128 protein-coding genes, 1 pseudogene and 1 riboswitch (1 of these 130 cut by a window edge) are annotated in these 115,343 nt (G+C 36.3%); of the genes and pseudogenes, 44 read left to right on the forward strand and 85 right to left on the reverse strand.

What is annotated here, in order from left to right; translation table 11 throughout:
* The 4 genes in view from LCP48_RS21665 to LCP48_RS21680 are tightly spaced (at most 15 nt apart) and all read right to left on the reverse strand, a layout consistent with a single transcriptional unit that may run on beyond the window.
* On the reverse strand, window positions 1–934 hold the 5' portion of the coding sequence (locus LCP48_RS21665) for a YcaO-like family protein (protein WP_004231793.1). Its footprint begins 332 nt before the window's first position; the window shows 934 of its 1,266 coding nt (coding positions 1–934); it begins with the start codon at window positions 932–934; the stop codon falls past the left edge of the window.
* Window positions 935–949: 15 nt separating this feature from the next.
* Window positions 950–1,612: a lantibiotic dehydratase C-terminal domain-containing protein gene (locus LCP48_RS21670; protein ID WP_004231791.1), complete on the reverse strand. Its 663-nt coding sequence runs from the start codon at window positions 1,610–1,612 to the stop codon at window positions 950–952.
* Window positions 1,612–3,735, reverse strand: a complete 2,124-nt coding sequence (locus tag LCP48_RS21675) for a hypothetical protein (RefSeq protein ID WP_004231789.1) — start codon at window positions 3,733–3,735, stop codon at window positions 1,612–1,614. Before LCP48_RS21675 ends, LCP48_RS21670 begins: the two co-directional genes overlap by 1 nt.
* A complete protein-coding gene (locus tag LCP48_RS21680; protein WP_004231786.1) occupies window positions 3,732–4,646 on the reverse strand; it encodes a zinc metalloprotease in 915 nt (304 codons plus the stop codon). Before LCP48_RS21680 ends, LCP48_RS21675 begins: the two co-directional genes overlap by 4 nt.
* Before the next feature lie 333 nt (window positions 4,647–4,979).
* Here LCP48_RS21680 and LCP48_RS21685 point away from each other — a divergent pair, with 333 nt between their 5' ends.
* Together LCP48_RS21685 and LCP48_RS21690 are read left to right on the forward strand one after the other, a co-directional pair.
* Window positions 4,980–6,062 (forward strand): type III polyketide synthase, encoded by a 1,083-nt coding sequence (locus LCP48_RS21685; RefSeq protein WP_004231783.1) that lies wholly within the window; start codon window positions 4,980–4,982, stop codon window positions 6,060–6,062.
* Window position 6,063: 1 nt separating this feature from the next.
* Window positions 6,064–6,606 (forward strand): isoprenylcysteine carboxyl methyltransferase family protein, encoded by a 543-nt coding sequence (locus LCP48_RS21690; RefSeq protein ID WP_225340510.1) that lies wholly within the window; start codon window positions 6,064–6,066, stop codon window positions 6,604–6,606.
* A gap of 20 nt (window positions 6,607–6,626) precedes the next feature.
* Here LCP48_RS21690 and LCP48_RS21695 read toward each other — a convergent pair whose 3' ends face one another.
* A complete protein-coding gene (locus LCP48_RS21695) occupies window positions 6,627–7,820 on the reverse strand; it encodes a GTP-binding protein (protein WP_066037980.1) in 1,194 nt (397 codons plus the stop codon).
* A 169-nt stretch (window positions 7,821–7,989) separates the two neighbouring features.
* On the opposite strand from LCP48_RS21695, the gene rpmG reads away from it, so the two are divergent.
* The gene (rpmG, locus tag LCP48_RS21700; protein WP_004231780.1) at window positions 7,990–8,139 is read left to right on the forward strand and encodes a 50S ribosomal protein L33; all 150 of its coding nucleotides are present in this window, start codon (window positions 7,990–7,992) and stop codon (window positions 8,137–8,139) included.
* Between the two features lie 211 nt (window positions 8,140–8,350).
* On the opposite strand, the gene LCP48_RS21705 is transcribed toward rpmG, so the two are convergent.
* From LCP48_RS21705 to LCP48_RS21720, 4 genes are all read right to left on the reverse strand, one after another.
* Window positions 8,351–9,085: a hypothetical protein gene (locus LCP48_RS21705; protein ID WP_225340511.1), complete on the reverse strand. Its 735-nt coding sequence runs from the start codon at window positions 9,083–9,085 to the stop codon at window positions 8,351–8,353.
* Between the two features lie 11 nt (window positions 9,086–9,096).
* Complete coding sequence (locus tag LCP48_RS21710; RefSeq protein WP_009370621.1) at window positions 9,097–9,378, reverse strand: hypothetical protein; 282 nt, start codon at window positions 9,376–9,378, stop codon at window positions 9,097–9,099.
* Entirely contained in the window at window positions 9,371–9,943 is a 573-nt protein-coding gene (locus LCP48_RS21715) for a hypothetical protein (protein ID WP_216485477.1), read from the reverse strand. Before LCP48_RS21715 ends, LCP48_RS21710 begins: the two co-directional genes overlap by 8 nt.
* Window positions 9,944–10,027: 84 nt before the next feature.
* Entirely contained in the window at window positions 10,028–10,678 is a 651-nt protein-coding gene (locus tag LCP48_RS21720; protein WP_004231775.1) for a BMQ_0737 family morphogenetic spore coat protein, read from the reverse strand.
* Window positions 10,679–10,913: 235 nt separating this feature from the next.
* On the opposite strand from LCP48_RS21720, the gene LCP48_RS21725 reads away from it, so the two are divergent.
* Together LCP48_RS21725 and LCP48_RS21730 are read left to right on the forward strand one after the other, a co-directional pair.
* Window positions 10,914–12,101: a hypothetical protein gene (locus LCP48_RS21725; protein ID WP_009370619.1), complete on the forward strand. Its 1,188-nt coding sequence runs from the start codon at window positions 10,914–10,916 to the stop codon at window positions 12,099–12,101.
* A 163-nt stretch (window positions 12,102–12,264) separates the two neighbouring features.
* Window positions 12,265–12,882 (forward strand): exosporium glycoprotein BclB-related protein, encoded by a 618-nt coding sequence (locus LCP48_RS21730; RefSeq protein WP_004231772.1) that lies wholly within the window; start codon window positions 12,265–12,267, stop codon window positions 12,880–12,882.
* A 69-nt stretch (window positions 12,883–12,951) separates the two neighbouring features.
* Here the strand turns inward: LCP48_RS21730 and LCP48_RS21735 are convergent, their stop codons facing one another.
* The 13 genes from LCP48_RS21735 to LCP48_RS21795 form a co-directional block, all read right to left on the reverse strand.
* The gene (locus tag LCP48_RS21735; RefSeq protein ID WP_004231770.1) at window positions 12,952–13,464 is read right to left on the reverse strand and encodes a YfiT family bacillithiol transferase; all 513 of its coding nucleotides are present in this window, start codon (window positions 13,462–13,464) and stop codon (window positions 12,952–12,954) included.
* 272 nt (window positions 13,465–13,736) lie between these two features.
* Window positions 13,737–14,216 carry a DUF4871 domain-containing protein gene (locus tag LCP48_RS21740; protein WP_225340512.1) on the reverse strand — a complete coding sequence of 160 codons (480 nt, stop codon included), beginning with the start codon at window positions 14,214–14,216 and terminating at the stop codon, window positions 13,737–13,739.
* A 72-nt stretch (window positions 14,217–14,288) separates the two neighbouring features.
* Window positions 14,289–14,936 (reverse strand): hypothetical protein, encoded by a 648-nt coding sequence (locus LCP48_RS21745; RefSeq protein WP_225340513.1) that lies wholly within the window; start codon window positions 14,934–14,936, stop codon window positions 14,289–14,291.
* Window positions 14,937–14,947: 11 nt separating this feature from the next.
* Window positions 14,948–15,424 carry a GNAT family N-acetyltransferase gene (locus LCP48_RS21750; protein WP_404805645.1) on the reverse strand — a complete coding sequence of 159 codons (477 nt, stop codon included), beginning with the start codon at window positions 15,422–15,424 and terminating at the stop codon, window positions 14,948–14,950.
* Window positions 15,425–15,504: 80 nt separating this feature from the next.
* Window positions 15,505–17,076, reverse strand: coding sequence for a BCCT family transporter (locus LCP48_RS21755; protein WP_009370614.1), 1,572 nt, complete (start codon window positions 17,074–17,076; stop codon window positions 15,505–15,507).
* 119 nt (window positions 17,077–17,195) lie between these two features.
* Window positions 17,196–17,966: an alpha/beta hydrolase gene (locus tag LCP48_RS21760; protein ID WP_009370613.1), complete on the reverse strand. Its 771-nt coding sequence runs from the start codon at window positions 17,964–17,966 to the stop codon at window positions 17,196–17,198.
* Window positions 17,966–18,745 (reverse strand): ABC transporter ATP-binding protein, encoded by a 780-nt coding sequence (locus tag LCP48_RS21765; protein ID WP_036218856.1) that lies wholly within the window; start codon window positions 18,743–18,745, stop codon window positions 17,966–17,968. Before LCP48_RS21765 ends, LCP48_RS21760 begins: the two co-directional genes overlap by 1 nt.
* A 29-nt stretch (window positions 18,746–18,774) precedes the next feature.
* Window positions 18,775–19,770 (reverse strand): FecCD family ABC transporter permease, encoded by a 996-nt coding sequence (locus LCP48_RS21770; protein WP_051145726.1) that lies wholly within the window; start codon window positions 19,768–19,770, stop codon window positions 18,775–18,777.
* Window positions 19,771–19,798: 28 nt separating this feature from the next.
* Complete coding sequence (locus LCP48_RS21775; RefSeq protein ID WP_009370610.1) at window positions 19,799–20,806, reverse strand: FecCD family ABC transporter permease; 1,008 nt, start codon at window positions 20,804–20,806, stop codon at window positions 19,799–19,801.
* Between the two features lie 155 nt (window positions 20,807–20,961).
* On the reverse strand, window positions 20,962–21,945 hold the full coding sequence (locus LCP48_RS21780) for an ABC transporter substrate-binding protein (RefSeq protein ID WP_202342287.1): 984 nt from the start codon (window positions 21,943–21,945) through the stop codon (window positions 20,962–20,964).
* A 204-nt stretch (window positions 21,946–22,149) separates the two neighbouring features.
* Window positions 22,150–22,980, reverse strand: a complete 831-nt coding sequence (locus LCP48_RS21785; RefSeq protein ID WP_004231753.1) for an AraC family transcriptional regulator — start codon at window positions 22,978–22,980, stop codon at window positions 22,150–22,152.
* A 10-nt stretch (window positions 22,981–22,990) separates the two neighbouring features.
* Window positions 22,991–23,455 carry a DinB family protein gene (locus LCP48_RS21790; protein ID WP_004231751.1) on the reverse strand — a complete coding sequence of 155 codons (465 nt, stop codon included), beginning with the start codon at window positions 23,453–23,455 and terminating at the stop codon, window positions 22,991–22,993.
* A 52-nt stretch (window positions 23,456–23,507) separates the two neighbouring features.
* A complete protein-coding gene (locus LCP48_RS21795; RefSeq protein ID WP_225340514.1) occupies window positions 23,508–23,987 on the reverse strand; it encodes a nucleotidyltransferase family protein in 480 nt (159 codons plus the stop codon).
* A 170-nt stretch (window positions 23,988–24,157) separates the two neighbouring features.
* Here LCP48_RS21795 and LCP48_RS21800 point away from each other — a divergent pair, with 170 nt between their 5' ends.
* On the forward strand, window positions 24,158–24,952 hold the full coding sequence (locus LCP48_RS21800; RefSeq protein ID WP_004231748.1) for a sulfite exporter TauE/SafE family protein: 795 nt from the start codon (window positions 24,158–24,160) through the stop codon (window positions 24,950–24,952).
* Here the strand turns inward: LCP48_RS21800 and LCP48_RS21805 are convergent.
* The 3 genes from LCP48_RS21805 to LCP48_RS21815 are packed head-to-tail and all read right to left on the reverse strand — an operon-like array spanning window position 24,949 to window position 27,217.
* Window positions 24,949–25,314, reverse strand: coding sequence for a YybH family protein (locus tag LCP48_RS21805; RefSeq protein WP_016993074.1), 366 nt, complete (start codon window positions 25,312–25,314; stop codon window positions 24,949–24,951). The two genes, LCP48_RS21800 and LCP48_RS21805, sit on opposite strands and share 4 nt — an antisense overlap.
* Before the next feature lie 54 nt (window positions 25,315–25,368).
* Complete coding sequence (locus tag LCP48_RS21810) at window positions 25,369–26,262, reverse strand: DMT family transporter (protein WP_039885084.1); 894 nt, start codon at window positions 26,260–26,262, stop codon at window positions 25,369–25,371.
* Window positions 26,263–26,266: 4 nt separating this feature from the next.
* Window positions 26,267–27,217 carry a proline dehydrogenase family protein gene (locus LCP48_RS21815; RefSeq protein ID WP_004231744.1) on the reverse strand — a complete coding sequence of 317 codons (951 nt, stop codon included), beginning with the start codon at window positions 27,215–27,217 and terminating at the stop codon, window positions 26,267–26,269.
* A 113-nt stretch (window positions 27,218–27,330) separates the two neighbouring features.
* Between LCP48_RS21815 and pdxR (LCP48_RS21820) the strand changes: the two genes are divergently transcribed.
* The gene (gene pdxR / locus LCP48_RS21820; protein WP_216485348.1) at window positions 27,331–28,722 is read left to right on the forward strand and encodes a MocR-like pyridoxine biosynthesis transcription factor PdxR; all 1,392 of its coding nucleotides are present in this window, start codon (window positions 27,331–27,333) and stop codon (window positions 28,720–28,722) included.
* Window positions 28,723–28,726: 4 nt separating this feature from the next.
* Window positions 28,727–29,218, forward strand: a complete 492-nt coding sequence (locus tag LCP48_RS21825; protein WP_225340515.1) for an SRPBCC family protein — start codon at window positions 28,727–28,729, stop codon at window positions 29,216–29,218.
* Between the two features lie 44 nt (window positions 29,219–29,262).
* On the opposite strand, the gene LCP48_RS21830 is transcribed toward LCP48_RS21825, so the two are convergent.
* From LCP48_RS21830 to LCP48_RS21840, 3 genes are all read right to left on the reverse strand, one after another.
* Window positions 29,263–30,027 carry a hypothetical protein gene (locus LCP48_RS21830; protein ID WP_225340516.1) on the reverse strand — a complete coding sequence of 255 codons (765 nt, stop codon included), beginning with the start codon at window positions 30,025–30,027 and terminating at the stop codon, window positions 29,263–29,265.
* Between the two features lie 70 nt (window positions 30,028–30,097).
* Window positions 30,098–31,729 (reverse strand): ribosomal protection-like ABC-F family protein, encoded by a 1,632-nt coding sequence (abc-f, locus tag LCP48_RS21835; RefSeq protein WP_202342297.1) that lies wholly within the window; start codon window positions 31,727–31,729, stop codon window positions 30,098–30,100.
* Window positions 31,730–32,060: 331 nt separating this feature from the next.
* Window positions 32,061–32,426 (reverse strand): hypothetical protein, encoded by a 366-nt coding sequence (locus tag LCP48_RS21840; protein ID WP_004231734.1) that lies wholly within the window; start codon window positions 32,424–32,426, stop codon window positions 32,061–32,063.
* A gap of 132 nt (window positions 32,427–32,558) precedes the next feature.
* Here LCP48_RS21840 and LCP48_RS21845 point away from each other — a divergent pair, with 132 nt between their 5' ends.
* The 3 genes from LCP48_RS21845 to LCP48_RS21855 all read left to right on the forward strand — a co-directional run bounded on the left by LCP48_RS21845 (window position 32,559) and on the right by LCP48_RS21855 (window position 34,817).
* On the forward strand, window positions 32,559–33,449 hold the full coding sequence (locus LCP48_RS21845; protein WP_225340517.1) for an endo alpha-1,4 polygalactosaminidase: 891 nt from the start codon (window positions 32,559–32,561) through the stop codon (window positions 33,447–33,449).
* 71 nt (window positions 33,450–33,520) lie between these two features.
* The gene (locus LCP48_RS21850) at window positions 33,521–34,003 is read left to right on the forward strand and encodes a DUF2243 domain-containing protein (protein ID WP_004231731.1); all 483 of its coding nucleotides are present in this window, start codon (window positions 33,521–33,523) and stop codon (window positions 34,001–34,003) included.
* A gap of 13 nt (window positions 34,004–34,016) precedes the next feature.
* Complete coding sequence (locus LCP48_RS21855) at window positions 34,017–34,817, forward strand: cytochrome c oxidase assembly protein (protein ID WP_004231729.1); 801 nt, start codon at window positions 34,017–34,019, stop codon at window positions 34,815–34,817.
* A gap of 14 nt (window positions 34,818–34,831) precedes the next feature.
* On the opposite strand, the gene LCP48_RS21860 is transcribed toward LCP48_RS21855, so the two are convergent.
* Together LCP48_RS21860 and LCP48_RS21865 are read right to left on the reverse strand one after the other, a co-directional pair.
* A complete protein-coding gene (locus LCP48_RS21860; RefSeq protein WP_004231727.1) occupies window positions 34,832–35,341 on the reverse strand; it encodes a DNA-deoxyinosine glycosylase in 510 nt (169 codons plus the stop codon).
* An 18-nt stretch (window positions 35,342–35,359) separates the two neighbouring features.
* On the reverse strand, window positions 35,360–36,154 hold the full coding sequence (locus LCP48_RS21865; protein ID WP_004231725.1) for a DUF2268 domain-containing putative Zn-dependent protease: 795 nt from the start codon (window positions 36,152–36,154) through the stop codon (window positions 35,360–35,362).
* A 105-nt stretch (window positions 36,155–36,259) separates the two neighbouring features.
* Here LCP48_RS21865 and LCP48_RS21870 point away from each other — a divergent pair, with 105 nt between their 5' ends.
* Window positions 36,260–36,520: a hypothetical protein gene (locus LCP48_RS21870; RefSeq protein WP_004231722.1), complete on the forward strand. Its 261-nt coding sequence runs from the start codon at window positions 36,260–36,262 to the stop codon at window positions 36,518–36,520.
* 65 nt (window positions 36,521–36,585) lie between these two features.
* Here the strand turns inward: LCP48_RS21870 and LCP48_RS21875 are convergent, their stop codons facing one another.
* Window positions 36,586–37,320 carry a polysaccharide deacetylase family protein gene (locus tag LCP48_RS21875; protein WP_004231720.1) on the reverse strand — a complete coding sequence of 245 codons (735 nt, stop codon included), beginning with the start codon at window positions 37,318–37,320 and terminating at the stop codon, window positions 36,586–36,588.
* Window positions 37,321–37,592: 272 nt separating this feature from the next.
* Between LCP48_RS21875 and LCP48_RS23405 the strand changes: the two genes are divergently transcribed.
* From LCP48_RS23405 to LCP48_RS21890, 4 genes are all read left to right on the forward strand, one after another.
* Window positions 37,593–37,715: a hypothetical protein gene (locus LCP48_RS23405; protein ID WP_004231718.1), complete on the forward strand. Its 123-nt coding sequence runs from the start codon at window positions 37,593–37,595 to the stop codon at window positions 37,713–37,715.
* Between the two features lie 182 nt (window positions 37,716–37,897).
* On the forward strand, window positions 37,898–38,200 hold the full coding sequence (locus tag LCP48_RS21880; RefSeq protein ID WP_004231716.1) for a YunC family protein: 303 nt from the start codon (window positions 37,898–37,900) through the stop codon (window positions 38,198–38,200).
* 107 nt (window positions 38,201–38,307) lie between these two features.
* On the forward strand, window positions 38,308–38,934 hold the full coding sequence (locus tag LCP48_RS21885) for a DUF2238 domain-containing protein (RefSeq protein ID WP_004231714.1): 627 nt from the start codon (window positions 38,308–38,310) through the stop codon (window positions 38,932–38,934).
* 47 nt (window positions 38,935–38,981) lie between these two features.
* Entirely contained in the window at window positions 38,982–39,626 is a 645-nt protein-coding gene (locus LCP48_RS21890; RefSeq protein ID WP_004231712.1) for an SIMPL domain-containing protein, read from the forward strand.
* Window positions 39,627–39,663: 37 nt separating this feature from the next.
* Here the strand turns inward: LCP48_RS21890 and LCP48_RS21895 are convergent, their stop codons facing one another.
* The 3 genes from LCP48_RS21895 to LCP48_RS21905 form a co-directional block, all read right to left on the reverse strand.
* Window positions 39,664–40,314: a uridine kinase family protein gene (locus LCP48_RS21895; RefSeq protein WP_009370592.1), complete on the reverse strand. Its 651-nt coding sequence runs from the start codon at window positions 40,312–40,314 to the stop codon at window positions 39,664–39,666.
* 60 nt (window positions 40,315–40,374) lie between these two features.
* On the reverse strand, window positions 40,375–40,932 hold the full coding sequence (locus tag LCP48_RS21900; RefSeq protein WP_004231705.1) for a histidine phosphatase family protein: 558 nt from the start codon (window positions 40,930–40,932) through the stop codon (window positions 40,375–40,377).
* 72 nt (window positions 40,933–41,004) lie between these two features.
* Window positions 41,005–41,922 (reverse strand): DMT family transporter, encoded by a 918-nt coding sequence (locus LCP48_RS21905; protein ID WP_004231704.1) that lies wholly within the window; start codon window positions 41,920–41,922, stop codon window positions 41,005–41,007.
* Between the two features lie 118 nt (window positions 41,923–42,040).
* On the opposite strand from LCP48_RS21905, the gene LCP48_RS21910 reads away from it, so the two are divergent.
* Window positions 42,041–43,378, forward strand: a complete 1,338-nt coding sequence (locus LCP48_RS21910) for an aminotransferase-like domain-containing protein (RefSeq protein ID WP_004231702.1) — start codon at window positions 42,041–42,043, stop codon at window positions 43,376–43,378.
* Between the two features lie 74 nt (window positions 43,379–43,452).
* The gene (locus LCP48_RS21915; RefSeq protein ID WP_004231701.1) at window positions 43,453–43,695 is read left to right on the forward strand and encodes a hypothetical protein; all 243 of its coding nucleotides are present in this window, start codon (window positions 43,453–43,455) and stop codon (window positions 43,693–43,695) included.
* A gap of 48 nt (window positions 43,696–43,743) precedes the next feature.
* Here the strand turns inward: LCP48_RS21915 and LCP48_RS21920 are convergent, their stop codons facing one another.
* The 8 genes from LCP48_RS21920 to LCP48_RS21955 all read right to left on the reverse strand — a co-directional run bounded on the left by LCP48_RS21920 (window position 43,744) and on the right by LCP48_RS21955 (window position 50,733).
* Window positions 43,744–43,902, reverse strand: coding sequence for a DUF1540 domain-containing protein (locus LCP48_RS21920; protein ID WP_004231699.1), 159 nt, complete (start codon window positions 43,900–43,902; stop codon window positions 43,744–43,746).
* A 96-nt stretch (window positions 43,903–43,998) separates the two neighbouring features.
* Complete coding sequence (locus LCP48_RS21925; RefSeq protein ID WP_004231697.1) at window positions 43,999–44,883, reverse strand: helix-turn-helix transcriptional regulator; 885 nt, start codon at window positions 44,881–44,883, stop codon at window positions 43,999–44,001.
* Between the two features lie 69 nt (window positions 44,884–44,952).
* Window positions 44,953–46,209: an erythromycin esterase family protein gene (locus LCP48_RS21930; protein ID WP_004231694.1), complete on the reverse strand. Its 1,257-nt coding sequence runs from the start codon at window positions 46,207–46,209 to the stop codon at window positions 44,953–44,955.
* A gap of 18 nt (window positions 46,210–46,227) precedes the next feature.
* Complete coding sequence (locus LCP48_RS21935; RefSeq protein WP_004231691.1) at window positions 46,228–46,965, reverse strand: ABC transporter permease; 738 nt, start codon at window positions 46,963–46,965, stop codon at window positions 46,228–46,230.
* A complete protein-coding gene (locus LCP48_RS21940) occupies window positions 46,965–47,675 on the reverse strand; it encodes an ABC transporter permease (protein WP_225340518.1) in 711 nt (236 codons plus the stop codon). Before LCP48_RS21940 ends, LCP48_RS21935 begins: the two co-directional genes overlap by 1 nt.
* Window positions 47,672–48,583, reverse strand: a complete 912-nt coding sequence (locus LCP48_RS21945; RefSeq protein WP_004231687.1) for an ABC transporter ATP-binding protein — start codon at window positions 48,581–48,583, stop codon at window positions 47,672–47,674. Before LCP48_RS21945 ends, LCP48_RS21940 begins: the two co-directional genes overlap by 4 nt.
* A 111-nt stretch (window positions 48,584–48,694) precedes the next feature.
* Window positions 48,695–50,068, reverse strand: coding sequence for a sensor histidine kinase (locus LCP48_RS21950; protein ID WP_004231686.1), 1,374 nt, complete (start codon window positions 50,066–50,068; stop codon window positions 48,695–48,697).
* Window positions 50,065–50,733, reverse strand: coding sequence for a response regulator transcription factor (locus LCP48_RS21955; protein WP_004231684.1), 669 nt, complete (start codon window positions 50,731–50,733; stop codon window positions 50,065–50,067). The genes LCP48_RS21950 and LCP48_RS21955 overlap by 4 nt, the downstream gene beginning before the upstream one ends.
* Before the next feature lie 427 nt (window positions 50,734–51,160).
* Between LCP48_RS21955 and LCP48_RS21960 the strand changes: the two are divergent.
* A pseudogene (locus LCP48_RS21960) lies at window positions 51,161–52,037 on the forward strand (LysR family transcriptional regulator).
* Window positions 52,038–52,093: 56 nt separating this feature from the next.
* On the opposite strand, the gene LCP48_RS21965 reads toward LCP48_RS21960, so the two are convergent.
* A complete protein-coding gene (locus LCP48_RS21965) occupies window positions 52,094–52,534 on the reverse strand; it encodes a VOC family protein (protein WP_004231675.1) in 441 nt (146 codons plus the stop codon).
* Between the two features lie 324 nt (window positions 52,535–52,858).
* On the opposite strand from LCP48_RS21965, the gene LCP48_RS21970 reads away from it, so the two are divergent.
* Complete coding sequence (locus LCP48_RS21970; protein ID WP_004231673.1) at window positions 52,859–53,704, forward strand: aldo/keto reductase; 846 nt, start codon at window positions 52,859–52,861, stop codon at window positions 53,702–53,704.
* 50 nt (window positions 53,705–53,754) lie between these two features.
* On the opposite strand, the gene LCP48_RS21975 is transcribed toward LCP48_RS21970, so the two are convergent.
* The gene (locus LCP48_RS21975) at window positions 53,755–54,138 is read right to left on the reverse strand and encodes a winged helix-turn-helix transcriptional regulator (RefSeq protein ID WP_004231672.1); all 384 of its coding nucleotides are present in this window, start codon (window positions 54,136–54,138) and stop codon (window positions 53,755–53,757) included.
* A 109-nt stretch (window positions 54,139–54,247) separates the two neighbouring features.
* Between LCP48_RS21975 and LCP48_RS21980 the strand changes: the two genes are divergently transcribed.
* From LCP48_RS21980 to LCP48_RS22000, 5 genes are all read left to right on the forward strand, one after another.
* The gene (locus tag LCP48_RS21980; RefSeq protein WP_004231671.1) at window positions 54,248–55,432 is read left to right on the forward strand and encodes an MFS transporter; all 1,185 of its coding nucleotides are present in this window, start codon (window positions 54,248–54,250) and stop codon (window positions 55,430–55,432) included.
* Window positions 55,433–55,584: 152 nt separating this feature from the next.
* Window positions 55,585–56,535 carry an ABC transporter substrate-binding protein gene (locus tag LCP48_RS21985; protein ID WP_004231669.1) on the forward strand — a complete coding sequence of 317 codons (951 nt, stop codon included), beginning with the start codon at window positions 55,585–55,587 and terminating at the stop codon, window positions 56,533–56,535.
* A 464-nt stretch (window positions 56,536–56,999) separates the two neighbouring features.
* Window positions 57,000–58,571, forward strand: a complete 1,572-nt coding sequence (locus LCP48_RS21990; RefSeq protein ID WP_004231668.1) for a helix-turn-helix domain-containing protein — start codon at window positions 57,000–57,002, stop codon at window positions 58,569–58,571.
* Between the two features lie 114 nt (window positions 58,572–58,685).
* Entirely contained in the window at window positions 58,686–59,090 is a 405-nt protein-coding gene (locus LCP48_RS21995) for a YuzC family spore coat inner layer protein (protein ID WP_225340519.1), read from the forward strand.
* A gap of 81 nt (window positions 59,091–59,171) precedes the next feature.
* Window positions 59,172–59,277: riboswitch (SAM riboswitch) on the forward strand.
* 91 nt (window positions 59,278–59,368) lie between these two features.
* Window positions 59,369–60,106: a cyclase family protein gene (locus LCP48_RS22000; protein ID WP_036218851.1), complete on the forward strand. Its 738-nt coding sequence runs from the start codon at window positions 59,369–59,371 to the stop codon at window positions 60,104–60,106.
* Window positions 60,107–60,136: 30 nt separating this feature from the next.
* Here the strand turns inward: LCP48_RS22000 and LCP48_RS22005 are convergent, their stop codons facing one another.
* Both LCP48_RS22005 and LCP48_RS22010 read right to left on the reverse strand, forming a co-directional pair.
* A complete protein-coding gene (locus tag LCP48_RS22005; protein ID WP_004231661.1) occupies window positions 60,137–60,733 on the reverse strand; it encodes a DedA family protein in 597 nt (198 codons plus the stop codon).
* A 61-nt stretch (window positions 60,734–60,794) separates the two neighbouring features.
* Window positions 60,795–61,568 carry a Cof-type HAD-IIB family hydrolase gene (locus LCP48_RS22010; RefSeq protein WP_004231659.1) on the reverse strand — a complete coding sequence of 258 codons (774 nt, stop codon included), beginning with the start codon at window positions 61,566–61,568 and terminating at the stop codon, window positions 60,795–60,797.
* A 333-nt stretch (window positions 61,569–61,901) separates the two neighbouring features.
* Here LCP48_RS22010 and LCP48_RS22015 point away from each other — a divergent pair, with 333 nt between their 5' ends.
* The 3 genes from LCP48_RS22015 to LCP48_RS22025 all read left to right on the forward strand — a co-directional run bounded on the left by LCP48_RS22015 (window position 61,902) and on the right by LCP48_RS22025 (window position 64,512).
* The gene (locus LCP48_RS22015) at window positions 61,902–62,585 is read left to right on the forward strand and encodes a DUF2225 domain-containing protein (protein ID WP_004231657.1); all 684 of its coding nucleotides are present in this window, start codon (window positions 61,902–61,904) and stop codon (window positions 62,583–62,585) included.
* Window positions 62,586–62,607: 22 nt separating this feature from the next.
* A complete protein-coding gene (locus LCP48_RS22020) occupies window positions 62,608–62,961 on the forward strand; it encodes a hypothetical protein (protein ID WP_004231651.1) in 354 nt (117 codons plus the stop codon).
* A 138-nt stretch (window positions 62,962–63,099) separates the two neighbouring features.
* Window positions 63,100–64,512 carry an erythromycin esterase family protein gene (locus LCP48_RS22025; protein ID WP_225340520.1) on the forward strand — a complete coding sequence of 471 codons (1,413 nt, stop codon included), beginning with the start codon at window positions 63,100–63,102 and terminating at the stop codon, window positions 64,510–64,512.
* Window positions 64,513–64,561: 49 nt separating this feature from the next.
* On the opposite strand, the gene LCP48_RS22030 is transcribed toward LCP48_RS22025, so the two are convergent.
* The 3 genes from LCP48_RS22030 to LCP48_RS22040 all read right to left on the reverse strand — a co-directional run bounded on the left by LCP48_RS22030 (window position 64,562) and on the right by LCP48_RS22040 (window position 68,055).
* Window positions 64,562–65,737 carry a DUF4272 domain-containing protein gene (locus LCP48_RS22030; RefSeq protein WP_202342318.1) on the reverse strand — a complete coding sequence of 392 codons (1,176 nt, stop codon included), beginning with the start codon at window positions 65,735–65,737 and terminating at the stop codon, window positions 64,562–64,564.
* Window position 65,738: 1 nt separating this feature from the next.
* Window positions 65,739–67,040, reverse strand: coding sequence for an SMI1/KNR4 family protein (locus LCP48_RS22035; RefSeq protein ID WP_004231624.1), 1,302 nt, complete (start codon window positions 67,038–67,040; stop codon window positions 65,739–65,741).
* 184 nt (window positions 67,041–67,224) lie between these two features.
* Complete coding sequence (locus LCP48_RS22040) at window positions 67,225–68,055, reverse strand: MerR family transcriptional regulator (protein WP_004231620.1); 831 nt, start codon at window positions 68,053–68,055, stop codon at window positions 67,225–67,227.
* Between the two features lie 86 nt (window positions 68,056–68,141).
* On the opposite strand from LCP48_RS22040, the gene LCP48_RS22045 reads away from it, so the two are divergent.
* On the forward strand, window positions 68,142–68,609 hold the full coding sequence (locus LCP48_RS22045) for a GNAT family N-acetyltransferase (RefSeq protein WP_225340521.1): 468 nt from the start codon (window positions 68,142–68,144) through the stop codon (window positions 68,607–68,609).
* Window positions 68,596–69,939: an MATE family efflux transporter gene (locus LCP48_RS22050; RefSeq protein ID WP_225340522.1), complete on the forward strand. Its 1,344-nt coding sequence runs from the start codon at window positions 68,596–68,598 to the stop codon at window positions 69,937–69,939. The genes LCP48_RS22045 and LCP48_RS22050 overlap by 14 nt, the downstream gene beginning before the upstream one ends.
* A 42-nt stretch (window positions 69,940–69,981) precedes the next feature.
* Here LCP48_RS22050 and LCP48_RS22055 read toward each other — a convergent pair whose 3' ends face one another.
* The 3 genes from LCP48_RS22055 to LCP48_RS22065 all read right to left on the reverse strand — a co-directional run bounded on the left by LCP48_RS22055 (window position 69,982) and on the right by LCP48_RS22065 (window position 72,890).
* Entirely contained in the window at window positions 69,982–71,013 is a 1,032-nt protein-coding gene (locus LCP48_RS22055; RefSeq protein ID WP_066037941.1) for a S66 family peptidase, read from the reverse strand.
* A 225-nt stretch (window positions 71,014–71,238) separates the two neighbouring features.
* Window positions 71,239–71,772: a GNAT family N-acetyltransferase gene (locus LCP48_RS22060; RefSeq protein ID WP_048394011.1), complete on the reverse strand. Its 534-nt coding sequence runs from the start codon at window positions 71,770–71,772 to the stop codon at window positions 71,239–71,241.
* Window positions 71,773–71,837: 65 nt separating this feature from the next.
* A complete protein-coding gene (locus LCP48_RS22065; RefSeq protein ID WP_225340523.1) occupies window positions 71,838–72,890 on the reverse strand; it encodes an AI-2E family transporter in 1,053 nt (350 codons plus the stop codon).
* Between the two features lie 423 nt (window positions 72,891–73,313).
* Here LCP48_RS22065 and LCP48_RS22070 point away from each other — a divergent pair, with 423 nt between their 5' ends.
* Window positions 73,314–73,703, forward strand: coding sequence for a RidA family protein (locus tag LCP48_RS22070; RefSeq protein ID WP_004231586.1), 390 nt, complete (start codon window positions 73,314–73,316; stop codon window positions 73,701–73,703).
* A gap of 84 nt (window positions 73,704–73,787) precedes the next feature.
* On the opposite strand, the gene LCP48_RS22075 is transcribed toward LCP48_RS22070, so the two are convergent.
* Complete coding sequence (locus tag LCP48_RS22075) at window positions 73,788–74,369, reverse strand: TetR/AcrR family transcriptional regulator (protein ID WP_004231585.1); 582 nt, start codon at window positions 74,367–74,369, stop codon at window positions 73,788–73,790.
* Window positions 74,370–74,617: 248 nt separating this feature from the next.
* Here LCP48_RS22075 and LCP48_RS22080 point away from each other — a divergent pair, with 248 nt between their 5' ends.
* Together LCP48_RS22080 and LCP48_RS22085 are read left to right on the forward strand one after the other, a co-directional pair.
* Window positions 74,618–75,823: an MFS transporter gene (locus tag LCP48_RS22080; protein WP_225340524.1), complete on the forward strand. Its 1,206-nt coding sequence runs from the start codon at window positions 74,618–74,620 to the stop codon at window positions 75,821–75,823.
* 20 nt (window positions 75,824–75,843) lie between these two features.
* The gene (locus tag LCP48_RS22085) at window positions 75,844–76,917 is read left to right on the forward strand and encodes an LLM class flavin-dependent oxidoreductase (RefSeq protein WP_004231583.1); all 1,074 of its coding nucleotides are present in this window, start codon (window positions 75,844–75,846) and stop codon (window positions 76,915–76,917) included.
* Window positions 76,918–77,135: 218 nt separating this feature from the next.
* Here the strand turns inward: LCP48_RS22085 and LCP48_RS22090 are convergent, their stop codons facing one another.
* The 5 genes from LCP48_RS22090 to LCP48_RS22110 all read right to left on the reverse strand — a co-directional run bounded on the left by LCP48_RS22090 (window position 77,136) and on the right by LCP48_RS22110 (window position 80,207).
* A complete protein-coding gene (locus LCP48_RS22090; protein WP_004231582.1) occupies window positions 77,136–78,074 on the reverse strand; it encodes a ring-cleaving dioxygenase in 939 nt (312 codons plus the stop codon).
* A gap of 75 nt (window positions 78,075–78,149) precedes the next feature.
* Window positions 78,150–78,743, reverse strand: coding sequence for an NADPH-dependent FMN reductase (locus LCP48_RS22095; RefSeq protein ID WP_004231581.1), 594 nt, complete (start codon window positions 78,741–78,743; stop codon window positions 78,150–78,152).
* A 137-nt stretch (window positions 78,744–78,880) separates the two neighbouring features.
* Window positions 78,881–79,225 (reverse strand): YunG family protein, encoded by a 345-nt coding sequence (locus LCP48_RS22100; protein WP_004231579.1) that lies wholly within the window; start codon window positions 79,223–79,225, stop codon window positions 78,881–78,883.
* Between the two features lie 22 nt (window positions 79,226–79,247).
* A complete protein-coding gene (locus LCP48_RS22105) occupies window positions 79,248–79,772 on the reverse strand; it encodes a GNAT family N-acetyltransferase (RefSeq protein ID WP_225340525.1) in 525 nt (174 codons plus the stop codon).
* A 15-nt stretch (window positions 79,773–79,787) separates the two neighbouring features.
* Entirely contained in the window at window positions 79,788–80,207 is a 420-nt protein-coding gene (locus LCP48_RS22110) for an Lrp/AsnC family transcriptional regulator (protein WP_004231573.1), read from the reverse strand.
* Between the two features lie 110 nt (window positions 80,208–80,317).
* On the opposite strand from LCP48_RS22110, the gene LCP48_RS22115 reads away from it, so the two are divergent.
* On the forward strand, window positions 80,318–80,722 hold the full coding sequence (locus LCP48_RS22115) for a carboxymuconolactone decarboxylase family protein (RefSeq protein WP_004231571.1): 405 nt from the start codon (window positions 80,318–80,320) through the stop codon (window positions 80,720–80,722).
* A 40-nt stretch (window positions 80,723–80,762) separates the two neighbouring features.
* On the opposite strand, the gene LCP48_RS22120 is transcribed toward LCP48_RS22115, so the two are convergent.
* Window positions 80,763–81,182, reverse strand: coding sequence for an Rrf2 family transcriptional regulator (locus LCP48_RS22120; protein WP_004231570.1), 420 nt, complete (start codon window positions 81,180–81,182; stop codon window positions 80,763–80,765).
* 103 nt (window positions 81,183–81,285) lie between these two features.
* A complete protein-coding gene (locus LCP48_RS22125) occupies window positions 81,286–81,813 on the reverse strand; it encodes a cupin domain-containing protein (protein ID WP_004231568.1) in 528 nt (175 codons plus the stop codon).
* A 117-nt stretch (window positions 81,814–81,930) separates the two neighbouring features.
* Between LCP48_RS22125 and LCP48_RS22130 the strand changes: the two genes are divergently transcribed.
* Window positions 81,931–82,035 carry a hypothetical protein gene (locus LCP48_RS22130; protein ID WP_004231567.1) on the forward strand — a complete coding sequence of 35 codons (105 nt, stop codon included), beginning with the start codon at window positions 81,931–81,933 and terminating at the stop codon, window positions 82,033–82,035.
* The gene (locus LCP48_RS22135; protein ID WP_004231566.1) at window positions 82,008–82,391 is read left to right on the forward strand and encodes an SMI1/KNR4 family protein; all 384 of its coding nucleotides are present in this window, start codon (window positions 82,008–82,010) and stop codon (window positions 82,389–82,391) included. Before LCP48_RS22130 ends, LCP48_RS22135 begins: the two co-directional genes overlap by 28 nt.
* Window positions 82,392–82,417: 26 nt before the next feature.
* On the opposite strand, the gene LCP48_RS22140 is transcribed toward LCP48_RS22135, so the two are convergent.
* The 5 genes from LCP48_RS22140 to LCP48_RS23560 all read right to left on the reverse strand — a co-directional run bounded on the left by LCP48_RS22140 (window position 82,418) and on the right by LCP48_RS23560 (window position 86,140).
* A complete protein-coding gene (locus LCP48_RS22140) occupies window positions 82,418–83,539 on the reverse strand; it encodes a serine hydrolase (protein WP_004231565.1) in 1,122 nt (373 codons plus the stop codon).
* A 62-nt stretch (window positions 83,540–83,601) separates the two neighbouring features.
* Complete coding sequence (locus tag LCP48_RS22145; protein ID WP_004231564.1) at window positions 83,602–83,721, reverse strand: DUF4303 domain-containing protein; 120 nt, start codon at window positions 83,719–83,721, stop codon at window positions 83,602–83,604.
* A gap of 82 nt (window positions 83,722–83,803) precedes the next feature.
* Window positions 83,804–84,247 carry an SRPBCC family protein gene (locus tag LCP48_RS22150; RefSeq protein ID WP_004231563.1) on the reverse strand — a complete coding sequence of 148 codons (444 nt, stop codon included), beginning with the start codon at window positions 84,245–84,247 and terminating at the stop codon, window positions 83,804–83,806.
* Between the two features lie 124 nt (window positions 84,248–84,371).
* Window positions 84,372–85,820 (reverse strand): Msr family ABC-F type ribosomal protection protein, encoded by a 1,449-nt coding sequence (locus LCP48_RS22155; RefSeq protein WP_004231562.1) that lies wholly within the window; start codon window positions 85,818–85,820, stop codon window positions 84,372–84,374.
* Window positions 85,821–86,095: 275 nt separating this feature from the next.
* On the reverse strand, window positions 86,096–86,140 hold the full coding sequence (locus LCP48_RS23560; protein WP_115364072.1) for an erythromycin resistance leader peptide: 45 nt from the start codon (window positions 86,138–86,140) through the stop codon (window positions 86,096–86,098).
* A 203-nt stretch (window positions 86,141–86,343) separates the two neighbouring features.
* Between LCP48_RS23560 and LCP48_RS22165 the strand changes: the two genes are divergently transcribed.
* Entirely contained in the window at window positions 86,344–87,183 is an 840-nt protein-coding gene (locus LCP48_RS22165) for a YitT family protein (protein WP_004231561.1), read from the forward strand.
* A gap of 323 nt (window positions 87,184–87,506) precedes the next feature.
* Here LCP48_RS22165 and LCP48_RS22170 read toward each other — a convergent pair whose 3' ends face one another.
* From LCP48_RS22170 to LCP48_RS22185, 4 genes are all read right to left on the reverse strand, one after another.
* Window positions 87,507–88,415, reverse strand: a complete 909-nt coding sequence (locus tag LCP48_RS22170; RefSeq protein ID WP_004231560.1) for a D-alanine--D-alanine ligase — start codon at window positions 88,413–88,415, stop codon at window positions 87,507–87,509.
* A 4-nt stretch (window positions 88,416–88,419) separates the two neighbouring features.
* Window positions 88,420–89,868 carry a MocR-like pyridoxine biosynthesis transcription factor PdxR gene (gene pdxR, locus LCP48_RS22175; RefSeq protein WP_004231557.1) on the reverse strand — a complete coding sequence of 483 codons (1,449 nt, stop codon included), beginning with the start codon at window positions 89,866–89,868 and terminating at the stop codon, window positions 88,420–88,422.
* Between the two features lie 176 nt (window positions 89,869–90,044).
* Window positions 90,045–91,499 (reverse strand): sodium/proline symporter, encoded by a 1,455-nt coding sequence (locus LCP48_RS22180; RefSeq protein WP_225340526.1) that lies wholly within the window; start codon window positions 91,497–91,499, stop codon window positions 90,045–90,047.
* An 86-nt stretch (window positions 91,500–91,585) separates the two neighbouring features.
* Window positions 91,586–92,467 carry a LysR family transcriptional regulator gene (locus LCP48_RS22185; RefSeq protein WP_004231551.1) on the reverse strand — a complete coding sequence of 294 codons (882 nt, stop codon included), beginning with the start codon at window positions 92,465–92,467 and terminating at the stop codon, window positions 91,586–91,588.
* A 136-nt stretch (window positions 92,468–92,603) separates the two neighbouring features.
* Here LCP48_RS22185 and LCP48_RS22190 point away from each other — a divergent pair, with 136 nt between their 5' ends.
* The 3 genes from LCP48_RS22190 (at window position 92,604) to LCP48_RS22200 (ending at window position 95,963) form a co-directional block, all read left to right on the forward strand.
* A complete protein-coding gene (locus tag LCP48_RS22190) occupies window positions 92,604–93,299 on the forward strand; it encodes an L-2-amino-thiazoline-4-carboxylic acid hydrolase (protein ID WP_004231549.1) in 696 nt (231 codons plus the stop codon).
* A 4-nt stretch (window positions 93,300–93,303) separates the two neighbouring features.
* Window positions 93,304–94,515 carry a Zn-dependent hydrolase gene (locus LCP48_RS22195; protein WP_004231547.1) on the forward strand — a complete coding sequence of 404 codons (1,212 nt, stop codon included), beginning with the start codon at window positions 93,304–93,306 and terminating at the stop codon, window positions 94,513–94,515.
* Window positions 94,516–94,605: 90 nt separating this feature from the next.
* A protein-coding gene (locus tag LCP48_RS22200) for an IS3 family transposase (protein WP_085986378.1) occupies window positions 94,606–95,963 on the forward strand; the annotation gives its coding sequence in 2 pieces (ribosomal slippage) (window positions 94,606–95,059 and window positions 95,059–95,963; 1,359 coding nt in all).
* A 165-nt stretch (window positions 95,964–96,128) separates the two neighbouring features.
* On the opposite strand, the gene LCP48_RS23410 is transcribed toward LCP48_RS22200, so the two are convergent.
* From LCP48_RS23410 to LCP48_RS22210, 3 genes are all read right to left on the reverse strand, one after another.
* Complete coding sequence (locus LCP48_RS23410; protein WP_004225270.1) at window positions 96,129–96,251, reverse strand: hypothetical protein; 123 nt, start codon at window positions 96,249–96,251, stop codon at window positions 96,129–96,131.
* 104 nt (window positions 96,252–96,355) lie between these two features.
* Window positions 96,356–97,183, reverse strand: a complete 828-nt coding sequence (locus LCP48_RS22205; RefSeq protein ID WP_225340527.1) for a hypothetical protein — start codon at window positions 97,181–97,183, stop codon at window positions 96,356–96,358.
* The gene (locus LCP48_RS22210) at window positions 97,173–97,697 is read right to left on the reverse strand and encodes a sigma-70 family RNA polymerase sigma factor (protein WP_004225272.1); all 525 of its coding nucleotides are present in this window, start codon (window positions 97,695–97,697) and stop codon (window positions 97,173–97,175) included. The genes LCP48_RS22205 and LCP48_RS22210 overlap by 11 nt, the downstream gene beginning before the upstream one ends.
* A gap of 139 nt (window positions 97,698–97,836) precedes the next feature.
* Between LCP48_RS22210 and LCP48_RS22215 the strand changes: the two genes are divergently transcribed.
* The gene (locus LCP48_RS22215) at window positions 97,837–98,619 is read left to right on the forward strand and encodes an ABC transporter ATP-binding protein (RefSeq protein ID WP_004225273.1); all 783 of its coding nucleotides are present in this window, start codon (window positions 97,837–97,839) and stop codon (window positions 98,617–98,619) included.
* The gene (locus LCP48_RS22220; RefSeq protein ID WP_004225275.1) at window positions 98,616–100,235 is read left to right on the forward strand and encodes a hypothetical protein; all 1,620 of its coding nucleotides are present in this window, start codon (window positions 98,616–98,618) and stop codon (window positions 100,233–100,235) included. The genes LCP48_RS22215 and LCP48_RS22220 overlap by 4 nt, the downstream gene beginning before the upstream one ends.
* A 54-nt stretch (window positions 100,236–100,289) precedes the next feature.
* Here the strand turns inward: LCP48_RS22220 and LCP48_RS22225 are convergent, their stop codons facing one another.
* The 12 genes from LCP48_RS22225 to LCP48_RS22280 form a co-directional block, all read right to left on the reverse strand.
* A complete protein-coding gene (locus LCP48_RS22225; protein WP_004225276.1) occupies window positions 100,290–101,579 on the reverse strand; it encodes a histidine--tRNA ligase in 1,290 nt (429 codons plus the stop codon).
* A gap of 250 nt (window positions 101,580–101,829) precedes the next feature.
* A complete protein-coding gene (locus tag LCP48_RS22230; protein ID WP_004225279.1) occupies window positions 101,830–102,261 on the reverse strand; it encodes a MarR family winged helix-turn-helix transcriptional regulator in 432 nt (143 codons plus the stop codon).
* Complete coding sequence (locus LCP48_RS22235; RefSeq protein WP_004225280.1) at window positions 102,251–102,532, reverse strand: transporter suffix domain-containing protein; 282 nt, start codon at window positions 102,530–102,532, stop codon at window positions 102,251–102,253. The genes LCP48_RS22230 and LCP48_RS22235 overlap by 11 nt, the downstream gene beginning before the upstream one ends.
* A 146-nt stretch (window positions 102,533–102,678) precedes the next feature.
* Window positions 102,679–104,313: a DUF4179 domain-containing protein gene (locus LCP48_RS22240; RefSeq protein WP_004225281.1), complete on the reverse strand. Its 1,635-nt coding sequence runs from the start codon at window positions 104,311–104,313 to the stop codon at window positions 102,679–102,681.
* Complete coding sequence (locus tag LCP48_RS22245) at window positions 104,300–104,833, reverse strand: RNA polymerase sigma factor (RefSeq protein WP_004225288.1); 534 nt, start codon at window positions 104,831–104,833, stop codon at window positions 104,300–104,302. Before LCP48_RS22245 ends, LCP48_RS22240 begins: the two co-directional genes overlap by 14 nt.
* A gap of 258 nt (window positions 104,834–105,091) precedes the next feature.
* Complete coding sequence (tlp, locus tag LCP48_RS22250) at window positions 105,092–105,328, reverse strand: small acid-soluble spore protein Tlp (protein WP_004225290.1); 237 nt, start codon at window positions 105,326–105,328, stop codon at window positions 105,092–105,094.
* Between the two features lie 163 nt (window positions 105,329–105,491).
* Complete coding sequence (locus LCP48_RS22255) at window positions 105,492–106,703, reverse strand: MFS transporter (RefSeq protein ID WP_004225292.1); 1,212 nt, start codon at window positions 106,701–106,703, stop codon at window positions 105,492–105,494.
* Between the two features lie 153 nt (window positions 106,704–106,856).
* Window positions 106,857–108,215: a TraB/GumN family protein gene (locus LCP48_RS22260; protein WP_004225293.1), complete on the reverse strand. Its 1,359-nt coding sequence runs from the start codon at window positions 108,213–108,215 to the stop codon at window positions 106,857–106,859.
* Between the two features lie 212 nt (window positions 108,216–108,427).
* The gene (locus tag LCP48_RS22265) at window positions 108,428–109,120 is read right to left on the reverse strand and encodes a stalk domain-containing protein (protein WP_004225295.1); all 693 of its coding nucleotides are present in this window, start codon (window positions 109,118–109,120) and stop codon (window positions 108,428–108,430) included.
* Between the two features lie 152 nt (window positions 109,121–109,272).
* Complete coding sequence (locus LCP48_RS22270; RefSeq protein WP_009370558.1) at window positions 109,273–110,943, reverse strand: helix-turn-helix domain-containing protein; 1,671 nt, start codon at window positions 110,941–110,943, stop codon at window positions 109,273–109,275.
* A gap of 135 nt (window positions 110,944–111,078) precedes the next feature.
* Window positions 111,079–112,071 (reverse strand): ABC transporter substrate-binding protein, encoded by a 993-nt coding sequence (locus tag LCP48_RS22275; RefSeq protein WP_192807129.1) that lies wholly within the window; start codon window positions 112,069–112,071, stop codon window positions 111,079–111,081.
* Window positions 112,072–112,398: 327 nt separating this feature from the next.
* A complete protein-coding gene (locus LCP48_RS22280) occupies window positions 112,399–112,887 on the reverse strand; it encodes a VOC family protein (RefSeq protein ID WP_225340528.1) in 489 nt (162 codons plus the stop codon).
* Between the two features lie 523 nt (window positions 112,888–113,410).
* Here LCP48_RS22280 and LCP48_RS22285 point away from each other — a divergent pair.
* The gene (locus LCP48_RS22285; protein WP_202342342.1) at window positions 113,411–113,752 is read left to right on the forward strand and encodes a hypothetical protein; all 342 of its coding nucleotides are present in this window, start codon (window positions 113,411–113,413) and stop codon (window positions 113,750–113,752) included.
* Window positions 113,753–113,980: 228 nt separating this feature from the next.
* Window positions 113,981–114,235, forward strand: coding sequence for a GlsB/YeaQ/YmgE family stress response membrane protein (locus LCP48_RS22290; RefSeq protein WP_004225307.1), 255 nt, complete (start codon window positions 113,981–113,983; stop codon window positions 114,233–114,235).
* 248 nt (window positions 114,236–114,483) lie between these two features.
* On the opposite strand, the gene LCP48_RS22295 is transcribed toward LCP48_RS22290, so the two are convergent.
* Window positions 114,484–115,248, reverse strand: a complete 765-nt coding sequence (locus LCP48_RS22295; RefSeq protein WP_004225310.1) for an SDR family oxidoreductase — start codon at window positions 115,246–115,248, stop codon at window positions 114,484–114,486.
* Window positions 115,249–115,343: the final 95 nt, after the last annotated feature.

Here is a 115,343-nt window from a genome sequence, read left to right on the forward strand (position 1 = left end):
TCGTTTCATGCGCCATAAATAATGCTCCCTCATCTACTGAGTAAAATAAATCATATGGACGACTTAGAAGTTCTTTTTGCTTTGGAATTCTACTTACAAGGCTAAACATTACAGAAATAAGTTCTTTTTTTATTTTGTGTATGGCTTTTTTCGGGCATGCATTTGTCGAAAACATAAGTACATTTTTTAACTCTTGAGAGTGATTTGTTTCAGCTCGAAGACAAAACGTATGTATACCATCAACGGTTGATGCTTCATATAGTGTTGTTTTTCCTAAAAAAGGATGAGTAAATATATTTAGATCCTCTAGGTAACTTTCTTCACTTACTTCTTTTAATGGACGCTTTAATAGCCAAGTAAGTGCTATCCCATCCCTTTCTATTACTTCATAAATCCCATTAATTACGGCATCAATATAATTTTGGTGAATAGCACAACCAGTAGATATTGAATGCGAAATATTTTCCCCTTCATAATCAAACTGTGTAAATAAATTAATATATATTTGAGGAATGTAACAAATCTTATCTTCTGTAATATTAAGCGATTCACACCATCTAAGTTTTTGATTACTATTTGATGGTTTTAAATGGCTGTTTGTTTCTCTTTCACTAATCTGAGGAAAATCAGTAAGTGGTACAGCTAAGTTTTTTAAATTTCCTTCAGTTGCTACTATTGTTCGCTTTGTAGGAATACTGTTTGCTAAACGTTCGTATGCTTCCATTGTTGCTAAAAACATAGCTTGTTCAGGAGTATCTCCTGTCCCTGCACCAGAAAGATTTGCTACCGAGTCATGCACTTTCTTTCCTGCATTTACAGTTCGATAATGGTTTATATCAGCAATATATGCAATGCCAATATTCGTTTTTTGTACACCACGAGGGGGCACTACATTACGTTTAGAAATAATGAACTTATCAAAGTTGTGATTCATAATAATACTCCTCTCCTATTTCTGTGGACTAATTGTGTGTTGCTCTAAATAATTAGATAGAATGACAAGCTCATCCATAATACTGAATCCAAATTTATTCAAAGTCATATGTAAAAATTTAAAACAAATTTCTTTGTTTAAATGCTGTTCCTCTAATGGGTATAAAATTGAAATTACATTAGTAAATGGGGGGCTCTCAAGACTTCTACTTAACTGTTGCCGTAAATTTTCTTGCTGAGTTTTATTTTGAAAACGAGCATATCCTTGCCAATAAGACATATAAAATTGAATAAAATTAATGTTATTACATCTGAAATGTTCTAAGAGCATTTTTATAATATCTTCTATATAGGAATGTGGCGGAATATCCCGATAACTAACTAGAAATTTAGTTAACTCAACTGAGTATTCCTCATAGATTGGTAGTGAATCCATAAATAACGTGTATTCAGGATCATAAACCTTTTTTAGAATACGGATATTCCCAAAATATTCGTTGATTTTTAGCTCTATATTTTGTTGCTCAACACTTTGGACACGTAATCGAAAATGAAAACCTATTGGGTCTACATATTGGACAAAGAAAAACTTACTATTATAATATTCATTTTGTAGGTTATCTAAAATTTGTAAAAACATTTTACGGTTACTTGTGTAAATATGGTAACTTCTCCACATTAACATTCCCCCTCCGTTGTTAATATACAAAATTCCTCTACATAATCTCCATTGAGCCTAGGCTTTACTTCTTCTATTTCAATATAGCGTTCATTCAACAATAAATGCTTTAGAACTTTTATAGACTCGACTGAATATAATGAAATCCATATGGGTTTTCTAGAAGTAAAATTAATCATTTTTTTCTTTACAAAAAATTCGAATGGTAAATTATTAGTTTTAAAATAGTCGGTGATCGTGTAGTAAAATTGAGTATCAGATAAATCATCTGAATCACTAATAGTTTGCCAATTCAGTTGAGAGACTTTTCTTGTATCCAAGTTGTTTAGCCTATTAATATCCACCGTCCAAGGATGAATTAAATTCAAAAAATCCCCTTTTATACCTGAGAATAAATGGAAGGGAACTGTCCCAACATATATTAATTGAATAGGTTTACCACCTAGCGAAAATGTAATATCATCGTTTGAGATATGCATTTTTACTTTTAAAAGGTCTTTTGGCCATACTAATTTTGGGAAAATTGATTTACCTACATCAATATGATTTGAGATTTCTTCATCAATAACTAATTCATAAATAGGATATGGAGACGTAAATAGATTCTCATAGTATGTTTTTAATTTATTTTTAATATTTTCATTAAATAAATCACCATAACGATGATATACTGTACCACTTCCAATATTAACGTTATTTAAAACCAGGGATCCATCTTTCTCACTTTGTAAGTAAAGGAATGCACTTTTTTTTATAGAGGGTTTGAATCTAATTTTAGGTAAGGGTGTTTCATTTTTCTGAAATTTCAATTTTTCATGAACATCAACAAGTACAGATAAAACCGATTGCCCTTCATATATGTTTTTGTTCATAATTATTGTTTGATGCAGCCTGTAAGTATAATGATTAACAACGATACACTTCTTAAATATATCTCGAATAAATTCACCTTGAATTTCAGGTGTATTAAAATGATCAAAAGCTACATAGTCATGGTAAAATAAGGGGACGTTATTTAATTTTTCTTCATAGGTTTCACCTAAATATAGATTATTAAATTTCTCTAAGTAACCAGTTAATAGTTTTTTAACTGAATTATTCTTTATGTCACTAATTGACTTTGGGTAGAATAATTGATGTTCTTCATCAAGAAAAATTCTTCTTAAAAGATCATCAAAATTTTTGTTACAACTAAAATAAAAATTAAAATTAGGTATAACCAGGCCATTGTTTATTAACATTTCATACGTTATTTCTTCACAGTTACTAACTTCCCTCTTAACTTCTGCTGGGGTTTCACAATGCTGTATTTTTGATAAAAAATCCACGACTTCTTTTTGGTGTAATATATCATCTTGTTTAAGTATCCAATCTACACCTTTTAATAAATAGTTCTTTTCAAAATAGACAGCATCCATTCCATTACATTTTTTGAATTTAGGGCTTACTTTAATTTGTAATAAATGATCTAAACTTTTATTATGAAGAGAAGCCATTAAAATTAAAGATTTTACTACATTATTTAATTTAATTTGTTCAGTAATTTTAGTTTCATCACTTAAATATATAGTTTTTCCTAAATAGCTAAGTGGGCTAGTTTTTACAGTGGCACGCTGAATAAAACGATATCGAGCTCTGTTTACTGAGTCTTTTGTAATTTCTGGATTAAAAAGTTGTTCATATGCTTCAAAAGCTGTAATTGACAGGGCTTGTTGAAATTCAGAATGAGTTAAAAATGATTCGTAACGATTTACTTTTCTTAAAAATGCATCTTCGACTTGCTTTTCAATCGACTTAATCAACTCAAATGTTTCATTATAGATTCTTGAATGCTCTTTAATTTGTTTATCATCTATTTCATCTAAAATCGCTTCACGAATAATGCGTTCTTTTTTTAGAGTTTTTTTTATATTTAAATACGATTTCATCTCTTTCAAATTCTTATTTATGTAAAGTATTTCTGTTTTTTCATTCAACATCTTTAACAATTGTTTTTTAATCTTTTCAAGATTTTCTTTATAATTATTCCAATTCGAATACATCTTCAATGGTTCATCTTTTAAATCATCTAAGCGTTCTGTTTTAAACAAAGTCTTTCTTTTCATACAAATTGTATCCTTCATCCATTAACACCTCGTATAATCCAATATGTAATATTTAATCCTGTTGTCACTAAAAATAGAATAAACATTCCATAAAACAAAATTCCATAAATTAAATAATAGAGATGAATCTTTTTATGGAAAGCTGAGCGTCTTGTAAAAAAATGATTAGTAAAATTAATTGACTGGACACGAAAATCGGGTTTTTTAATCAATGAGAAAAATCCAATATAAAAATCTGTCGGAAATAGGATATTGTAATTAAATACACCCATAATGATTTGGAGTGTAAGAACTATACTCCATATGAGATCGCCTGTTACAATAAACATACTGCTATAAATAATTATTAAAAAAGAATCAGCGACATTCCCAGCAAAAGCAATATTTGCTCTTTTTAAATTATTCCCTGTAGGAACTATTTTGACATAAAATATAGGGATAAAATAATACTTAAGCTTAAATGAGATTGTAAAAACTTCAATATTTTGTAACCTAGCGCTTAATACATGGGCCATTTCATGAACTGAAATAATACCCATTAAAAATATAAGCATTGATTTTATAAAAACAAAGCCATCTACATTAAAGTTTGCTATTCCGTTTATCTCCATCATTGGCCAAGAATTCCAAATTGATAAAGTAGCACCGAGTATTCCAAACAACATTAACAATATACTAATAGTAAATAGTGTTTTTTCACTTATAGGATTTGAAAACTTAATTATTCTATTAATAAAATGAGGCTTCTTATAAATAGCTTCATTGTCGTATAAGCCAAGTGCTGCTAGAGATTCTATACGATTTTCTGTTAAACTTTCTACGGTATTATTATTTAAATGAATATAGTAACCTTTACACGCTTCTCGATCACTTAAAAAAATCTTATTTGCTTCACAAGATTCAATACTAAAGTTTGGATTAATCTTCAATTAACAACCCTCTCCTTCTTCCTCTTATACTTACTGAAATCTACTAAATTTTAATTTATTTAACTGCAAGGAAATCATATGTATAGATAATTTCCTTTAATGACTATATAACAAAATATAACATCCTTACTCTAATTCGGCACCGAAGCTACTCCGCACAAAAACCACATACTTTAATTTGAGGTTTCCACAATTCTTACACCATTTACTTAAAATTCAGACATTTCAACACTTAGTGGATACTATATAATTAATATCAAAATTACGTTAGCATTTATTCCAATCATCCACGCATACAATGAACAAAACCATTAAATGCGAGGAGATGTTGGATTGCCTAAAATTATTTCAATTAGCACATATCAACCACCTTACACATTACAGCAAGATAACGCAGAGGAACTAACGAAAGAGCTCTTTTATGCAAAAATTCCAAAACTAGAGCGCTACTTAAAGGTTTTTGAAAATGGTGGCATCGACACACGCCATTTTTGTGTGCCAGCTGAATGGCATCGTACGAATCACTCCTTTGAAGAACGTAATAATTTATATATCGAGTTAGCTACACAATACAGTGTAAGTGTCATTCAAGCATGTTTAGCTAATACAGCTTTTTTATCCTCATCTATTCCAACTGAGGACATCGATGCCATCATTTTTGTTAGCAGTACAGGAATTTCAACACCTAGCATTGACGCACGTGTTATGAACAAGCTTCCCTTTTCAGATCGACTTAAGCGCATTCCTCTATGGGGTCTTGGTTGTGCAGGAGGAGCCGCTGGTGTAAGCAGAGCCTATGATTTTTGTAAAGCCCATCCACATGCAAAGGTGCTTGTCGTTTGTGTCGAGTTATGTAGCCTCACTTTTCAGCCAAATGATTTTTCTAAAAGTAATTTAATTGGTGCTTCCCTTTTTGCCGATGGTGCAGCATGTATACTTGTTTGTGGGGATGAAGTAGCTATCGCAGCAAAAAGGCCAACCCCTAATATTCTAGCTACAGGTTCTAAATGGATGCCAGATTCGGAAAATGTAATGGGTTGGGATGTGAAAAACAACGGGCTTCATGTCATTTTCCAAAAAAGCATTCCTTCTATTATTACCAATTGGCTCGGACCTTTCATCGAGCAATTTTTAATGGATCAAGAACTGTATAGCGAACAATTGACTCATTTCATTGCGCATCCTGGAGGAAAAAAGGTATTAAAGGCTTATGAAGATACACTTTATTTATCTCCCCAAAAAACCGACATTTCTCGGGAAATATTGCGGCAACATGGCAATATGTCATCACCAACAGTGTTATACGTATTAGAGCAATTTATGTTACATGAAGGACAAGTGGAGGATACAGGCTTGCTCGTAGCTCTTGGCCCTGGTTTTTGTGCAGAAGCTGTATTATTAAACTGGAGGGAGTAACATGATCTTCTATTTTATTTTTACCCTTGTCGTTCTACAAAGATTGACAGAGGTTTTCATTGCTAGGCGCAATGAAAAATGGATGCTTTCACAAGGAGCCTATGAAGTAGGTGCTTCACACTACCCCTATATGGTAGCCATGCATATTAGCTTTTTTCTGTTTTTAATAGTGGAAATCGTCACAAACAACAATGGTATCTCGCCCTTATTTCCGTTATTTTTTATAATATTTTTAGCAGTGCAGGCTTTACGGATCTGGTGTATTCGCTCTTTAGGCACTTTTTGGAATACAAAAATCCTCATTTTACCTGACGCACAAGTTGTTCGTAAAGGGCCATATGAATATATGCGCCACCCCAATTATGCGGTAGTTTGTTTAGAAATCCTTTTGCTACCACTCATGTTTCAGGCTTACTTTACAGCATTTTGTTTTACATTACTCAATATTACAATGCTTTCTGTCCGAATACCTATAGAAGAAAAAGCATTACGAGATGCTACTAATTATAATCGTGTATTTCAAAAGAAGATTTCGGAGTCTTAGCCGAAATCTTCTTTTCTTCTTTATTGCCATTCCCAGTTAAAGGGATCTTGTAGACTTTCCCAAGGGTTCTGAAACTCTTCATTTGTTAACAAACAGTTGTCCAACTGTTTAGTGATGTCTTCTCGGTCTAGATCAATGCCAATAATAACAAGTTGTGTCATTCGATCTCCGAACTCTTCATCCCAATCTTCCAATACTTCAGGGCTTTGCTGGAATACATCCTGCTGCTGGGCTTGAGAAAGAGCTGCTACCCAATAAGAGACTGGTTCAATTTTTGCAGATGACCCCGCTTGCGATAATAATAGCGCAACTTCCTGATGTCTTGCACTCCAAATAATACCCTTCGCTCGTACTATTGAATCTGGCATGTGATCACACCACTCAACAAAGCGCATCGGATGAAACGGTCTTTTGCGTTTATAGGTAAAGGAAGAGATCCCGTACTCCTCAGTCTCTGGTGTATGGTTTTCATGACCAAGCTCCAACTCCTTTAACCAACCAGCCGATTCAGAGACACGTTCAAAGTCAAAGCGCCCCGTATTTAAAATTTCAACTGGATCAATAACACCATTTGTTGTACGTATAAGTTTTGCCTCAGGCTGTAATGCACGTAAAATACGTTCTAATCGCTCAAGCTCCTCTGCGGATACTAAATCGCACTTATTTAAAATAAGGACATCACAAAATTCAATTTGATCAATAAGAAGGTCTGCAACATCACGCTCATCTAATTCACCAACAGCTTCCTTCCGCTCCAATAAGCTTTCCCCAGACTGAAAATCATGCCAAAAACGATGGGCATCTACGACAGTAACCATTGTATCTAATCGACAAAACTTCGTTAAATCAATGCCAAGCTCCTCGTCTAAATAACTAAATGTTTGTGCAACTGGAATCGGCTCACTAATCCCTGTCGATTCAATCAAAATGTAATCAATATTGCCTAGCTTCGAAAGACGTTCCACCTCCTGCAATAGATCCTCTCGTAATGTACAGCAAATACAACCATTCGATAGCTCCACAAATTTCTCTTCTGTACGTGATATACCGCTACCATTTGCGATAAGCTCCGCATCAATATTAATTTCACTCATATCATTCACAATAACAGCGACACGTAAATCCTTTTTGTTTTGCAATACATGATTCATCATTGTTGTCTTACCAGAACCTAAATATCCACTCAATACTGTAACAGGAATTTTCTTTGTCATTCTTACAACTCCTCAAATCGTAATCATTACTATTTACAATTTGTAATTAAATCATATTACTTTGGAAAATGCAAAGCTTTTTATTACTAGTGAAATTAAACTTGACAATATCCAGTGAGAAATATATTGTTTAAATCGTAATAATTACTATTTAAAAGGAGGTCCTTCAATGCGTGTACAAGTAACACTAGCCTGTACTGAAACAGGTGATAAAAACTATATTACTACTAAAAATAAACGCAATAATCCCGAAAGATTGGAGCTTAAAAAGTACTCCCCTCGCCTGAAGCGTGTAACCCTGCATAGAGAAACAAAATAATATTGGAATGGGGGGCATGATGAGATCCTCATGAGCGGGTCTGACCTGTTTTAGAGCGGTGTCTTCTACTTTGTGAGCGGGGTTAACCTGCTTTGGAGCGCCTTCCTCTTCTTTGTGAGCGGTTGAACCTTCTTAAAAGCTTTTTATGCAAATCAAAAAAATGACTGTTTCAAAGGCATACTTTTGAAACAGTCATGATGAAATTTTATAGCTAAAGCTGCTCACTATTGATTTCTAACGCTAGTTCATTCAATTTCTCATCTAATTCATCGAGCATGCGTAATCTAAAATCTATTTGTTCATCAATATTAACTCCTTGTTTCATTGATGTGCTACCATCCTTAGATTGTTTCTTTAATGCAACTATTTCATTGGATAATCTCTCAATATCTAGATTTTTCGTCTCTAACTCACTTAGTAAATGTCGATGAAGGCTGTCCGATTCTACTTTCTCTCTATGGTATTTTTCTAGTGTCTCTAAAATATTCTCCATTTGTTTACTTGCTATGGTTGTATAGTCACTTAACTTTTTATCTATGCCTTCCACAATAGACCTTTCATTTGAATCGATCGAAGTCTCCTTTGATGCTTGAAATTTGTCCATCAATGACTTATTTTCAACCCGCAATTCTGCCAATTCCTTTAATAATGCCTCAATGGATGCAATTTGCTTTTTTCTTTGCGCTTCTCTCTTCTGAATTTCTTCATCGTAAGCTTGCAATTCTTTATCAAAGTCTCTTTTCAACTTTAGGAGCTCCATCGAAAGATCTTTTTTATGCCTTGTTAATTGAACATTTTCTCTTTCAAGTCGAAGAACCAAAGCATAATAATCACTATCTCTAAGTCTTTTTACTTCATTTTTGTACTTGGCTAACTCGGCCCTTAAAAAAATAATCATTTGTTGGAGCTGTATTGGATCATTGTTTTTCACAATATCATTGTCCATCATCACACCCCCTAGCCTGAATATCTTTTTAGTAAATTGACCACCTCTTCAAGCTGCTCTCTATTTTCCTCTAGTAAATCATCCAGCTGCTTCATCCATTTTTCTTCTGACTTTGAATTCTCTAATTGATCAACATGACTATTTTCGCCTGAAACAAGATAGGCAATTAATAGCTGTAATGTACTTTTTTCGAGGAAGGCAAAGCTATTGTCTTGTTCATTACGACGACTTAGCTGTTCCTTCACTAATTGTTGAATTACACTACCAAACTCTTGTTTTTCGTTGTCACCCATTGTCTTCCTCCTGTGATTGGCCTATTCCATTTAGATTAATTGGATTTAAAACAACAACACCTTCTGTGAGCTGATCGCAATATGTAAAACCCATAATCGTGCCTGAATATGATAAATTATGGGACCATTTTATTTGAAAATTGGTAAATGAAATGGTTTCATTCGGTTCGATTGTTAATTTACCAACTGGTCTCAGCCAATACTCCTCTTTGCTTGATTTGTCATTAAAACGCTCCCACTGACTCTGCCCCTGTGTTTTAAAATTCGGAGTGAAATTTTCATGAACATATCTCCCTGAAAAGTAAAACGGTGACTCCTTGGGTATTGTTATACACAAAGATGGGTTCGTGACGGCTACACTACCAATATTACGAATATGATAGGAGCCTAAACATAAACTCTCTTGCTCAGGATCATAAGAAATATTAAGTGCAGTTGTAAAATAACTAATGAGGTTAATCCTATTCGGAATTGCTAATTCCTCAACCAACCTTTTAATATCATGAACATAGGCATTTGTTTGTTCTTTTAGTGCCTGTATCTTGTCTTCAATACGATCTGCCACTTTAAACCTCCTTGTTATTTCCATTAAAAAAAGAGAGGATTACCCTCTCTTCATAGTATGACTTTCTTCTTTTTGTTATCACAATTAACCAACAGTTGGGAAAATAACTGGGCATTGTTGTGGACGAACCGCAGTTGGACATGAGAATGGTAAGTCTGCTCTTGGTTCGCAGAAAGTTGCTAAAAATTCCACAGTAACCGGGAATGTAGATTGAATACTTTGACAAACAGCAACAGTAATTGTCAACGCAGAGAACGTGATTGTACCTGCTGCAGCACCTGTTCCAACACTAAGTGTTCCAGTTGTACAAACGAAGCAATCTAAATCTGTGTATAAAATTTCAACGTCTGTTCCCTTAGGTGCACATAATGTCACTTGCTCACAGCGAGAAACTGGAATATTATTGCTTGTGAAAACAGTACCATTAGGTAAAGTAACGACAATTGTTAGAATGAAGTTCTTTTGAACATTTAGATGTTGCAGACAAACAGTTGATCCATCAATAGAGAATTGGCGATTCTCACGGTTCAGAATCACAATTGGATTTGTAGTTGCTGGAATTACTCGACAAGTAACAATAGCACCTGTTAAGTCAGTAGTTGCTGTAACACCTGGGAATGTAATTGGTCCAGTAGGTGAAATATCAAACGACATTTCTTTTACAATCCAGTCGTATACCTTATCAACATTTATACAGATTAGTTCCTGCGCCTGGGATGGCATATGCTCTTGCATCCTTTTGACACCTCCATAAAATTTTTATCTTTCGTTTGTAGCATATGTTTTTCAGCTATAAGTGCATGGGCTAACAAATAGTTACATTGGATATTTATTAAAATCAATCAAGATTCGTTTTCATACACTTCCATCATTAACGATAGGAATCAAAATGTTGAAAGAACCGTTATATTTGTAACAGAAAGTCAATATTTTTAATAAACTAATAATGGACTGAAAGGGGTGAACTACAATGGAAGAGTCAAAATTGTATACCACTCAAGAAATTGAAAATTTAAAGCAAAAAATTGAATCTTATAGAGAATCGTTAACCTCGTTAAAAATGGGGGAGTCAATTGAAGATTTCCTTTATATGAAGCAGGAGTTTGATGGACTAAAAACACAGATGGCCCTTTTAGAAGGGATTACCGAGACATTGGATACTAAACAAAATTCATATATAAAAGGATACGACGATCAAATTAAGGTTCTTTCAACACAGCTTGAGTCTTTGAATCAAACCATTGAAGGAATGAACCAAGAGATTTTATCAATTTTAAATAGATTATTGCCAGTTAAAGGAAATGATACAAAAACCGTACCTCCCTCCATTGACATGCCTGCTCAAGCTTATTCTAATCTTTTACCTAGACAACCTAGAATGACACAGACAGCAGATCAAACTACAATTACATCAGCACAACCTTCTTATAGACTACTACAAAGTGTGGCAGGTAAAGCCAAAAACCACCAACCAAATGTAAATATCGGGAGTCCCTCTCCTCAGAATGGTCTACTGGAAACTAAACCTGAAGAACGGCATTTTAATCAGCAATATTTCCAATCAATCAATACGCACCCTAGCCAAATATACAATGGTTTATACAGAAACACGACAGTTGAATCCACCTTCCATTTTAAAAATGCCATGGATGCAAAGGAAGTTCCAGTAAGTGTTTATGATCCATCTGTCGTAAAGCCTGCTTCAAGTGAAGAAAACATCGAGAATGATACTTTACAATCTTCTATAGTTAATGAATCAGATAGCACTAAAACTGAAACATTAAATAATCCTATGGAGGTTGTGAAAATTGAGAATGAACATAACAATCTTGAGAATCCCATTGTAACGAATGACTCGATAGAACGAGTTATCTTGGAGCAACCTAGCGAGCCTGTTAGTCAAAACATTGAAGCAATAGCTAGTGAGCCTCTCAACCAATTCATTGCGGAAACAGTAGCAGAACCTGCAGCTATAGATCACTCTCCTTCATTGGAAACAGAAGAATATGTTGAAGTGTATCATGCTGATGCAACCTATGAGGTTCATCCGTCCTTTGAAGAAGAGATCATGCAACTTGAACCTGTAAACAAGCCGATTGAGGAAGAACATAAAAAGGGAAAAAACTCATTTTTCGATTTCTTTAAAAGATGGAGTTAACATTATCTTAAACATCCACTATGTCAAAACATACATAGTGGATGTATTTATGTGTCAAATAAAAGCTGTCGTTAAGAAATCATTGAATTTATAGGTGAAATAGATAATTGCCCTTAACCCCTAATCTGAAATGAATAGAATAATGAAGAAAGGGGGTGTAAAAATGTGTTTGAATAACTCAATGTGTGGCTGTTCAGGTAACGGTCATGGTAACGGGGAGTGTACTGCACTGGGACCTTTTGTTGCAATTGACGCTGCATGTATTACTCCACCAGTAGCTACTGGTTCTATTATCCCATTCTCATCAGGAATAACTCCTGTTGCTTTAGTGTCTCTTGCTACTGGTTTAGTTGGTACTGTAAGTCTTGTTGGATTTGGTACATCTGTTCCAGGGGTTGCTCTTGCTGGCGTTAATATCGATTTAACATCTAGTCTTGCTACAGAAGCATTTACTGTTCCACGTCCAGGTACAATTACATCTATTTCTGCTACAATCTCAGCAACTGCTGCTTTAACTCTAACTGGAACAGCGACTGTCAGAGCACAAATTTACCGTGCAGTTTCAGGAAGCAACGTTTTCAGCCCAACTGGAGCATTTGTTGATTTAGCACCAGCTTTACCATTATTAGCATTAGCTGTAGGTACGATTGCAAGTGGTAGTGCAAACGTTTCAGTACCTGTAAGTACCGGTGATCGTTTACTAATGGTATTCTCTATGACTACTACAGGAGTAGCTGCTACACTTGCTGGTAACGCAAGTGCTGGTATTACTATCGTATAAAATAAAAAATGAAAACAAGTGATTTCCTTATTAGCAGAAATCACTTGTTTTTTCATAAAACATCCATATTTATTTAACCAAAGCATTCTGAATATGTGCCAAATGATGCTTACCATGCCATGCATAAAGGCCAATTGCATGCTCAAGAGTCGTTAGGCCTGAATCAGGATGATTAAAGGCTCTTTGTAATTGTTCATCCGATAAGCTTGACAGTAAATAAACCCAACGTTCATGTAAGCTTTCAATTAAATTAAATGAAATTGCTACTGGCATTTCAGAATCTGGTAGCTGTGCCCATTCTGCCTCATTGTATGGCTTAATGGTTGGTACATCCTCTGTTAACGCTAGCTTAAAACGGATATAGCTATTCATATGACTATCAGCAATATGATGGACTAGCTGTGTCACGGTCCAGCCATTTTCACGGTAAGATTTTGCTAAGTCTTGCTCGCTTGCACCACTTAATGCCTCTGCAAGTTGTTTTGGTAACAAACGGATTTCATTAATCCACTCTAGTACCTGTTGTGAATTCATTTCTTTGGGAAATTGGAATTGTCCAATAGGATAACGTAAATCTCTCATATTGCTGACCTCCATTTTACTTTTTATATTACCAATTTAATATTTTTCTTGCTACAACCATGCACTGTAATTATCTATGTTCAATAGCTTTTCGTATTTACATATACTTTCTGAATGGCGTCTTCAGCATCTTGTGCATTTCAGAAATATGAAAGCAATACACAATGTAAGCTTACAAATGCACAACATACACCTCCTTTCCCAATACATATTCAAACAATCAAAAACCCTTATTTTATAAGTTTATATACTTATAACATAAGGGTTTACTATTATTCCTGGATATCGTATATCAACGTATCAAAGTATTTTTCATTTGTATACAGTAGGATAGCCCATTCACCAGACTGAGGAATTTTCACATGAGAAGGTGTATGTGCATCTGCTCCATTAACAGGTCCGCCGAGTCCTATGCTCCAACCATCCACTAAAATCGGTTGTATGACTTGAGATTCTCTATGGTATCCAATAACCGTTAATTCTGTATCTCGTACTTCATCTATTCCCCATAGATGCCACATCCATTTTTGTATGCTTAAACTTGGCATATCTGCGCCAATGACACCCGACTTATCAGCATTACCAATAATGCCTCTATCACCAAATTCCACTGCCTTTTGATTCCAATCAACTGATGCAATATCACTTTCTTGCACAAAATCAGGTAGATCCTCTGGCATTGTAACATTTGCTTTATCTGTACAACCTACTAAAAATAATAGCAATATACATAAAAATACAACTCGTTTCATAACATCCCCCTTTCTTATGAAACGTTTGTTATAACCAGATTGTTACAGATAATTCTGTAAATTACGAAACTATCATTTTATCGTACGCTTTACAATATCAACTAATGACTTTAATGGATGTAGAATTGTAATCACCGTGTGATCTTCAAATCGTTGTGCTGCATCCACCATCGATAGCTGGGCTACAGATAGAAATTTTTGCTCAGCTGATAAAGTATGTAAAGTTCTTAAAATAGCCTCATCATAGGCTTCCTTTTTCCCCTGCATAATAAGCTCAAATGTATGTTCAATAATTTTTGCCTCTACATCTACTGATATTCCTCGTTGTTTAGCATATTGGTGAAGTCTTGCCATCGTTCCTTCAACAGTCGCTGGATTTGAGAAAAGAATTATTTGAGGCTGTTGCTTACTACATATATTTTCAAAATAGGGCTCATCAATCTTTATAATAGGGATCAGGGGATTAGAAAAAGTTTCTCCCTCTAATAAGGCAATGTAATTTGTACACGTTATTAAAATGGCATCCACATCACAGCTAATTATCCATTCAATTTGCTCCTTAACTTTACGCGCTAAACCATCACTACCTTTAGACACGTGCTGTATCACGCCAGGGTCTACAAAATGGAGTATCTCTATGTCTTCAGCGCTTTGAAAAGCCTGCTCTATGTATTCTATATTGGAACAATGAGCATGCAAGCAGCCAAGCTTTTTTCTCAATTAAATTCCTCCTAATTGGAAAGTTTCTTTTCTATTGTTGCTATTACTAGAGAGTTACCATTACAATTCTTCACCATTTCCTCTTTCGTTACAACATAACCTAATGAACGATATAACTCAATATTACGCGGAACACTCATACGTACTTTGCACTGACTAATTGTTATCCCCTTCGATAGTGCATATTGTTCAAGCCAAGAAATTAGTGCCTTAGCTAAACCTTGTCCTTGTCTTTCTGGGATAACTGAAAGTCTAAAAAAATAAATCCCCGTTGTACTGAGTTTAAACCTTACCATGGCAACTGGCTGTTTATTGATATAGCCAATAAACGCTTGTTCACTTTGCTCCATTGCCTGCTCAATAGAATACACCATTTCACTTAGCGCACTGGATGGTGGAGTAGCTTTTTCATATTCTTGAAACGCCTGTAGCATCAACTGATGTATTACTGGGGCATCCTTGCACTCTGCTAACACAATTTCCATCATAAAGCACCCCTAATCGTTTTTTTATTCATAATAATGTATGTTAAAACAAAAAGAAACCGTATTATTTCTAATACGGCCTACTACTTAGTATGTTTGTCTTTTATTTTTGCTTCCTTTTCAATATGCTTTCTCGCTATTTTCAAACGTTGAATATCCTTTTTCTTAAGAGGAATAATCTCTTCCTTCATCATCTTAATATACGAAATCATTAATAAAAGTAAAACTACTGTAAAAGGTAATGCAGCGATTAACGAGGCCGTTTGTAATGCTTCAAGACCCCCTGTATACAATAAAACGCCTGAAATAGCTGCCATTAAAACACCCCATACTAACTTTGATAAAATTGTGGGATTTAAAGAACCTCTGGACGTCATGCTAGCCATAATAAATGTAGCTGAATCAGCAGAAGTGATTAAGAAAGTAAAAATTAACATTATGCCTATAACTGGGGCTAACAGTGATAATGGCAAATGTTCAAGCATTTGAAAAAGTGCCATTGTAACATCATTACTAACCGCTTCAGCTATATGTGCATTTTCATGTAAATCAAACCACATGGCAGTACCACCAAAGACTGCAATCCAAAAACAGGCAATAAGGGGTGGGATAATTAAAACCCCTATAATAAATTCTCGAATCGTTCTACCTTTAGATACACGAGCTATAAATGATCCCACAAACGGAGACCAAGCAATAGCCCAAGCCCAATAAAAAATAGTCCAATCTTTTACCCAAGTTCCCCCCACATATGGCTGCATGCGAAGGCTATACTGAATAAAATTTGAAATATAATCCCCAATTGCTAATGTAAAAGTTTCTAGAATGAAAACTGTAGGGCCTGTTATAAATACAAAAAGCAACAGAACAATCGCAAGGCCCATATTAACATTACTTAAAATACGAATCCCTTTTTGAAGACCTGTCGTAGAAGAAAACATATAGCCTACAAACATAATGGCAATAATAGATATTTGTATAAAAAATGTATTTGGCAAGCCAAAGACAAATTTCAATCCCCCATTTGTTTGTAGAACTCCGAGGCCAATAGACGTGGCTACACCCATAACTGTAGCAATAACTGCCAGAATATCAATCGTATTTTTGACTATACGATTAGAACCAGTGACTGGCTCTAAAGCTGTAGAGATTAATAAATTTCGTTTTTTATTAAATTGTACATAGGCCATGACCAGTCCCATAATAGTATACACTGACCATTGGCTTATACCCCAATGAAAGAATGAATAGCCCATGGCAAGTCTTGCAGCATCTGTTGTTAAAGGTTCCGTAGAGCTAAAAGGTGGTGAAAAGTAATGACTCATTGGCTCAGCTACTCCCCAAAAGACCAAGCCTACGCCAAGTCCTGCGGAAAAAAGCATGGAAATCCATGTTAGAAAGCTAAATTCAGGTCGACTATCTTCTGTCCCTAAGCGAATGGTGCCATATTTACTAATTGCCAAGCCGAATAAAAAAATAACGATAATAAAGACTGTCAATAAATAAAACCAGCCGAAATAATCCGTAGTCATATGAAATACGCTGTTTGCTACGTTCTTAAATTTTTCTGGTATCGTTGCTCCAATAATGACTAAAAGAAAAATTACTCCACTAGAAATAAGAAATACTGGGTTTTTTAAAATTTTTTTTTGCATACAGCGCCTCCATTTATCCCAGGCAGATGACCAAATTTCCTTTATTATGCGTACCATTCGGTAATTTTATTAATAAATAAAAAAGAAACCGCATTATCAAAAGACAATGCGGTCTATCATTAATGTGATTTATGCATAAAACGTATGGCTCTACTCATAACAGTAGGTACGATCGAAGCATGATTTTCGTTTAAAGCCTCATAAAATTCAACATTCATTATTTTTTCTAATACGGTCGCCATTTGGCGCGCATCATCCACCATAAAGGTTTCAAGTTCACCTGCGCTCAAAAACAAAGTTTCGTTCATATCTTGATGTTCGTTCAGAAATACTGAAGCACAGTGCACTAATTCATGCTCATTCCACCAAATGGATGGGCTAATAGCTAGATAGCCCTGGAAGCTTGATTGGTGGTGAAATAATTGCCACAGTGTAAAGTAACCTCCTAGGGAATGACCAAATAAAGCTTGCTGTGCTCGATTTACTGGATACTGTGCCTCAATCGTTGGCTTCAACTCTTCTTCTATAAAGCGACTAAAATCCACTGCTCCTCCAAGCTTTTCATGACCTTTTCCTTTAAATCTTGCTGGATAAATATACGACTCCGCAGGTGCTGTAAAATCATAAAATCTTCTTTCACGCATATCGTCGCCATGACCAATTCCAATAACAATAGCCGGAAGGATACCTGTTTTTGGTGCATTACGACTTTGTAGACGCACCGCTTCCTTTACAAGGTTAAAATAGGATGAGCCATCGAGTACATACAAAACTGGGAAGCCATCTTGTGGTGCTTCCTCCTCAGGCACATAGATGTTAATCGTGTACGAATAATTTGTCAATTTTGAAGTCATTTGTTGTGTAACGTAGTCTACTTTAGTTGTATTCATTAGATATCCTCCTTCAAAATTTCATAGCCATAACATACAGGTGTATTGGTTACAGGATCTTCCATAATGCGTGCATCAATATTAAATACTTTACGCATTACCTCAGCACTTAAAATTTCCTGTGGCGTGCCAGTTTGCATAATAATACCCTTACGCATTGCAATAAGATGATCTGAGTATCTGGCCGCATGGTTAATATCATGTAGAACCATCACTACTGTACAGCTGTGGTGCTCATTTAAACCTTTAACAATGTCCAATACCTCTAGCTGATGCGCCATATCTAAATAAGTAGTAGGTTCATCCAATAGCAAGATATTTGTTTCTTGTGCTAAGGCCATAGCCAGCCAAACACGCTGACGCTGACCTCCTGAAAGCTGGGCAAGCTCCCTATTTCGATATTCCATCGTATTAGTAACCGTTAAAGCCCATTCAATCATTTCCTCATCCTTATTCGTTAAACGATTGACATTGTTGCGATGTGGATAGCGACCATACGCAATTAACTCCTCCACTTTCAATTGACCAGGAGCTATCGGTGTTTGAGATAATATTGCTAGTTTCTTGGCAATATCTTTGGTCGATAAATTTTGCATATTTTGCTCCTGCAAAAATACCGTACCTTGTTGTTTTTTTAAAATACGTCCTATCGTTTTAAGGAGTGTAGATTTACCACAACCATTTGGACCGATGATTGTAGTCACTTTGCCCTCTTCTATCGTCAAATTTAACCCTTCAAAGACACGTACCTGCTCATAACCAGAGGCCAGGTTTTCCATTCTAAATGCAGTTTGCACGCTATTTCCTCCTATGCCTTAGATTTCACCAGTAAATACAAGAAATATGGAATCCCAATAATTGAAACGACAATACCTACAGCCAGTTCCGATGGTGCAAAAACGGTTTTACCAATAAAATCAGCGAGGATTAACAGACCTGCACCAATTAAAGCACTCACTGGCATAACATAACGGTGCTGAATACCAACAAGCTGCTTGGCAATGTGTGGGGCCATTAAACCTATGAATCCAATACTCCCTGATACAGACACACAAGCACTGACAAGACCTACACTGGCTAGTAACAGCTTCATTTTCTCCTTTTCAACAGCTATTCCTAAACTTGTGATGCTATCCTCTTCAAGCTGAAAATAATCGAGTAAATATGATTTTCTACGCACATATATTCCTAAAATCAAAAGCCAAGGTAGCATCGTAAGCGCAAAGATCCAATTCGCATTATAAATTGAACCTGCCATCCAAATAGCCGCTGATTCAAAATCTTGTGCACTCATTTTTAAGGATAGGAACAAGGACAAAGCTCCAAATCCACTATTGATAGCTATTCCAGTTAAGATTAATCGCTGCATATCCAGATGACCATTTTTTAAAGCAAATGAAAAAATCAGGATAGCTGCAATTGTTCCACCGATAAAACCGAATAGTGGCATCATTAAAATTGACATCCAGCTGTTCATATCTGCACTCACTAGCTTTACTTGAAAGAAGTACATGAATAGTACGACTGCTGCACCAGCTCCAGCATTAATCCCTAATATTCCTGGATCTGCTAGTCCATTGCGTGTAATCCCCTGTAATACAACTCCTGCCATACCTAAGCCAATACCGACAAGTCCAGCAATGACAATCCGAGGTAAACGGAACTCAAATATAACAAGATCAAACTTTGAATTTGACTCGATCCGTAGCAATGTTTTGATGACATCCATTACAGACATATCAAAAACACCATTTGTAATATGTAAATAGCTCGCAACTAAAATCATTAAAACAAGCATCAGCATGGTTAAAAAGAATACACTTGAGGTTTTTTTATGCACGTTTTTCACCTCCGTGCTTACGAACTAAATATAAGAAGAATGGTACACCGACCAATGCGGTTAAGACACCAATTGGCGTTTCAAATGGATAATTGACAACGCGGCTCAGGACATCACAAAGCGCTAAGAAAAAGGCTCCAATGACAGCTGCACAAGGAATAATATAGCGATAATCAACACCAACAAGGAAGCGTGTAATATGTGGTATGACTAGCCCTACAAAGGCGATTTTCCCTACAAGTGCAACCGCTGTCCCTGTCAAACATACGACAGCTAGCATGCTAATAATACGTACTGCTTTTGTTTTCTGTCCTAGCCCCATGGCAATATCTTCACCTAATGAAGTAATGGTAATCGCTTTTGCCGATAATAAAGCCAAGATCAACCCAGTTAAACCAAATGGAATAGAAAGAATCAGCATATCCATATTTACCATATGTACCTTTGTGTTATACCAAGCACTTACTGTTTGTGATACTTGGAAATACATCGCAATAGCAGTAGCAATACTACTTAAAAATGTGCCAATGACCGTTCCAATTATGGCTAGCCTTACTGGAGATAAGCCATTGCGGATTAACGAGCCAAAACCAAAGACAATACCAGCTCCCAATGCAGAACCAAGCATCGATAATAAAATCATTTGATAGTTTGGTAGCCCTGGAAAAAAAACAATGGCTAATGTAATGACAAATGCAGAGCCATCATTGACACCCATTAATGAAGGCGAGGCTAAATAGTTTCGTGTAATCCCCTGCATGACTGCACCGGCAACTGCTAAAAATGCTCCAACTAGTAATACCGCGGCAACTCTTGGAATACGGCCTGTTCTTATAATTTGATGATCGACATCCGATGGATCAAATGCTGTCATCGACTGCCATACTGTAATGGCACTAATATCTTTTGTCCCATACATAACAGAAATAAGTGCCACAAGGGCAATAAGGAAAGGAGATATCGCTAATATTGAAAACGACACTATGTTTGTTTTTTTCAACTTTCACACCTTTTTCTTTATCCATTTTGCGGTACACAATATCAATCACTTAAGTGTATACCCTTAACAACTGCCTGCAATGAAAAATGCCACATCTTACAAAAGGCTGGTAATAGCCCGGTGATACCACCAAATCTACTACCAGCCTGTTTATACTATTTAAATAATTTTTCAGCCGCAGCATCTAAGAATTTCACCTTAGACCAAGCAGTACCACCTTGTGCTAATGGCTCAATTGTGTTGACGAAAACTTGATTATTTTGTGCTGCCTTTAAGCTAGTGAAAATTGGATTCTTTTGTAGCTCCTCTAAAGCTTTTGGCGCATCCTTATTCTCTGAATCCTCGAATTGTAGGAAAATCACATCTGGATTTACTTGTGCTAATGTTTCAAGTGATAGTTCCGCTTGCGCCTTAGCTGTTGTGACAACTTCTGGAACAGGTGCTCCTAAATCTTCATATAGAACAGGGTTTAAATAAACACCTGCTGGATAGATGTACATCACTCCACCACGAACACGGATGATTAATACTTGCTTATCTGCTAATTGCTCCTTGGATTTTACTTGAGCATCAGCAACTTTTGCTTCATAGTCAGAGATGATGTTCTTTGCATCCTCTTCCTTCCCAGCTAATTGTGCAAGCAATGTTAAATTTTCTTTCCAATTTGTTGAAATATGTGAATATGGAATCATTGTTTGAATTTTGTTGAGCTTTTCAGCCGTTTCTTCAGGGAATTTCGAAGTACCCACAATTACATCAGGATCCAGATTAAGAATGGCTTCTGCATTTGGCTCCATTTTATTTCCTACAAGTGTAGCTCCTTCAAAATCTGTTGCTAGATAGGCAGGAACTTTTCCACCTACTTCTAGGACACCTACTGGCTTAATACCAAGCATGGCCGCATCTTCCATTGATTCAAGACTGGCAGCGACAATGTTCTTTACTTCGGCTGGTAGCTCATATGGCTCACCTAAGTACGTGATGGTCTGTGTTGATTTAGCTTGCTCTGTCTGTGATGCTGTTGCACTTGTCTCTGCTGTATTAGCTGTTGATGTTGATTCCTCTGCTTTATCTGTTCCACATGCGGCCAGTGATAATGCTAATAGTGCAGGTGCACACATTTTAAAATATTTATTCATAGATATTCTCCCCTAACGAGCTCATATTGATAATGATAATCGTTTTCATATATAAGTCAATATATAATTGATACTCATTATCATTTACGGATACTATCCTAACAAAGTGAAAAAAGATTGTGAATGGACGATTTCGAAAATGACATGGATTTTTGCCGATTTAAGCAATAAAAAAACTGTTTCTTTTTTATAAGAAACAGTCAATTATACATATCTGGCTTCCTCTATTTTTAACTTGCGATAGGCTGAGGGAGATAAACCCGTACACTTTTTAAATACTCTGCTAAAATAAAAACAATCTACATATCCAACACATTCCGCAATTTCAGCTACAGGTATTCCACCATATTCTAGTAAGTCTTTCGCACGTCGTATACGGTATTCTGTTATATATGTACTTGGATTCATACCTGTATGCTGCTCAAATAAATAAGCAAAGCGACGACGCTCAATGCCCAATTCCATCGAGATATTTGATACTGAGATTTGCTCTGCATAATTTTCATGTATATACTGTAATGCCTGCTCCATTAATTCGCTGGCACTATCTAAAACTTGCATTTTTGCCGCCACAAGGATATCTTCCAACAAATTCATAAATAATGTCTTAGACTTGAATACAGCCATATTGCCAGGAAAGGAATAGCTCTCCACTAATTGCTGAACATGGCTAATAATTTGTGTGTTAAAACCTGTATTAATGAGAAAATGTTTCTTGGCTAGTGGATATAGATTTATTTCTTCTGTTGGTAGGCGATAATGAACAACTGCATACTCCCAACCTTTATGACCAGTCGCTCTCACTTCTAACGGCATCTGGGGGCCTGCATGGACAATCATTCCTGGCTCCATCATATAGGGGGTTCCATTAAAGCTAAAGATCGCACTCCCTGCAAGTGGTACTACTAAACCACACTTTTCAGGAGCTGTTGTTCTACCAGCATCTACTTCACTTGGCTCCATTTTTTTAGTAAAAACATCTGTAAATTTTACAGAAGCATGTGCAAAGTAATCAATTAAATATTTGATATCCATATGTTAACTCCTATACATGTATAACATTCTGAATCTGTGAAAAATGATGTAAATCATGATTGATTAATCCTACAAAATAGTCGATTATAGTCATTTCTGACTGCCCAATTTTAAATGACTGTTGCCATTGCTCATCTGTCCATTGCTGAATGTCCTGCAATAATTGACGCCTTGTGGAAATAAAATCATTCAATGTTTCCTCCATTGTTTGTTCACGGCTTTTCTTAGCTGCCATCGTATTCAAATGTGCTACATCTGGCCCTTTCGGCAGACGCTCATCTGTAAAGAGAAAAGGAATTCGGTAATTTTGCACAAACTTGTCCCATGGAGGAAGATGCCCAATTACCTCTGCAACCGACCATTTCCCAGGTTCAATGGGCATACGCCATTGTGCCTCAGATAACCCTCGCAAATTATCTATCCAATCTAAAGATTTTTTATAGTGTTTAATGACATAGGTTTTATCTTGTTGCAATTGGTCCCCCTCTTTCTTTTTTATTGAAGATGAATTTTCAATTCTGACCAACTCAAATGCCATTGTTTTTGCTGAATTCTTTGCCGATAAATCGCATAGGCACCCTATTTTCTAGGTAAAACGGTGTTGGCTCAACAATGCCTGCTCCTAAAAGATGAATACCATAGGGTGCTGTAATTTCTAGTATCCCATCTGATAACTTTACACCGATCGCTGTTGGTATTTCAGAAAAATGAGAAATGCCATCAATAGCCGATTTATACGGATTACTACCATTTAGCACATGCATCCGTGCTTGATTTTTCACGGACCAAGGCTCAATTGAAGATAACTTTCTCAGTTCTTGCTCATACTGCTTCTCTACTGCTTCTGCTAAATTTTCTTTATCAAAATATATCACATCAATAACAGCAATTGGTGTTCTTTCCTCCTTATCGTGAAGGAAATCCCATAACTTTGTGCGAATAATTCCTGCGCATACCCACCAATCCGGTAATTGCAAAGTTTCTACTGTGGATAAAATGCTCATCATCCAGTCATCAGATGCTATTTAAGCTCTTCAACTCTTCCTCCGTTTGAAGCAATCTCATTCAGCCAGCCCCCATTAATATAAATTAAATTTATAAATCACCAAAAATTATATATTAGATTTATATATCAACACCATTTACCCTAAAGCTAATAAAAGAAAGGGAGAAGCTTATGAATAAAATGATCCTGCAGTTGTTATTTGTACTACTTAGCTTAATTGGACTTTTCTATGCAAACATTTCTTTAACACTCGTATGTATCGGAATGGTAGCTGCTTTTATCGGTACAATTGCGGGTGGTGGTGGACTCATTACACTTCCTGCCATGATGCTTGTCGGTATCCCGATTCAAACAAGTATTGCCACAAACAAATTTTCGACAGGCATTTCGTCTTTATCCAGTATTTTTTATCTACTCTATCAGAAGGAGCTACATCTCACATCTATCATTAAATATATAGCTCTTGCTATTGTTGGGGGGATTTGTGGCTCACTTTTAGCTGTTTCGCTGTCTGAGCAAACTATGAACTATATGGCCTGTGTACTACTCCTTTTGGCTTTAGTCATAACTTTGAAAAATAAAGCGTGGACGGAAGTTCCTAATTCGCTAGAACATCAAGCACCTCATTTTTGGCAACCATTTTTCATCGCCATGTATGATGGTGGTTTCGGCCCTGGCTCTTCGACATTTAGCATCTTACACTATCTACGTACTCATCATACTTACATAAAGGCTGTACAGCTCACTCGAGTACTCCTCTTCGGGAGCTGTACAGGTGCATTTATTGTTTTTTATCACACTGGCTTTATTCAATGGCACTATGCAATTGCTATGGCACTAGGCTCCATTATAGGCTCCCAATTAGGTCTCCTAGTGCTCCCCTACATTCCATTAAAAATAGCCAAAACACTACTAACAGTGATTATTATATTGTTGCTTGTTCAAGTTACATTGAAAATAATTTAATGACCACTACTCAAATGCTCATGAATTATCTTCCATTGATCGTTAACTAATGTAAAAATATTAGTCGCTCTACCGCTACCTGATACAAACTTTTCGTTATGATAGCCTTCATAGTGATATGTATAGAGACAGGTAGCCGTCTTTTCATCAACGGTTAACCATTTTACATCAGTAGCTGAATAAACCTCTTCTTTAATGACATTCCATGCATGCTTGAAATAAGCCTCAATCTCCTCTGTTGTTGTGCAAGTTTTATCAGAGAACCAATAAATTGCTTGTGGATGCAAAATAGCCTTTACTTGATTAAAATCATGGGTATTTGTTGCTTGGATATATTGTTCCAATGCTTGTTGATGTGTCATCTTCACCCCTCCTTTTTTAACAATATTATCCTATAATTAACTTCTTATAAATCACTAGTTCCTTATCCCTTTCTGCTTTGACAGTAAATAGATGGCAGCTATAATTAAGAAAAAACCACAGACCTGAAGATTAGTTATTTTTTCATCCAATAGAATAGAAGATAAAATCATACTACTAATTGGCAATAAGCTAGTAAGTACACCTGCCCACGATGCTGAAATTACTGCAAGACCCTGTTGCATCAAAAGAAACGCTATGACGGTTACAACAATGCCGAAATACAATACTAATCCCCACTCTGCAGCTGAAATTTCTTCAAATTCAAAATATCTGCTTTCAGCTACAGCCAATGGGAAAAATAATATGACGCCAAATAAGCTAACCATAGTTGAGACTGTAAGAGCACTCATACGATAAGAAATTAACTTACCTATGATGATAAATAAAGATTCGCAAAATACTGCCCCTAAAATGAATAGATTTCCTAATAATGAAGTTGAATAATGGTTAGTAGCAGAATAGTTAGCAATGTTCATAAAGATAGCTCCCACTACGGCAAGAAGTATGCTAATACCCATATTCCTCGTTAATTTCTCCTTCAAAATAAAATAGGATAGGATTGCAGTGCAGACTGGCAGAGTACCAGTAATAATACCAGCTTCCATAGCAGTCGTTTTTGAAAGACCATGGAGCATTAATATATTAAATAAAAACACCCCTAATAACGCTTGTAAAAAAACCGCTACTAACTCTTTTCTGTTTAATGTTGAAAATCCCTCTATCTTTATCCACAAAGGAATTAAAATAATTGCAGCCACAAGAAATCTTAGTTCATTCGCTAAGAAAATTGGAAAGCTTTGAATAACCAACTTGCCCGCAACAACTGAACTACCAACGATACTCATTGCCACAATAACTTTCCCGCTACTCCAGATCCATCTATTCATTTTTCTATACTACGCGTTCAATGGATTCATTAATAATATCGGTTACTGCTAAATATAGGTTTTCAGGGTGTTCAGCAATTCGGTGGCAAAGATATAAGTACCACTCATTTCCATACGTTAAATATACTCTACAACGATAATCTTTCCGTCTTAATTCATTGAGTAATGTAGGACGTACACCATAAAGCATCTCAACTTCAACATTTGAGTTATCAAGATATTGACGTCGCTCTAGCTCTTGAATAAGCATTTCATCATGTGTAGCGATTGATAACGGATGATTCGCATTTACTAACTGATCAACATACTCAAGATAACGCTTATTCAGTTCTTCTGATCTGATCATGGCTATATCGATAGGCTCTTGAAAAGCCCCTTTAACAAGTCTTATTTTTCCTGGATATTGCATAAGTTCTTGTAAATCTACCTTTGTACGATAAAGATGAACTTGTAATGTAATTCCGATATTTGTAAAATTTGTTGCTATTTTTTTGTAAAGAGTAATAATATCACTAGTCTTTGAGGATTCTTCCATACTTATCATCAAAGTTATTCCATACTGTTGAGCTTTTTGTGTAAGCTCTTCAAGGTGCTTATAAGCAATCTCAGCATTAATAGAAAGACCTATATGAGATAAATCGAAAGATACTGTTTGCTTCAAAGATAAAATCCCCATGTCCTCAATTACTTGTAAAAGCTCATCCTTTGCTCTTTGACAATCCCTTAAATTGGTTGTATTTTCGCCAATATATTCAATGGAGATATTATAATTGTCATTAAGATAATTACGTGCAGCAGTGATGGCATCCTCTCTCTTTTCCCCTGTTACATACCTTTTTGCTGCTTTCCATAATAATGGGTAGAGCTCTGTCGATTGTTGCACCGAATATTTCAAGCGCTCGTCTCGTGCCGCGGCTTTTAAGGCTTGAATCACTAATTCTTCTGTTTTCTTCATATTTATTCCCCCTCTTCGGTATTGGTAAGTACTTTATCATGATAAAATTGGTAACTGTAGAACCACTTTAAAGTGATTTTAAAGGTACCACTTTCAAATCGGAGGTATGTAAAATGTTATGGATACCTATTGATCGAGCATTAGATATTCCTTTAAATCGTCAAATCTATCAGCAAATACGGGAAAAAATTTTAAGTGGACACCTTCAGGCAGGAGAAAAATTAGTATCCACACGAGAGCTTTCAGTAGAATTAAAAGTATCAAGAAATGTCATATTAGAAGCTTATGATCAGTTACTAGCCGAAGGATTTTTAATTGCACGAAGAGGAGCTGGTACATTTGTTGCAGAAGGGGCGTTGTTACCACAACAGGCCAAACCTTTTATTACAAATAAAGCAGGAGATTCAATAGTAGGGAAAGAAGTTATAAACTTACGCTCGGGTATTCCAGCACTCGACTTGTTTCCTCGTAAAACTTGGGCGAAGATAAGTCATCAACTTTGGCACGATAGTGAATCCTCCATATTGGGATACGGGGCTCCAGAGGGACGCATAGAATTAAGGCATACTCTTGCCCACTACTTATTAAGGACAAGGGGCGTTGAATGTCATCCAGAGCAAATTATTATTACATCTGGTGCGACACAGGCAATGATGCTTGTTTCAAGATTATTGCTGTCACCTAATGATATTGCTATTATGGAAGATCCTATAACGAATGATATTCAAACTATCTTTAAAGCTTCTGGTGCTACCATTTATCCGATACCAGTAGATGAATTTGGGATGAAAACAAGTCTATTACCAGATAATATAGATCCTAAACTTGTCTTTCTAACTCCCTCTCATCAATTTCCTTTAGGAAGTACCTTACCTATTCAACGTAGAATTCAATTAATTGAGTATGCTAGAAAGAATCATTGCTTTTTAATTGAAGATGATTATGATAGTGAGTTTCGCTACGAAGGGCCACCTGTTAGCTCTTTACAGGGCCTAGACCCAGAGCTTGTTCTCTACATCGGTTCTTTTAGTAAAATTCTCTCTCCCGCATTAAGAATAGGATACATTATCCTACCAACACAGCTTACTGAAAAATGCCGCCAATTAAAATGGTTTACGGACTTACATACACCTTCCTTAGACCAGCTTATCCTTTCTCGCTTTATAGAGGAGGGCTATATGGAAAGACATATTACAAAAATGAAGAAGTTCTATAAAAGCCAACGTGATTTTCTGATTCAATGTTTACAATCCACTTTTTCACATAACATAAAGATATTCGGCTATTCTACAGGTATGCACTTAGTTGCAGAATTTGAGAAGATTGATTTTACACAAAACTTATTAGTGAAAATAGAGCAATTTGGTGTAAAGGTTTACCCCGTAGAGGATCATACAATTAAAAAGGGAAAATATAATAACAGATTGATTATTGGCTATGGTCATTTACAAAAGCATGAAATTGAACTAGGCATCACTAGACTTTTTCAAGCAATTTATCATTAGGAGGATGTCTGTGCTAGCTACTATTGAAAAACAATCAAATTACCATATTGCTACATTCAAACGACCATTACTATATTCACTAGATGCCGTTTGGGCCGCTATGACTAACAATGAAAACCTACAAAAATGGATGAGTAATTTAGAAATCATTGAGCTACGTAAGAACGGAAAAATACATTTTAATATGAATGATGGAACAGGTAATTTTGAGGAAATAACCATCACAGATTATGTTGAGAAAGAAGTATTAGGATTTGGTTGGGGAACAGATACGGTGAGATTTGAATTATTTTCTACTGAAAAGGGTTCTTTATTGGTATTAGTGGAGACACTTCAAAATCTGACAGAGCATACACCGAAGGATTTAGCGGGATGGCATATTTGTCTTGATATGTTAACAGATCTACTAAATGGCGTTGAACATCACTATTTCCCAATGGATGAATGGCAGCAAAGATTCAGCGAATACCAAAAAATGCTGAATAGTATAAAGTAAAATAATACAAAAAATCCTAGAGCATCATTACTCTAGGATTTCTATTATTGATAAAAAGCTGTAGCAATTGCTAGTGCTTTTAAAGGGTCTTTGATTGAATCGAGTGTGTAAACAAGCTTTTCATCCTGCCACACAATTAAATTACCTGAATGATAGACATCTAGCTGAGCCATACCATATTGCCTTGGAATAGGTAGCATGTGGTTTTCTAAATACGCTACTGCCTGTTTAGCAAGTTTGACACCTGCATCAGGATTATCAGTTCGTGTATGAGTGGCAATTGCCCAACGCCCTTCGTTCCAACCAGTCCATAATGAACCAGCGCCTGCATCTTGATAACCTTTTATATTGTAACCAAGATCAACCTCTTGCCCGCCATTTTGATTAAAATTATCAAATGCTATCTGTGTGCTTGCACCTTCCACACTTTTATATTTCTTGACCAGCAATCTTCCAATAACAGTCGCTGATTTCTTTAATCGAATATCGTTAATTGGCATATTCTCTTTGCTCTCATAAAAAATAACTTCAACCTGGTCGCCCTGTGTCCTTGCTGTAGCTGATAAAAATGCACCCTCTGCAATTGGTAACGTTGTTGGCATTTTTATTGGAACATTGAAATGTATCTGCTCCTTTATTTGTTGAAGAGCTTCAGTTGCTTGAACCGTATCAACTTGATCATTATTTGACTGTGCTACAGATGTACTTGTTTCAATCTCATGTTCTTGTTCATTCTTATTTCGTTCAGCACAAGCACTTAAGCTACAAATGCTTAACAATAAAAAGAGAAATACTACCTTTTTCATCATGTTAACCCCCCTTTAAGAAATGCCTTCTCTCCATATTTTCCCCTGGAAAAGGTTAACTTAAACGCTTCAGCTATCGAAGTTCATTGATGCGCTTCGTCAGCTCATTAAACTTCTGGTCAAGCATTACGTAGTCCTTATCTTTTACTGTTAGAAAGCTCAGTTTGCCTAAAATCTCTTGCCTTTCCGTTTCAAGCTTTAAACGGAGAGCCGCTGTATCATCCACTTTATTCGGTGTGACTTCTGTCCACTTTTTCTTGATGTGCTGACCGTGAAGCTCCCAAACACTGTTCGTGACTTTTTCTAGAAAGTATCGATCATGTGAAACGACAAGCAATGTCCCATTATATTGGGTAAGAGTATGCTCTAACTGCTCACGAGAAGGTAGATCAAGATGATTTGTCGGCTCATCTAAAATAAGAACATTTTTATCCTCTAAAATATAAGCCATCAGCTTACACTTTACGCGTTCTCCCATACTCATTTTGCCTATGGGAGATGTCCAATGTGTCAGTGTAAACCCTAAATTCTTCATCAAGTTGCGCACTTTAGCACGCTCTTCAAATGTCTCTTGATAAAAATATTGCTCTGGTGTCTGATCAAGTGGTAAATCAAATACTTCCTGTGTCAGATAACCAATGTTTGCAGCTGGTGATACCCATACTTCACCCTCAGCTTCTAGCTTGCCTAAAAGTACTTTTAAAAAGCTTGTTTTCCCACTTCCATTCTTTCCTGTAATAGCTATCTTATCTCCAAATTGAGCCGTAATATTGACATCGTTAAATAATATGCGTTCACCAAATTTTAAAGATAAATGCTTGATTTCCAGTAAGCGCTTGCCAACTCGTTGATTCGTGCCTAAAGAAAAACGAATCTCTGCTTCTGGCTCCACTGCTTCCACTCTTGTCTTTGCAAGTTCAGCTTCTAATCGCTTTTTCTTAGATTTCACCTGCGAATCTAAGCGCTTTGCTTTCACACGATGGTACTCCTTAAAACCTTCCAGTTTTGTTGACTGAGCGTGGCCCTTTTGTGACCAAGACGTCAGTTCCGACATTTGAGCCTCAATTCGTTCAATGTTTTTTTGCTGTTTCTCGTAGGCACGTTGTTGTGTTAATCGTCGGTGTTCCCTATCAGCCATGTAGCTTGTATAATTGCCATCATGTTCAATCAGGCTTTTTTCCTCAATAGACCAGATTTTTGTGGCAACCTTATCTAAAAAATAGCGATCATGTGATACCACGATGATTGTCCCCTTATAGTTTTGTACTTGTCTGATGAGGAATGAGGTACTTCGTTCATCTAAATGATTCGTTGGTTCATCAAGTAATAAAATTTGAGCATTCTGGGAAAAACCTTCTGCAAGACGCATTTTCAGCTTTTCACCCCCACTTAACGCTGCAAATGACACATTAGGTACCTGCCACTTAGCCAGCAGATCAGCTTCTCTTGCGGATACTTCTAGTTTGTCAAAATGTGCTAGCTCCTGTTCAACAAATGTAATTTTTAAAGTCTGTGTTCCCTGAATTACTCCCATAGATGGTGATAATGTACCTTGAATCAATTGTAATAATGTCGATTTCCCAGCACCATTCCTCCCTATAATACCGATGACTTCGCCTTGTTTTACTGTGCCTGTCACATGCTCAAATAACAACATATCCTTTATTTCATAACGTACATCCTGTAATTTTAAAAGTTCCTTCATACTATCCATCCTCTCCAGTTGGAGGGACAAAAAAATCCCTCCAATTCATTTGGAAGGATTAGTCGCTACAATATCATACACAAATAAGCTCCAAAATTATTGTGAAAACAAGCTTTGGAGTAGCTAAATATCGGCAGTGGTTTGCAAATATAAAGCAATTATTATGAAAAATGGGCAGACTAATCCTATTTTTGTTGTTCGTGAAATATAAAATTTCCTATACAAAAATTAAGATTAGTTATTCATTAGCCACCCATCTTCCCTTCATTCATCATTATCGTCATTGTAACATCATTTTTTTTAAAATAAAACTCCATACCTTGAGCTAAGTCTATCTAAAACATTCATAGGAACGAATTTGGTTTCTAGAAATGGTACGGAAATACCAGCCATATCTTCGACTCCATCTAAAGCCAGCAATGATTTCCCTTCCTACAGCTGTTGGGAAAAACCAAAAACTTCTACCACTATTCATCCAAATATACGTATTTCTAAATAAACAGGAGCGTATACCACTAGAACCTTCTCGCCAAGCAGGAATTGGTGGTGAAAAACCTGGTGGTGTGCTCATTGGCATTTGTCCTGCGGGAGGGGGGCCGAAATGAGTTGGCCCAAATGACGTTGTTTCAAAATCATTATAACCTCCCCAACCACCAGGTCTTCTAAAATGATCTTCTCTAAATGGATTATTATACACGCAAACCCTCCTTTTACATTATTCAATATATGTAAAAGGGCGATTCACCGTTGAGCCATTTCCCATTTACCTAAGGTAACCCAATTCCTATTATTGTATAATGGAAGGAAAATCGCTCCAAAAGGAGTACTTATGAAAAAATTATTGATCCTCTTATTAGCCCTGCTTATCGCAGGTAGTATGTGGGTGCTGCTTGCTAAAAATTCAGACTCTTCTTCCACAAGTATCCAAGCAAAGCTTGCTGATGTGAAAGATTACACATACTACTTAGATAAAGGCAACGATGCCATTGGCAAGCGCATGACGAAGTTAGATTTAGTGATTGTAGAACCTCTTGAAATGCAGCAAAAGTATATCGTCAATGCTCAAAAAAGCGGTACTTTAGTGTACGGCTATATTAATGTGATGGAAGCAGACAAATGGAATACAGCACTCTATCAACAATTGAAGGAAGAAGATTTTTATCGAGACAAACAGGGTGAAAGAATGTATTTTGCCAAATGGGATTCTTTTTTAATGGATTTGACTTCTACGCACTATCAAGACATTTTGCTAGCAGAAATAGAGCAGCAAATTGTTCAGAAAGGTTTAGACGGTGTGTTTTTAGATACGGTTGGTAATATCAATTCCTATTTACCTGAAGATGAACAAAAGTGGCAAAATGAAGCCATGTTATCTTTTATCCAACAAATTAAAAAACGTTATCCCGATTTATCTGTTGCTCAAAATTGGGGATTTCAAACACTTGCTGATTATACAGCGCCATATGTTGACTTTATTATGTGGGAGGATTTTTCATATCCTGTGGTAGGAAAAGATGAATGGTCACTCGATATGATGCAACAGCTTGTCCACATACGCAATAAATTTGGTACACAAGTGATGACAATTGGATTTGAAGAAGCAGCAAAAAGCCGTGCTTTAGCTGAGAAGCATCACTTCAAATTCTTTTACAGTCCTGCTGGCTCTTACTATAATAGCTGGCAATCATCCTTACTTTCCTCTGACAAACGACTGTTTTGAGGGATATTTGTTTAAGAGCTCATCTCAGGGGTAGACTAAAAGAAAATCAGCTTGAGGTGATAGAATTGGATATGACCAATATGTATGAAGAACAAAAACATAAGCATGAAAATCGCTTTCAATATAAGCAGCGTAACATGTGGACTGGGATTTTATTTGGGCTTGGGGTGGTGGCATTTATAGATGAGGTGATTTTTCACCAATTATTACACTGGCATCATTTCTATGATAAGTCTACAGCAGCTATTGGACTAGTTTCAGATGGTTTATTTCATGCATTCAGCTTTTTTGCTACGATTGGATCTGCTTTTTTATTGGCTGACCTACATAGAAAACATGGGTTTTGGCTAAAAAGATGGCTAGGCGGTATTTTTCTTGGAGCAGGCTCATTTCAGCTTTACGATGGAATTATACAACATAAATTCATGCAACTTCACCAAATTCGTTACAATGTTGAGATACTACCCTATGATATCGTTTGGAACATACTGGCGTCACTATTAATAATTATCGGTATTGTCTTACTGCTCCAAACAAATCAAAAAGGACGATAGGAGGTGGCGCATCTTGCATTCTCACGAAATTCATGCTCAAAACTTTCCTATTATGGTTCAGCTTCTACTCGCCTTGCCATTTGTTCTAGTTCTTATAGGCTATATCCTCGCTGTTATTATTTCGAATCAACATAAAAAACAATGGCCTCATTTCCGTACTATCAGTTGGATTATTGGAAATGTCTGTGCTCTGATTACATTAATTGGCCCATTGGCTGCTCTTAGTCACATTCATTTTGACGCACATATGATAGGACATTTATTGCTTGGCATGCTTGCACCATTACTTATGGCATTAGCTGCACCCATGACTCTGTTGTTAAGAACCTTACCAGTGAACAACGCACGTACACTTTCTCAGATATTAAAAAAACCGTATGTTTGTTTTATTCGTCATCCAATTATTGCATCTATTCTAAATATAGGAGGTCTATGGGTACTCTATACAACCTCACTTTTCAATTTGATGCATGAACATATACTACTGTATGTATTCATTCATCTCCATATTTTTCTAGCGGGTTATTTGTTTACCATTGCCTTTATTTATATTGATCCTACTCCACATTCATACTCTTATATTTTTCGATCCCTTACATTAGTAGTAGCATTGGCTGCTCATGCCATATTGGCAAAATTTATTTTTGCAAATCCGCCTCATCATGTACCATCGACTGAGGCAGAACTAGGTGCTAAGATCATGTACTACGGCGGAGATGCTATTGAAATCCTGCTTGTGTATATTCTCTTTTATCAATGGTTTAAAAGCACAAGGAAAACTATTCACCCTAAAGTAGCTACTTCATCACGTTAATCTCGCCCTGATGATTAGGCTAAATAGGGTTGGATAATCCGCCAGTCCTCTAGCTTTTCAGTGAACGTTTTAATATTTTTCCCTGGTATTGGACTTGTTGATGGCATTTTTTTATAGTCTCGTCCATCTAGAAGCTCTAAGCCAATATGCTTTTTAAAAACCTCAAATGCTTTCGCTCCATTAAAAAGCACTAATTGGATATTAGGGTATTGTTCAAAAAGGGTTTGAAAATCATTGGGCTTTTCATTGCGTATCGCTGCATCTAAACTTCCTTCGCGTTCACAAGTTGCAATCGTGTCCCAAAGACCGATTGCATTGTTTTTTAATAAGGCTATTCTCTCTGTATAATTATCTGGAATCGCTATCTCTAATAACTCACCCATAATAGGCCAAAAGTGATTGCGTGGATTGCCATAGTACTGCTGTTTCTCTAACGATTGTTTTCCTGGCATGGATCCAACAATGAGCACCCTTGTTGCTGAGTCTACAATTGGTAATAATATATTTTTTAATTCATTGGACACAACAATCACTCCTTTTCTCTATTGTAGCGGAAAATTCGAACCCGCAAGTAAATCTTGGCTTGAAATGAACAAGGGATGTTGACATGAATGGTTCATTTTATAAGACTGCACAATTTTGTAGCCTATACAGTAGCCTATCCAAGGTGGGAGGGGCCCCCCGTATAGAAATGGATGATGTTGTTCGATTCCTTGGAGTTGTAAATTCGGTAAAAAATGATGCTCCCATAAAGCTAAAAGTTCTTTATCTGAGTAGGATTGTAACCAAGGAGCAATCCACCTTTCCCCATATAAATCTTTCACCGCATCTTCTGCTAAGCCTTCTAAAATGAGAGAATCCAATAAAGTCATATCATCTAAAGTTTTTTTTAATATGTGTAAACGACAAACATGGTTATATTCATGAGCAAATAATGCTTGAAGCTCCTGCTTTTCTAAATCACCCACAAATAAAAAAAGTGAATGAGGATAAGCTACACCATTTTTGTTGGTTATCGTTTGCTGCTGAGTAATTGGGAAAATATAAATTGGTATTGATGGGCCATTCCATTTCCTCTGTAAGTATAGAAACTCCTGCTGTACACTGGCCCATACTTCTTGCCTCTTTAATTTTTCAACATCGACTTCCTCATGAGGTAAAAATAGACCCTGTTGCTGTAATGTATAGTGAATTTCTTCTGGAAGCCCATCTCGAAATAGTTTGACTAATCGATCGCAAAGAATCGAGCATTGTAAGCTTGTTCGCTCATCCCTTCTAGTTGATTTTCTTGCACTTACAAATTCATTTAACCACTTATCCGTTGACACAACGGCCATATTATCACCTCTTCACAGCATATGTCTTGAATAGACAATCGGCTAGTGATAAATGCATCAAATCGCATATATTAGCTTGTAATGACATTGAAAGGAGGAATATGTGTGAATCCAGCTGATGCTTATAGTCTTTGCTGTAAATATCATGGTAAACGTGTTCGAATCTCGGATTCATCTGGTAAAGTACATGTTGGAGAAATCACAAGGGTAGATAGAAGACAGGTATGGATTCTACCTGATAGAAGATATAGTGGTTATGGTTTAGGGTTTTGGGGATTTGGAGGGTATGGAGGAGAAGGTTTTGGTTATGGAATTGCTCTAGGAACAATTTTAGGTATTGCACTAGCTCCAATTATTTTCTTCTAATTCAAACCTTTTATTTAAGTGAAAAAGAAGCCATTTCAAACATTGTTGAGATGGCTCATTTTTCATTATTGAACTTGCTCTTGTTGCTGTTTGCTTTCAATCAGCTCGGATATTGTAACAAATGTGTAGCCTTGCTTTTTTAATGCAGGTAGTATTTCTTCTAGTGCTTGAATTGTTTGTGTACGGTTCCCGCCACCATCATGAAATAAAATAACATCTCCAGGCCTTGTTCCCTTCATTATCTTTTGCACAATTTTCCTTACACCAGGCTCTTTCCAATCTTGCGTATCCTGATGCCAGGACCACATTACTACCTTATAGCCGTCCTTAACAGCAGCATTAATCATAGCATCCGTGTAATTTCCACCAACGGGACGGAATAAAACTGGGGAAAAACCAGTAATACTATAAATCGTGTCATTTGTCTGTTGAAGCTCCTCTTGCAATTTTTTGATGGAAACTTTAAATGGATGTGTATACGTATGATTTGCTAATTCATGGCCTTCTGTATAAGAACGTAAAACAAGCTCTGGATATTTTTCAGCATTTTTTCCAATAATAAAAAAGGTGGCTTTTGCATCATATTTTGCTAATAAATCTAGCACAGCCGCTGTGTATTTAGGATGTGGACCATCATCAAAGGTGAGTGCAACAATTTTATCCTCTGTTTTGATATCCCAAACAACTTCCCCTGTCTCCTCATAATAAGGACGACCTTTATCTGCGTAGCCTTCCTGCACTAAAAATCCCGAGATGATTAAAAAGAAAACCATAAAAATGAATACGTAAATACGTGTCATAGCATCACCTCCCAAGTCCGAAATCACAGAACTCCGTCAACTTACTATTTACGAATTGCCATGAAATATACTTGTGAAGGATTGTCTGTTTTCTCCTTTTAATTACTTCAGGAAAATTTTTAAACGTTCTTTATAATTTTGAACAATATGTGAAAATCTTTGAATCGTACTTTATTTTTTTATTTATTGATGTAAAATGAAATTAAATCTGATATATAACAGTTATTATAAATACTTAAATGTTATGTAACACAAAAAAGGGGATGACATATATGTGGATTATTACAGTATTTGAAGAAAACACTTATCGCATGTTTGAGTATAGTTCTAAACGTGAGGCAACAAATGCATTACATAAATTTAAAGAAACTGCTTTGCTTTCTTATACAAGATAATAACGGATAAAAGGAATCTATTCATTTGAGTAGATTCCTTTTTGTTATAAAGTACCTCCGATGCTTCCCCCCTAATTCCTTTCATCCTTATACATCTAGCAACATATTTAGTTTTTTTCATGAAAATGTCGAACACCTTGCTAGCCTTCACCATATGTATATAGAGAAAAGGAGTGATTTCAATGGTGACAATTGAACCTATTATGATTAAAGGGCATTTCTTCACTGCAGTAGTTGTGCAATTACCTAAAACAACATTACTAACCATTTCTAATGATACAGGCTACATTATGTGTGGTGCTTTAGATGTCGGCCTATTAAATAGTCGCCTAGTTGATCGGAAAATTATTGCTGGTCGTGCAGTAGGCGTGAAAACAATTGACGAGCTATTAACAGCTCCATTAGAATCCGTAACATATGAAGCAGAACAGCTTGGTATTACAGAAGGAATGACTGGCGTAGAGGCACTTTTAAAAATGATCTAATTGGCTAAAAAAAGCGTCAACTAGACGCTTTTCTTTTTTGTTTGCTAACAAATTTGAATAAGCAATTTCCCTATTTCCCATACTGTGGGAAATAGGGAGTTGTTAATATGAATAGTAAGCAACATGTTAAAATACACGTCACCTTACTTATTATTGTTTTAATTGTTTTCATCTGGTCTTTTATAAAGCCTTCCTCCTATTTAGATTGGCTAGCTGAAGTTAGTCCGGGAATTGTGGCAATAATAGTCGTTATTTGCATTTATCGTAGATTCCGCTTCACCACATTTTCTTATTTTATTATCGCTCTCTTGTCGATCCTGACATTTATAGGGGGGCATTATACCTATTCGGAAGTCCCTCTTTTTAATTGGGTAAAAGATGAATTTCATTTACAACGTAATAACTATGATCGCTTTGGCCATTTTTTAAAAGGTTTATTAGCCATCGTAATAAGGGAAATACTAATCAGGAAAACACCACTTGCAAAAGGAGCTTGGCTTACAGGTATTACGATCAGTATTCTGCTCGCAATTGCTGCTTTTTATGAAATCATTGAATGGTTAAGTACAAGAATCTCGAAGGGAAGTAAAGGAGCAAAGGATTTTTTAGGCATGCAGGGAGATAAATGGGATGCACAATGGGACATGTTTTTAGCCTTGCTGGGAGCTATTTTAGCTTTACTTCTATTCACAAAGCTACATGACAAATTTTTAAAAAGAATAAATAAATCATAAATATTTTTGCATAGCATGATTATATAACCCATGAAAGGTGGTATTAGATGTACTATGCACAGGTCAATCAACAAACACATCATCCATCACGTACTATGATTGTAATCGGCTATGGACAGGTAATGGCTACACCTAACTCTGTACAATTACAAATTGAAGTCCAAACACAGGGCAACCATGTACAAGGTTCTCAACAGGAAAATGCGGCAATCATGAATGAGGTTATGCAATCACTTATCGCACTTGGTATTCCAAGAGAACAAATTCAAACTGCTAGTTATACAATCACACCACTATATAATTTCGAAGATGGCAAACAAACTTTTAATGGCTATGAAGTAGTCAATGCCATTTCCGTCAACGTTTCAGATACCAATGATTTGGGCTTAATCATTGATACGGCTGTAGAAAATGGGGCAAATCGAATAACCAATATTCAGTTCAAAATAGCCCATACCGATGCTTACTATCAGCAAGCATTAAGTTTAGCGCTACAGAATGCTCAATTGAAGGCGAAAACAATAGCAGAAACTATGCACCTGCCTTTGCAGCCACCCCCTGTAGAGATTGTGGAAGAGCAGGCTAACACACCTATCCTTTATCGCTCTATGGCTGTATCCTCGGGAATCACGCCTATAGAACAGGGACAAATTGCTATTGATGCTTCTGTTCGTGTAAAATTTCAATACTAAAGTTAGAGCCTTCCGCTAGTCAAAGTGCAGAAGGCCCTCATTTAATTACAAGTGTATTTTTTTCAATAAGGATTTCATCATCCTGAGTTTTAATAACCATATCAAAATGTTGGCAATGTGGATGCATAAATAATTCATATTGAATACGTCGCTCATCATGTGATTGTTTTAAATAATTTATATCTGTCCCTCTTTCAAGCACATCACGATCTGATCTTCTCTTAAGCTCTGTATCCCCATCCGTATAAAAATAAATCTTTAAATCCAGTAACTCCGGATCTATAAATGCTACACACATTCCTTCTACTATCGTGATCTGTTTTTTCGAAGAAATTAATGTACTTTTCATATAATGTGTATCGATTGTCATTAAATCGAGTCCTGCTCTTATCATCTGAACATCTCGCTCCAATGATGGCAGATGATGAGCTGCGGGATGACAAGCCGTCATTTTAAAACGATGATGCTCATTTTGATATGTATAATCAAGTATTGTTTGCTTGCGAATATTCGAATTCACAATATACGGATCAGTATTCAAATAATTCACTTGATCTTGATGTAAAGCATGTATAAGTTTTTTGGCAAATGTCGTTTTTCCAGCAGCTCCATGACCAGAAATGCCGATTATGATTTTTTTATCAGCTTGTTTAACCCATTTTAAAATTTCCTTTAATATCGTCTCCATCTTACTCTCCTTCACTATAAAAGGTATGGCAAGAAACAATTCCTACCATACCAATTAATATTAGCCTTCACTATACTGTGCACCCCATATTTGCTCTATCATTACTTCATTATGCTTAGGGCTTAGTAGAAAAACATCTGGGTTGCTTAAATTTTTCCAACAGTGAAAATCAACATCCTTATCATAATACTTCAGTAGTAAAGAGATGATATTGCCATGACTTACGATTAATGTATGATCAACATCCTGTTCAAATGCATCTTTTACAAGGTCTACAATTCGATGCATCGCTTCATTACTGGATTCTCCACCATCATATTTTAAATCCATATCAACAAATGTCGCCTGTAATTTTTCGTACCAATCTGGAAAATCTCCAGTACTTAAAAGGCGCTCCGAAAGACGTTCATCCATTTCAATCGTCATACTTTTTCTACTACTTAATGGTTCAATGGATTGGATTGCTCGTAAGAAAGGGCTAGATACAATTCGATCAATTTTTAGATCTTTGAAAAACTCAGCTAAACTATCTGCTTGCTCTATTCCCTTCTGTGTTAAGGGTGCATCTAGTGATTGCCCTTGTGCTAGACAATGTCTAATGACATAAATTTTCCCCATAACAACCTCCTAGTTTAGAAAGTAATTTATTTACAATTATTATAATCCCTTTACTAAAATAGTTGCTATTCATTATCTCACTTGTTCGACATTTTTCCGCCCAAAATAATTCGTCCCTATCACACCAATAATAATCATGATGCCACCAATAAGATGATTTAGATGGAAATCTTCCTGTAAAAATAAGACCCCTGCGAAAATAGTAATAAGTGTTGCAAAATTGCTAAAGACACTCATTTTAGATGCTTCCAATTTAGATAAAGCATAATTGGATAAATAGGATGTACCGAGTGAAGATAGTATACCTAAATATAAAATAGCGAAGACAAAATGAGCATGTGTTAATGGCTTAAAAAATTCATTGAGTGTTCCATTCATCATATGACTTCCAAGAGCCATTCCATTAAAAATAACAAATCCACATAATGTCATGACATATGTTAATGCTAGTAAAGAATATTTCTTGGTAAGCCCTCTAGCAAAAATAGTATAAAGCGATGTCGCAATCGCTGATAGTAAAATAAATCCACTTCCTATAATATTTCCTGTAGTAGCATTTGCTCCATTCATCATTAATAAATAAATGACACCAAGTACAGACAAACTTACAGATACAAGCTGACCTCGTGTAGCTTTTTCCTTTAACAATAAACCTGCCAATGCTAATGTAAAAATAGGGATTGTCGCTTGAATAATTCCCGCCTCTGATGAGGAAATTTTAGCAAGTCCAAGCACTTGAAAGGTAAAAAAAGCAATAGGATACAAGATGGCTAACGGTAATATTTTTAGTAGGTCCTGCATGTTCATTATTAGCTTATTTTTTGTCATTACCATGATTATAACAATACCGATGAATGCAAAAGTAAAACGATGTGCAAGTATATCAATAGGACTTGCTACAGTCAACGTAACTTTCACAAACATAAATGAGAGCCCAATGACAAATGCATAAATTATTGCTGCTATATAAGCATTTCCATTTTCTGACATAGTATAGTACTCCTTCTTTAAACATTCCGGCCGGTATAGTTATCGTATTAAATAGAGAACTTATTGACGATATAAAAAAAACACATCTGTACCGATACAGATGTGCTGGAGGTTATGTATGCTTAAATACGAATGGATTTATTCTCAGCTCCTGACTCAGATCCAAACAGGCTCACTTCAAGCAGGGGCAAAGCTCCCCTCGATTCGCCAGTTATCACAGCAATTTTCCTGTAGTAAGAGTACGATTTTAGCATCTTTAAAAAAACTGGAGGATCAGCATCTTATCTATTCAATGCCTAAAAGTGGCTACTATGTTGTTGATCATCAACTGCCCATCCAACCAAAAATGAAAAATTACATAGATTTTGCTACATCTTCGCCCAATTGGCATGCATTCCCTTATCAAGATTTTCAGCATTGTATTAATAAGGCCATCGACACATACCAAGCAGATTTATTTAGATATGGGACACCAAAAGGCCTACCGTCATTAATAGCGGAAGCAAAAAAACTATTAACAGGCTATCAACTGTTTACAAAGGAAGAAAATATTTTCATTACTTCAGGTGTCCAACAATCTCTATCCTTGCTAAGTATAATGCCCTTTCCAAATGGTCGCTCAACCATCTTAGTGGAACAACCTAGCTATCATTTGTATATGGATTATTTAAAAACCTATGAACTTCCGGCAATGGGCATCAAAAGAACAACGGATGGCATTGATTTAGATGAACTAGAAAACATTTTTAGTAAACACGATATAAAGTTCTTTTATACGATGCCACGTCTGCACAACCCTCTAGGAACTTCCTATAGTAAAAAAGAAAAGGATGCAATCCGAAAACTTGCCTATAAATATAATGTGTATATAGTTGAAGATGATTATTTAGCGGATTTTGAGCAAAATACAAAAATAGATCCCCTATTTACGGAGGATACACAGGATCGGGTTATTTATTTAAAAAGCTTTTCTAAAATCATGTTTCCTGGCTTACGTATTGGACTTGCCGTTTTACCAAATGTTTTGATAAATACCTTTCAACAGTATAAAAATACCACTGATATTGATAGCTCCATGATCTCCCAAGCTGCATTAGTGCTCTACTTGAAAAGTGGTATGTTTGAACGTTATCAGAAAAAAGTCAGTGAAGCTTATGCAAGCCGAGCAAATCAACTTCAACAATCTATAGCAACTCATCTGGCAGACTATCAATCCTCTAAGGAAATCTGTATGCATAGCCATATCATTCTACCGAGACAGGTGAATACTTCTAAGATTATTGATCATTTAGCACAACAAAATATTTTGTTAGATCCTATTAAACGCAATTATTTAGATGCATTTTATCAGGAACGTATTATCAAACTAAATGTATCGAATATAGACGAATCCCAGATTGATGTTGGCATAAGGGAAATCGCGCTAGCCCTTCATAACACGAGCAATTATTTCTAAAGCACATTATTCATGAAACCTTATTGTAGCTCATATAATTAGACATCATAAATTGGTTCAATAAGGAGGATTCAATGCAATCTGAGAAATTGCGACTAAGGAAGATTCAACGTCTTGCATATGAAATTATGGATGAGATGCACAAAGAAAAGCATCGCACAGAAATGCACAAATTAATTCCGATTATTGATAACTTGTCGCGGGCAATTGGGGATTTAACAGATTCTGTTGGTAAATACTCACTGGATTATGTAGAAGAAAAAGTAAAAAATGCCCATGCTCTTTTATTTAACAAAGAAAAGGTAGATATTTATTAATAAAGACAGGGAAAAAGGGTAACCATATACATGGCTACCCTTTTGGCATTAATGCGTTTCAGGTTCGAATGTTTTACAGTCTGTTTCCTCGCTGTTGGAAGCATGTTGTCCCTTTTGGCTGACAACATAAATTTTTTCAGCTGTGCATTTGTTACCAGAATCCCAAAATGTGCAGTTATTGACTTCACAAAGAATTTCTTGTGCCATCGTCTCACACCTCCTCCTTGTTATCTTTAACAAATTAGAGGTAATCAATACGTTATTGAAAAAAGTCATCTTGCACTTTTGTCAGTGCTGTCTGATTTACTCCATACTGAAGTCTAGATTAGTAGGATGATTTGATAAATGTTCCTGCGTAAGCATATTTGTTGAGGGTACCTTGTTGTCAACTTCTTCAAAACGGAAGCCATCTGCCCAGACTTTACCCGAACCAATTAGTAACACACCAAAATAAATGGAATGACCTTCTTCAGGTACGTCTAAGACAATAGAATAATGATTCCATTCAGTAGAACCTGTCACAGGGCGTTGATCCATATTATCAAATTGAATCGTATCTCCTGTACCATTGTCAATACTCATCCATGCACCACACTTTGTTGCATCTGCCGTCTTTAAGTAGCATGACATTTTCAAGCGTTTCCCTTTATAGTCAGCTGCCTGAAAACCCTGCATCATTGTAGCAAATTGACTATGATTTACTGAGGCAGTTGTGGAATACAATACTCCTGAACGCTTCCCTGAATGAAATACCTTGTCATCTGTATGAAATTTATACAATTCTGGATTAGCACCACTCAACACCCAACCTTTAACCTGTTCAACTGTTTCCATGTAATGTTCCTCCTCCATCATATTTAATGATTGCATTACTTTTCGATACTTCCCTGGTGGTAAAGCATAAACTTCTTTAAAGGCTCTTGTAAAAGCCTCTTGTGATTGAAACTGAAGTGTAACAGCAATCGTTAATATCGATACATTAGAGTACATCAAATAACTCGCTGCCATAGCTAGCCGACGTATACGAATATATTCACCAATCGTAAATCCCGTTTCTTGCTTAAAAATTCGGCTTAGATGGTACTTCGAATAGCCAGCAGTATTAGGAAAACATTCAAAAGAAATTTCTTCCATCAATTGCTCCTCGATATAGGCAATAGTTCTTTGTGTCGCTTGACTATACTCCATGTTACTCACCTCATCTTTATCATACTGGAGATGGAAACCGTTTTTTTGATGAAGGTTGCTAAATTTAGCTTAATCAATTATTTTTGTTGGTGTTGCTTCTTGCACAACGATGAGACCATCATAGGCTTCCTCAGGTGTCATTTTAATGGTGTACAGCATTTGTGTCAGCTTATACCATGGACGAAAATCATCGCCGATATTGCCCATTCTTTGCTTTTTTGAAAGAATATTCGCAAGCTCCTTCGATTGTTTGGCAGCTTCAAAATCCACATAAAAGATGTTATTGTCAATATCACTAAAGGCATCCACTAAAGCATTGTGATGCTCAATCGTATATTCCTTTCGTTCACCAGACCCATTTTGTGCCTGGAATGTATTTTTCACAAAGTCTGTGCCAATCGCAAAATATTGATCTTTATATTGCTCACTTAAATAATGCCCCATCGATTGATAGCCTGCCATCGTAGCAGAAGTTTTCTCAATATGACCATTATGAGCAGACATTAATACTTTATCATGACCTTGCATTGCTTCATATTCAATAATCCATTGTAAATTTTCAGCTAAATATTCGTCCCGTAAATTCATATAATTATCTTCATTTAAAAATAATTGCGTACGCTGCTTCATAATTTCCGCATATTGAACAGCAAAGGAGAATTCATCCTTTGAAGATTTTTTCTCATACATCGCTTTGTTTGATTGTAAATCGTTGATGATTGTATCAATCGTTTTATCTAGCTCAATTAGCTGACTATCCGATAATTCTCTCATCGTTTTGTTGGAAACATGCTCTAGCTTAGTCGTGAATCTTTTTGCATTGTCAGCATGTACCTTGGCGTAATAATCAAGTAACCCCTTTTTACTGTAATCATAGCGCTGCATATCATTGCCATAAAAATAAATTTTCTCTTGATCATCAACTGTCTGATTATAGTCATGCATCCACTGCACAAACTCTACCATTTGTTCTGTTTTGTAGATGCCATAGTCTAACGCTTTTATAGCTTCCTCCGCCGTTCCGACACCGTTTTCGATAAATTGATTTATCTGCTGGGCACCACCAAAATCTCCTTCTAAAACGAAAACATGGACATTTTCATTTTTTATCATCGCTTTAAATATATCTCTTTTTAATGTTTGAAATTCGATATTGCCATGTGTTGCTTCCCCAAAACCAATAATTTTTACATCATCAGGAATGTTGATATCTTTAATTTCATTCGTATATTGTGCGGCATCTTTTACAGCCTCTCTCTGTCCACATCCTACTAAAGCTACTAATAGCATCGATGCAGTTAAAAAACGTAAGCTACGTTTCAGCATTCTCATTCTCCTTTTAGCTTAAATAGATTTTCGCTGGAAATAGTAATATCCTCCGAGGAAAAATACGATGAATCCGCCACCTACTACGGTTAACAATTGCTCCCACGGTACAAAGAATACATCGTCTGTATTGCCTCCTATATACATCATCGAAAAGGGTTGTGCCCAAGGATAATACGGACCAATTCTTTCAGAATTCACTGCTAAAATTGATGGTAAAGTAAATATGACATTAACAGCAAAGGGAGCAGCAAAGCTTTTAAACATAATGGACATCCACAATTGCAAGGCTACTAATGGCAATGTCGCTACCCAGCCTCCCACTATGCTTTTCCAAACAATCTCCATAGGGAAAGAATCTGTATAGCCTTTTACCATCCCAACAGCAAAGACCGAGCCTAAATACAATATCTGCATTGCTAAGACAAGGAGCATAATCAATATGTATTTAGCTACAAATACTTTCCCTCTTGTTACTGGTAATGCTAAAAGCTGCTTCCATCCACCAGACTGATGTTCATACCTACAAATAAGACTGGTAAAAACACCAGAAATAAGAGGTAAAAATAATAGAGCATATGTTAAATTCATCGAAAATAACGATATATACCACTCATTGATTTCAATCCCCTGCATGTTGTCCTCTAAATTAGCGGATAGTCCTATAAAAAGTCCCATCATGGGTCCTGCTAAAATAATTGGTACCATTTTTGATTTACGTAACTTAAACCACTCAGCTTGAAGTAAAGCAATCATTATTTCACGTCCCTTCTTGCAAAATCAACCATGCCGATAATATAGAGTAAGATACCAATTCCTACGCCTAATAAGACATTGATCATCGGCTCATTCCATTGGTTCATCAATGATGGCCATTTCCATATCATCCAATCTGGAAGAACATAGGAAGAATAGGCAAAAATCACCCCAAAAATGCCTACAGTTATCGGAATCCCTTGATTATGACTTACACTCGCTATCCACAATTGAATTGCCAAGATAGGTAATGCTGCAAACGCAGGGAAATAGCTATATTTGGCAAGCTCCATGTAAGGTACCGTGTCACCTAATTCTAAAAACAGCCCGTAACTCAGCGTAAAAAACATTAATAACGTTGAGGCGAAAAATAGTAAGATAGCTAACAGCGTAAATTTAGACAAATATACGGTTAATTTGGAAACAGGTAATGCAATGAGCTGCTTCCAAGCATTGGTCTCATTTTCAATGCTTGCTATGAATGACGTAAGAATGGCAATACCCAAGACTATGGCAAGCGGTGTAAATGAGTGCACATTTAATAAGAAATAGCCCCAATCATCCTCACTTTGCTGTAAGAGATAATCCTTTCTTACGCCATAATTGACCATTTGCAGAGCAACCACCCCTAAAGGGCCAATAAGCGTTAGAAGCCATAATCCTTTACGTTTGATTTTTAAGAAGTCAGCAGTTAATAGCTTTCCCATCATATCCCCTGTTCTCCCATCGTCATTTGGAGGAATATATCCTCCAATGAACGTTTCTCTTCCTCGACTCGGAATACCGATATACCCTCCTGAACAAGAACTTGGACAATATGAGCAACCTTTTCATCCGAGCACTCTTCTAAGAAAATCACCCCATCCTGATAATCTGCCTTAATACCATTTGCTAATAAGAAGCGCCATCCTTTTTCACCATTGTTTACTTTAAAGGTAACCTTTGGTCGGGCAAATCGACGCATAGCTTCAATAGAATCTTGGAAAATTAATTTCCCTTTCGAAACAATCCCCACTTGTGTTGCCATTTGATCAATCTCTGATAATAAATGGCTGGAGATTATAATGGTCATGCCATATTCCTCTGGTAATCTTTTAATTAAATTACGAATCTCTATAATGCCTGAAGGATCGAGGCCATTCGTTGGTTCATCTAAAATAAGTAATGCAGGACTATGTAGTAAAGAAGCAGCAATACCAAGACGTTGCTTCATTCCTAAAGAGAAACCTTTGACCTTTTTATGGGCAGCTTCCTTCAAACGGACAATGTCCAAAACTTCATCGATTCGAGTTTTCGGTACACCTAGTATTTTTCTTAGTGCCTCTAGATTCTCATATGCCGTTAAATGTGGATAATAAGAAGGGTTTTCCACCAACGAACCAATCTTAGCTAAAATTTGGATACGTTCCTTCGTAATATTCTTTTCAAAGACTTTAATTGTTCCAGAAGATGGCTTCATTAAACCTAGAAGCATTCGAATTGTAGTCGTTTTACCTGCCCCATTCGGACCTAAAAATCCATATATTTCACCTTTGCGTATTTGCAAGTTCAAATTTGAGACAGCTTGCTCTTTCCCAAAGCTTTTTGATAAGTTTTGTGTTTGTACGATATATTCCAATGTCCTCACCTCTTTAACTATCTTAAAAAGGGAAGTTTAAAAAAAGGTATGGGCTACGTTTAAATTTTGTTTAAAAAATCATTTCTATCATAAAAAAAATCTGCGAGTCATTTATTTCTCAAGCTTCGCAGATTTTTTTATGATAATTTTTGTACCAGAGTGATCGGAAAGGATATCCCATTCAAGATGCATGCCCTTTATCATGACATCAACAATTGATAAGCCGATTCCAGCGCCCTTTGCATTCGACTCATTTTTCATCCCTTGACCATGATCCTCCACAATAAATGCTGTATAACACGCCGTCGATTCCGTTTTCACACTTATATACTTACCACTATTCGCGTGGCGCAGTACATTTTGAAAAATATTATCAAATACTCTCCCTAACCATAATGGATCAACACGCCATTCAATAGGCTCAAATGGCTGTAGCTCAATATCGATTGTGAAACCTTCTCGCTCGAAAACTGGATACCATGTCGTTAGATGTTCCCTTACAAATCGGATAACATTGATGTCTCTCGGTTCAAATTTATATTTACTTGCCATAAGCAATGTGTAGGACATCAAATTTTCAATTAAAGCATCAATATTCACTATGGATGTGTCCATAGCCTTTAATGCCTGCTTCCCTTCCTCAGATAACGCTTCTTTGCTAATTGTATAGGATTGGGCTCTTACCTTCGTTAAAGGTGTCCTTAAATCATGTGATAGATTAGCAATCAATTCACGTCTTAGCTGTTCTTCCTTCTGTTGACGCTGTTTACTGTCTCGCAGTTCACAAACCATTCTGTTAAAACTATGCTCCAATTGCCCAATCTCATCTCGTTTTTTCACCTGAATTTCAATAGGTAAACCATCTACATCACGTATCTCCATAGCCTCTTGCAGATATAATAGTCTTTTTCGAATTCCCTTGAAAAATAAAAGCGAAACTACAATAAAAAATAAAATAACCGCAATAACACCAAAAAATAAGAAGTTACCATAGTTATCATAGACCTTTATAAGTGGAGGATTAAAAGCTACCCTTGGAATCTCTAATACAATAAAGCCATTTGATATGTCATCACCTAAGAAGGCTATAACAGTAAATGGATCATCTCCATAACGTTCTTTTATAAATTGAGTTGTATAGGCTGGTGTCCACTTTGCTGGTAACTGATCCTTCACATTCCATGTAGTCAGTAAGTTCCCCTCTTCACTTACCCAAAACATAGAAGCCGTAGGAAATTGCTCTTGCCACTTTTGAAATAACTGCGTAATCGCATCATCTGTTGCATTGGTCATATTTTTAGCCTGTGCATGCCATTGCTCTTCAATATCACTTTCTACAAGTACTCCACTTGAAAATTCTCCTGTCCCTGTCTTTGTAATGCCTAATACGAAAATAGCAACACCCAGATAGGAAATTTGTACAATAGATATGGCTAATAAAATAATGAGCATATATTTTGCTAATAATGATCGAAAAAATTTCATTGTTTCACCCTATAGCCAATGCCTCGGATTGTTTCAATAATCATAGGCTTTGCAGGATTGATTTCTATTTTTTCTCTTAAGTAACGAATATGCACCATGAGTGTTTTATCACCTTCTATATAGCTCTCACCCCAAACACCCTCATAGAGTTGTTCCTTCGTTAAAATTTGATTTAAATGACGTATAAAATACTGTAATAAATAAAATTGTTTTCCTGTCAAAAGAATTTCTTCTTCATCAATTGTATTGATTATTTGCATATCTTTCGTATCAATTTTAAGGTGCTGCAATGTCAGTACATCCTCACTTTTTTGATATCTTCTTAATAATACTTCCAGTCTTGCTACGAGCTCATCAGGGTGAAATGGCTTTGTTAAGTAATCATCAGCAAAATGTAGCCCTTCAATTTTATCTTCAACAGCTGTTCGTGCTGATAACATTAGAATTGGCAGATCTTTATTTTCCCGTTTAATTCTTTTACCTATGGAGAAACCGTCCAATCCAGGTAGCATCACATCCAATATAGCAATATCTTTTGAGTTAATATGTTGCTCAAGCCCCTCCCCTGATTCTAGCCATGTCACATCATAGCCTCGTTCAGTTAATTCTTTGCTTACCCATTGTCCGATTTCTTTTTCATCTTCTATGTACAATATACGAATCAATGTTCATCCTCCTTGATACATTTAACTTGAAATAAAAAATTTATAATTTCCATACATGGTTATTATAGGGGAACTGTTATTTATTTTCTTAGGAAATTCAAAAACGTTGACTTATTAAAAAAAGCAACTACTAAAAGTTGCTCTTTTATTGTATACGTTGCTACTTTATCACATGCTTCAAATTCATTTAGAAAGGTGTTGGGAATCTGTATTACAAGGCAAACCTCAAAGCATGGTAAGAATCATATACCCCTAAAGTGTGAATGTTTTCCGTAAATGTTACTCACTTCACATTTAGGTGCTGGAAAAAAGAAACTTCACTTCTTGTTTTTTTGATAAATATGCTAACATGGCCCTAACTATATTAAAAGTATTAGAGAAATATAATTTACTTAGGTTTTACTTATAAATAGAGGGGTGTTTATGTTTGGATATAAGACAGCTACGCTATTTTATAGCAATTGTGGAGGAAAAAAGATTTCTGCTGCGGCTGAAAGGTTACATATTTCTCAACCACCATTAAGTCAGCATTTAAAAACGATGAAGGAAGAACTGGTTCAAAGTTGGTAGAAAGGAGCGGCAAGTATTTTGAAGTAACTGAAGCGGGAAATACGTTATATAAATATGCATTGCAGGTTGCACAATTAATGGAAGAGGCAGAAGCAGAGGTTAAGGATATTGGATTAGGCCTTCATGGTCGATTGACATTGGGCATTAATACATTTTCAGTTGTTGAGCTACCTCCATTACTACAACAATTTCAACAATATTATCCAAAGGTGACTTATAAAATTCAACAAAACGAATCTTCTTATCTATGTAAATTAGTAAGGGACCGTGTTGTAGAACTTGCCATCATTCGCTTACCTTTAGAATTAGATGATTTCCCTGTTCTTCATATGTACACTGAACCATTTTACTTTATACAATCCAAAAAATTCGACTTCTTAGAACACGATGTATCTTTAGCTGACATACAAAATTGGTCAATCCTTTTACCAAGCACTGAAGGCTTAGGCGTACATTATTCGATATTAGAAGCATTTTCTCGCTTCCAGTTGCAGTCCCGCATTGTTGGAGAATGCTCAGATACGGCACTGTTAATGAACTTAATCGCTTCTGGCTTTAGCTCCTCTATCGTACCTGAAACTATTTTAAAGCAATATGGAGATTTACCACTTCATGCATATAAAATTCCATCAGCAGAATTATCCACCGCAATAGGACTCGTATGGCTGAAGAATCATTATTTATCTAAAGCCGCTCAAAACTTTGTGGATTTAATGAGGGAGCATTATTGTTAACGATTAATAAAAAAGAGAACAAATTAGAAGCGTTAGTTTGCTCTCTTTTTGAACAGTTATTGAATAATCAGCATATCATTCTCATCAAACTGCCACATGTCGCCATAGGCAACTTCCCAATAGTAGCCATTTGGATCTTGAAAATAGCCACTATAGCCACCCCAAAATACTGTTACGGGCTCCTTAACAATTTTTGCACCCGCCTTTTTTGCTAATGCAAAGACTCGATCTACTTCTTCTTTTGATTTACCATTATAGGCAAGAGTGATTCCACCAAAGCCTTGGCTAATTTCTGGTGGATTGGATTCATTGATATCTTTGATTAAACGTTCAATTGGAAATAACGATATTTTTGTTCCTCCATTATTAAAGAACATGACATCGGGATTCGTCTCTTCTCCGTATACCACCACTTCAAAACCCAGCCCCTCTCGGTAAAAATTGAGCGATTCTACCATATCTTTAACACCTAATGTAATTAAATTTAAACGATTCATCTTCAAAATCCCCTTTTTAAAGTATTACTACTTTAATTCTCTACCGAACGTATATTTCCTTTTATTACCGCAAGAAAAATATTTGATTAATTGTCTCCAAAGACTTTTTGTAGGCCACTCAATATTTTTTACTAGTTGTTAAGACCAATCAGGTGTGACATTTTTAACTTCATCAATAAATATTTTTATTCCTCAAATCATTGCCAGCTCACAAAAGTTACCTCTACGTTTCTATGACACAAAAAAGTACGTACTTTTTTTGAGAGTTTCTTAGCAGCATAATGAGTAAGCAATCAAATAATCACAAAACATGGAGGACTAAAAATGATTACTCATTTACAAGATACAATGACTTTAAATAATGAGCTTCAAATGCCTGGTATGGGTTTAGGGGTTTTTCAAGTAGAAAATGATGCTACAGCTGAGATGGTAAAAAACGCTATTGAGGTTGGCTATCGAAGTATAGATACTGCTGCTATTTATGGCAATGAAACAGGTGTAGGAGAAGGTATTAAACAAGCTCTAGTATCTACTGGCTTACGTCGTGAAGATTTGTTTATCACATCTAAAGTATGGAACGATGGTTTAAGCTATGATGAAACAACTGCAGCATATGAAGAGAGCCTAAAAAAATTAGGATTAGATTATTTAGATCTTTATCTAATTCATTGGCCTGGTAAAGATAAATATGCTGAATCGTGGAAAGCACTTGAAGACCTATATGAACAAGGCAAGATCAAAGCAATCGGTGTATGTAACTTCACTGTAGCACACTTGGAAAACTTATTATCATTTGCTCGTATTAAACCTGTTGTGAACCAAGTGGAATTCCACCCACGCTTACAACAAGTGGAGCTTCGTTCATTCTGTGACAAGCACCAAATTCAACTTGAAGCATGGGCACCTTTAATGCAAGGTGGACTTCTTGAAGATGAAACAATTTCAAAAATCGCAACAAAATACACAAAATCAAATGCTCAGGTTATTTTACGCTGGGATGTACAAAATGGAGTAATTACAATTCCAAAATCAGTACGTAGAGAGCGTATGATGCAAAACGCTGATATTTTTGACTTTACTTTAACAGACGAAGAAATGGCATTAATCAATGAGATGAATCGTGAACAACGTGTTGGACCAAATCCAGATGAATTTGACTTTGCTCTATAAAAAAAGAGGAAAGAGACTGTCTTGTATATGACAGTCTCTTTCTCCCCTCATTATGATGTCTGCTGCATGGCGATATCATCATCACGTTGTTTTAACAGAACATCTTCACCTTTATCCTGTAATAATTCAACATGTTTTTCACCCCACGTACAAAGCATGTTCAGAATTGGTTCCATTCCTTGTCCATAAGGTGTTAATGAATACTCAACTTTTGGTGGTACTTGATTGAAGACCTTTCGATTGATTAACCCAGCCTGCTCCAGTTCCCTTAATTGGTTTGTGAGCATTTTTTGTGAAATACCTGGAATCAATCGTCGAAATTCGTTTGTTCGAATTTTACCATGGTGGTTTAAATGACAAAGAATAACTGGTTTCCATTTACCCCCAATAACTTCTAGTGTAGCTTCGACACCAATATTGTAAACTTTTTGCATCGTAAACCTCCTGTAATATCCAAAAGTAACGAAAAGTACTCTACATATCTTTTTGGTATGTATGAATATTACTACACAAAATAAAAAAAGCAAAGGAGATCGTAGTAAAATGTCAAAATCAAAAAAGCCAAATGCTAAACTCACCTTACTAGCACTTGCTATCAGTGCATTTGGTATAGGGTCCACTGAATTTATCAGTGTCGGACTTTTACCATTAATTACAGATGACTTTGGTATTTCTCTTAGCACAGCTGGCTTAACCGTTTCTATATACGCACTAGGGGTAACTGTTGGGGCTCCATTATTAACAGCTCTAACATCCCGCCTTAGTCGAAAAACCGTATTATTGCTTGTCATGTCCATTTTTATAGTGGGTAACCTAGCAGTCGCTTTAGCTCCTAATTTCGCTTTACTATTAATCGGACGTATTATTTCAGCATTAGCACATGGTGTGTTTATGTCCATCGCTTCTGTTATAGCAGCCGATGTAGTGGAACCAAATAAACGAGCAAGTGCTATCGCCTTTATGTTTACTGGCTTAACATTAGCTACTGTAACAGGTGTCCCACTCGGTACATTTATTGGACAAGTAACAGATTGGCGTATGTCATTCATTTTTATTGTCGTCATTGGAATTGTCGGTTTATTTAGTAATGCATTGTTAGTACCTAGCCAATTATCGAAAGGCAATCCCATCTCTATTCGTGATATTGGCAAAGTATTAGGCAATATTCGAATGATCTTAATACTATTTATTACCGCAATTGGATACGGCGGTGCTTTTGTTGTCTACACATATGTTTCACCTATTTTAGAGCAATATATGGGGTATTCCCCACATGCAGTCGTCATTATTCTAGTTGTCTATGGTATTTGTGTAGCTATCGGTAATACTCTAGGTGGTCATTTTGCTAATCATAATCCACTACGTTCCATCTTTATTATTTTTGTTGGACTTGCATTGGCATTACTTGGCATTGGCTTTACTCTTGAATCACCTATTATGGGATTAATGATGGTGCTGACAATGGGATTGTTTATGTTTATGAATGTCCCAGGATTGCAGCTATATGCTGTTCTACTATCTGAAAAATATATTCCATCAGCAATTTCAATGGCCTCAGCATTGAATATTTCCGCTTTCAACATAGGCATATTTTTAGGCTCATATATCGGAGGCTTTATTATTCGCCACCAATCGTTGGCGCATACGCCTATATACGGATTCCTGATGGTTATGCTAGCAGCAATTGTTACACTTTTATGGTTACTTTTCGATAACAAAAAACAATAACTCTCTGAATTTCATTTTGTATAAAAAAGTAGTAGAGAATGTGTATTGTTTGTTGATATGTTGTATCCTATAATTTACTTGAACCAAACGAGAATGATTATCATTCTAATTTAAAGGAATACTGTTTTAGTAAATCTATAGGAGTGAATAAAATGCGTAGAGGTCGATATTTTTCATTTGTAGTTTTCTTTGCACTAATATTCGTATTAAGTGCCTGTGGCTCAAATGAAGTAAAAGAGGATACAGCTACAGAAGAACAATCATCTAAAGATACAAGAATTGTAGAAGACGAGTTTGGAAAAGTAGAAATTCCTACAAATCCACAGCGTGTAGCTGCTATCTATTTGGAAGACTATTTAACTGCTTTGGATGTAAAACCCGTTGTGCAATGGTATCACCCATCTTGGGGAAAACAGGATTATTTAGGATTAGATGTCCCTGAGTTCGACATTACTGGTAGCATGGAAACATTATTACAAGCCAAGCCTGATTTAATCATTGTAGATGGTGCCGCAGATAAAGCAAAGTATGAGGAGTACTCAAAGGTAGCGCCTACTTACCGCTTGAAGGAAGATATTCTACAAGATCCACGTGAAATTGCAAAAACAATAGCTAATGTTTTAAATATTCCAGATAAAGCAAAAGAAATGGTTGATCGATATGAACAACGTGTTTCCGATTTAAAAGCAAAACTAGATGAATCAATTGGAGACGAAACAGTCGCTGTTGTACGACTAAATGTAGCAGATAATACATTAGCGCTATTTGGCATTAAAAATCGCTACTCTGGCTATATTTACACAGAGACAGGCTTAACACCACATCCATTAGCCCATGATATGGCAGAGTCCCAAGAGGTCTTATCAGAAGAGGCTATCACGGAATTAGATGCGGATCATATCATCCTTTTCCCTTCAAACGGTACATGGGAGTCTAAAGAAAACCAAGAAGCTATTAAATGGTTAGATAGTACACTATGGAAAACACTCCCTGCTGTAAAAAATGGGCACGTCTATATCGCTGACCGCACATATTGGCAATCAGGCGCAATCACAGCCAATTTGCTAAAGTATGATGATCTAGAGAAATGGTTCGTCAAATAATTTTCAAAAGAAAGCTCTTAACGAGGGCTTTCTTTGGCTTAGTGTTAAAAAACAAAATAATCAATAGCACTTTTGTGAAGGAGAACATGGATAGGTGTTGTCACTCATCACTTCTTCACATTGAAATAAGTGCCTATTCTCTCTTTAATAGACTTTTTTGTTCCCTACTGCTAGTACGAAAGAAGAAAAGACACGTTAGCAGCATAGTTGATTGGAGTGGAGCCAGCGTCACTCCAAGGGGATTTAGTGTCACAGATGAGACCCTGGAGCGAACGTAAGTGAGTGAAGCGGCTCATCGGACGCCCCCTGGAAAGGACGCTGGCGGAGCGGAAATCAACCCCTTGCCTTGCTAAACGGGCTTTTTCTACTAGTCATATGATCTTTTTCAACAATATGAAGAACGCTCTTAATGAGGGCTTTCTTTGTGTTGTTATGCCAATTCAACACAAAGGGGTGAATTATCAATGGGTAACTTAACACATGTTTATACGTTACAAAATATCTCTTATGCAATTCAATCATCAAAAAAATTATTGATTAGTAGTGATTTCTATACACTTTTCATCGTAATGAATGGTAGTGGAAAACTAGAAATAGATCATGACACCATTCATTTTAGTGAAGAAAAGTGCATATTGATACCGCCAAATAACACGGTTAGTATCCACATTCAAAGTGAGCACCTTTGTTTTTATCAATTACAATTCAACATTGTCAATCTCAGCAATAGTCAGAATTCATATAGTCATTTTACAAGTATCATCGAACGACATCTTCTCCCCTTTTCACAATGTCATAGACTGCTAGAAGTCATCTATCAGAACCGGTTAGCGGAGCATGAACACACGATTTTTGAGCAGCATGTGCACTTTCAAGAGCTGATGTTATTGCTCTTACATCAAACCATACCCAAGCAGATGCAAAAAAATGATCGCCAATCTGTTGAGCAGTCCATTAACCATTTACATAAACATTTTGAAAAGGAGTGGACAGTTGAGCAGCTAGCACAGCTAGCTGACGTACCAAGGTGGAATTATACGCGCATTTTTAAAGATATTACGGGACAAATTCCCCTTCACTATTTAAATAACATACGTATTGAAAAAGCTAAGCAACTATTAATGACAACAAATGATCGAGTATTTGAAATTAGCCAATCTGTCGGATTTAATAATGAGTATTATTTCAATCGTCGTTTTAAAGAACATGTCGGCATCTCTCCAGGACAATATCGAAGAAATCAAAGCAGCCATCTACGTGTATTTGCACCATTCTTAGAAGATTTCTTTGTTGCGCTTGGGATTACGCCAATTGCTCAATTCAGTCATGCAAAATGGGGAAAACAAGACTATTTAGGTCTACAGGAAGTGCCAGATATCGATGTACAAAATAGAGAAATGGATCGACTCCTTTACTATAAGCCGACTTTAATTATGCTAGATTCTGGTGTAGAGCGTTGGGAATCCTTTCACCATTTAAATGAGGTAGCCCCCGTCTGCCATCTCTCACACCCTGGAGAGAATTGGCAATCTACTTTATTTAAAATTGCAGATCTAACAGGAAAAACCTCCTTGATGCAAGACGTAATCCTACAATATGAAGATAAAGTACAACAAGCAAAAGGAATTCTTAGCAAATCTGTTTATAGGCAAAGTGTGGCATTTCTCCGTATTTCAGCCATTGGCATTACTCTATACGCGGGCCCTGAATGTGGCTATACGGGCCCCATTTTATATCGTGACTTAGGTTTAATGCCACATTCACTAGTATGGAGTATTCCGCACAATCAACGTAAAGCACAACTGACATTTGCTCAATTGTTGCAATTAGATGCTGATCATTTATTTATTACCTTTGATAAACAACATTCCATTTATGAAAATGAGGAACGTGCTATTTTAAAAACTCCTACTTGGAAAAACCTAGCTGCCGTTAAAAGCAACTGTGTCTATGAAGTAGACTTTTTAACATGGATGAATTATGGCATTTTATCACATAGTAAAAAAATTGATGATGTCTTGAATGTACTTGGCTAAAAGGAAGCTTACTTTAGCTTCCTTTTTAAATGTTTGTCCTAAACATTGCACTGCTAATAACACCGAAAGCCGTTTGGCTACATAAGATAAGGTATCAGTTATAGGATAGGAGGAATGACCTTGTATTACAATCCTTATCCGTATTTTGTGCATCCCTATCATTATCCAACATCGCCTATCGCTAATCATTTTACCACTAGACCCTTTTCGCAACATCTAGCAATGCCGACCAATAATCCTTTTCCACCTATCGATACACACAAATTAAAAGCTTCAGCATCACGGATAAAGGCGATGATGCAACAAGCCCAATTACTTACGGATAAAATAGATAGCTCCCAACAATTCGCACATGATTTAATGAATGCTGCTCAACTTTCAAATAAAACAGAGGTTGAAAAATTAATCACATCAACAGGCATTACGGTGAAATTTGAAACAAACTATACACCAGACAGTTTTAGAATACGTCTTATTGATCATGATTGTTGTGGAGTCACCTTAAATTTGAATTGGTGAAAATTCCTAGTGAACTTGTAAACTATAAAAAACTATGCTAAAGTGTTTGTATTGTTATTTCTGAAAATTCTTATATTACTTTTCTTATCAAGAGAGACGGAGGGATTGGCCCGATGAAGTCTCAGCAACCAGCTAACAGTATGGTGCTAATTCCAATTGGCAAAATGATCAGCCTTGAAGATGAGAAGAAGAACTACCGTTGTTTCAAGCAGGAGTCCTCTTCTATTAGGGGACTCCTTTTTATTTACCACTATTTTTTACAGAAAGCAGGGAAATCGATGTCGAATGAACTTTTGCAAGCATTGGAATTATTAAAATCGAAACAGTGGGTTGACTTAACACATACTTTCGGCCCTAATTCACCACATTTTTTTATGTTTGAGGACGCTAAATTTGAAACATTATTTTCTCATAAGGATGGTTTCTTCGCTCAACAATTCACGTTCCCTGGTCAATATGGCACACATATCGACCCACCCATTCATTTTGTGCGAGATACTCGCTACTTAGAAGAATTAGAACTAAAAGAGCTTGTTCTCCCCCTTGTTGTTATTGATAAATCACAAGAGGCTGCGAGCAACCATGATTTTACATTAAGTGTAGAAGATATTCTTAATTTTGAGGACAAGCATGGAGAAATTGAATCAGGAACATTTGTTGCATTACGTACAGATTGGAGTAAGCGCTGGCCAGATAAAGAGGCTTTCAGTAATAAGGATGCAGATGGACATAACCATATCCCTGGCTGGGGTTTAGAAGCTTTACAGTTTTTACTAACAAAACGTAAGGTAAGCGCAATTGGTCATGAAACATTCGATACAGACTCTGCTGCTAATTTTCGTAAAAATGGCAAGCTAGATGGCGAATATTTTGTGCTTGACCAAGACACCTATCAAATTGAGCTAATGACTAATTTAGACAAGCTACCTGCGAAAGGCGCTATCATCTTCAATATCGTACCTAAGCCAGAAAAAGCATCTGGCTTCCCTGTGCGCTCATTTGCTATTTTGCCATAACATAAAAGTCGGTATAGCGTATACCGACTTTTATGTTTGTCCATTTCTTTTTTTGAATAAAAAGTAAGCAATAAGCATCCCTACAATAAATAAAAGGATAAGATAGATACTATAATGAGTTAAATAGTATCCAACAAATCGCCATTTCTCTCCAAGCATCTCTCCTAATGATATAAATGTGAACGTCCAAATAAATGCCCCTATATAGGCAAAAAGCGCAAACTTTCTATAAGGATAATTATTAATAGCCGCAATATATGCTGTCAAATGGCGTACTCCTGGAATAAAATAGCCAATTAATAATAGGGTAGGTCCTATTTTTGTAAACATCTTTTTCGTAAAGTCAATTTTTTGCTCTGTAATATGAATTCTAGGGCCATATTTCTGCAGTAACGGTAAGCCAAAACGATAACCAATATAGTAGCTTAAGGTAATGCCTCCAACCGCACCAATCATTGCACTGCCCAAAGCAGGAATGTGTTCAAGACTTTCTCGGTAAACACTATAGCCTACATAAGTTAGAAACACCTCATCAGGAAGTGGCACCCCAACAATACCTCCAATTAGAATCACGATAATCCCAAAGTATCCGTAATGTTCAATTAGAGACTGCACGTGATGTGCCATAAATCATCCCACCTAAAATTTATTAAAATCTACCTGCTATATATAGTGTAACCTCAGCGCTCTAAATGACTTGAAGCTGACGTAAAGCAAAATTGATACCGCCATCCGTAGATTTCTTTGTAACAAAATTGGCAGCTCTTTTTAGAGCTTTACTACCATTTCCCATAGCAATTCCTACTCCTACATACTCCAACATATCAATATCATTATCCCCATCCCCAAAGGCAATCGCATTCTTAGGGTCAATATTAAAATAATCAAGCACCGCTTTAATAGCTATAGACTTCGAAACATCCTGCTGTAATACATTCACAATATAAGGATGCCAACGCTGTAAAAATATATTCGAAAATTGGCTAGTATATCTTTTTTCTGCCAGCTCATCCGCATATAAACACATGAGAAAAACCTCTTCATCTACAATTCTTTCATTTATAAGTGGAAAATCCCGTAAAGATAAAGTTTCTTGCATCGCTCTTAAAGCTACTGGACTTTGTATGCTATTCATGGATAGCTGCTCTGTAAAAAATGTTAGGCTATGCTGCTGTTTCTGTGCAAAAGCCTGTACATTGTGGACAATTTCTTTGGCAATCGGAGTTTTATGTATGACAAGTTCCTTATGTTTCACATAGGCTCCATTTGCTGTAATAAAGGTTTCAATCCCCAGCGCTTTTAACTCATAGCACATAGATAAGGGTCTTCCAGTAGCCGCTACAAGATGGATTCCCTTTTCTTGCAATAGTTGAATAGCTTGTTTTGTACTTTCTTCCACACAGCCATCCTCGTAATTAATCAATGTGCCGTCTACATCAAAAAACACGATATTACACTTCATTTTGAGTATCTCCATTATAGTTATTTAGAACCAATAAAATTAAATTTATAATTTTTCTCGCTTGAAATATGTGAAAGTATTTTGACAAAATTTAAGTAAACTATACAACTTCCATTTACACCACCGATAAAAACTATTACAAGCGTATTTATAATAATATTTAACTAAAAATTCCTTGAATATTTTTATTTTAATAATTCTAAAGGAGTATACCAAAGAACACAAAATTGTTAAAATAAAAGATAATAACTTAAATACATTGAACGATAAAATCTTACGTATAAATAGAACAAAAGAAATAAAAATTTAGAACACGCAAAGGAGTTGATTCTTATGGCATTTAACATTTACTACTATGAAAGTAGTGTTGATTGTAAATTTTGCAAAAAGCAGTTTACAACATATAAAGTTCGCCCTAATCGATATAAAATTATCGAAGAACAAACGGATTTCATGCCTGTTTACGATGGTCTAAACCCTTTGCTATATGAAGTTGCTGTATGTCCACATTGTGGCTATGCCTACCATAAATCTATGACACGAACATATGGACCTTTCATGCTACTCATTGATGAACTATACATTAAAGAGCTCCAGAAACCTATGGATATCTGTCAGGAACGTACAATTGATAATGCCATTATCAGTTTTAAGCTCGCCTATTTAGTATCCCGTGCGTCAATGGAAGAATCTCTTTTAATGGCGAATTTCGCTTTAAAAATTGCTTGGCTCTATCGATTAAAAAAGGACGAAGAATCCGAAAAGCGTTATCTTTTTGCAGCTAGAGACTTTTATAGTAAATCCTTTGCCTCTAATCAAGAAGGTGGAGAGAGAATTCAGTTTTTACATGCTGAATTAAGCCTTCGACTTGGTGATATTCCTGAAGCAAAAAAAGGATTTTCACGCTTAATCGCTGATCGAAATGTTTCGCCAAAATATCGCAAGCTTGCACGCAATCGTTGGGAAAATTATAAATATGACGAACAACCCATAACAATTAATGAAATCATTAATTAATGGGACGAGGAGATGACTAATTATGTTGCTATTTCAAAAGAAAATTGATGTGAGAGAAGAGGATATATTTTCAGAGCTACATCATTTTTTATTAAGAAAAAATAATCGCTACCTAACAAACGAAGAAGTTGTCGCTCTAACAGGCGTATCATCTGAGCTGCTTTACAAATGGGTAAAAGGAGGAAAATTAAAGAACTCCATTTTTCCTAATTTAGGGGCGCCATGCGAACGATGTGGACAGATTACGCAAGCTAAAATTTGCGTGAGCTGCTCTTCCTCCATTGTTGGGACATTAAAACAAGAAGAAAAGGATCGTGCATGGTTTAACCAAATTCAACGTAACCATGTAAGAGCAAGTACGTATCACTATAAATAACATCCAACATCTCCATCAAATGGAGGTGTTTTTCTTTTTTACATACTAAATTTAAACTAATTTTAAACAAATTCTTCCTAAACTTTAAACTTGCCTTTCTATAATTAGTATCAATATAAAGTGAAGGGCTGATAATTAATGAGGAAAGCTAGGAAGCATAAGGTTTTATTAAGTTTTGCACTGGCAAGTTTAATGACAGTAAGTGGAGTAGTAAATGTCTCTGCTGCTGTCCCTGTAAATGAGGAGATTATTAAAAACGATTCTGCCGTCAAACAAGCTAGGACTTCTAATGAAGCATTACTTGATTGGAAAAAATGGGCGAATGACCATGCATACAGCCTGTCATCCATCCAGCCTGAAACGTTTAACGGACAAAAAATTCCCGCTAACAAATTTGACGATTTAGAGATGCTAAAACCTTTATTACATGATAAACGTATTGTCTTTTTAGGGGAAAGCTCTCATGGAGTGGCGCAATTCAATCTAGCGAAAACACGTTTAATACAATTTTTACATCAAGATATGGGCTATAATGTCCTTGCCTTTGAAAGTGGTATGGGTAATGTGATGAATGCTCAAGGACAAATTGATAAACAAGCAGCTCTACAAACGATGAAGGATGCCATTTTCGGCGTTTGGTGGACAAAAGAAACGTTGCCTCTGTTTGACTATGCAAAATCGACGCAAGCAACCGAGCAACCTCTTGTACTTACTGGCTTCGATATTCAACAGCAAGGAGCATTTACGAACGGAGATTGGCTGCAAAACCCCAAGTTGGCTCAGCAATTCAATGAAGCTGAGAAGCAACTTGCTGAATGGAGCTCGGGAAAAGATTTGAAGGGCTATCAAAAAGTAAAAGCTACTATAATTGATGTGTATAAACAGGTAAAATCACAAATACAAATCAAAGAAAAAGAGCTACAGGCAGCTTATCCAAAAGAGCCTCATATTGTAAAACTAATGGATCGCACTCTAGCAGATCGTATTCGACTAGCAGACGAATATATAGAGTTAACAATTCAGTCCAATATCGACATTGAACAAAATAATATAGAAGCATTTTTGCAAACTATGGAATGGCGAGATCAAGCGATGATGGAGAACTTACTTTGGTTAGCTGAAGAGGTGTACCCAACAGAAAAGTTTATTGTATGGGCTCATAACGATCATATTCGTAAAGCACAATCGGATGTAATGGGATCTCCTTACCCAGTTAAATTAATGGGGGAACGTTTACCTGATATCTATAAGAAATATAGCTATGTCTTAGGTCTATACATGACTAGTGGAGAGACAGCAAATAATATGGGAGAACCTATGCCTGTTTTACCTCCTGTCAAAGGATCTATTGAAGATATTCTGTCTTCAACAAATAAACCTTACACATTCATCGATTTACGCAATCGTCAAAATGAACGAGGCAATTCATGGATGTTTGAACCACGCTTATCCTATAGTTGGGGAATGATACAGGAAATTCTTGTTCCGCGCGACCAATACGATGGTCTACTTTTAATAGATCAGGTGAATAAACCAACTTATATCAAATAATCTCTCTTATTAAACAATAGCAAACTAGATTTCCTAGTTTGCTATTGTTTTAAGTATTCATCGATATAGTATCCCATTCTTCGCCTTGATATCCAATCATCCAAAATAAGCCCCTCCGTCTTTCCATCACAACACTTTCATTTAATGCTAAAGGAGCTTCTTGTCCATTGATGCGGCTATCTACACAAGCCCAATGTAATCTGTAAATTTTATCCGCCTCATCCACTATATCTTCCTTACTGCGCAGTACCGTTTGACCATAAAATTGCTCAAATGTCTCGCAACGAGAAACTACTTGAATTGCAAATTCACAATCACATACATCGTCAGGGAAATTTAGCTCTTCCACAAGACCCAATGCCCAAATAAGTATCCAATAGGCTTCATATTGCCATGATATATTGACTGCTTCTTGAGCACCAGGATGCTGAGCCTCAAGAAAGCATTTTTCATGCTCCGTTAAAAATTCATGCACCTCATATGTACGTAGCATATTGGTAAAGAACTCTCTAGACCCCTCAATATCACCCTTCTGTGCTACATCACAAGCAAATTGAATAACAATCAACAGGGCAACCGCTCTTCTTGCAATATCCTCTTGGCTTTTAAATTGAAGATTTTCTACTGGTGGTAGCTGAGGAAGCGAAGACGCATAAGGTATCTCCTTCTCTGTTAAAAAAGCTATCGTTCTATTTTTTCGTGCCTCTCCCTGTGCTGATGTGACCTCTTGTGCATGTATCTTTCTTGTGCAAGCATGTGGTTGAAAATCAGATGGACCTGATTCTCCATTAGGATAAACAATAACTATACCGTTCTGATCCAACAAAGTACCATCTGATAGGAAACCAATCCCCCCTATGCTTGCTAGTAATTTTATAAATTGCTGCATATGGTCTTCTGTCATCTCTTTGTCCATTTCGATTGCAACGACCGTATTGAACACTGATATTTGAATCATTATGCGTTCTTTTAGCTGTTCATCTTTAAATGGAATTTTATCGTAAAAGCCCATCATTCCAGGTATATTTTTTGCAAAATAATCAGGGTTCGTATCTTCAGTTAAAATGTTTATAGAACATCTATATTTATTAAATAAACCTCTTGATTTTAATAAATATTCGTTTTCATCTTTTTCAATAATGAAGCTTTTTGCCAATACATCGGATAGTTTATCCTGAATATCATCTGTATCATTTTTGGAAGCGAATATCGTAAAATGGTTCAATCTACTCTCTCCTTAGTCGCATATAGCATTTTAATAACCAATTTTCCAAACAACTAAGCGCTTGGCTAAACAGCTGTTTATTTTTCCGTAGCACCTCATGTTCAACCCAATACGCCAGTAAAGGACGCCATTTTTCTTCGTCTATCATAGTTGTTGGTGTGATTCCCCGCTGCATCATCTGACAAACGGCTCGGATGGATGTTAGCCTCTCTACTTCGTTGCCATTTAACCACTCGTATAACGTCTCTGCGCTTGGTTGTGACTCAGCTAAAAGTGTATCCCACCCATCAATAGGAAACGTGACATAGGATCTCATCCAGTTTATAATATTTGGATGGTGAAATTGGCGTAGACGATATAGGGCAGTATAGGCATCAATTCTATCTTTTTCGATATCCATTAAGATAAAAGATTGTCCTTCATTAACTGGCAAACAATGTACTGTTACATAATCACGCAGCCAGTCAGGTACGTCAATCTGTCCTTGCCAAAGTTCTCTCGCCCAATTTCCCGCCTCACTCGGACATATCTTGACTAAAATTTCACTCCACGCCTTTTGTTCTGATTGAGATTGAGCTCGCTCTAACTTATGTCGAAGAGCCTGATACACCTGTACTCCATCAAAATGCAAAAATGCCTCTTGCACGCTTGTTTTTTTGACACCATGCATGGAAACATAATGAAGTAAAGATGCTAAGCTGGATTGAGCCTGCTGTAAATTAGAGCTTAAATATTGTTCTAGCCAAGTTAGCCATAATTGTGAGCGATCCAATTCAATATCCAATCCATTTTCACTACAAAATTGACGATGCTGTCCGCAGTCTACTCCAATACAGCCTAAAGCCGTCATATTATCAACGTACGAATGAAAGCTGGCAGCAAGCAAATCAAGCTCATCTTCTTCATGGCTCCAATACCAAACGGTTTCGTCGTCAAGCTTAAGAAGAAGAGCATCTCCATTACCAGCCGTAAAAAATTGTAAATATTGCTGTTCATACGATTCATCATTCTCTCCAAAGTAAGGAAAGTCTAGAGCTTTTAGGCTCCAGCCAAACTCACCAGAAGGCGTATCTAGCAATTCAGTGGGAAGTATCGCCTCATCTGGTAATGACCAATAAATACTTACTTGCTTTGAGCAATTTTTCAATAGTTGACGAAACCCATTAGGGATTTGTACTCCAAGTCTTTCCTCAAGCTGCTGTAACTCTTGCTCGGTAGCGACTGGCCGTATTTCAATCGGATGAACATAAGCTCCCTGCTGCTTCAACCGCTCTACCAAATGATTCCAACGCTCAATCCACATTGTCTCTAACCTCCATATAAGGCTCATGTGATGTCATACTTCTTATTTATCGTCAGGAAATCATTTACTGATTAGGCTAACTTTAAATAGAATGACAAAATGCTATTATTTTACTGCCATCTAAACGTTCGTATATGATAAATGACTCAGCTATATTCATTCTTTTCAATTACGTCTTAATGAATTATTTTACTTTCTTTACTTCCATCATAATTTTGGTTACATACTCTTCTTCTCGATTTTTCATTACGGCATCATAAATGTATTCCTCGTATACATACTGACCTAGCTCATAACCCTTTTCATACATGACGTTAAATAACCGTGTGTATGTCTCACCAAGTTTTGAGGAGGCGCCTACATGATAACCAATCAAAAATTCACCCTCTATCGCCTTAAAATAAGGATGCCCTTCTCTTGGATGAGGCTGCTCAATATACAAATAACTATAGTTATCGTAATTCCCAGCTAACACTTGCTCTCTTCTTGTTATCCCTCCAATGGGATACCCTGTATCTAATTGAGAGCGATCCAATTCCTCAATAAAGTCAGATACAGCCTTCACAAACTGCTCTTCTGTAGAATTCTCAATATTTTTACTCAAATATAATGTATCTTCAGGAAAATACTCAATCGTGATGTCCTTAAAATTTAGATGCAGTGCTTCCTCTGTCATTTTGATTTTGACATCAATAATATTTTCAATCATTTCTAGTTCTCTACGTTTCTTCGCAACATGCTCTTTTTGTTGGTGCATCAATTCTAAAAAATTTTCAGGTGATTTCTCTGCCATATAGTGTTGAATATCCTTTAAGGACATCCCCACTGCCTTTAATAATTCAATAACACCGAAAAAATCATATTGAGCAAGTGAATAATACCTATAATCCTTACTATCCTTCATGATGGGAGATAATAAACCAATTTGATCATAATAAATAAGTGTCTGTTTATTGACCTTACATAATTTAGCAAATTCACCAGTTGTAAAATACTTTACATTTTTATTAAGCACTTTTTGAGTTTCCTCCCTTGACTATATAGTTACTATATACTTTAGATTGTACCTATTCAAAATAAAAATAGAAAGGTTTTGACATTATGTTCACGGAGATTCGTGACATTACAGTTTTTAACAAGAAAGAAATTTTAGCATTACGTATCGCTGACAATCAGCAACATTTTATTGAATCTACAGAACAATGCTTAGCAGATGCGAAAATGGATGGACGCTTTACGCCTTTAGGTCTGTATAAAGATAACACCGCTATAGGCTTCGCTATGTACGGCCTATTCCCTCATGATGATTATAGTCAACGAGTATGGCTTGATCGCTATCTAATTGCAGAACAATACCAAGGACAAGGTTTGGGAAAACATTTTTTACAGCAACTTATTCAATATTTAACAGTAAAGTTCAACTGTCCTCAGATATATTTAAGTGTATATGACAATAACGCTGTAGCTATCCAGCTATATAAACAATTCGGTTTTATATTTAATGGTGAGCTAGATGATAAAGGGGAAAAAGTAATGGTTTTGGAGGTGCATGGTTATGACAACCATTAATCCAATTGAAACAAAGCCACTGAAACCATTATTTTTTTCATACTTATTCCCTGCAATGATCGGGATGCTTTTAATGTCCGTCAATATATTGGTAGATGGCATTTTCGTTAGTCATGGTGTGGGACCTACAGCGTTAGCTGGAGTGAATATAGCTGTTCCTATTTTCTCTATTTTGCTCTCTATTTCTCTATGGATTGGCATGGGAGGAGCTACTCTTTTCTCGATTTCTCTAGGAGAGGGCAATAAGCAACGTGCCCATCAACTATTTACATTGGCGTTTTCTACAATGCTAGTGGTTGTCATCACAATTATTGGATTTCTCGCGTTAAATCTAAAGGATATTTCTTATATATTCGGAGCGAGCGATGATACGTATCCATATGTGCAGGAGTATTTACATGTAATTTTGCTCTTTGGGATATTTTACACAATTGAAAATTTATTAAGTATTTTTATTCGGAATGACGGCAACCCAAAATTGGCTATGCTGGGCTTAATTACAACATCGGCTTTGAATATACTCTTAAATTATGTTTTCATCTTCGTACTAGATTATGGCGTGACTGGCTGTGCCTTAGCGACAGCAATAGCTACAATTATAGGTACGTCTGTGCTATGTCTTCATTTTTTCCGTCCTCAATCTGAATTAAAATTTGTCACTTCATTTTTAAATCTATCAGATTTGAAAAAAATTTTTGCTATAGGTTTACCTAGCTTTATTGTTGAAGCTTCCGTTGCAGTTATCGTTATTTTGTATAACGTTACATTTTTACATTATTTAGGTGCGAATGGCGTTACTGCCTATGCAATGGTCAATTATATCCATACTGTCTTGCTGACTATTTTCCTTGGAGTCGGTATGGCTCTACAACCATTAGTAAGCTATCACCACGGGGCAAGATTACTTGAAAGATTAACTGCTTTATTGAAAATCGGTTTAGCTACCGCATTTATTTTAGGATTAACAACAGCTCTTATAGCTCTTCTTTTCCCTTCTCAATTAATGGCGTTATTTGGAGATAGCTCATTTGAAATTCGGAGTATGGCAGCACAGGGCTTTGTACATTTTGCCATTGGCTATGTATTTTTAGGGATCAACATGGTGTTCGCAGAATTCTTTCAATCCATTGAAAAAATTCGTATTGCTACAACAATTATGTTACTACGTAGTATTATCTTATTTATCCCTACTCTCATCATACTACCCAAGATACTTGGCTCGCAGGCTATTTGGTGGACCTTCCCAGTAGCAGAAGGAATTACAGCATTGCTTATTTACTTGTTCATTAGGAAAAATCCAAGAACCCTTTCATCTCCTGACCATGCTTAAATGAAAGGGGACTTCATCAAGGTCCCCTTTTAATATGTTTGCCTAACAAAATTGCATTTTTAGCGTACCTCTTCCTTCTTCTACTATTACTTCCCCAACTGCTCCATTCACTAGAATTAATTGAGGGGGGACATGTCCAATATCTACTTCATAGAAAACTGGTATTCCCATCTCGTCAAAAATATCCCCTAATGCATCCACCAATGTAAAGTCCCCTAGATTTTCATATAGTCCTGCTCGTCCGATTAGAACACCATTACATTTATTGAACCAACCATTATACTTTAATTGCCATAAAGCTCGGTAGATTTTTGCTGCATCCATACCAACACTTTCTAAATACCATATTGTTCCTTCCTCAGAGCAATATTCGTTAATAAATGATTGAACGTAATCGAAGGGCGTACCTATAAGAATTTGCAATGTATTTAAACAGCCACCTATCAACCTACCTGTCATACGATTACTACGCTCTTGGTTTAGAACTTTCCATTCGGTTTCACTGTCAAAATAAAATCCTGTAGCAGGATTTTTATAAACTTGCTCCCAGCTCGATTGAAAATAGTGAGAAGAGCTTTGAGTTATTGAATGACCAGTCTTACATGTAATTACGTCTATCCATTTAGAAGAAAGTTCATCCCATTGAGGTGCAGATAATTCAGTAAAATTCACCCCATGTGCGGATGCGTACCCCGTCATGGTTGTGTATACAAAAGATAAAGTACTAATATCTGAATACCCTAATATCCATTTGGGTCCCGCTTTTTTTAATTCGTCCCAATCGATTAAAGGTAATAACTCCATTAGAAAACTGCCTCCCCACGGTGGCATGACGACATCTATTCGCTCATCTAATAAATAGTCCATAAGTTCAGAGACTCGCTTTTCTTTTGTTGTACTTCTACCTTTAAGCTGCGTCCAGGTAGTATTTCCAATAATAACTTTCATTCCTCTTTGTATTAATTGTTTTTCAGCTTCTGTTATTAATAGATGAAGATGCTGTTCGACTCCACTAGAGGGTGCTGTCACGCCAATCGTAAGAGGCGTTTTTAAAGTAGGATATTGTATTTTCATTTACCATCTCTCCTTTATGCCTGCAAAAAATAATTGTTTTACAACAACAAGATGATTTTGGGTCTCTTAATTAGTTTTGCTATATCAGATTTAGAATGCATTTTAACTAAAAATACAGCTATGAAAGTTTCAACACTATTTCTGTCCTTCACACACAGAAATTTTTACCAATTATACTTGTGTTCAGAAAAAAAACCAACACAAAAATCTGTGCTGGTTAAATTTCTACTTTTGAATTTTCATATACTCATCACGCAACAGACTCATAATGATTTCATCAGAAAATGTATTATTCATAAACAAGGCCTGCCTCAAAACACCTTCTTTTTTAAAGCCGACCTTTTCATAGGATTTAATTGCTCTACTATTGTGTGAATATACCTGTAATTCTAAGCGATTCAGATTTAGCTCCTCAAATGTAAATCTTTGAGCAAGCCTAACTGCTTCTGAACCCATACCTCTGCCACAATTCTCTATATTATGTAAAGCTATACGGAACACTGCCTTTTTATTATCTAAATCAACCTCCATAATCGCCAAATCACCAATTACCTGATCATTATCAACTAAACAAATAGCAAAATCATAGCGAGAAGAATCTGCTTTAAAGCGTTTGATCGCCTCTTTGATTTGTTCCTTTGTTAAAATATTCCGTGTTCCTGTCATATACATGATTTCTTCATTTTGAAAGCATCTTATAATACTATCACTATCATCTTCACGTATTTCTCTTAAATAGACCTGTTGACCTTTTATCAATATAAACACCTCTTGTGCATTAAATAAGGAATCATCATATATGTAGATGATTCCTTTGTTTGGAACTATTCCATTTGTTTTTCAGTGTGTACCTTTACCGATTTCTTCGCAGGGTCTTCCGAGGAGGTTACACCTAGAATATCAAGCAGGAACATAAATAGTGGAATACCTATGATTAGTCCCCATACACCAAGGAAATGCTCAGAAAAGAGAATGACCATAAACGTATAGAAAATCGGTAAATCTGTTTTGGCAGACATAAGCTTTGGATTTAAGAAGTAAGCTTCAATGGCATGTAAAACCATGACAATAACTAAAATATAGACGATGTACATCAAGCCACCGATGCTATATGCGATAATACTTAATGGTATTAATGAGATGATAACGCCTGCGACTGGAACTAAGCCTAAAATAAAGAGCATAATCCCAAGTGCAATCAAATGTGGGAAGCCCATAATAGAAAGGGCAATGACGGATAACACACAGTTAACAGCAGCAATAATAAATTGTGCTTCAATTACTTTACCAAATGAGCGGATAAATATTCTTGAGAAATAATGAAGCTCATCGTAAAGCGGCCCAATTTTACTATCCTTAAACTTAGCTGTAAACTCAATAATACGATTCTTTTCTAACAAGATGAATAAACTCAAAATTAGAGAAATCAATATTTGCATAATGATTTTACCAATATTCGTAATATTTTTAAGAGTTAAATCCACACCTTGCTCTAAATATTTCCCGAGCTCTATTTTCTCAAAAGTCGGTGCTAAGTATCTCGCAATCTCATTGTCATCTGGGTCGAGATTAAAACTTGCAATGAGGTCGAAAAGCTGTGTGATCTGCTGGGTCACAATCGGTAAATATTTGTAAATAACAGCTACAATACCCGCAACAAGTAAAAGATATAATGTTACCGTCACAGCTTTTTCATTCATCGGCGCATATTTTCTTATGCTTTTCGTGGTCTTGGTAGTAAGCTGGTTCATCAAATAAGTAATAATAAACGTAAGTAAAATTAGATTGATCATACTACGCATTAAATATAATGCAAGAGCAATCCCAACTAGAATAATAAAACGCTTAAATCCATTACTCCGAAAGAAATTATTCATTTATTCACTCCTTCTACAAAACGGCCTCGCTGCCTCTGCTACCTAGGGGCTACACTATAAAATTGATTTATAACAATACGCATCATTCTTATGTAAAAATTTCCCTCTCATTTAATGAGTATAGCCATCTACCTTCAAAATAAGACGAAATGTATGTTTCTTTTAGAAGTGTCTGTATAAAACCTAAGGCGGGTTTGAAGTGAATTGTATGTCTTGTCAAATTAAAAAGTCGAAACTCTTATCCTTTGTGAAAGCTTTACCAGCGTATTAGCCAAAATTCTATAAATCTATTATAACCCTTTAAACTAGCATATCCAATTTGTATGTTCTTTTATAATGGTATTTGTATAGAACTTTTAACAACTATTACTTTATGCTATTTTGATTAGAGATATAAATTAAACAGAGACAAGGACTGATTCTATGAAAATTGCGAGAAACCCTCAGAACATTCATCCACCTGTTGCTCCTTATGTTCATCAAATTGAGGTGACGGGGCCTCAGAGGTGGTTAACACTATCTGGACAAATCGGCATGATAACTGATGGATCTATACCTGAAGATGCAATAGCTCAATTGAAGATAGCACTTGAAAATATTAAAAGAAATCTAGATAGTGCCGATATGGAAGTTCAAGATATTACAAAGCTCGTCTTTTATTTAGTGGGAGATATGGATGCTATTCAACGAAAGGAAATTATCAGTGACTTCTTGGGGGAACATCTTCCATGTACAACATTAATGTATGTCGTTGCACTCGCTACACCAGCTTTAAAGGTTGAGATTGACGCATGGGCTTGTAAGGAATTATAAATTCATCCTATGTTTTATAAACTAAATGTGTGCATTTTTATTTTTTCAATGCCCCTTTAGCACTGCTAAAGGGGCATTGCCTTATTATTTAAGTAATGTTAGCGTTGTTGCAATAGCGTTATCAACAAACGAGCGTTGTGGCTGCGATTTCAGCATAACTGTTAACCCTATTAACGCAACAATTAATGCTTGCGCTAAAGACTTTGCATCCGTGTTCGCCTCTAATTCTCCTGATTGAATTCCCCGTTCAATTGTCTCCTGAAAAATTACTGATAGATAGAGTTGATGCTCTCTCGTCAAAATCTCGAACTTCTCATCATGTGGAGCTAATTCAACCATTGTATTGATACAAAAGCAGCCATTACTAAGATCTTTTGTATATTCTGCAGTAATCACATCTTCAAAAAATATAGAAAACGCCTGTTTTACAGAGGCATAACTTTGAAGTTTTGTCCGTATTTCGGATGCGCGAGATGTCGTATATCTACGAAGTGCCGCTTCAAATAGCTCCTTTTTATCCCCAAACGTTGAATAAATACTAGGACGCTGAATCCCCATTCTAGCCGTAAGATCACTTAAAGAAGTCGCTTCATATCCTTTCTCCCAAAATAATTGCATTGCGGCCTCTAACACTTTTGCCTCATCAAATTCACGCGTTCTTGCCATTATAGATACACCCCCATTAGAAAGAAATAGTAAGTTAATCATTATATTTTACGATACTAAACAGTATGTAATTATTTTATATCTTGCTTTTTTTATTGTCAATTTCATTTCATCAACCGAATTAAGAAGAAAATATATCTCAATTAAACATTGACAAGTCAAATGTAGTTACGATATATTTACCAATAATTATTTTGTACCGAACGGTATATTATAATCACAATTCAATTAAAAAGGGAGGTTATAGTGTGGACAATGCAAATGATGCGATTCATATAAATCAATCATCATCTATATCCCGAACTGTAACAATATTATTCGCTACAGCCTGCGGAATGTCTGTTGCCAATATTTATTTTGCTCAGCCGCTGCTAGATGAATTATCGAATGATTTTGCTATTGATCAATCAATTATTGGTTTGATTATTACTATCACACAAATTTTCTATGGGCTAGGCTTACTTCTTCTAGTACCACTTGGCGATTTACTAAATCAAGGACACTTGATTATAGGACAAATGCTATTATCCATAGTGGCTTTGCTCATAGTGGGTACTGCAACCTATGTTGCAGTGCTATTTGCGGGTATCGCCTTAGTTGGTCTACTTGCCGTTGTAACACAGTCGATGGTGGCATTCGCAGCAACTATGGCTTCTTCTACAGAGCGTGGTCGTGTCGTTGGCATTGTCACAAGTGGCATCGTCATAGGTATACTGCTGGCTCGTACCTTTGCTGGTCTATTAACAGATCTAGCGGGCTGGCGTTCTGTCTATCTTGTCTCTGCCGCCCTCTTGCTGTTAATGGTTGGTCTGTTTCTAAAAGTGTTACCAAAAGGAGAACGAGAAGTAAAATCACTATCCTATTGGCAGCTAATTCAATCCGTGTTTACCCTGTTTATTCAAGAACGAACATTACGCATCCGCTCAGTTATAGCCATGCTAATTTTTGCTGATTTCAGTATTTTGTGGACGCCCCTTGTTCTGCCACTTAGTGCGCCACCATTATCTCTTTCACACAGTGTCATTGGAGCATTTGGTCTTGTTGGAGTGGCTGGTGCTTTAGCTGCTGCACATGCAGGAAAGTTAGCAGATCGGGGATATGGTCAAAAAACAACAGGTATTGCCTTAATGCTTTTACTCCTTTCCTGGTTGTTTATCAACTATTTAGAACAATCGTTATGGGCATTAGTTGTAGGTATCGTGTTGCTTGATTTGGCTGTACAGGCAGTTCATGTCACAAACCAGGCGATGATTCTCCCATTACGTACAGAAGCACGTAGCCGTCTTACAGCTGGCTATATGGTGTTCTATTCTATCGGAAGCGCAGGCGGTTCAATCGCTTCTACACAGACGTATGTACTCTTCGGCTGGGAAGGTGTATCCTTCCTTGGAGCTTCTATCAGTACAATCGCCCTTCTTTTTTGGGCAATGACAAAACGATTTTCAAATTATTAGTTTGATAGGAGAGATAACAAATGGAAATAGGAATTACTTCTTTTGTAGAAACAAAACCAGATGTTCAGAGTGGTGAAGTAATTAGTCATGCACAGCGTTTACGTGAAGTAGTAGAAGAAATCATTCTTGCAGATCAAGTAGGTTTGGATGTTTTTGGCATCGGCGAGCATCATCGAGAAGACTATGCTGCATCTTCTCCAGCAATGGTGCTATCTGCTGCTGCTTCTCAAACGAAAAGCATTCGACTCACAAGTGCTGTAACTGTTCTTTCTTCAGCAGATCCTGTGCGTGTCTTTCAGGATTTTGCCACATTGGATGGACTATCAAATGGACGTGCAGAGATCATGGCAGGTCGTGGTTCTTTTATCGAATCCTTCCCCTTATTTGGCTACGATTTACATGACTATGATGAACTATTTGAGGAACATTTAGACCTACTACTTAGCATTCGTCATTCTGAGAAAGTAATTTGGGAAGGAAGACATCGACCAGCAATCAATCATTTAGGTGTGTATCCTAGACCAGTTCAAAAATCTCTTCCAATCTGGGTAGCTAGTGGAGGAAATCAACAATCTGCTGTTCGGGCTGGGCTTTTAGGTTTACCCCTAATGTTAGCAATTATTGGTGGCAGCCCAATACAATTTGCTCCGATTGTTCAGCTATATAAAAAGGCAGCACTTCATGCAGGTCATAATTTATCAAAACTTCAGGTAGGTGCTCATTCAATAGGTTTTGTTGGACCGAGTACGGAATGGGCAGCAGACACCTTTTTCCCATCAACAATGGCTGGTATGAATAAATTAGGCAAGGAAAGAGGCTGGCCCTATTATGACCGTTCCAGTTATAATGCTGCACGAAGTTTTGAAGGAGCACTCTATGTCGGTGATCCAGATACTGTTGCTAAAAAAATTATTCACCTACGCAAGCACGTAGGAATTACACGATTTATGCTGTACGTGCCTTTAAGTACCATGCCACATGATCAAGTCATGCAAGCTATCGAACTACTAGGTAAAGAGGTTGCTCCTCGTGTACGTGAAGAAGTGGCTAAATGGGAGGCAGAAATGGAACAAGAAGCACATCCGCTTTTTTAAAGTCTTTTGTGTGTAAAAGCGAAGTAAATTTGTATTATGGTATTGATAATAAAAAAAGCGAAAATGTTATTAACTCAACATTTTCGCTTGATTAAATTCTATTCGTACAAGTTCGCTATCTGTAACAGGCAAAGAGCAGCTGTTTCATTTATCTGCTCTACAAGTTTCTCGCTCTGAATTACTTTAAGGATTAATCGAAATCAAGCGACTTTCTCCCTTTAATCCAGTTCACGTACATTAATGGGAATTAATGTTCTTTCCAATTGTTCACGGTGCTGCTCGTACTGAGGTGGCAACATTAATTGACGACCCATTGTCTCTTTTGTCTCGTCATGAGCAAATCCAGGAGGATCTGTAGCGATTTCAAATAAAATTTCGCCAGGTTCACGGAAATAAATCGCATTAAAATAATTACGATCTTTTACTTCTGTTACATGTTGTCCATGATTCATCACATACTCTTGCCATTCTAAATGATCTTTATTATCTTGAGCTCTCCACGCAATATGATGCACAGTTCCTACACCCATTTGGCCACGTTGACCTGCAACTGTTTTTAAATCCACTGTATTGCCGATTTCTGCACTAGAAGTATAACGCGTATAGTCACCTTCCGTCGCTACCTTTTCAAGACCCATTACTTCTGTTAAAACTTTTGCAGTTTCTTCAGGGTGACTTGAGAATAGTGTAGCTCCACCAAATCCTTTGATAGCAACCTCAGGTGTTACTTCACCAAAAGACCATTCGTTGAGCCCGCCTTCCGCACGTGCCACGAGCTCAATATGCAATCCATGTGGATCATCGAATTGAATGACTTGCTCACCAAAACGTTCAGCTTTTTGGAAAGGAATTGAAAATTTCGCTAAGCGATTAACCCAAAATGGCAGTGCCCCTTCTGGTACAACATACGTTGTAACGCCAACCTGGCCATCACCAATACGTCCTTGATAAGCATTAGCCCAAGGGAAGAAGGTAATGATTGTTCCTGGTTTCCCACCCTTGTCACCGAAGTATAAATGATATGTGCCCGGATCATCAAAGTTTACTGTTTGTTTTACTAAACGTAAGCCTAATACTCCTGCATAAAAATCAATATTCTCTTGCGGATGTCCTACGATCGCTGTGATATGGTGTATACCTGCTGTATGTTTCTTCATGTTAACAAGCCCTTTCATGACTATTTTTCTCCCCTATACTGTGCCCTTTTTAAACCTATCTCAATCTGTAAAAGCTTAGCGAATTGTATATAACGCTTTAGACCATGGGATCAATTGATCTAACATTTGGTTTACTGAATCTATTTGTACTTCTTTTGGTTTGAATTCTGTGCCATTTTCAAAATCTGTGAATAATGATAGTGCTGGATGAACACGCACATCTGCGATTAAAAGCTCACCCATAATCCCACGTAAATGTTCTGCTGCACGAGCACCGCCTACAGAACCATAAGACACGATCCCAGCTGCTTTGTTATTCCATTCAACACGTAAGTAGTCTAGTGCATTTTTTAATGCACCTGTAATAGAGTGATTGTATTCTTGTACGATGAATACAAAGCCATCTTGTTTAGCAATAATTTCTGACCAACCTTGTGCTCCTGAAGCATCCTGTCCTGGCTCACCCAATAATGGTAATTTATAGTCAGCAATATCAATCACTGTATAATTGGCATCTCCGCGTTGATCTGCAATTTCCTTTACCCACTGTGCTACTTGAGGGCTTACACGTCCCTCACGAGTTGATCCAATAATAATACCGATATTTAATTCTGCCATTGTTTGTTCCTCCTCTTTTTTTGTACGAAATAATTTATTAAAAAACCCCATAATTGTACCTCCTGACGAAGCTAAAGGTTCGAATTCATTTATCTTGAATTTATTTATCTTGAATTCGAGATAATGATAACACGATATTTTTATAAACGTCAACAACTTTGTTTTGAAAATTAAAAAGGCAGAGATAATTAATTCTCTACCTTTCCTAAAAGCTTATAAACTTGTGATTTTAAATAACGATATTGACTATCATTAGTATCTTGAAAAGCCTCTACTCTATTTGAATCAATATCTTGGTAGTCGATTAGGGACGGAAATTGTTCCTCCGAGAAATCCTTTCTTTCTCCATTAATGATATTATAAAAGTGCCAGCCTTCCTCAAGAAATGTCTTTCTAATTTCTCCGCCAAGAATATCCTGCACAACTAATGAAGTGACGCCACATTGTCCTTTTGCAGGGTTGTCCACACTCCATTTAGAACTTGATTGTGTGGACCATGATTTTCTTAAGGCATTTAATACGTCTTTTTCCATGCTGTAACTCCTCTCAAATACTTTAAAATGGGACTTCATCTATTTTTATTGGTGTCGACTTCCCTACTACCCAATCATCTTTAATGGCACCATAGACAATACTATCTGTCACGGTACCATCCCCATTTTCCCAAGCATTTCTTAAATACCCTTCCTTCACAAAGCCAGCTTTACTAAAGCATTTTCGCATTCCGATATTATCAACTCTTGTATAGCCTTCAATGCGAATCTTCCCTCTTTCGCCAAACAGGTATTCTTGTAGCCAATGAAGTGCTTTGACACCGTATCCTTTGCCTCGAACAGTTGCATCTAAGCGCAAATCAAAAAGAGGGATCGTATCATCTATATCATGAATAAAGATAACGCCAACTTTTTCTCCATCTTCAAGTATCCAATGTGTTTCACGATTGTTCTGATAGTACCCCTCTGCATATGCGGTGCGAACAGCCTCTTCTTTTATGTATGGATTGGTGTGATACAACCATTTATTTTGCGTTAATAAATGAACTAAATCATTAATTTCTTCTTTAAATAATTTGATTTCCATAACTATCTCCTTCCTTTATATGTCCTCACATATATCTGAAAAAATAAAGTTAGTTTTTGTATGCGCATATGGCTGCAATGCATCAATAAACTGCTCTACTTCAGGAAAAGATTGAAAATGCCCCTTTAATAAAAAACATGATTCACCTGAAATGCGATAACAGAAGTCTATATTTGTATAAACCTTCAGATATTCTTTAAAATCTGCATAGCGGTTATTTTTGATTGTCGCCTCAACAATCGCTTCAATTGGATAACCCAAGGCTTTTTTATTAATATCCAATGTATATCTCTTAATGATCTTCTGTTCCTCTAATTGTCTTATTCTTTCGCGAACTGCTGGTGCAGATAAATGAACCCTTCTTCCTAGCTCGCTCATAGAAATTCGACTATCTGCCTTTAATTCTTTTAGTATTATTTCATTCATGAAATCCATTGTGTAGATATCCCTTCTTTTTAAAAGAAAACAATCATATTTCCCTTCGAATTTATATGTTAACTTCGTTATTAACATTTTACACTATTTAATAGAAGGAGGAATGATTGATGACGCTTATTCAATTACATGACAAGGGCTTAACACCCTTTCAACAATTATTAGGCTACAACGAGGGAATTCAGCTTCACTGGCAGCAGTTAGGAGATGTACTAGAAGAAGAGGGACATCTATCTGCTCCTTTAAAAGAAGAGGTGCGAAAAACATTAGCTCAAAAAAACGGATGTCAGTATTGTCAGGCTAAAGGGAAGCCCAATCCTCAGCACTATGATGAGAAAACAGCAGTATGTACAGGTTTTGCAGAAGCATTCTTGTCTGCTAAGGGGCACACCGCCCCCAATGTCACGGCTGTATTAAAAGAATATTTAACAGAAGCGGAGATTAGTGAGCTACTAGCATTTATTTGCTTCACGACAGCACAGCAATATTTTGGCGCACTCATGCAATTAAAATAATAAGGAGCTAGGGGCGAAACCCTAGCTCCTATTCAGGATGCTATCCTTTTAATTCCATTTTATGAGCTATATCTATAATAAATTTCTTATTAAGCTCTTCTTTCATATTATTTTCAGCATCCACCATCACTTGTTCAATGAGACAGCCTTGATGATGGAAGGAATCGTTGTGTTCAGAGGAACAACTAAATAATGAGGTTTGTCCTTCAATTGCATATATCACATCTAAAAACGATATTTCTTGGGGGCGCTTAGAAATGCGGTAACCACCGTTAACACCTGGATTCGACTCAATTAAACCTGCTTTCACTAGCTTTGTTAATATTTTCGATAGATAGGTTGGAGATAATTTTTGTATTTCTGCTAAAGACTCTACACTCATTGATTTCCCTTTAGGATTGCGTGTTAAAAACACCATTGTATGTAAAGCATAGTTTGTTGCTTTTGAATACTTCATCATTCATCACCCTTCATTCAGGACCTTTATTATCTGCAATTAAAACACATTCTATCATATTTGAAGAAAAAAGCATGTTTTGTATGAAAACACGCTTTTATGATCCCTAGTCATGCTGTCCATAACCCGCTTCTCCAGCAAGCGCATCAGCCTTTGTTACATGTACAGTCCCAAATGGATGATTTGGCGGCGCATAAATCGTGTAAAGCTTCAGGGGTTTATCCCCTGTATTCGTAATATTATGCCAGGTTCCTGCTGGTACCATAATAGCCGTATCTTCTGCGACATGTCTCTGATAGTTTAAATAATCTCTAGTTGGCCCCATTTGAGTTAATCCATGCCCCTCCTCAATACAAATGAATTGGTCCACATGTGGGTGTACTTCTAAACCAATATCTTCTCCGACATTAAGACTCATCACCGTTACTTGTAAGTTTGACCCTGTCCACAATGCGGTACGATAATTATTATTGCGCTTTGTAGCCTCTTCAATGTCGATAACAAATGGTGTTGGTCCAAAATCATTCTGGACATTACTTCTTGGCGCTCGTTCTGCCTGATTTGGATAGGCCCAATAAACAGGTTGATAACCGTAATGATACGATTGATAATTACCGTAATAAGGGTGGTACATTTATCTCAATCCTCTCATGCATGATAACGCTATAGTATGCAATTGAATGAAAGAAGGTACTCACATGTAGTGTGACTTAATTGAGTAATATTTATATATAGACTGGAGGTAGGTACCATGAATACTAGATTAACAAAAAAACTTGCAGGTAATCCTGCGATTAAATGGTTTTCTGGACACGTTGTTAAACATGAATGGATTGTAGAAGTGAAGCAGAGTTAGGATTCGATTTACCACCATCCTATTTCTGGTGGTTAAAAAATTATGGCAATGGACAGCTGAATGATGGAACTATTCTCTCAATCGGTCAACCAGCTTACAGAGACATCAATGATCATGATATTCTCTATATACATCGCCTTAACTTGGCTGATGAGGATTGGTGTAAACAGTATCCGAATAGATTGGATTTATTTGTTCCAGACTCTGACGAATTGTACTTCTTTGATCGATCGTCTAAAGATGAACACGGCGAATTTCCAGTTATGTGCTATGACTTAATGAATGACATGATCTATGAATATGCCTCTTCATTCTCAGAATTTCTTGAAAAACTGATTGATGAGCGTAGCCAATAGTATGAGTTGCCTTATCTATGGGCAACTCACAACTCGGAAAATTTCTCTTTCAAATATTTACGAAATTTATCATCTGTAAGAAATTTCAATTGAAAACTATTCATACTATTGGAGAGCTTAATCTGCTCCATTGTATTTAAGTTGTTAGCGAAAAAGGCTATCTCTGTTTGATTTCCATCTTTATCTTCCGCGTAGGCTGCTAATGTTAACACAAATGCAGTCGATCCTCCCTTTTGACCAGCATGTTTTAACCATGCTTGATTTCTAGGATTCTGCATCAATTGCTCCAACACGGGATCTAAATATTTATGTACTTCTGGACTTAAGAAATTTTTACCATTTAATTTTTCTAAAATAGAGATGTAATCATTTGTTGTGGCCCTTATTAAACGATCAGACCATATCTTTTGAAAATCCATATTGAGCATTTTTTGAGCTTTTGTTTTCTCCTCAATTGTTAAAGGATGTTCTATCCAATTTGCATGAATAGCCAATGCACGTTCACGATATTCAACCATATCCATTTTTCGCAATGCAGTTAACGTTGCTTTTTTCGTTAAATTTTTTTCCTCCATCAAGTGAATGGGAATATAAAGTGCACTTACAATTGGATACAAAGGTTCATGATGCTCTACATTTAACTGTGTAAGCACATCATTAATTATTTGAAAGTCTAATACATGCATTAAATATTCCGTATTTGCATTGGAGCTATAGGCAATCATGCCATTTGCTACTTCACTTAAAGGTACACTATCTGCACCCTGAAGGTTTAACTGCGCCAACCATGCTTTATGTGCGCCACCATCTGTTTTAGGAATGTAAAATGCCTCTAACTCCTTTAGATTTACTTGCTCTTTAGGATTAATACGGCCATCAGCTGCTTGTTGCGCATAGGCGATGGCTACGATTATTTTAACCGTACTTGCTAACGGTAGCTGTTGCTTGGTGTTTAGCTCCACCCAATGTTGTTGATTATATTGAATGGCTACGGAAATATTTTTATCCTCTTTATGTTCCTTGATAAATTGCACGATATATTCAGGATCGTTCTTCTTGATTTCTTTTTGAAACTTCCAAAAAATAATGCTACATACAAAACCTATACAAACCAGAACACCGCCAATCATCCAATATAACTTTTTCATAATCATTCCTCCATCACTCAGCTGCTTCTAACAACCATTGCTGTAATGCTGTAGACGACTGGTTATTTAATCGTAATGCTAATTCTGTTAATTTCTTCTGGTGGCATCACTTCTACAAGTATGCATACAGAATCCCTTGCTTGATTCACCTCGAATAGTCCTTCTTCATCAAGCTTTTTCATGGCTAACTCCATTGCTGCTAGCCGTAATGTAAGTTCTTGCTGCCAATTGCTCGATGATATCGATCGTTGACATACCTTCTCTTTAATGAATTAGAGAAGCTCTTAAATTGCTAACCCCATTTTCTAAATATCCTTTGAGGCATGTTAATGTATAGACCCACCCCTCTTTTTGGCCCATCATTTTTGTCACAATTTCTGGGTCATGTGCATTTAACCCTGATTCTACAACAGTAATAATTGTTTCACTTTGTGATTCTTCAAAAGTGATGGTAACCATCGTCACTTCACCATGCTCTTCTCCCCAAACAAACACAATTTTTCTATTCACCTCCATTTCAAGCACGGTGATCACACCCTCTGCACGATATTCCTCATATTTAAGCGTAATTCTTTTACCTTCTCCCCATCTTTCAGAACTGCTAGAAAACCAATAATGCCCGATTTCAGTAGGGGAAATAATGGCTTCAAATACTTTATGGGCTGGTTGACTGATTTTTAGTTTCGTCGTCACATCCGTATTTATCATCGTTCATCATCCTTTTTCATATTATCTATCTACACCTTCGCCGAAATTTTCCATTAACCTTCCTTCCTAATAAAAATTCACTAAAAAAGGTGCGATTCTCCTAAGAGAATCACACCTTTTCCACTTAAAATATCTTTTTATTATGAACAGTAAACTGAATATCTGCTACATTGTCGATAAAATTTTTATCATGTGTGACAAAGATTATTGTTCCCTCATAAGCAGCTATAAATTGTTCAAGTGCTTCAAGGGCTTGAATATCTAAGAAATTAGTTGGTTCATCCAACAGCAGAATATTATAATTTCCTAAAAACAGCTGACAAAGCTGAAGACGTATGGCCTCACCACCACTAAGTGTGGTAATTTTCTTTTGTAGATCAGTGCCAGCAAACTGCATGGAATGAAGTACGCTTCGTAATAAACTTTCATCATATTCAGAGCGATTCTTTAAAAATTGTAGCACTGTTTCCTCATCAGCAAACTGGTAGCCCATCTGATGAAAATAACCTATTTTAGCCTTTGGAGAAATAGTTATTCCCTCACCATTATTGGCTATATGTTTTAGTAATGTACTTTTACCACTACCATTGTTACCCGTAAGCGCAATTTTTTTACTTAACGGGATTTGGAAACTGACCTCGTGTAATAGCACCTTATCTTGAGCATATAAAGTGAATCGATCTGCCATAATGGGATACTTATTATGCAATGCCAATGCTTTTGATTGCCGAAAAACAATTTTTCTTTCTTCCTGCACCGCTTCTACTTTTTGAAGCTTCCCTATCCGATGTTCGATAGCTTTTGCTGCACGCTGTACGGCTTTTTGACTTGTGCCTTTGGACTTTGTCATAAACATACGATTAGGTTTAGCGTTAGCCTCTCTTTTAGACATATTGCCTGCCTGAGCAATTTTTTCAGCTTTTTTCATTTTTTCATCTACAGCTTTTTCAAGTCGGTTCTTTTCTTTCAAATATTGGTCATGAGCTTGATTTTGTTGATCTTGCTCTAATTGCTTTTGCATGACATAATCGCTGTAATTGCCTGAGTAGATCGTTACCTTACCACCATCTACCTCCCATATCGTTGTAACCAGCTCATCTAGTACAGCACGATCATGGCTGATGAGCACGAGTGCCCCATAATAATAACGTAATTCATCTAATAAAAAGGAGATTCCGAGTTGATCCAAATGTGTTGTCGGCTCATCAATAAGCAAAGCTTCCTCATAAGAAGTAAATAATTGAGCTAGCTTTAATCTTGTTTGCTCTCCACCACTTAATCCTTCAGAATACTTAGGTACTGCTAATTTCCCTAATAACTGTGGATCTGCCTCTATTAACGTTGGTGCCTCCATCTGTTCAAAATATCCGAAATGAACATGTCTTTTCAATTTCCCACTTACCGGTTGTTGCTTGCCAGCAAGTAACTTCATCAACGTACTTTTACCTGCACCATTTTTACCAACGATACCTATCCGGTCAAATTGATGCACAGCTAATTTTTCAATATTTAAAAGTTCTTTATCTAAATAAGTAACGACTACATTCTCTAACTCAAAGCAAACCTTTTCCATATTACTACCTCCCGAAATTGATCATTCCGTATCGATAGCGATGGTATCGATACGAGCTTTTAATCAAAGCTCGTATCAAAAGAATAATAGACTATACATTTCACTTTCCTCCCTACACTCAATAAAAAAACACAGACAATTTGCCTGTGATGTAAAGTAAAAGAGATTTATTGTAAGACAAGCGTCTCTTTTTCTCATGATGATGAAGATGATTAAAAAAGGACAGACTATCCCATTTACTCTGGTGCCACAAAACAGAGTTTGGCCCTATTCAGTTATTGGTTCAATATTGGGAAACGTAGTCTCATAGCATGTGTCATTTTTTAATAACCCTCCTAGCGGTGTTACGACTATTATAAATTCTGGCTATAATATGTCAAGTTTCCAAAGTTCTCTCTAAAGACACACTAATTACTGTCGATATATCACAAATGAACATTCCAAAAAGTATATCATTTGGTGAAAACCTGATATAGTATGGAATTTAAGAAAAAATAAAATTTGATTTGGTGGTGTTATGTGAATGAAGAAATACGTTATCGATATTTTAATGATTATGCTTGGATCACTGCTTTTTGCCCTAGCAGTTAACTTATTTGTTATTCCAAATGATTTAGGTGAAGGTGGGGTAACAGGCTTAACGATTATTGCTTATTATCTGTTCGGATGGTCGCCAAGTATTGTCAGTTTTGCTATGAATGCAGCTTTACTTATCGTTGGTTATAAATTTTTAAATAGACAAACAACAATTTATACAATCATTGCGGTCTCATTCCACTCTTTATTTTTACATTTAACAGAAACATGGTCTATTTCTTCAGACGAGATTATCGTCAATACAATTTTTGGTGGCGTATTTGCAGGAGTCGGTATTGGCTTGATTATCAGAGTTGGTGGTACAACAGCAGGTTCTACAATTTTAGCGAGAATCACGAACAAATATCTTGGATGGAGTATTAGCTATGGACTTTTATTCTTTGATTTAATTGTTGCTTTTTCATCTTATTTTATCATTGGTGCGGAGGCATTAATGCTAACAATTGTTATGCTGTATGTTGGTACAAAGGTAATGGAGTTTGTTATTGAAGGGGTTAACCCTAAAAAGGCAGTTACCATTATCTCTAAAAAACCTGAAGACATTGCTGGACAGGTTACTGCTTATATGAATCGTGGGGTAACTGTTCTATCAGGTCATGGTTATTATACAAAGGAACAAAAGGAAATCCTGTATATTGTTATTAGTAAGCAAGAAGTTGTAAAGCTTAAAAAAATTGTCAAAGAAGTAGACAAGGACGCCTTTATTGCCATTCATGATGTAAGGGACGTTTTCGGAGAAGGCTTTATTGAATTAGCAAAATCATAAAACAGTCAAAACACCTTTTGTAGGTAACAACAAAAGGTGTTTTATGTTGTTGAAAAAAGATTCATGTCACTAGCAGAAAAAAGATCTTTTGGCAAAGCGAGGGGGATTTTCCTTACGCCAGCGTCCTTTCCAGGCGGCGTCCGATGAGCCGCTTAATCCCCTAGGAATGACGCTGGCTCCATTCCAATCAACCATGTGCAAAAGTGTCTTTTCCTTATCTTTCATCCTAACAGTAACGATCTAAGGACTCATTAGCAGTAGCTTGCAACGGATATCCATTTTCACCTTTCACAAAAATTCTATTGGTGGTTTTATTTTTCTATTTACCTATTTCTATCCATCTGTAAAGAGCTTTCGATAATGCTGTCTAATAGTGCTGAATAGCTGATCCCCGCAGCAAGGGCACTTTTTGGTAGGAGGCTATTTTGCGTCATGCCAGGCAATGTATTAACCTCTAACACATAAGGAACGCCATCTTTAATTAACATATCTACTCTTGCATAGACAGTGCATCTTAAAGCCTTGTAACTAATCATCGCAGCCTTTGCCACTCGGTCATGAATTGCAAGTGGTAGTTCCACAGGTTCCTCTACTGTAGAAGCATCATCATATTTTGCCTGATAGTCAAAAAATACTGCTGTATGTTTGATTGACAGGACTGGCAATAGCTGTTCATTGAGTATTGGACATGTAATTTCGTCACCAATCAAATACTGCTCAATAATGCTTTCGTTATCCCACTTAAATACCTCTGTAATCGCAGCCAATAAGGCACTCCGATCATGGACAATTTGAACACCCACACTAGAGCCACCAGCATTTGGCTTAACTACAAGTGGATAACCCATAAGCTCTATATCCTGTAAGGGCAACTCCTCTCCCTTTATGAGGTGCACCCAATCTGGAGTTGCGACACCTTCATATCGAAGGATTTTTTTAGCCATAGTTTTATCCATGCACAAACTACTTGCTAGAAGACCGCTTCCTGTATAAGGAATACCTAACGTTTCTAGCACCCCCTGAATCGTACCATCTTCCCCAAACTTACCGTGAAGTGCTAACAAAGCCACATCAATATCACCCACCTTGGCAATTACCTCTTTGTTGTCATCTAATGTGATGGCCACAACTTCGTATTTTTGCTTATCTAATTGAGCGACCATTTCCTTACCTGTCATGATGGAAACCTGCTTTTCAGAGGAAGTACCACCCATAATTACGCCAACCTTCATTTTTTCAACTCCTCATAACGTTTGTCAATGTATCACCAATGATTTGAATACCTCGAACAATATCGTCATCTGCTAACCTAGAAAAACCTAAACGAAATGTATTACTACCTCTCCCATTTGTATAAAATACATCGCCTGGATAAAATACCACGCCCTTGTCATAGCACTTCTCAAGCAACAAACGTGCATCTACATCCTCTTTTAGTTCTATAAAAAGGTGAAGTCCCCCATCCCCTGTTATCCTGCTAAAGGGAAGGTATTGCATACAGGCTTGACGGGCAAGCTCATATTTTTTCTTGTAAACAAATCTTGCTTTCTTTAAATATTTTTCAAAGTAACCATCCTGTAAATATTGATATAACACTGCCTGATCCAGTGTTGATGTATGTATTGTTCGAGCTCTTTTCATACTTTCCAAGCTATCAATTAACTCCCTATCTGCTAAAATCCAGCCAACTCGTAAGCCAGGGAAAAGTATTTTAGAAAAGCTACCAATATAGACAATGTTATTACCTGTTCCACTAAAAGCGATTAGGGGTGCCAAATGCGAGCTTGAATACCTTAATTCCTCATTAAAACCATCTTCTACAATGGGTATTTGATATTGGGAAAAAAGCTGAAAAATAGTACTCCTTTTCTCGGAGGAAGTGACAATTCCTGTTGGATTATGATAGGACGGGATAAGGTAGGCAAAATCAAAATCCTGATCTGCTAACGTTTTTTCCACCTGTTCCATGTCAATCCCGTCATCTTGCATATCGATGCCATGGACATCTAGCCCATGCAAACGGAAAAGCTTCAATGCTGCATGATGTGTAGGATTTTCACATAGTACACGCCCTGATTTTTTAGCTAATGAGGACAATAAAATATCTAGACCTTCTGTAAAACCATTTGTAATTAAAATATCCTTATTCGAAATGTCCACACCTTTCATCTCCATATAGCTAAGAAGATGGTCAATTAAGGGCTTATACCCCTTGGCATAGCCATAGTTCAAGACAATATCTCCTTCAATGGACATCCTTGTGAGAAATGCCCTTTTGAAATTTTCCACATCAAAAAGCTTTTCTTCTGGAGCTATACTAGTAAATGAAATCATGCCTTTTTCCCAGTGTATATCTTGTCGTATTAAATCAATTTCATCAGCTAATAAAGTTGTTTCATTCAGTCTTTGTTTCCAATCTATTTCAATAGAAGAAGTATTCAATGTAGTAACCTTTCCGATAAAATGCCCTTTTCCTTTCACTGCATAGATGATGCCATCTAGCTCTAATTCGGCATATGCGTTCAGCACCGTGTTTCTACTGACCGCTAATAACTTACTAAGTTCACGGGTAGATGGAAGCTTTTGATGTTCCAACAGATGCCCCTTGACAATCATGTCTTGAACATAATCCTTCAATTGTACATAAACTGGTCGTTCATCCATAAGCTTAAAATCACTAAACACTTCCTAACCCCCTTGCTTCATTTTTGCATAAACCCTGATAACCAAAAAGGTCCACACATTATGTAATTTCCTGTTAGAGTGGTTGCTCTTCTTTCTATCATATTTCAACATGGTCATAAGCATAAAAAGAAAACTCCTCTTTTAAGAAATATATCACTAAAAGAGGAGTTTTATTATTATTTTAAAATATTATTAAGACCGTTTTCCTTTTTATCAGGACATACTAAAGACACCACAACTCCAACAATTAAGCAAATAAAGAATGTCGCTGTCTTGGCTGACACAACAGCCTCCATAGGTGACAGGGACCATACAATCGCACTAATAAAACCGACAATAATTGTAGCAATGACCCCAATGCCTGAAACACGTTTCCAGAAAAAGATTAAAAGGATCACAACCGAAAATGTATTGCCAATCCCTGCCCATGCAAAGGATACTAAGCTATAAATCACAGAACCTGATTTGAGTGAAATCATAATACCCACAATCCCACTAATAACAGCTACTAGACGAGAAAGGTGAACTAATTTTTTGCTAGAAATATTCCAACGTAATGTTTTATGAATGATGTCCTCACTTATCGATGTTGTGATGACTAACAATTGAGACGAAGCCGTTGACATAATAGCTGCTAAAATACCAGCCACAATAATTCCTGCAACCCAAGGTGGTAAAATTTCAAATATCATATGCGGTAATATCATTTCAGGATCTTCAATAGAACCTTGCTTATACAAAGTGGACGCGAAAATGGCAGATAAAAAGGCACCCACATAGACAATTAATGTCCAAATAATCGCCATATTACGGCCAGTAATTCGCTCTTTTTCAGTCGTAATAGCCATAAAGCGAGAGCTCAATTGAGGTTGCCCCCCAAGCCAGCCAAAGAACCATGATAGATTTGTAAATAACATTGCCCCTAAGGCAAGTCCATTTAAGCCTCCAACCCAACTATCCGCACCATTGCCCATTTGAGCTAGCTCTGTTGAAATGCTTAAACCTTGATGTTGAATTTCCATATAAGCTGCAATTGGTACAATAACGAATGAGATAAGCATTAAAAAACTTTGGATTGTATCTGTCCAAACAACAGACATAAATCCTCCCATACATGAATAGGCAATTATTATTGTTCCAATAATAATTGTTCCCCATGTGATGTTGAGTCCTGAGAATGAATAAATCGTTTTACCCATCCCGGAAAATTGAGCTGCTAAATAGCAAACAAAGAATAACACCAATACTGCAGAAGCTAACCAACGAATTATATCTGCGTGCTTTGGAAATTTAACAGCAATATAATCTGTTAGGCTATTCACCTTATATTTTTGTTGCTCTGTCATAAAGCGCTTTGATAAAAATAGCCATGACACAACAACGCCTAAAAGCATGCCAGATAAAATCCAAATGCCAGATAGCCCAGCCACATAAATAAAGCCAATTGCCCCTAAAAACATATAGGCGGATTCACCCGTTGCACGCTCTGAAAAGGCTAACGCCCAGCCCGGTAGTTTATTTCCCCCTAGAAAGTAATCATTATGTGATAAATCTTTTTTACTGAAGTAAATCCCTACTCCTAGCATAGCGAGTAAATAGACAAATATTTCAACATAAACAATTGTATGCATATACCCAAAGTCCTCCATCTGATTAATCTAAACAATCCCAATTGGTTTTATCAGATAATAGTTCGGGTTTTTTTAATTGTCAATAACTAATTTTGTAAAAAGGAGGCAAAGTATTTCGATATTTCTACAAACTTCAAAGCTCCTGGAGAAAGATGAATACTGTGTTTATGTGCAATTCCAACCTGTCTAATATATGCTTGATAAAATTTTTTTCTAATCAGGTTACTTGGTGCATGTAGTAAAAGGGAGTTGGGTACAACAGAAATGCCTAAATTTTCATTGACCATTGTCAAAATGACTTGGTCTACTGATAATTCATAGACTACATTGGGATGTATTTTATGTTTAGCTAAGATCCTTGATACATCTCGATCAATCGTACGTTTAGGCATAATCCAGCGTTCATCCTGCAATTGCTCTAGAGAGAGCATCTCTTCCTTCGCTAATGGATGCTCCTGTGCCATAATGCAAACAAGCTCATCATTAAAAATCGCATCGAATACAAGATGTTTAGAATTTGGTTGCACTAAAAAACCGATGTCTACAACGCCATTATGAAGCCATTCTTCGATTTGATCATAATCTCCCTCCATCAAATGTATTTTTAGGTCTGGATGATGCTGTTCGAAATACGCTAAAACCTTTGGTAATAACACCAAGGAAACACTTGGTAGAATACCAACCGATAACGTCCCCCCAATGAGATTTTTTAAATTTGCTACAGAGGTTTCAAGCTGCTGGTGTTGCTGCAATATTTTTGAGATGTGTTCGTAAACAATTCTCCCCTCACTCGTTAAAACAATATGATTGCGGTTTCGAATAATTAGAGAAAGCCCTAATTCTGCCTCTAAATTACTAATCGTATGACTGATGGCAGACTGTGTGAGATTGAGCTTTAAGCCTGTTTCTGTAAAATTTCCTGTATCGATAAGTGTGTGGAAAGCAATATATTGCGCTAATGTAGCCATGCTATTCTGCCCCTTTATGATTTTTTTTCATATTCGATTGTGTAAATATTCATTTGATTTAAATTACTAGCCACCTCTATAATAAAAATAAAATCCAAGTAAATCAATATGATTTGTTAATGAGGGGGCTCATAAAATGGCAGAGGAAAAATTAATGATGAAGGCTTTATCTATGGACATAATTACAGCAAAAATGTTTACAGAATTACATCTCTCCATTACAGAGCAGTATGGAGAGCATGGTCGGAAATTAGTACAAAAAGGTTTAGAGGCGTTTGGTTTAAAGGATGCTGAAGCAATGGCTAAAAAGGCAACAGCAGAAGGCGAAAATCATTCTTTCTTTGAATATTTACCATCAAGTGTCGAAGGTGAAGAGAAATTTGCTGATTTAACAACGTTTGCTCGATTTTCTAAAATGTTTGCACAGATTGCCAAGCCAGTTGTAGACGAATATGGAGAAGCTGGTGAACAAGTGATTATGCGGGCAGTAGAACGTTTTGGCCTTAAGCGAGGCCAAGGAATTGCTCAACGTGCTCGCTCAAACGGCCTAGAAAATTCCGTGGAGCATTATTTAACTAACTATGATATGGGTCGTAGTGATTTGTTTGAAATCGAAACCGTTTATAAAGAAAATGAGGTTGAACAAACGTTTACTCATTGCCCATTAGGTCAACAATGGGCAGATGACGATATGGGTAAATACGGCATTTTATATTGTAAAGTCATCGACCCTTCTATTGCTAAAGGGTACAATAAAAGCCTAGAGGTGGTACATGATCAATTTGTTTTACGTGAAGGACAGTGCCACTTCCAATTCCAAATGAAAGAGTGATGTCATGATTAACGGAGTTAGGCTCGTACAGCATCTTCAAGACTTAAGTCAAATTGGTCGCAATGAAAAGACAGGTGGCATTAACCGCTTCTCGTTCACACCAGAAGAAAAGCAGGCCATTGAGTTAGTCACAACTTATATGGAACAAGCAGGAATGAATGTCACAATCGATGCAGTTGGAAACCTTATTGGTACATATGGTGAAGGAAATGAAACCATTATGCTAGGTTCTCACATCGATACAGTACCAGAGGGCGGCAAATATGATGGAGCATTAGGGGTGCTAGCAGCAATTGAAGTGGTACATACTATGCATGAGCAACAGTTGCTACCCTCTAAAAAAATTCAAGTTGTCGCTTTTAAAGATGAGGAAGGCACGAGATTTGGCTTTGGGCTCCTTGGCAGTAGTGCAATGGCTGGTCTTTTAACAGAGGAGCAATTACAGCATACAGATGAAGCTGGCATTGCTATTGAAAAAGCCATGAAGGATTTCCATTTATCACCTTATCCTTTAACACAAGTGCATCGCAATGACATAAAAGCTTATTTAGAAATGCATATCGAGCAAGGAAAAGTGTTAGAAAATGAAGACCTACCAGTCGGTGTTGTCACAGGTATTGCAGCCCCATTATGGCTAGAGGTAACCGTAACGGGTGTCAGTGAACATGCTGGTGCTACACCTATGCCGATTCGTCAGGATGCTCTAACTGCAGCAAGCGAAATGATTTTAGCTATTGAGCAACTATTAAACAATACAACAGATTCCGTTGCAACGGTTGGTAAGCTAACGGTCTCTCCAAATGGAACAAACGTTATACCAGGTAAAGTCACGTTCTCGATTGATCTTCGTGATATTGACGAAAATAAAGTAAGTGCATTAGAACAAGAAATTATGCAACAACTTCAACAAATTGCTGAACGAAGACATGTTACATTGACTTCAAAAGTATTGCAGCGTATTAAACCAGCAAAAACGGATGCCATGCTACAACAGCAACTCACTACAAGTATTGAAAAGCAAGGTATACGACCTTATTCTCTCATAAGCGGTGCTGGGCATGATGCAATGAATATAGCTGAAATTGCACCGATTGGAATGCTATTCGTCCGCTCAAAGGATGGTATTAGTCACAATCCCTTAGAATACAGTTCAGATGAGGATATTGTTGTAGCAACTAATATTTTTTATGATACTGTTGTGGAACTTGCTAGATAGACTACTATATTATAGAAGAAAGCCATTCTCTATATTGTGAACTGCCCCGTAAAAGTTAGACATCAATCTAACTTTTACGGGGGTTTTTTTATGGCAAAAGTAAATGTTGAACAACGTATTCAAGCAGTTCAACGATATTTAAATGGAAATGAAACTTTGATCGAAATTGCGAAAGATATCGGTGTGACAGCTCAGATTGTCAGTGAATGGGTTCGCCGTTATCAAAAAAATGGCGTAGAGACTTTCTTAAAGTCCTATACAAACTATTCAGCTGACTATAAAATGAATGTACTTAATTATATGAACGAGACAGGTACATCTTCGAGAGACACAGCTGCACTATTCAATATTTCATCTCCTGGCATGATTCGGAATTGGAAGTTGAAGTTTGAAGTTGGTGGTTATGATGCCCTTGTTTCTAAGAAAAAGGGGCATCCATCTATGAAAAAAGAGACAAAAAGAACAACGAAATCAACACCAGCTGAAGGATCTGTTGAGGCGTTAGAAGCACGAATTAAACAATTAGAAATGGAGAATGCGTACTTAAAAAAGTTGAATACTTTAGTTCAAATGCAAGAAAAATTACCAATCAAATCAAAGCGCAAGTAATTTATGAACTAAAGGAAATCTATGAAGTAGTGGAATTAATCAAAGTCGCTGATATTCCACGTAGTACGTATTATTACTGGGAAAAGCGTTTGAATCGTCATGATAAATACGCTGATGTGAAAGTCGCAATTCAGTCCATTTATCATGAACATAAGGGACGTTATGGTTATCGTCGGATCACCAAAGAACTAAAAAAATTTGGTATTCATCACGATCCAAAAACGATTAACTGCTTGATGAATGCCATTGGCATAAAGTGTGAAGTCCGCATGAAGAAATATCGTTCGTATAAAGGTAACGTCGGAAAAATTGCCCCAAACATATTACAACGCGATTTTACAGCGGAAAAAATGAACGAGAAATGGGTAACAGACGTGACAGAGTTCCATCTATTTGGTGAGAAACGCTATTTATCACCCGTCCTTGATCTATGTAATGGCGAAATCATTGCATACACGGTAATGAAGCGTCCAGTGTATAAACTAGTCCATAATATGTTAGAACAAGCATTGGAGCGCCTCGAATCAAGTGATCAAGTCATTCTTCATTCAGATCAAGGTTGGCATTATCAAATGAAAAAGTATCAACAAACATTAAAGCAACATGGAATTACGCAGAGTATGTCCCGTAAGGGTAATTGTTTGGACAACGCAGTCATCGAAAATTTCTTTGGCTTATTAAAATCTGAACTCCTGTATCTACAAGAATTTGAATCCATGGCACATTTTGAACAGGAACTCAACGACTATATTTACTACTACAATCACAAACGAATGAAAGAAAAATTAAAAGACCTAAGCCCGGTGGAGTACCGAACTCAGGTCTTAGCAGTTGCTTAACTAAATATGTCTAACTTTTTTGGGTCAGTTCATTGTTGAGAATGGCTTTTTTAATATTTTTCATAGCCTTCATTTTTATCTTGAGTAATCATCTTTTAAATGAAAGGCTATTTTTTCAGGGTATATGTTAGACGATCACCTTGAAATGATAGGTAAGCTGTTCCTTCAAAGTTCCATATTCATTGACCGCTTGAGCAAATAAGCTTGGATATCCCCTGCTTGAACTTTCTCTACTATAGCTTTTATATCTGCGCCCATATTCTTATTGGATTTAGTTGGTATAGTCACAAGTTTCCTCCTCTCTATCTGTATAACTAAATTCATCACCATTTTGTGACAGCAAAGAATAAAAATTAGAGGGAAAATGAAGCTTGTTCAATTTTAAAGTAATATTAATAGATTTTTCCGTTTTCATCACAGTAAAATTCAATGGTAAATCTCTTCTCAAATTGAGCGTTATTTAATTCAAAAATCCCTTCTATTTGAATACTAAATGTTCGTCCGTCGTCAATTAAAGCTGTTTTATAGGAGGTTTGCTTCCACGTTCCTGATTGCGTTTTTATTAGTTTTGTAGAAACATTTTCAACAGAAGAAAACATTTGGCGTTTGCGAGATGCATTATATTGTGTTTCAAAATCCCCTGTTACCTCCACAGTTCTTAAAATATCAGGGAAGTACATATAGGTCTTTTTAGTTGTACTACCGTCTTCACTCGTAATTACAGGCTCTGGTGTAATCAGGTAATTATTAATTCTCTCTCTTTCTGTGGCTAAGTGTTGTCTCACCCAAGATTGAATGTTCTTTTCAAATTCTTCAGGTGAAATCCAATATTCATCTTCGAAGTCTTCAATTGGTCCAACAGCAATGTTTAAACCTGATTTCAATTCCATCGCTTCTTCTATAATTTTTACATATTGCTTATAGTACTGCTTTTTCATTTCTTCTGTAAGCGGTGGAAGTGGTTCTCCAACTGTATCCTCTTGCTCATCAGGAATAGCTAGGGAAGAATCCGTTGGCGATATATTTTGCTCCACATTTTGAATAGTAGGTATGAGACTGATTCCAATTAGGAGAACCGCAAATATTGAAACCATTAAAGGCTTCCATTGATATTTAGGTTTGTGAGATTGGTGTAATTTAGCCTGAATACTCGCTTTATCATTCTCGGATAGCTTAATAGATGTAGGTATAGATTTCTCAAGTTCATTTTTAATATTCATATTCTAAATCACCCTCCTCTATCGTAATTTTTGCTAATTTTCGTCCTCTGGCTAACCTTGTTTTTACGGTGTTAGGTGAGCATTTTAACACTTCAGCTATTTCTGCTATTGATAATTCAACATAATAATGCAGCCAAATCACTTCACGATATTTAGTGGGTAAAGAATTGACTAATTGCCCTATAGACTGATTCTGCTCTTGTTGTAAAATATCCAGTTCTAGGGAGTCTCGTTTTAGCCAGTTTTTCATTTTCTCCGTCACTTCAACTTTTTTATAATGCCAGCTTTTCAAATAATTTTTGCATTCATTTACGGCTATTCGATATAAATAGGTTTTAGCGGATGAACGTCCTTCAAAGACATCGATGCTTTTATAAAATTTAATAAAAACCTCTTGTACAAGATCCTCTGTCTTTTGTGGTTCTTTTACATATGTATAAATTAATCGCTTTAAATAATCTCCATGCTGATTCATTACTTCATAAAGCAATTTTTCTTTCTCATTAGGTGTCATGACGATCTCTCCCCTCTTATAACGTTAGACAAGGCTAGGAATGAACTGGTTTCATTTAAACTAAAGGAATATCCTCTCTTTTAATATGATATAGTGTAATTATGGTTAATTTTTCTAAATAACTGAAAGGGGCTATAGAATGGAAGAGATTTTAACAATTACGAATTTAACGAAGAGTTATGGAAACAAGGAAATCCTGAAAGGAATTGACCTTCATGCAGCTAGAGGTGAAATCATTGGTTATATTGGCCCCAATGGCGCAGGTAAAAGTACAACTGTAAAACTTATTCTAGGGCTAGAAGGTGATTATGGTGGCGAAATTAAGCTCTTTGGGAAAAGCATAAGACAAGATCAAATTGATTATAAACGGCGAATTGGTTACGTTCCTGAAATCGCTGATGTTTATGATAACTTAACAGGCTATGAGTATTTAACCTTCATCGGGCAGCTATATGGATTAGAGCTAGAGGAGGCGGCTGACAAATCCCAATCACTAATGGAACTGTTTGGAGTTGGTGAAGCGTACCATTCTAGAATTTCCTCTTATTCTAAAGGCATGCGTCAAAAACTACTAATTATTGCAAGCCTAATACATAATCCAGACCTGCTATTTTTAGATGAACCGATCAATGGCCTAGACGCAAACAGTGTCATGATTTTTAAAGAAATCTTAACGCAACTAGCTGCGAACGGAAAGACTATATTTTACTCATCCCACATTATGGATGTCGTTGAAAAAATCAGTAGCCGTATCATTCTGCTGTATGATGGAAAAATCGCAGCGGATGGAACATTTGCCCAATTACAAGCAGATAATACCGAAGGAACATTAGAAAGGATTTTTAACCAGTTAACAGGATTTCATGAACATCAGGAAATCGGAGAAAAATTTGTGTCCGTCGTTCGTGGGGGACAATTATGACAGATTTCAAAACGCTACGATTGCTTGATAAATTCCGATGGCTTTTTATAAAAATGGGCATTGATTATGGCATGATGAGAAAAATCCTCCATATAAAATTAACGATGGATGAACGGAAAGTACCTACCCTATTTAATCAAAACAAAAAGAAAGACAATCAAAAGTACGGCTACATTAAGTCTCTATGGATTTATATGTTATTCGGGCTTATACTTATCCCGCTTATGGGATTTGGTCAAAATTTTCTATTTCAGATGAGTATTGCCTTTGCAATGATCATCTTTTTGATTATGACTTCATTGATTTCTGACTTTTCTTCTGTGCTTTTAGATATACGAGATAAAAGCATACTTTCAACTAAGCCTATTTCGGCTAAAACAATTAATGCAGCAAAATTTATGCATATTTTTATTTATTTATCTTATTTAACATTGGCCCTCACAGCCATCCCTCTAATAGTCAGCCTTTTTACTCAAGGGATTGTATTTTTTATTTTAACAGGTCTTGAAATTCTATTAATGAATTTATTTATAGTTGCCATCACAGCCATTTTATATATTGCCATTTTACGCTTCTTCGATGGTGAAAAGCTGAAGGATATGATTAATTATGTACAAATTGCTTTATCTCTAATGCTGATGATTGGCTATCAAGTTCTTATTCGATCCTTTGAATTCGTCAATTTAGATATGGTAGTGTCGTTTCATTGGTGGAACCTCTTCTTAATACCGATGTGGTTTGCTGCGCCTTATGAACTCATACTGCATGGTGACACATCCTTATTGACAGTCATTTATACCATCTTAGCAGTGATTGTACCTATTATTTCAATTTGGATCTATATTAAACTCATACCAACCTTTGAACGTAATCTCCAAAAACTGCTAAGTACAAGTAAATCTAAAAAGGAAAAGAATAATCGACTAAAGTCGTTTTTATTAACCATTGTGTGTAGAACACACGAGGAACGAGCTTTCTATCGCTTCGCAACTCTGATGATGAAGCAAGAGCGAGAGTTTAAGCTAAAGGTCTACCCATCTTTAGGTTTTTCATTTATTATTCCCTTTATTTTTATGTTTACTTTTAGCCGAGGGGAAGAAGTCGATTATGCTAGTAGTATAAGCTATTTAAATATCTATTTTAGTATGATGATTATACCATCCGCTGTCCTTATGCTTGGTCACTCTGCTAAATATAAGGCCGCATGGATTTATAAAACGCTCCCGCTTAAAGATTATACAGATTTACAAAAAGGTAGCTTAAAGGCATTTTTAATTAAATTGTATACTCCGTTATTTTTAGTACTAAGTATAGTCTTTAGCTATATTTATGGTATTCGAATTATCCCTGATTTACTAGTTGTTTTGATAACAAGCTGGTTATATACCATCCTTTGTTTCGTCATGATGACAAACAAATTACCCTTTACCAAACCCTATGATGAAGTTAACGATGCACAAGGCTGGAAAATTCTTTTATTATTGATTCCTTTAGGCTTACTTGTAGGGCTTCACTATTTGATAGCTCAGATAACATACGGTGCTACTATATATTTCATTGTGCTTTTCTTCATCAACATTTTGATATGGAAACTGGTTTTTAAATCGGAAAAATAACCAAAAAAACGGCTCAAATCCTATAATAGAGTGGGATCAGCCGTTTTTTCCATGCTATGGTGTTGAAAAGATAAACGCAACGATTTCTTCCTCACCACTTTTCATATCTTTTATTTTATACGTATTTTGATTGACCTCGTTATCCCCTAATACAATAACCTTTGGCGTGTTTTCACGATTGGCTTTTTCCATCGCCTTTTTCACTTTTTTCCCACTTAGCTCAACTTCTATTTTATATTTTTCTCGCCGTAATGCAGTTGCTAGCTTTAGTGCCTCTTTTTCTGTTCCCAGAGGAATTATATAAATATCCACGCTAGGAGCGTTTTGCTCTATTTTTCCCGATAGCTCTAATGCTGTATAGATGACATCTAAACCAAATGAAATACCAACAGTAGCATAGGTTTGATTTGTCTCTAAAAGGCCACCAATCGCATTGTCGTAGCGTCCCCCACTACCAATACTTGAGCGGATTGTTCCATCTGCTAAAAAAATTTCATAAATTGTTCCTGTGTAAATTTCAAGTCCTCTTGCTAAAAATGGATTGAAAATACATTGTTCACTTATTCCAAGTGCCTCTAAATAAGAAGTTAGTTCCATTAATTCCTGTAAACCTTGTTGTAAAAAGACATTCTCGGTCGCGAATCCTTCAAAATACGCCATACTTATTTGAGGACGTTTCTCTAAAAAGTGTTTTATTTTATGAATACTATTATCTGATAACCCCAATGCCTTCAATTCTACGAGCATTGTTTTCTCGTCTATTTTTTCAATCTTATCTAACGTTAAAATGACGCGATTCATTTGATCCTGTTCAACCTCAAATAATTGCAGCAAACCGACTAAAAGCTTGCGATTATTAAATTGGAGATTAATTTTCAATTTAAGCTGATCAAAGGCATCTATCGCCATCATCATTAGCTCCGCCTCAGCAGCCTGTGATTCTATTCCAACAATATCAACATCACATTGTGTAAATTCGCGAAAACGACCAGCCTTAATCGGGCCATCTCGAAACACTTTGCCAATCTCATATCGTTTAAATGGCATAGCAATCGCTGGATTCATCGCTACAACTTTTGCAAATGGAATTGTTAAATCATAGCGTAACGCTAAATCACGCTCACCTCGATCTGTTAATGTATACATCTCCTGTAAAATCTCAGCACCACCACCATATTTAGAAGCCATCAGCTCTGTATAGTTAAGAATAGGTGTTTCTAACGGCTTGCAGCCATAGGCTATAAATGTATCTTCTAACGTACGTCGTATCACACGACGAGTAGCCTCCTGCTCTGGTAAGTAATCTTGTGTTCCTCGAACATTTTGGTAGTCCATTTTTTTCATCATCATTTCCTCCTCATTTTTAGAGCAATAAAAAAACCGTATAACGATAAAGCTCAAATCAGCTTTATTTATACGATTACATGAGAAATAGTCTTCCTATTCAATATTAATAAGTTAATAAAGATAGCAAGACTAGTGATGATGATGATGTTTTATTGTGAATGATTGGACAAGAGTAATGACCATGTTTATTCCCCCTTTTATATTAAGGGTTACTATAAGACACACCCGATAAAATGTCAAACTTTTTCTAAAATTCATACAGTATTTTTTTCATTTTTTCTAGAGTAGCTAACATTTCAGCTAACTCTTCAGTTGTTAAGTTAGCCTGGTACTTTTCTGTAATCTGTTGATTAAAGGCATCAACTTTCTGTTTATATAATAGACCCTTCTCACCCAATTCAACAGAAAAGGCACGCTTATCCTCCTCATGCTGCCTTTTCACTATATAGCCATCCTGTTCAAGCTTGGTTAATTGCTGACTCACTGCACTTTTTGTAATAGCCATTTTATCTGCTAGTTCTGAAGGTGTGCAGGATGGATGACGCATCACTAATGTTAAAAGAACATATTGCTGATTATTTAAGGAGAAATTAGTATAAGCTCTTTCCATTTTCTCAAGCATGATCCAAATATCTTCAATGGTTTGATTTATTTGCTCCGCTACCTGGTTATTCTTCATTTTTTTGAGTGTCACCTTTTTCTCGCCATTTTTTAGGATTTAGATAGCTTTTAAATTTGTTGGCTACGTCTTTTCCAACAAGTAAAGCACCAAGCCAAAATAAGATTTCAGCCAAAATAATACTTCCTGGTATAATTCCTGCCTTTACTTTTGTAGGTATCGGTGTGAAAGGTGTAATAATTGGGATTAACCATAAAGAAAGTGAAAAGATAATAATACCTAATCCAAGCTTATAAGCAAAAGATTTTTGTGTTTTTTCGTTAGAGGTCATGTATCTTCTCCTGTACAATAATTAATTTATTTAAGTTAACTAAACTATATGATACATTTCTTTTTATGTAAAGCTCTTTAATCTTTATAGCAAAAATCCCATCTATTTGAATAGTAAAAGTCAAATAGATGGGGTTACTAATTTAGTTATTTTCCAAATGTAAGGGGTATACGTAGCTCATCATTTGGCTTGTTAGTTAAATATTTATAAATGAGAATTTCTAGCTCCTTCTTGTCAAAATTCTCATAAACATCCATTCTTTTATTATTTTCAAGAATGCCCATAAATTCAGGCGTCCCATAGATTTTCTCTTTACCCTCTAAATAATAGGTTTGATTGACTCCAGCAAATCCTGGATCTGGGCTTAATGATTCGACATAAAGGTTATTGTCCTTTATATAATAAGTCCATGAAATTGGGTACCCTGCTATATTAGATGTTACACTTTGAGGCTTTGCTGATATGTTCGTTAATTGGATTGAATTGTCGTCTCCGTATAAACCTTCAACACGGTTCTTAGCAACGAAAGTTAAAGACTGATTTTCCAAAGAAGCTGCATTTAGTCCAGTTATTTCAAAGCGTAGCTCTGTTTCATTAGGATTTCCATCCTCACCCGAAATATACCCAGTCAATAAAGTTCCACCTACATCCAGTTGATAATCCATATAAGGGAAAGTTTCATATTTTTCTTGAGTAAGAATCAATCGAACTTGGGTCGGTGTAACCGTCATTTCATGAATTTTAGTTCCACCAGGCACATTGTCAATTGGAATATCTAGTACTTTCTTAAAAGACGTATTTTCCAGTTGTTTTTTAGAGAGATTTAGTTCCATATTCCAAGTGCTTTCTTTTGTTTCTAGTATGCGATTATAAGAAATTTGGAATTTAGTTCCCTCTTCTTGTAAGGCTTCAGACTCGAATAGTTGCTGGCTAAAATATTCTCCTTTTGCTCCCTGTTTTCCCATGAAAGACCTTTTCCCTGTTTCAATTGCATCATTCGTATTATTAATCGCCTCAATGAATATTCCTGTATTTCGGACTTTTAAATCTGTAAGTGTAACTGCCGTTTTAAGCAATATTTTACCCTCATCTTGTGCAAATGATTGAATAGACACCGTGTCAACTCCGTCCTTTTGAATAGGAAACACTTGCGTAGTTAAGTCATTAGGATTATAGTCGATAGAATATTTCTTATCGCTGATGAATTGAATATTCTCCATCATAAGCTCCACATCTGTCATCTGTCCTTCAGCAACCCAATCCGTTTCAAAATAACCCTGAAAGGTACCAAGCTCCTCATTCCAAGAATGTGTATAATTCCCTTCAATAAAGTTACCCTTTGAATCTTTCAGCCTAGTATGTTCAAAACCTATATCCTCTCCATCCCAAGAGGCATCAGGTTTCAAACTATACAAAAGAAAGGTTCTGTTATCATCGATAAACGCCGTATGTACAGTTAGCGTAAACCCATCCTTCGTAACAGATTGTTCAATCGTCTGCCCTAAGCCCTGATCTAATGCAGACTGAATACCAGCTCTATAAGAAAGAATAGTTGACCAATCATAATTCAGTGCTGCATAGACAGGTGTAGCCATTAGAGCGACAGTTAATCCTGCAACCAAAACAAATCTCTTTCTTTTTCGAGGTAGAACTTCGATCGGTTCATCTACCATTTTTAGTTCATCCTGCTGGATACTGTTCCACATTTGTTCAAAGTCAGGATACTTCATGTTATGGTCTGCGTTCATCTCTTTTTTCAATTGCTTTTCAATGCGTTCCAAATTGATTCTCTCCCTTCAACCATAAATTTTGATTTTGTTCTAGTTTTTTGCGCATGATTTTCAATGCCTTATGGAGTCTCGATTTCACTGTTCCCACTGGAATCTTTAGTGTTTCCGCAATTTCCACTAATGATAACTCACCAATGTAGCGTAGGGTGACAACAGCCATTAACTTTTCTGGTAGCTGTCTGAGTAGTGCCTCCCATTCCTCCTCAGCGGCCTTCTCCAATACAATGGTGTCTACAGATTTAACTGATGCCGTAGTTTGCTCCTGTAGCAACTGTACCTGGCTCACTTTTTTTAACTGAGCCTGCTTTCTTTTAAGCAAATTTAAACATTGATTCATCGCAATTCGTAAAATCCAAGCACGTGTATGCTCTACACTTCTCCAATCCTGACGAAAGACGGTGACAAATACGTCATGGCAGAGATCTTCCGCATCTTGGGCGTTCCGTAGCATGTAATAACAGGTACGGTAAACATCTTTGTTGTATGAATCGAATAATTCACGTTCTGTCAATTCAAGGCACTCCTTTCTGATGGTTCTACGTTATAAACAAATGGTTACTAGAAAAGGTTCATTTTTTTAAGAAATTCATATACGTACTTTTTTAATTTAGTGTTTATGTAAAAAAATCAAATTAACATGTGCAAAATAAAAACAGATGGCAATATAGAAGTCCATTATAGAACATCTAATCCATCTGTTTTTGCCAACTGGGGAATGGTAAGTGTAGGCAATATCATAAATCACATTTGATTTTTCAAGAAACTAATTTTAAATTTCGCCTTTTTTTCTTGCTGTCATTTCATCTTTCATTTCCTCTTTTAAAGCTTCAATTGACTGTTTACGTCGCTTATTTTTTTCCTTTAGCCTGTTACTTTCTAGAGGATCTGCAAATTCCATACTCATTTCTGCCTCCTGCACTTTCTCTTCAGTATTTTTAACAATATCACGAATGCGTTCAACATTATTGGATCGATCATCTGGTTTTCGATGTCTTAAATTAGCCATGTTAACCTCCTCAAATTGTGACATAAGGTTATTTTGGAATGATTTTATCATTATATGAGTGCTAAATTTTACTAAAATAACATCCTTTAATCGCTATCTGTCCAATAATTCTACCTTCATTAGAAGCAATTAAGTTTCGCCATTTACTAGCCTGACAGGACTTTTAGACAAGCTCTTCCTTCAAACCTTCATAGGCAGATTTTGAATGCATAAATACATATAAAACTAGAGAGATGAAAATTGCTACGAATCCAAAGGCGATGCAGACCATTTGTAGAGAGAGCCATTCCGCTAGCAATCCTAAGGCTAACGTAAAGACAATCTGTAGCGCATTAATGACCATTGTGGAAACACTACCAAAACGGCCCATAATTGATGTGGGTACACTTATTTGATAAAATGTGCTGTAGCCTGCATTACAAAATGACATACATATCCCTAATGCTATAAAGCTAACAATCGCCATTATGACATTCGGTGAAGAGTAAAACAATGTATAGCAAATTGTGGTCAAAAGCAGACCATAGACAATATATTGTCTTGTTGAAAACCTTTTAGCATAGCGAGCAGCCATTGCTCCACCAATTATTGCCCCAATCCCAGCAATACTAACAATGACACCATATAAACTATCTGAAGCTTGTAGCTTTTGTTTAATAAATGTAGCTTCCTGTGAGTCTAATGCAAAGGCAATCATCAATGCACCTTGAAAATAAAGAAATACTTTGGCAAAGACTTGCTCTTTTTTAATATAAGCGTAGACAATACCATAATCCTCTTTTAGCATCTTCCAAGTAATAGATTTTCGGTGCATCGCCTGATGATCTTCTACTGCGGGAAGCTTAAAAATCGAGAGCGCGCAGATAAAGAACGTTAATGCATTAAACCAAAACGCTACGTATACATCGGTAATGGCAATGATAAACCCAGCCAATGCTGGCCCAATTAAAAATGAGCCTGAGCTAAACATTCCTAATATTGCATTAAAGGATTGTTTATCTTCGTCTGGAATATATTTCGAAATATAATAGGTACTACTTGGTCCAAAAAAGCTACTTGCTATATTAGATAAAAATAATACGCAATAGATGAGCCAAATAGAGGAGGTAAAAGGTAACAATAAAATCAATATGCCACGAATAATATCACTATAGATCATTAATTTTTGTTTATTCGATCGATCAATAATGGAGCCTGCAAAAAAGCTTGATAAAATTCGAGCAACCGGTCCTACAATAAATATACTCGCCATAGCAGTAGGCGACTCTGTTAAATGCCACACTAATAAATTGAGGGCAACTAGATTCACCCAATTTCCTAAATATGAGAAACCAAAGCCAAATAGAATGAGCCAATACTTCCTAGCAATGCTCATAAGTCCCCTTTCTATCACCAAAATGAATGATTGGTCTTTTTTTACATAAAAGTATCTCTTTAGATAATCATATCTATTGAAGAATATCGGTGCAACTAAAAATAGCAACCCTTAGCTAAGTTCATCGCTTTGGGTTGCCTTTTTAGTTTTTCTTTATTGATAAAATGGCTTTACCTTGTAGCCGTTTTTCTCTAAATGATAGCGAATATTTTTATCAATTAGGAAATGACCTGAACCAACAACAACAAAGTACTTACCTTCTTTTTCTTCCAGTACATTCATGATTTTCTTGGCCATTTGTTCATCACGTAGACCAAATAGCATTTCATTAAATTCAGATGATGTACCTTCCATTGCTTGGAAGCTTTTTGCAAACTCTTCAACATTTCCTTGCTTCCAGCTTGTAAACCACTCTTGAAGTACTACAGATTGATTTTCTTCCGATGGATGAATAATACTATCCAGTACAGCGACTAATGACTGCTCCTGTGCCTCTGGTGATAATCCTTCAAACATATCAACCTGTGCTCTTGTACCTTCTAATTCAATTACTGGCTTTTGCTGCAACTGTGCATTTAATAAAAAGTAGATATCGATACCGTGCATAGCCATCTCTTGAGGTGTCATACCAAATGAATCGTCCATAGCTAGCATCGATAATGCACTCGAAAGCATCCACGGCTTTTGAACTGTTAGCTGGTCCATTGGCAGACCATAAAGTTTTGCTACTTGTTCAAGCTTCGCATATGTTTCTGGTGCAACAGCATCTTTCAATGTTGAGCCATCTGTATACATTGCTTTCTCCGAATAGTATTCTAGTGCTTCCGTATCCAAGATATTCGCCTCTACTAACAGTGCATCCGATTCATCAAATGCCGTTACTAATTTTTTATCGAATGGATATAAGTCTGGTGTTCCTAAATGAATAGAACCTAATAAGTAGATAAGCGTATCCTCGTCCTCTACTACCCAAGCAACCCCTTTAGATCCTTGCTCTGCAAGTGCATATGTACTCTGAATGAAACGAATAGCTAGCAAAACAGCCTGTTGAGTGGTTGCCTTTTTCTCTAGCTGCAATCCATTTGGAGAGCCTTGTAATATATGTTGCTCTTTCATAAATTGAACAGCATCTGTACCAACAGGTAAATCATACCGTGCCACAATATTATACAAGCGATTGACAATATCACCACGTGTATTATCGTTTTTCACACTTACTGGTTTGTATTGTTTATTTTCAGCTAAGCCTAGAGAGGCAATCTTCTTTTCTGTTAAAGCTAGTAGTTCATTTACTTTGTCCACTGGAATTTCCTGAAGAAAACCATCGAAGTACCAATCAGTTGAGTAGACCCCGTATTTTTCGCCCTCATTTAATGTTTCTATTGCCCATTCGCTTATCGACGGTACTAGGGGTGTTGTTTGCTCTTCAGCATGAATCACAGGGACAACTGTCGTCAGCATTAATGAGGCACCAAGCAACGCTGCACCCGTTCGTTTCATCATCTTTTTCATCAAATTCTTTTCTCTCCCTTTTCCTATTTTATGTATCAGTATCGTATGAAATTATACCATATACTCTCCAACTATTTTATAAGTAAAAGTGCAAATATTTACAAATATGTATTGACATTTCTCTATTTTGAAATAGTTATGAAGAGGTTGAATTTAATAAGACGATGACAAATTAGTATGTCATCGTCTTTTTTGTTTAATAGGTAGAAGGTTTATTGAATAAATTTAGGATCTACTATACCTAAACCACTACCTTCCAGTTCAAACTTCACCTTTGAAACTCCATCTAATTTAACATGAACCTTTACCTTATCTTTGATTGCTCCACTATCAAAAACTAATTTACCATCTGCGTAAATTTTCAAGAAACCTGCTCCGAAGGAATTAGCTGCTAATTTTTTAATTGGTGCCAAATAGGTTTCGAATCCCTTGTAATTTCCATTGGCTAAGTATTCCACTGCATGGTCTTGAACTGCGCCTCCTCCATGATAACCACCGAGCTGATAGGATCGCTCAAATTTTTCACCTGTACTAATAATGACAGAGCTTGGATTGTGGAAGAAGTGGTCTTCATCACTTCCAATAGGTTTTACATCTTTTAAAGCGATGAATTTTGGAACATCACCAATATAAACGGATTTTGTTTTCCCATCCCATGTTACTTCTTCACCTAAAGATTCAGCAATAAATCGCATTGGGACATATATTGTGCCTTGATAATTAAATCCAGATTGACCTTCTGGCGGTACTTTCTCAACCTTATCTACATAGTAATTAATTGGATCCTGAGACACGCTAATCTTTTTCAGGTCACTTGCTGCTTCCGTTGTTGAAAAGTAGGTAAAAGTCAAACCTCCTACTATAAAAAACCCTAAGTAACTAGTTATAATAAATAGCTTTTTCATAAAATCACTCCTTAAAATAAACATAGATATATGTAATTATACCAGAAATTTCATACAGGCTTTAAAGATTTATATCAGGATTATTTTTTGAGCAATTATACGATTAATGGCAAAAACTCGATCCAGCTAATGTATCGAGTTTTAATTTTTGATTATTGAATAATTTTCTTCTTTAAAATAGACGGTAGTACCTCTAACAACCGTTCACGTGTAATGGGATCACAATGATTCCATGTAAAATCTATGAAATGAGTCTTACCTGGAGCTAGTTCGATTAACGTGGCGATTTGTGGACAGTGCGTAATCGTTAGTAATTCTTTTGGGGAAGACAAGATAAAATTACGCTCTCCAGCATAGTGATTTATTTGATGCTGCTGAATTTCTATCCATGCTTGCCCTTGCTCGATTAGCAGCATTACCTTAGGAGTAGGACGAAAGCCAAGAGATTCATACAAGCTGGCAGCCAATCCAGTCTGACACATAACATAATATTTAGTATCTAACTTGAGATAAACAGTCGCCGTCTCCCCAGCAACATAAACATCTGCTAATTGCCTACGTAACAATCTTACTTTGTTCTCATATGTAGTAATCCACTTCTCTGCCGCTTTACTCCGTTCAAATAGTTTAGCAATATATCGTAACCGCTCAAATAGACTAAGCTTGCTACTCAGTATAATAGTAGGCGCAATTGCATCTAGTTTCTGCAAATCATGTTCAGGATGAAAATAGCTAAGCAATAATAACTCTGGCTGCAGCTGTGCTATTTTATCCGGATCGACCCAATGCCCAATACTATGAATGTTCCTTAATTTATTGTGATAAACCACGTTATCTTTCATGATTGAGATGGCCGCTCCTATAGGGGGCATGCCTAGAACAAGTAATTCCCCAAGTGTAAATTTGCCATCAGTCACAATACGTGTTGCATCTTTAGGAACATGAATCTTTCTACCAAATGAATCGATAACTGTTCTTTCTGGAGTATAAAGGTGAATGTTTGCATATTCACGTGGGGTGTTTCCAGTTAATTTATGAAAGCATCGACTAAAATAATATTCATCCTTAAACCCAATTTGTCGAGCTATTTTTCTCAATGGCTCAGTGGAATTACTAAGAAGTTTTTTTGCCTGGTTTATACGTACATGAGTCAAATAATCAGTCGGCTTTTTACCAGTCAATACTTTAAACTTTTGACTATATTGCCATCTTACCATTCCAGCCATGTTAGCTAATTGTTCAACTGTCAAGTCCTCATCATAATGCTGTTCTATGTACTGTACAGTTTGTTGAACCAATTTTGTCTTTTCTTCGTTCTGTAACAGGTTAGCTTGTTCATCTAACTGAACCATCATAGCTAGAATTTGCTGAAGTCTACCTTGCAACATGGCCATTTCTAATGTGGATAGAGAGGAGCAAAATCGATTATTTATCCATGCTTCATTTCCTAATACCTGCTTGACTTGAGAAAATAACAGATGATAGGGATAACCATAAAGCAAGGGTGGATGAGCAATTCGGTTCAAGGTCATTCCTTCTACCTCAAAGGTTTCAAAGGTAAAGCGAGCAAGCTGTGCCTCTTTGTTTCTTGACTCTACCGTGTAGCTTTGTACAGGTAAAATGAGCGTGCAGCTTCCTTGTCGTAGATCGATTGCCATTTTGTCTACATATAGTCGTATGTCAGGACTGAGTGCTATCAATAATGTACATAAATTTGTTTCATGATTATTTATTCCCTCATTATGGCTATTAGCTGACATTATTCGGTCAACTTGAAATCGATCATAGTGTTGTAGTCTAATATATAAGGATGACAGATTCATAAGCAACTCTCCAAACATTGAAAATGATTCTCATTATCGTTATTGTAACATATAATGACCCATTATTAACGATTGTTCGAGTATGTGCTATTTAGAATACTAGCGGTTTAAAAATTGATTGGGCGGATACATTTTTTACTGTTTGCGCATCCACGCTGGTAGCTTTTGGAACAATTGCTCCAAAGCTAATAAATTATCTGTATTCCATTCATTAGGAACAACATAAACTTTTCCCTCTTTGACCGCAGGCAAAGTTCCCCATATAGGGCTTTGTAGCAACCGATCAGCTTCTTCTTCACTTTCACTATCCTCTTGTACAATGACAAACAAATGATCACCAGCAAACTCAGGAAGCACCTCTTCAGAAACCTCTAGGAAAGATACCCCTTCTACATCAATAATCTTCTTCTGTACTGCTGGTGGAACAGCAAAGCCATTTTTTCCATAAATAATAGCACCTAGGCTACGATCACCCATGACATAAAGCGTCTTACCTAGCTGATAGAAAACTGTTGCAGTCTCCCCTTCTGTTAATGGAAACTTGTCAAACATTTCGTTAGACTTTGTTTCAAACTTAGCAAGCAATTGAGCTACTTCTTCCTGCTTGCCTAGGATATTCCCCATCTCTTTTACTCGTTCTGTATAAGGAAGAGCAGGGTTAAAGGGAATCGTAGTAGCAATTTTTGATAATTCTTCATTAAGATTTGGATCCGCCTTGTAATAGCCATTAATAATTAGATCAGGTTTTAAAGTCAAAATCGTCTCTAAGTCAGCAGGATTACCAATATCAACGATCCCTTCAAGTTTGCCTTCATAGTAACTAGGAGAATCTTTAGGAAGATTATTACCAACAATCGCAATATCCATCGCCAAGAAATCACCAACTGTCTGACCAATATAAACGACTCGTTTTGGATCTGCAGGTATTTCAACCTGTTCACCTGTAATCGTTGTATATTGAACAGCTGTCTCACTTTCCTCTGCTTGCACATCAGATTGAGCATTTTTCTCGTTTTCCTTTTCCTGCGCCTCAGATGTGTTGCTATTAGAACTACATGCCGCTAATATCAATAGCAACAGGAGGATACTCCCCCATAGTATAATTCGCTTTCCTATATAATTCTTCATATTTGTTGCCCCTTTCTGATTTATCTTTAATTGAAAATGATTATCATTTACAGAGTTATTATAGATTTTATGAAAGGGCGAAACAATGAAAAAAACGCAATAATTTATTTGGATAAATGTCAATAATCAGGATTATGATAGCCTTTTGGTTTTTTATCTTCAGGTTTAGTGAAGAATTATTCATTCGTTTTCGACTATATGATCTATTTAGAGCCTCAAGAGGGAAAATGGTGAAATTTAAGCGTAAAAATTAGCTCCCTATAGAAACAAAAAAGAAACCATTTTAGTGGTTTCTTTTCATCTCAACAAACTTGTTGATTAGCTATACTATTTGATTTCTTCAGCGAGCTCTAAAATAATTCCTTCTGGCCCTCGAACGTAGCATAATTTATAGGCGTTTTCGTACCTATAAATGTCACTAATACGTTCTGCGCCCTTCTTTACCAATTTGTTAACGAGGGCTTCAATATCTTCAACATTGAAGGCAATATGCTGGATACCCATAGCATTTGCTAGAGGATGCTGGATGCCTATTTCACTTGATGGCGCGTTAAATTTTACAAGTTCAATATTCGCCTCACCGTCTGGTGTTCGCAACATTATTATTTCTAGATTTGCGTCACTAGCTGACGTTCGCAATTTTGCAGCGTCCTCTTTAATATCTTGAAGCCCTATTACCTGCTCCATCCTCTTCACCCATTCACCCTCCACTTTTCCTTCCCCTATCACCTCAAGGCCAAAGTCAAGAAAAAATGCTTTAGCTGAAGGAAGATCATTGACGATTATCCCCACATGATCAATCTTACGGATTTTCATATTTCAAACCACCTTTCTCCTATTTGAGTAATTTATTTTTAATTCCAGAATAGCTTCCCAAGTGCTTAATCGAAAGGTTAAATACCTTTAGTGCCGTAATTAATAGCTATCGTTCATTAAGTAGTATAGGCGAACTCATGGTAATTTTACTGAACTTACCAAAACAGCAGAGGAGGGCCGGGTTTGAATCCAGCTTAATTTCTTGATTATACTATAATTCCAAGGGATTTTAGAATTTATATAAGTCTTGGATACCTACCTTGCATCGGGAGGCTTTTATATATTAAAAATATAAAAAACCCCCATTAGATAATCAGATACTTTGTTTATCAAACAGGGAAGAATTAGCCGATTATTTATGTGTAGTGACAGCCTTAACTTTTAATTAAATAAAATAATATTTGTTAAATAATGTTAATAAATTTCGTTAATCACCCGATGATAAAAGTGTGTTACAGATAATATAAAAAGGGCAGATATATGAAGATGCTTGAATACTATGAAGAGAGAGGTGTATTAAAAGATGGTTTCTATGGAAGATATGAGTATAAGGTTAACTATCCTTCAAGGAGCTTACGGATATAAAGGTTTTACGGAACAAACTGGCGTGAATATGTATAAAACTGATTTGAAAGCTTTTCAAGAAACAATAGAAACTGCAAAAGAACCAATTAATGCTAGTAAAGTTTCAAAGTTATCATCCGACCAAATTAAAGTGCTCCAAGGTGCCCCAAGTGGTAGTTGGTTGATTCCTTTACTGAGTAGAATGGGGCAATTAGGGATGATGGATTTACGTGAGGGACTAGTGAACCCCAAAATACTTCAATACACTTCGACAATGAATGCTTATAAAAGATCCATTTAAGCTAAGTGAAATAAAAGGCATTAACGAAAAGGTTTTTGCCTTTCTATTTGCTATGTAAATACAAAAGGTCAATATATGAAGCGTATGTATCATGACAATGTCCGCTATCTCCTTTGAAACTTCTCCTAATTTTTATTTTTTTTCCTCCTTATAGTTTGAAAGAGTTCAATAAAGGTTATAAAACACTATAACAAAATATTTAAAATACAAAATTAGGAGATGGATAGTATGAGTTTCATTTGGTTTTTAATAATTGGCGGGCTTATCGGTTGGCTTGCAGGTATAATTTTAGGTAAAGATATCCCAGGAGGAATTATTGGTAATATTATTGCAGGTATTATCGGTGCATGGATTGGTGGTATGCTTCTTGGAAGTTGGGGTCCTAAAATTTCGGATTTCTATATCTTCCCTGCCCTTATTGGAGCAGTTATACTAGTTTTCATTTTGAGTGTAATTCTGAAATCATTGCGTAATGCTTCGTAAGCTAAATAGATCTCTTAATTTGTTTCTATACGATTAAGTGAATCAGATGTAACCAATAATAAATGGTGACTGTGCTTATAACAAAAAGGCGGCCTCCCACATCATATCTGTGGAGAGCCGCTTTTACTTTGTTCTTAATTAACTTAATAATCCACCGCTCCGTGAATTCAATTAGAACAGAACAGCCTATACAACAATAGTGCCTGATTGGGGAAGCCCATGCCATACAAAGCTTGATTATTAATGTTCTATAAGTGAGATCCTCCACTTGCATCTAGCAATTGACCAGTTACCCAACGGCTGTCTGAGGAAGCAAGAAAGGCGACAATATCTGCCACATCTTCGGGCTCTCCCCATCTGTTGAAAATTGAAAGACCAGCTGCATATTTTTGTCCATCAAGGTTTTTCAAAGTCTCAGCATTCATCTCTGTATTAATAATTCCAGGCTGGATGGCGTTTACCGTAATATTCCGGCTTCCTAATTGTTTGGCTAGAATACGCGTAAATGTGTCGATTGCACCTTTGGACATACTGTACGTGAAAACACTTGGTGAAGCTACACGTGTTACAAAAGATGAAATATTAATAATACGTCCCCCATCTTTTAAACGTGGTAAAGCTTGCTGAGTAACAAAAAGTGGTGCTTTAATATTTATCTTCATTACCTCATCGAATGATTCTTCCGTCGTCTCTTCTAAACTGATAATTTGACCAATTCCAGCATTGTTGACAAGAATATCGAATCCGCCACCGCCCGTATATTCCCGAATAGTAGCATCCAAGGTAGTAAATAAATCTTGAATACCATCTAAAGTACTAAGGTCAGCACCAATCGCCAAAGCATTTCCTCCGCTTTGTTCGATCTGGTGAACAACTGCTTCTGCCTCATTACGTCTTTTCCCATAATGAACGACGACAAAGGCTCCCTCTTGTGCCAGACGCAATGCAATACTGCGGCCAATTCCTCGACTTGATCCTGTAACTAAAGCGATTTTGCCTGCTAACTTACCCATGCTTCCATCTCCTTGTTCAAACATAGTTAGATTACATAGAGAATTATATCAAGGAACATTATTTGAAATGTTGCTCTCCTATTCGGTTTCAAGGA

This window comes from Lysinibacillus capsici (genome assembly GCF_020217405.1).
GTDB lineage: Bacteria > Bacillota > Bacilli > Bacillales_A > Planococcaceae > Lysinibacillus > Lysinibacillus capsici.

Bases quoted from the DNA above. Each gene is read 5' to 3' on its own strand.
- LCP48_RS21670 (WP_004231791.1), bottom strand. From the start codon at position 1,612: ATGTGGAGAAGTTACCATATTTACACAAGTAACCGTAAAATGTTTTTA.
- LCP48_RS21675 (WP_004231789.1), bottom strand. From the start codon at position 3,735: ATGAAGGATACAATTTGTATGAAAAGAAAGACTTTGTTTAAAACAGAA.
- LCP48_RS21690 (WP_225340510.1), top strand. From the start codon at position 6,064: ATGATCTTCTATTTTATTTTTACCCTTGTCGTTCTACAAAGATTGACA.
- LCP48_RS21695 (WP_066037980.1), bottom strand. From the start codon at position 7,820: ATGACAAAGAAAATTCCTGTTACAGTATTGAGTGGATATTTAGGTTCT.
- rpmG (WP_004231780.1), top strand. From the start codon at position 7,990: ATGCGTGTACAAGTAACACTAGCCTGTACTGAAACAGGTGATAAAAAC.
- LCP48_RS21705 (WP_225340511.1), bottom strand. From the start codon at position 9,085: ATGGACAATGATATTGTGAAAAACAATGATCCAATACAGCTCCAACAA.
- LCP48_RS21710 (WP_009370621.1), bottom strand. From the start codon at position 9,378: ATGGGTGACAACGAAAAACAAGAGTTTGGTAGTGTAATTCAACAATTA.
- LCP48_RS21720 (WP_004231775.1), bottom strand. From the start codon at position 10,678: ATGCAAGAGCATATGCCATCCCAGGCGCAGGAACTAATCTGTATAAAT.
- LCP48_RS21725 (WP_009370619.1), top strand. From the start codon at position 10,914: ATGGAAGAGTCAAAATTGTATACCACTCAAGAAATTGAAAATTTAAAG.
- LCP48_RS21730 (WP_004231772.1), top strand. From the start codon at position 12,265: ATGTGTTTGAATAACTCAATGTGTGGCTGTTCAGGTAACGGTCATGGT.
- LCP48_RS21735 (WP_004231770.1), bottom strand. From the start codon at position 13,464: ATGAGAGATTTACGTTATCCTATTGGACAATTCCAATTTCCCAAAGAA.
- LCP48_RS21740 (WP_225340512.1), bottom strand. From the start codon at position 14,216: ATGAAACGAGTTGTATTTTTATGTATATTGCTATTATTTTTAGTAGGT.
- LCP48_RS21750 (WP_404805645.1), bottom strand. From the start codon at position 15,424: ATGATGGAAATTGTGTTAGCAGAGTGCAAGGATGCCCCAGTAATACAT.
- LCP48_RS21755 (WP_009370614.1), bottom strand. From the start codon at position 17,076: ATGCAAAAAAAAATTTTAAAAAACCCAGTATTTCTTATTTCTAGTGGA.
- LCP48_RS21760 (WP_009370613.1), bottom strand. From the start codon at position 17,966: ATGAATACAACTAAAGTAGACTACGTTACACAACAAATGACTTCAAAA.
- LCP48_RS21765 (WP_036218856.1), bottom strand. From the start codon at position 18,745: ATGGAAAACCTGGCCTCTGGTTATGAGCAGGTACGTGTCTTTGAAGGG.
- LCP48_RS21770 (WP_051145726.1), bottom strand. From the start codon at position 19,770: ATGCTGATGCTTGTTTTAATGATTTTAGTTGCGAGCTATTTACATATT.
- LCP48_RS21780 (WP_202342287.1), bottom strand. From the start codon at position 21,945: ATGAATAAATATTTTAAAATGTGTGCACCTGCACTATTAGCATTATCA.
- LCP48_RS21785 (WP_004231753.1), bottom strand. From the start codon at position 22,980: ATGGATATCAAATATTTAATTGATTACTTTGCACATGCTTCTGTAAAA.
- LCP48_RS21795 (WP_225340514.1), bottom strand. From the start codon at position 23,987: ATGATGAGCATTTTATCCACAGTAGAAACTTTGCAATTACCGGATTGG.
- LCP48_RS21800 (WP_004231748.1), top strand. From the start codon at position 24,158: ATGAATAAAATGATCCTGCAGTTGTTATTTGTACTACTTAGCTTAATT.
- LCP48_RS21805 (WP_016993074.1), bottom strand. From the start codon at position 25,314: ATGACACATCAACAAGCATTGGAACAATATATCCAAGCAACAAATACC.
- LCP48_RS21810 (WP_039885084.1), bottom strand. From the start codon at position 26,262: ATGAATAGATGGATCTGGAGTAGCGGGAAAGTTATTGTGGCAATGAGT.
- LCP48_RS21815 (WP_004231744.1), bottom strand. From the start codon at position 27,217: ATGAAGAAAACAGAAGAATTAGTGATTCAAGCCTTAAAAGCCGCGGCA.
- pdxR (WP_216485348.1), top strand. From the start codon at position 27,331: ATGTTATGGATACCTATTGATCGAGCATTAGATATTCCTTTAAATCGT.
- LCP48_RS21825 (WP_225340515.1), top strand. From the start codon at position 28,727: ATGTCTGTGCTAGCTACTATTGAAAAACAATCAAATTACCATATTGCT.
- LCP48_RS21830 (WP_225340516.1), bottom strand. From the start codon at position 30,027: ATGATGAAAAAGGTAGTATTTCTCTTTTTATTGTTAAGCATTTGTAGC.
- abc-f (WP_202342297.1), bottom strand. From the start codon at position 31,729: ATGAAGGAACTTTTAAAATTACAGGATGTACGTTATGAAATAAAGGAT.
- LCP48_RS21845 (WP_225340517.1), top strand. From the start codon at position 32,559: ATGAAAAAATTATTGATCCTCTTATTAGCCCTGCTTATCGCAGGTAGT.
- LCP48_RS21850 (WP_004231731.1), top strand. From the start codon at position 33,521: ATGACCAATATGTATGAAGAACAAAAACATAAGCATGAAAATCGCTTT.
- LCP48_RS21865 (WP_004231725.1), bottom strand. From the start codon at position 36,154: ATGGCCGTTGTGTCAACGGATAAGTGGTTAAATGAATTTGTAAGTGCA.
- LCP48_RS21875 (WP_004231720.1), bottom strand. From the start codon at position 37,320: ATGACACGTATTTACGTATTCATTTTTATGGTTTTCTTTTTAATCATC.
- LCP48_RS23405 (WP_004231718.1), top strand. From the start codon at position 37,593: ATGTGGATTATTACAGTATTTGAAGAAAACACTTATCGCATGTTTGAG.
- LCP48_RS21880 (WP_004231716.1), top strand. From the start codon at position 37,898: ATGGTGACAATTGAACCTATTATGATTAAAGGGCATTTCTTCACTGCA.
- LCP48_RS21885 (WP_004231714.1), top strand. From the start codon at position 38,308: ATGAATAGTAAGCAACATGTTAAAATACACGTCACCTTACTTATTATT.
- LCP48_RS21890 (WP_004231712.1), top strand. From the start codon at position 38,982: ATGTACTATGCACAGGTCAATCAACAAACACATCATCCATCACGTACT.
- LCP48_RS21895 (WP_009370592.1), bottom strand. From the start codon at position 40,314: ATGGAGACGATATTAAAGGAAATTTTAAAATGGGTTAAACAAGCTGAT.
- LCP48_RS21900 (WP_004231705.1), bottom strand. From the start codon at position 40,932: ATGGGGAAAATTTATGTCATTAGACATTGTCTAGCACAAGGGCAATCA.
- LCP48_RS21905 (WP_004231704.1), bottom strand. From the start codon at position 41,922: ATGTCAGAAAATGGAAATGCTTATATAGCAGCAATAATTTATGCATTT.
- LCP48_RS21910 (WP_004231702.1), top strand. From the start codon at position 42,041: ATGCTTAAATACGAATGGATTTATTCTCAGCTCCTGACTCAGATCCAA.
- LCP48_RS21915 (WP_004231701.1), top strand. From the start codon at position 43,453: ATGCAATCTGAGAAATTGCGACTAAGGAAGATTCAACGTCTTGCATAT.
- LCP48_RS21920 (WP_004231699.1), bottom strand. From the start codon at position 43,902: ATGGCACAAGAAATTCTTTGTGAAGTCAATAACTGCACATTTTGGGAT.
- LCP48_RS21925 (WP_004231697.1), bottom strand. From the start codon at position 44,883: ATGGAGTATAGTCAAGCGACACAAAGAACTATTGCCTATATCGAGGAG.
- LCP48_RS21930 (WP_004231694.1), bottom strand. From the start codon at position 46,209: ATGCTGAAACGTAGCTTACGTTTTTTAACTGCATCGATGCTATTAGTA.
- LCP48_RS21935 (WP_004231691.1), bottom strand. From the start codon at position 46,965: ATGATTGCTTTACTTCAAGCTGAGTGGTTTAAGTTACGTAAATCAAAA.
- LCP48_RS21940 (WP_225340518.1), bottom strand. From the start codon at position 47,675: ATGATGGGAAAGCTATTAACTGCTGACTTCTTAAAAATCAAACGTAAA.
- LCP48_RS21950 (WP_004231686.1), bottom strand. From the start codon at position 50,068: ATGAAATTTTTTCGATCATTATTAGCAAAATATATGCTCATTATTTTA.
- LCP48_RS21965 (WP_004231675.1), bottom strand. From the start codon at position 52,534: ATGAATCGTTTAAATTTAATTACATTAGGTGTTAAAGATATGGTAGAA.
- LCP48_RS21970 (WP_004231673.1), top strand. From the start codon at position 52,859: ATGATTACTCATTTACAAGATACAATGACTTTAAATAATGAGCTTCAA.
- LCP48_RS21975 (WP_004231672.1), bottom strand. From the start codon at position 54,138: ATGCAAAAAGTTTACAATATTGGTGTCGAAGCTACACTAGAAGTTATT.
- LCP48_RS21980 (WP_004231671.1), top strand. From the start codon at position 54,248: ATGTCAAAATCAAAAAAGCCAAATGCTAAACTCACCTTACTAGCACTT.
- LCP48_RS21985 (WP_004231669.1), top strand. From the start codon at position 55,585: ATGCGTAGAGGTCGATATTTTTCATTTGTAGTTTTCTTTGCACTAATA.
- LCP48_RS21990 (WP_004231668.1), top strand. From the start codon at position 57,000: ATGGGTAACTTAACACATGTTTATACGTTACAAAATATCTCTTATGCA.
- LCP48_RS21995 (WP_225340519.1), top strand. From the start codon at position 58,686: ATGACCTTGTATTACAATCCTTATCCGTATTTTGTGCATCCCTATCAT.
- LCP48_RS22000 (WP_036218851.1), top strand. From the start codon at position 59,369: ATGTCGAATGAACTTTTGCAAGCATTGGAATTATTAAAATCGAAACAG.
- LCP48_RS22005 (WP_004231661.1), bottom strand. From the start codon at position 60,733: ATGGCACATCACGTGCAGTCTCTAATTGAACATTACGGATACTTTGGG.
- LCP48_RS22010 (WP_004231659.1), bottom strand. From the start codon at position 61,568: ATGAAGTGTAATATCGTGTTTTTTGATGTAGACGGCACATTGATTAAT.
- LCP48_RS22015 (WP_004231657.1), top strand. From the start codon at position 61,902: ATGGCATTTAACATTTACTACTATGAAAGTAGTGTTGATTGTAAATTT.
- LCP48_RS22020 (WP_004231651.1), top strand. From the start codon at position 62,608: ATGTTGCTATTTCAAAAGAAAATTGATGTGAGAGAAGAGGATATATTT.
- LCP48_RS22025 (WP_225340520.1), top strand. From the start codon at position 63,100: ATGAGGAAAGCTAGGAAGCATAAGGTTTTATTAAGTTTTGCACTGGCA.
- LCP48_RS22035 (WP_004231624.1), bottom strand. From the start codon at position 67,040: ATGTGGATTGAGCGTTGGAATCATTTGGTAGAGCGGTTGAAGCAGCAG.
- LCP48_RS22045 (WP_225340521.1), top strand. From the start codon at position 68,142: ATGTTCACGGAGATTCGTGACATTACAGTTTTTAACAAGAAAGAAATT.
- LCP48_RS22050 (WP_225340522.1), top strand. From the start codon at position 68,596: ATGACAACCATTAATCCAATTGAAACAAAGCCACTGAAACCATTATTT.
- LCP48_RS22055 (WP_066037941.1), bottom strand. From the start codon at position 71,013: ATGAAAATACAATATCCTACTTTAAAAACGCCTCTTACGATTGGCGTG.
- LCP48_RS22065 (WP_225340523.1), bottom strand. From the start codon at position 72,890: ATGAATAATTTCTTTCGGAGTAATGGATTTAAGCGTTTTATTATTCTA.
- LCP48_RS22070 (WP_004231586.1), top strand. From the start codon at position 73,314: ATGAAAATTGCGAGAAACCCTCAGAACATTCATCCACCTGTTGCTCCT.
- LCP48_RS22075 (WP_004231585.1), bottom strand. From the start codon at position 74,369: ATGGCAAGAACGCGTGAATTTGATGAGGCAAAAGTGTTAGAGGCCGCA.
- LCP48_RS22085 (WP_004231583.1), top strand. From the start codon at position 75,844: ATGGAAATAGGAATTACTTCTTTTGTAGAAACAAAACCAGATGTTCAG.
- LCP48_RS22090 (WP_004231582.1), bottom strand. From the start codon at position 78,074: ATGAAGAAACATACAGCAGGTATACACCATATCACAGCGATCGTAGGA.
- LCP48_RS22095 (WP_004231581.1), bottom strand. From the start codon at position 78,743: ATGGGGTTTTTTAATAAATTATTTCGTACAAAAAAAGAGGAGGAACAA.
- LCP48_RS22100 (WP_004231579.1), bottom strand. From the start codon at position 79,225: ATGGAAAAAGACGTATTAAATGCCTTAAGAAAATCATGGTCCACACAA.
- LCP48_RS22105 (WP_225340525.1), bottom strand. From the start codon at position 79,772: ATGGAAATCAAATTATTTAAAGAAGAAATTAATGATTTAGTTCATTTA.
- LCP48_RS22110 (WP_004231573.1), bottom strand. From the start codon at position 80,207: ATGGATTTCATGAATGAAATAATACTAAAAGAATTAAAGGCAGATAGT.
- LCP48_RS22115 (WP_004231571.1), top strand. From the start codon at position 80,318: ATGACGCTTATTCAATTACATGACAAGGGCTTAACACCCTTTCAACAA.
- LCP48_RS22120 (WP_004231570.1), bottom strand. From the start codon at position 81,182: ATGATGAAGTATTCAAAAGCAACAAACTATGCTTTACATACAATGGTG.
- LCP48_RS22125 (WP_004231568.1), bottom strand. From the start codon at position 81,813: ATGTACCACCCTTATTACGGTAATTATCAATCGTATCATTACGGTTAT.
- LCP48_RS22130 (WP_004231567.1), top strand. From the start codon at position 81,931: ATGAATACTAGATTAACAAAAAAACTTGCAGGTAATCCTGCGATTAAA.
- LCP48_RS22135 (WP_004231566.1), top strand. From the start codon at position 82,008: ATGGATTGTAGAAGTGAAGCAGAGTTAGGATTCGATTTACCACCATCC.
- LCP48_RS22140 (WP_004231565.1), bottom strand. From the start codon at position 83,539: ATGAAAAAGTTATATTGGATGATTGGCGGTGTTCTGGTTTGTATAGGT.
- LCP48_RS22145 (WP_004231564.1), bottom strand. From the start codon at position 83,721: ATGAAAAAGCTTGATGAAGAAGGACTATTCGAGGTGAATCAAGCAAGG.
- LCP48_RS22150 (WP_004231563.1), bottom strand. From the start codon at position 84,247: ATGATAAATACGGATGTGACGACGAAACTAAAAATCAGTCAACCAGCC.
- LCP48_RS22155 (WP_004231562.1), bottom strand. From the start codon at position 85,820: ATGGAAAAGGTTTGCTTTGAGTTAGAGAATGTAGTCGTTACTTATTTA.
- LCP48_RS22165 (WP_004231561.1), top strand. From the start codon at position 86,344: ATGAAGAAATACGTTATCGATATTTTAATGATTATGCTTGGATCACTG.
- LCP48_RS22170 (WP_004231560.1), bottom strand. From the start codon at position 88,415: ATGAAGGTTGGCGTAATTATGGGTGGTACTTCCTCTGAAAAGCAGGTT.
- LCP48_RS22180 (WP_225340526.1), bottom strand. From the start codon at position 91,499: ATGCATACAATTGTTTATGTTGAAATATTTGTCTATTTACTCGCTATG.
- LCP48_RS22185 (WP_004231551.1), bottom strand. From the start codon at position 92,467: ATGGCTACATTAGCGCAATATATTGCTTTCCACACACTTATCGATACA.
- LCP48_RS22190 (WP_004231549.1), top strand. From the start codon at position 92,604: ATGGCAGAGGAAAAATTAATGATGAAGGCTTTATCTATGGACATAATT.
- LCP48_RS22195 (WP_004231547.1), top strand. From the start codon at position 93,304: ATGATTAACGGAGTTAGGCTCGTACAGCATCTTCAAGACTTAAGTCAA.
- LCP48_RS22205 (WP_225340527.1), bottom strand. From the start codon at position 97,183: ATGAATATTAAAAATGAACTTGAGAAATCTATACCTACATCTATTAAG.
- LCP48_RS22210 (WP_004225272.1), bottom strand. From the start codon at position 97,697: ATGACACCTAATGAGAAAGAAAAATTGCTTTATGAAGTAATGAATCAG.
- LCP48_RS22215 (WP_004225273.1), top strand. From the start codon at position 97,837: ATGGAAGAGATTTTAACAATTACGAATTTAACGAAGAGTTATGGAAAC.
- LCP48_RS22220 (WP_004225275.1), top strand. From the start codon at position 98,616: ATGACAGATTTCAAAACGCTACGATTGCTTGATAAATTCCGATGGCTT.
- LCP48_RS22225 (WP_004225276.1), bottom strand. From the start codon at position 101,579: ATGAAAAAAATGGACTACCAAAATGTTCGAGGAACACAAGATTACTTA.
- LCP48_RS22230 (WP_004225279.1), bottom strand. From the start codon at position 102,261: ATGAAGAATAACCAGGTAGCGGAGCAAATAAATCAAACCATTGAAGAT.
- LCP48_RS22235 (WP_004225280.1), bottom strand. From the start codon at position 102,532: ATGACCTCTAACGAAAAAACACAAAAATCTTTTGCTTATAAGCTTGGA.
- tlp (WP_004225290.1), bottom strand. From the start codon at position 105,328: ATGGCTAATTTAAGACATCGAAAACCAGATGATCGATCCAATAATGTT.
- LCP48_RS22255 (WP_004225292.1), bottom strand. From the start codon at position 106,703: ATGAGCATTGCTAGGAAGTATTGGCTCATTCTATTTGGCTTTGGTTTC.
- LCP48_RS22260 (WP_004225293.1), bottom strand. From the start codon at position 108,215: ATGAAAAAGATGATGAAACGAACGGGTGCAGCGTTGCTTGGTGCCTCA.
- LCP48_RS22265 (WP_004225295.1), bottom strand. From the start codon at position 109,120: ATGAAAAAGCTATTTATTATAACTAGTTACTTAGGGTTTTTTATAGTA.
- LCP48_RS22270 (WP_009370558.1), bottom strand. From the start codon at position 110,943: ATGAATCTGTCATCCTTATATATTAGACTACAACACTATGATCGATTT.
- LCP48_RS22275 (WP_192807129.1), bottom strand. From the start codon at position 112,071: ATGAAGAATTATATAGGAAAGCGAATTATACTATGGGGGAGTATCCTC.
- LCP48_RS22280 (WP_225340528.1), bottom strand. From the start codon at position 112,887: ATGAAAATCCGTAAGATTGATCATGTGGGGATAATCGTCAATGATCTT.
- LCP48_RS22285 (WP_202342342.1), top strand. From the start codon at position 113,411: ATGGTTTCTATGGAAGATATGAGTATAAGGTTAACTATCCTTCAAGGA.
- LCP48_RS22290 (WP_004225307.1), top strand. From the start codon at position 113,981: ATGAGTTTCATTTGGTTTTTAATAATTGGCGGGCTTATCGGTTGGCTT.
- LCP48_RS22295 (WP_004225310.1), bottom strand. From the start codon at position 115,248: ATGGGTAAGTTAGCAGGCAAAATCGCTTTAGTTACAGGATCAAGTCGA.